This is a genomic window from Pararoseomonas baculiformis (assembly GCF_017813395.1).
In the GTDB taxonomy this organism is placed as follows: Bacteria; Pseudomonadota; Alphaproteobacteria; order Acetobacterales; family Acetobacteraceae; genus Roseomonas; species Roseomonas baculiformis.
This window is the reverse complement of record NZ_JAGIZB010000001.1, coordinates 1-112,836: the sequence shown is the minus strand read 5'-3', so window position 1 is coordinate 112,836 and position 112,836 is coordinate 1. Positions and strand designations below refer to the sequence as shown.

At 70.4% G+C, this 112,836-nt stretch carries 101 protein-coding genes, 1 tRNA gene and 2 pseudogenes (1 of these 104 only partly in view); 42 read left to right on the top strand and 62 right to left on the bottom strand.

The features are described from left to right. The 3 genes in view from J8J14_RS00515 to J8J14_RS00505 are tightly spaced (at most 11 nt apart) and all read right to left on the bottom strand, a layout consistent with a single transcriptional unit that may run on beyond the window. Nucleotides 1–13, bottom strand: the 5' end (the start) of a protein-coding gene (locus tag J8J14_RS00515; RefSeq protein ID WP_209377465.1) for a DNA polymerase III subunit chi. The gene continues 434 nt to the left of window position 1, outside the view; only the first 13 of its 447 coding nucleotides appear in the window; its start codon is at nucleotides 11–13; its stop codon lies off the left edge, out of view. After that, nucleotides 10–1,449: a leucyl aminopeptidase family protein gene (locus tag J8J14_RS00510; protein WP_209377464.1), complete on the bottom strand. Its 1,440-nt coding sequence runs from the start codon at nucleotides 1,447–1,449 to the stop codon at nucleotides 10–12. Before J8J14_RS00510 ends, J8J14_RS00515 begins: the two co-directional genes overlap by 4 nt. Nucleotides 1,450–1,460: 11 nt before the next feature. Next, the gene (locus tag J8J14_RS00505; RefSeq protein WP_209377463.1) at nucleotides 1,461–3,164 is read right to left on the bottom strand and encodes a leucyl aminopeptidase; all 1,704 of its coding nucleotides are present in this window, start codon (nucleotides 3,162–3,164) and stop codon (nucleotides 1,461–1,463) included. Nucleotides 3,165–3,410: 246 nt separating this feature from the next. Between J8J14_RS00505 and J8J14_RS00500 the strand changes: the two genes are divergently transcribed. The 17 genes from J8J14_RS00500 to J8J14_RS00420 all read left to right on the top strand — a co-directional run bounded on the left by J8J14_RS00500 (nucleotide 3,411) and on the right by J8J14_RS00420 (nucleotide 22,275). Further along, nucleotides 3,411–4,919, top strand: coding sequence for a GGDEF domain-containing protein (locus J8J14_RS00500; RefSeq protein ID WP_209377462.1), 1,509 nt, complete (start codon nucleotides 3,411–3,413; stop codon nucleotides 4,917–4,919). An 82-nt stretch (nucleotides 4,920–5,001) separates the two neighbouring features. Beyond that, complete coding sequence (gene cysQ / locus J8J14_RS00495; RefSeq protein ID WP_209377461.1) at nucleotides 5,002–5,775, top strand: 3'(2'),5'-bisphosphate nucleotidase CysQ; 774 nt, start codon at nucleotides 5,002–5,004, stop codon at nucleotides 5,773–5,775. Then, nucleotides 5,772–6,731, top strand: coding sequence for an L-threonylcarbamoyladenylate synthase (locus tag J8J14_RS00490; RefSeq protein WP_209377460.1), 960 nt, complete (start codon nucleotides 5,772–5,774; stop codon nucleotides 6,729–6,731). The genes cysQ and J8J14_RS00490 overlap by 4 nt, the downstream gene beginning before the upstream one ends. A 41-nt stretch (nucleotides 6,732–6,772) precedes the next feature. Further along, entirely contained in the window at nucleotides 6,773–7,372 is a 600-nt protein-coding gene (locus tag J8J14_RS00485) for a chromate transporter (RefSeq protein ID WP_209377459.1), read from the top strand. After that, nucleotides 7,369–7,908, top strand: coding sequence for a chromate transporter (locus tag J8J14_RS00480; RefSeq protein ID WP_209377458.1), 540 nt, complete (start codon nucleotides 7,369–7,371; stop codon nucleotides 7,906–7,908). Before J8J14_RS00485 ends, J8J14_RS00480 begins: the two co-directional genes overlap by 4 nt. A gap of 100 nt (nucleotides 7,909–8,008) precedes the next feature. Beyond that, nucleotides 8,009–9,028 carry an extracellular solute-binding protein gene (locus J8J14_RS00475; RefSeq protein ID WP_209377457.1) on the top strand — a complete coding sequence of 340 codons (1,020 nt, stop codon included), beginning with the start codon at nucleotides 8,009–8,011 and terminating at the stop codon, nucleotides 9,026–9,028. A gap of 31 nt (nucleotides 9,029–9,059) precedes the next feature. Continuing rightward, a complete protein-coding gene (locus J8J14_RS00470; RefSeq protein WP_245215215.1) occupies nucleotides 9,060–10,739 on the top strand; it encodes an ABC transporter permease in 1,680 nt (559 codons plus the stop codon). Nucleotides 10,740–10,774: 35 nt separating this feature from the next. Beyond that, the gene (locus J8J14_RS00465; protein ID WP_209377455.1) at nucleotides 10,775–12,226 is read left to right on the top strand and encodes an FAD-binding oxidoreductase; all 1,452 of its coding nucleotides are present in this window, start codon (nucleotides 10,775–10,777) and stop codon (nucleotides 12,224–12,226) included. Then, complete coding sequence (locus J8J14_RS00460; protein ID WP_209377454.1) at nucleotides 12,223–12,954, top strand: trypsin-like peptidase domain-containing protein; 732 nt, start codon at nucleotides 12,223–12,225, stop codon at nucleotides 12,952–12,954. Before J8J14_RS00465 ends, J8J14_RS00460 begins: the two co-directional genes overlap by 4 nt. Nucleotides 12,955–13,036: 82 nt before the next feature. Then, a complete protein-coding gene (gene lptF, locus J8J14_RS00455) occupies nucleotides 13,037–14,200 on the top strand; it encodes an LPS export ABC transporter permease LptF (RefSeq protein WP_209377453.1) in 1,164 nt (387 codons plus the stop codon). Continuing rightward, on the top strand, nucleotides 14,197–15,306 hold the full coding sequence (gene lptG / locus J8J14_RS00450; protein ID WP_209377452.1) for an LPS export ABC transporter permease LptG: 1,110 nt from the start codon (nucleotides 14,197–14,199) through the stop codon (nucleotides 15,304–15,306). Before lptF ends, lptG begins: the two co-directional genes overlap by 4 nt. Beyond that, nucleotides 15,303–17,687: an LPS-assembly protein LptD gene (locus J8J14_RS00445; RefSeq protein ID WP_245215214.1), complete on the top strand. Its 2,385-nt coding sequence runs from the start codon at nucleotides 15,303–15,305 to the stop codon at nucleotides 17,685–17,687. Before lptG ends, J8J14_RS00445 begins: the two co-directional genes overlap by 4 nt. Before the next feature lie 92 nt (nucleotides 17,688–17,779). Beyond that, nucleotides 17,780–19,117: a peptidylprolyl isomerase gene (locus tag J8J14_RS00440; RefSeq protein WP_245215213.1), complete on the top strand. Its 1,338-nt coding sequence runs from the start codon at nucleotides 17,780–17,782 to the stop codon at nucleotides 19,115–19,117. After that, complete coding sequence (gene rsmA / locus J8J14_RS00435; protein ID WP_408895394.1) at nucleotides 19,110–19,988, top strand: 16S rRNA (adenine(1518)-N(6)/adenine(1519)-N(6))-dimethyltransferase RsmA; 879 nt, start codon at nucleotides 19,110–19,112, stop codon at nucleotides 19,986–19,988. Before J8J14_RS00440 ends, rsmA begins: the two co-directional genes overlap by 8 nt. Before the next feature lie 116 nt (nucleotides 19,989–20,104). Then, nucleotides 20,105–21,076, top strand: coding sequence for a DUF2254 domain-containing protein (locus tag J8J14_RS00430; RefSeq protein WP_209377451.1), 972 nt, complete (start codon nucleotides 20,105–20,107; stop codon nucleotides 21,074–21,076). A gap of 56 nt (nucleotides 21,077–21,132) precedes the next feature. After that, nucleotides 21,133–21,459: a DUF2254 family protein gene (locus J8J14_RS25335; RefSeq protein WP_342452355.1), complete on the top strand. Its 327-nt coding sequence runs from the start codon at nucleotides 21,133–21,135 to the stop codon at nucleotides 21,457–21,459. 111 nt (nucleotides 21,460–21,570) lie between these two features. Next, nucleotides 21,571–22,275 (top strand): aspartate/glutamate racemase family protein, encoded by a 705-nt coding sequence (locus J8J14_RS00420; protein WP_342452354.1) that lies wholly within the window; start codon nucleotides 21,571–21,573, stop codon nucleotides 22,273–22,275. Between the two features lie 356 nt (nucleotides 22,276–22,631). Here J8J14_RS00420 and glpD read toward each other — a convergent pair whose 3' ends face one another. From glpD to J8J14_RS00385, 7 genes are read right to left on the bottom strand one after another with little or no spacing between them, the layout of a single operon-like run. Next, entirely contained in the window at nucleotides 22,632–24,134 is a 1,503-nt protein-coding gene (gene glpD, locus J8J14_RS00415) for a glycerol-3-phosphate dehydrogenase (protein ID WP_245215212.1), read from the bottom strand. Continuing rightward, nucleotides 24,134–24,967 carry a phosphonate ABC transporter, permease protein PhnE gene (phnE, locus tag J8J14_RS00410; protein WP_209377449.1) on the bottom strand — a complete coding sequence of 278 codons (834 nt, stop codon included), beginning with the start codon at nucleotides 24,965–24,967 and terminating at the stop codon, nucleotides 24,134–24,136. The genes glpD and phnE (J8J14_RS00410) overlap by 1 nt, the downstream gene beginning before the upstream one ends. Then, nucleotides 24,964–25,758, bottom strand: coding sequence for a phosphonate ABC transporter, permease protein PhnE (gene phnE / locus J8J14_RS00405; RefSeq protein ID WP_342452353.1), 795 nt, complete (start codon nucleotides 25,756–25,758; stop codon nucleotides 24,964–24,966). Before phnE (J8J14_RS00405) ends, phnE (J8J14_RS00410) begins: the two co-directional genes overlap by 4 nt. Then, a complete protein-coding gene (gene phnC, locus J8J14_RS00400) occupies nucleotides 25,755–26,522 on the bottom strand; it encodes a phosphonate ABC transporter ATP-binding protein (RefSeq protein WP_209377448.1) in 768 nt (255 codons plus the stop codon). Before phnC ends, phnE (J8J14_RS00405) begins: the two co-directional genes overlap by 4 nt. Beyond that, nucleotides 26,519–27,631 (bottom strand): phosphate/phosphite/phosphonate ABC transporter substrate-binding protein, encoded by a 1,113-nt coding sequence (gene phnD, locus J8J14_RS00395; RefSeq protein ID WP_209377447.1) that lies wholly within the window; start codon nucleotides 27,629–27,631, stop codon nucleotides 26,519–26,521. The genes phnC and phnD (J8J14_RS00395) overlap by 4 nt, the downstream gene beginning before the upstream one ends. Next, on the bottom strand, nucleotides 27,628–28,464 hold the full coding sequence (locus J8J14_RS00390) for an HAD-IIB family hydrolase (protein WP_209377446.1): 837 nt from the start codon (nucleotides 28,462–28,464) through the stop codon (nucleotides 27,628–27,630). The genes phnD (J8J14_RS00395) and J8J14_RS00390 overlap by 4 nt, the downstream gene beginning before the upstream one ends. A 48-nt stretch (nucleotides 28,465–28,512) precedes the next feature. Next, on the bottom strand, nucleotides 28,513–29,304 hold the full coding sequence (locus J8J14_RS00385) for a DeoR/GlpR family DNA-binding transcription regulator (protein WP_209377445.1): 792 nt from the start codon (nucleotides 29,302–29,304) through the stop codon (nucleotides 28,513–28,515). A gap of 108 nt (nucleotides 29,305–29,412) precedes the next feature. Here J8J14_RS00385 and phnD (J8J14_RS00380) point away from each other — a divergent pair, with 108 nt between their 5' ends. Continuing rightward, entirely contained in the window at nucleotides 29,413–30,396 is a 984-nt protein-coding gene (gene phnD / locus J8J14_RS00380; RefSeq protein ID WP_209377444.1) for a phosphate/phosphite/phosphonate ABC transporter substrate-binding protein, read from the top strand. A gap of 115 nt (nucleotides 30,397–30,511) precedes the next feature. Here phnD (J8J14_RS00380) and J8J14_RS24830 read toward each other — a convergent pair whose 3' ends face one another. Further along, entirely contained in the window at nucleotides 30,512–31,102 is a 591-nt protein-coding gene (locus tag J8J14_RS24830; RefSeq protein WP_342452352.1) for a PEP-CTERM sorting domain-containing protein, read from the bottom strand. Nucleotides 31,103–31,626: 524 nt separating this feature from the next. Here J8J14_RS24830 and J8J14_RS00370 point away from each other — a divergent pair. Continuing rightward, a complete protein-coding gene (locus J8J14_RS00370; protein ID WP_209377443.1) occupies nucleotides 31,627–33,102 on the top strand; it encodes an MDR family MFS transporter in 1,476 nt (491 codons plus the stop codon). Here J8J14_RS00370 and J8J14_RS00365 read toward each other — a convergent pair. After that, nucleotides 33,099–33,596: a nucleotidyltransferase family protein gene (locus J8J14_RS00365; RefSeq protein WP_245215211.1), complete on the bottom strand. Its 498-nt coding sequence runs from the start codon at nucleotides 33,594–33,596 to the stop codon at nucleotides 33,099–33,101. The two genes, J8J14_RS00370 and J8J14_RS00365, sit on opposite strands and share 4 nt — an antisense overlap. A gap of 152 nt (nucleotides 33,597–33,748) precedes the next feature. Between J8J14_RS00365 and J8J14_RS00360 the strand changes: the two genes are divergently transcribed. Then, complete coding sequence (locus J8J14_RS00360; RefSeq protein ID WP_209377442.1) at nucleotides 33,749–34,405, top strand: chalcone isomerase family protein; 657 nt, start codon at nucleotides 33,749–33,751, stop codon at nucleotides 34,403–34,405. Nucleotides 34,406–34,490: 85 nt separating this feature from the next. Here the strand turns inward: J8J14_RS00360 and J8J14_RS00355 are convergent, their stop codons facing one another. Then, nucleotides 34,491–34,721, bottom strand: a complete 231-nt coding sequence (locus tag J8J14_RS00355) for a hypothetical protein (RefSeq protein WP_209377441.1) — start codon at nucleotides 34,719–34,721, stop codon at nucleotides 34,491–34,493. Nucleotides 34,722–35,048: 327 nt separating this feature from the next. On the opposite strand from J8J14_RS00355, the gene J8J14_RS00350 reads away from it, so the two are divergent. After that, the gene (locus tag J8J14_RS00350) at nucleotides 35,049–36,368 is read left to right on the top strand and encodes a DUF1835 domain-containing protein (RefSeq protein WP_245215210.1); all 1,320 of its coding nucleotides are present in this window, start codon (nucleotides 35,049–35,051) and stop codon (nucleotides 36,366–36,368) included. Nucleotides 36,369–36,428: 60 nt separating this feature from the next. Here the strand turns inward: J8J14_RS00350 and J8J14_RS00345 are convergent, their stop codons facing one another. Then, nucleotides 36,429–37,451, bottom strand: a complete 1,023-nt coding sequence (locus J8J14_RS00345; RefSeq protein WP_209377440.1) for an enoyl-CoA hydratase/isomerase family protein — start codon at nucleotides 37,449–37,451, stop codon at nucleotides 36,429–36,431. A gap of 89 nt (nucleotides 37,452–37,540) precedes the next feature. Then, nucleotides 37,541–39,871: a right-handed parallel beta-helix repeat-containing protein gene (locus J8J14_RS00340; RefSeq protein ID WP_209377439.1), complete on the bottom strand. Its 2,331-nt coding sequence runs from the start codon at nucleotides 39,869–39,871 to the stop codon at nucleotides 37,541–37,543. 339 nt (nucleotides 39,872–40,210) lie between these two features. Here J8J14_RS00340 and J8J14_RS00335 point away from each other — a divergent pair, with 339 nt between their 5' ends. The 5 genes from J8J14_RS00335 to J8J14_RS00315 all read left to right on the top strand — a co-directional run bounded on the left by J8J14_RS00335 (nucleotide 40,211) and on the right by J8J14_RS00315 (nucleotide 45,118). Next, nucleotides 40,211–41,401: an ABC transporter ATP-binding protein gene (locus J8J14_RS00335; RefSeq protein WP_209377438.1), complete on the top strand. Its 1,191-nt coding sequence runs from the start codon at nucleotides 40,211–40,213 to the stop codon at nucleotides 41,399–41,401. A gap of 81 nt (nucleotides 41,402–41,482) precedes the next feature. Then, a complete protein-coding gene (locus J8J14_RS00330) occupies nucleotides 41,483–42,553 on the top strand; it encodes an ABC transporter substrate-binding protein (RefSeq protein WP_209377437.1) in 1,071 nt (356 codons plus the stop codon). Beyond that, nucleotides 42,550–43,656, top strand: a complete 1,107-nt coding sequence (locus J8J14_RS25585; RefSeq protein ID WP_209377436.1) for an ABC transporter permease — start codon at nucleotides 42,550–42,552, stop codon at nucleotides 43,654–43,656. The genes J8J14_RS00330 and J8J14_RS25585 overlap by 4 nt, the downstream gene beginning before the upstream one ends. Then, entirely contained in the window at nucleotides 43,653–44,315 is a 663-nt protein-coding gene (locus tag J8J14_RS00320; RefSeq protein ID WP_209377435.1) for an ABC transporter permease, read from the top strand. The genes J8J14_RS25585 and J8J14_RS00320 overlap by 4 nt, the downstream gene beginning before the upstream one ends. A gap of 83 nt (nucleotides 44,316–44,398) precedes the next feature. Further along, nucleotides 44,399–45,118: a superoxide dismutase gene (locus tag J8J14_RS00315; RefSeq protein WP_456307499.1), complete on the top strand. Its 720-nt coding sequence runs from the start codon at nucleotides 44,399–44,401 to the stop codon at nucleotides 45,116–45,118. 45 nt (nucleotides 45,119–45,163) lie between these two features. On the opposite strand, the gene pncA is transcribed toward J8J14_RS00315, so the two are convergent. The 8 genes from pncA to J8J14_RS00275 form a co-directional block, all read right to left on the bottom strand. Continuing rightward, entirely contained in the window at nucleotides 45,164–45,790 is a 627-nt protein-coding gene (gene pncA / locus J8J14_RS00310) for a bifunctional nicotinamidase/pyrazinamidase (protein ID WP_209377433.1), read from the bottom strand. A gap of 4 nt (nucleotides 45,791–45,794) precedes the next feature. Further along, nucleotides 45,795–47,057: a M16 family metallopeptidase gene (locus tag J8J14_RS00305; protein WP_209377432.1), complete on the bottom strand. Its 1,263-nt coding sequence runs from the start codon at nucleotides 47,055–47,057 to the stop codon at nucleotides 45,795–45,797. After that, on the bottom strand, nucleotides 47,054–48,472 hold the full coding sequence (locus J8J14_RS00300) for a M16 family metallopeptidase (RefSeq protein ID WP_209377431.1): 1,419 nt from the start codon (nucleotides 48,470–48,472) through the stop codon (nucleotides 47,054–47,056). Before J8J14_RS00300 ends, J8J14_RS00305 begins: the two co-directional genes overlap by 4 nt. Before the next feature lie 82 nt (nucleotides 48,473–48,554). Further along, the gene (locus J8J14_RS00295) at nucleotides 48,555–49,118 is read right to left on the bottom strand and encodes a DUF3035 domain-containing protein (protein WP_209377430.1); all 564 of its coding nucleotides are present in this window, start codon (nucleotides 49,116–49,118) and stop codon (nucleotides 48,555–48,557) included. A gap of 55 nt (nucleotides 49,119–49,173) precedes the next feature. After that, nucleotides 49,174–49,686, bottom strand: a complete 513-nt coding sequence (gene lspA, locus J8J14_RS00290; protein ID WP_209377429.1) for a signal peptidase II — start codon at nucleotides 49,684–49,686, stop codon at nucleotides 49,174–49,176. Beyond that, on the bottom strand, nucleotides 49,686–52,532 hold the full coding sequence (ileS, locus tag J8J14_RS00285) for an isoleucine--tRNA ligase (RefSeq protein WP_209377428.1): 2,847 nt from the start codon (nucleotides 52,530–52,532) through the stop codon (nucleotides 49,686–49,688). The genes lspA and ileS overlap by 1 nt, the downstream gene beginning before the upstream one ends. 202 nt (nucleotides 52,533–52,734) lie before the next feature. Further along, entirely contained in the window at nucleotides 52,735–52,998 is a 264-nt protein-coding gene (locus J8J14_RS00280) for a DUF3297 family protein (protein WP_209377427.1), read from the bottom strand. A gap of 36 nt (nucleotides 52,999–53,034) precedes the next feature. Further along, on the bottom strand, nucleotides 53,035–54,444 hold the full coding sequence (locus J8J14_RS00275) for a glycosyltransferase family 4 protein (protein WP_209377426.1): 1,410 nt from the start codon (nucleotides 54,442–54,444) through the stop codon (nucleotides 53,035–53,037). Between the two features lie 112 nt (nucleotides 54,445–54,556). Between J8J14_RS00275 and J8J14_RS25580 the strand changes: the two genes are divergently transcribed. Continuing rightward, nucleotides 54,557–56,764 carry a glycosyltransferase gene (locus J8J14_RS25580; protein ID WP_209377425.1) on the top strand — a complete coding sequence of 736 codons (2,208 nt, stop codon included), beginning with the start codon at nucleotides 54,557–54,559 and terminating at the stop codon, nucleotides 56,762–56,764. A gap of 94 nt (nucleotides 56,765–56,858) precedes the next feature. Here J8J14_RS25580 and J8J14_RS00265 read toward each other — a convergent pair whose 3' ends face one another. The 5 genes from J8J14_RS00265 to J8J14_RS00245 all read right to left on the bottom strand — a co-directional run bounded on the left by J8J14_RS00265 (nucleotide 56,859) and on the right by J8J14_RS00245 (nucleotide 61,795). Next, nucleotides 56,859–58,649 carry a polysaccharide biosynthesis/export family protein gene (locus J8J14_RS00265; protein WP_209377424.1) on the bottom strand — a complete coding sequence of 597 codons (1,791 nt, stop codon included), beginning with the start codon at nucleotides 58,647–58,649 and terminating at the stop codon, nucleotides 56,859–56,861. Further along, entirely contained in the window at nucleotides 58,639–59,826 is a 1,188-nt protein-coding gene (locus J8J14_RS00260; protein WP_209377423.1) for a capsule biosynthesis protein, read from the bottom strand. The genes J8J14_RS00265 and J8J14_RS00260 overlap by 11 nt, the downstream gene beginning before the upstream one ends. Next, on the bottom strand, nucleotides 59,795–60,406 hold the full coding sequence (locus J8J14_RS00255) for an ABC transporter ATP-binding protein (RefSeq protein WP_342452351.1): 612 nt from the start codon (nucleotides 60,404–60,406) through the stop codon (nucleotides 59,795–59,797). Before J8J14_RS00255 ends, J8J14_RS00260 begins: the two co-directional genes overlap by 32 nt. Nucleotides 60,407–60,467: 61 nt before the next feature. After that, nucleotides 60,468–61,295 (bottom strand): ABC transporter permease, encoded by an 828-nt coding sequence (locus J8J14_RS00250; protein WP_209377421.1) that lies wholly within the window; start codon nucleotides 61,293–61,295, stop codon nucleotides 60,468–60,470. After that, entirely contained in the window at nucleotides 61,292–61,795 is a 504-nt protein-coding gene (locus J8J14_RS00245; protein WP_209377420.1) for a DVU3141 family protein, read from the bottom strand. Before J8J14_RS00245 ends, J8J14_RS00250 begins: the two co-directional genes overlap by 4 nt. Before the next feature lie 41 nt (nucleotides 61,796–61,836). Between J8J14_RS00245 and J8J14_RS00240 the strand changes: the two genes are divergently transcribed. Continuing rightward, on the top strand, nucleotides 61,837–63,639 hold the full coding sequence (locus J8J14_RS00240; RefSeq protein ID WP_209377419.1) for a capsular polysaccharide export protein, LipB/KpsS family: 1,803 nt from the start codon (nucleotides 61,837–61,839) through the stop codon (nucleotides 63,637–63,639). Next, nucleotides 63,636–64,409 (top strand): SDR family NAD(P)-dependent oxidoreductase, encoded by a 774-nt coding sequence (locus J8J14_RS00235; RefSeq protein ID WP_209377418.1) that lies wholly within the window; start codon nucleotides 63,636–63,638, stop codon nucleotides 64,407–64,409. The genes J8J14_RS00240 and J8J14_RS00235 overlap by 4 nt, the downstream gene beginning before the upstream one ends. Nucleotides 64,410–64,432: 23 nt before the next feature. On the opposite strand, the gene J8J14_RS00230 is transcribed toward J8J14_RS00235, so the two are convergent. The 6 genes from J8J14_RS00230 to J8J14_RS00205 form a co-directional block, all read right to left on the bottom strand. Continuing rightward, the gene (locus J8J14_RS00230) at nucleotides 64,433–65,698 is read right to left on the bottom strand and encodes a capsule biosynthesis protein (RefSeq protein ID WP_209377417.1); all 1,266 of its coding nucleotides are present in this window, start codon (nucleotides 65,696–65,698) and stop codon (nucleotides 64,433–64,435) included. 93 nt (nucleotides 65,699–65,791) lie between these two features. Further along, the gene (locus tag J8J14_RS00225) at nucleotides 65,792–66,418 is read right to left on the bottom strand and encodes a formyltransferase family protein (protein ID WP_209377416.1); all 627 of its coding nucleotides are present in this window, start codon (nucleotides 66,416–66,418) and stop codon (nucleotides 65,792–65,794) included. Nucleotides 66,419–66,615: 197 nt separating this feature from the next. Continuing rightward, the gene (locus tag J8J14_RS00220; RefSeq protein ID WP_209377415.1) at nucleotides 66,616–67,935 is read right to left on the bottom strand and encodes an aminotransferase class I/II-fold pyridoxal phosphate-dependent enzyme; all 1,320 of its coding nucleotides are present in this window, start codon (nucleotides 67,933–67,935) and stop codon (nucleotides 66,616–66,618) included. Nucleotides 67,936–67,937: 2 nt separating this feature from the next. Then, a complete protein-coding gene (locus tag J8J14_RS00215) occupies nucleotides 67,938–75,443 on the bottom strand; it encodes a type I polyketide synthase (protein WP_209377414.1) in 7,506 nt (2,501 codons plus the stop codon). A gap of 24 nt (nucleotides 75,444–75,467) precedes the next feature. Then, entirely contained in the window at nucleotides 75,468–76,823 is a 1,356-nt protein-coding gene (locus tag J8J14_RS25325) for a glycosyltransferase family 4 protein (protein WP_209377413.1), read from the bottom strand. 168 nt (nucleotides 76,824–76,991) lie between these two features. Beyond that, on the bottom strand, nucleotides 76,992–77,999 hold the full coding sequence (locus J8J14_RS00205) for a C-terminal binding protein (protein ID WP_209377412.1): 1,008 nt from the start codon (nucleotides 77,997–77,999) through the stop codon (nucleotides 76,992–76,994). An 86-nt stretch (nucleotides 78,000–78,085) separates the two neighbouring features. Between J8J14_RS00205 and J8J14_RS00200 the strand changes: the two genes are divergently transcribed. Together J8J14_RS00200 and J8J14_RS00195 are read left to right on the top strand one after the other, a co-directional pair. Then, entirely contained in the window at nucleotides 78,086–78,847 is a 762-nt protein-coding gene (locus J8J14_RS00200; protein WP_245215209.1) for an SDR family NAD(P)-dependent oxidoreductase, read from the top strand. A 73-nt stretch (nucleotides 78,848–78,920) separates the two neighbouring features. Further along, nucleotides 78,921–79,730 carry an enoyl-CoA hydratase/isomerase family protein gene (locus tag J8J14_RS00195; RefSeq protein WP_209377411.1) on the top strand — a complete coding sequence of 270 codons (810 nt, stop codon included), beginning with the start codon at nucleotides 78,921–78,923 and terminating at the stop codon, nucleotides 79,728–79,730. On the opposite strand, the gene J8J14_RS00190 is transcribed toward J8J14_RS00195, so the two are convergent. The 4 genes from J8J14_RS00190 to dctP all read right to left on the bottom strand — a co-directional run bounded on the left by J8J14_RS00190 (nucleotide 79,718) and on the right by dctP (nucleotide 83,399). Then, nucleotides 79,718–80,425: an SDR family oxidoreductase gene (locus J8J14_RS00190; RefSeq protein WP_209377410.1), complete on the bottom strand. Its 708-nt coding sequence runs from the start codon at nucleotides 80,423–80,425 to the stop codon at nucleotides 79,718–79,720. The genes J8J14_RS00195 and J8J14_RS00190 overlap by 13 nt on opposite strands. Nucleotides 80,426–80,528: 103 nt before the next feature. Continuing rightward, nucleotides 80,529–81,821, bottom strand: coding sequence for a TRAP transporter large permease (locus tag J8J14_RS00185; protein WP_209377409.1), 1,293 nt, complete (start codon nucleotides 81,819–81,821; stop codon nucleotides 80,529–80,531). Continuing rightward, nucleotides 81,821–82,333, bottom strand: coding sequence for a TRAP transporter small permease (locus J8J14_RS00180; RefSeq protein ID WP_209377408.1), 513 nt, complete (start codon nucleotides 82,331–82,333; stop codon nucleotides 81,821–81,823). The genes J8J14_RS00185 and J8J14_RS00180 overlap by 1 nt, the downstream gene beginning before the upstream one ends. A gap of 22 nt (nucleotides 82,334–82,355) precedes the next feature. Then, nucleotides 82,356–83,399, bottom strand: a complete 1,044-nt coding sequence (gene dctP / locus J8J14_RS00175; RefSeq protein WP_209377407.1) for a TRAP transporter substrate-binding protein DctP — start codon at nucleotides 83,397–83,399, stop codon at nucleotides 82,356–82,358. Between the two features lie 91 nt (nucleotides 83,400–83,490). Here dctP and J8J14_RS00170 point away from each other — a divergent pair, with 91 nt between their 5' ends. Continuing rightward, a complete protein-coding gene (locus tag J8J14_RS00170) occupies nucleotides 83,491–84,066 on the top strand; it encodes a sugar O-acetyltransferase (RefSeq protein ID WP_209377406.1) in 576 nt (191 codons plus the stop codon). Here J8J14_RS00170 and J8J14_RS00165 read toward each other — a convergent pair. The 6 genes from J8J14_RS00165 to J8J14_RS00140 form a co-directional block, all read right to left on the bottom strand. Then, nucleotides 84,057–86,141 (bottom strand): matrixin family metalloprotease, encoded by a 2,085-nt coding sequence (locus tag J8J14_RS00165; RefSeq protein WP_209377405.1) that lies wholly within the window; start codon nucleotides 86,139–86,141, stop codon nucleotides 84,057–84,059. The genes J8J14_RS00170 and J8J14_RS00165 overlap by 10 nt on opposite strands. 138 nt (nucleotides 86,142–86,279) lie before the next feature. Next, entirely contained in the window at nucleotides 86,280–87,023 is a 744-nt protein-coding gene (locus J8J14_RS00160) for an ABC transporter ATP-binding protein (protein WP_209377404.1), read from the bottom strand. After that, nucleotides 87,020–87,886 (bottom strand): ABC transporter ATP-binding protein, encoded by an 867-nt coding sequence (locus J8J14_RS00155; RefSeq protein WP_209377403.1) that lies wholly within the window; start codon nucleotides 87,884–87,886, stop codon nucleotides 87,020–87,022. Before J8J14_RS00155 ends, J8J14_RS00160 begins: the two co-directional genes overlap by 4 nt. After that, nucleotides 87,883–88,917, bottom strand: coding sequence for an ABC transporter permease (locus tag J8J14_RS00150; protein WP_245215208.1), 1,035 nt, complete (start codon nucleotides 88,915–88,917; stop codon nucleotides 87,883–87,885). The genes J8J14_RS00155 and J8J14_RS00150 overlap by 4 nt, the downstream gene beginning before the upstream one ends. Continuing rightward, a complete protein-coding gene (locus J8J14_RS00145; protein ID WP_245215207.1) occupies nucleotides 88,914–89,930 on the bottom strand; it encodes an ABC transporter permease in 1,017 nt (338 codons plus the stop codon). The genes J8J14_RS00150 and J8J14_RS00145 overlap by 4 nt, the downstream gene beginning before the upstream one ends. A 2-nt stretch (nucleotides 89,931–89,932) precedes the next feature. Beyond that, entirely contained in the window at nucleotides 89,933–91,543 is a 1,611-nt protein-coding gene (locus tag J8J14_RS00140) for an ABC transporter substrate-binding protein (protein WP_209377402.1), read from the bottom strand. Between the two features lie 95 nt (nucleotides 91,544–91,638). Here J8J14_RS00140 and J8J14_RS00135 point away from each other — a divergent pair, with 95 nt between their 5' ends. After that, a complete protein-coding gene (locus J8J14_RS00135) occupies nucleotides 91,639–92,307 on the top strand; it encodes a phosphoribosyltransferase (protein WP_209377401.1) in 669 nt (222 codons plus the stop codon). Between the two features lie 85 nt (nucleotides 92,308–92,392). Beyond that, nucleotides 92,393–93,109, top strand: coding sequence for a DUF1194 domain-containing protein (locus tag J8J14_RS00130; RefSeq protein WP_209377400.1), 717 nt, complete (start codon nucleotides 92,393–92,395; stop codon nucleotides 93,107–93,109). Nucleotides 93,110–93,131: 22 nt separating this feature from the next. Here J8J14_RS00130 and J8J14_RS00125 read toward each other — a convergent pair whose 3' ends face one another. Then, nucleotides 93,132–93,560 (bottom strand): DUF3775 domain-containing protein, encoded by a 429-nt coding sequence (locus tag J8J14_RS00125; protein WP_209377399.1) that lies wholly within the window; start codon nucleotides 93,558–93,560, stop codon nucleotides 93,132–93,134. A gap of 167 nt (nucleotides 93,561–93,727) precedes the next feature. Between J8J14_RS00125 and J8J14_RS00120 the strand changes: the two genes are divergently transcribed. Continuing rightward, nucleotides 93,728–94,090, top strand: a complete 363-nt coding sequence (locus tag J8J14_RS00120) for a hypothetical protein (protein ID WP_209377398.1) — start codon at nucleotides 93,728–93,730, stop codon at nucleotides 94,088–94,090. A 38-nt stretch (nucleotides 94,091–94,128) separates the two neighbouring features. Here J8J14_RS00120 and J8J14_RS00115 read toward each other — a convergent pair whose 3' ends face one another. From J8J14_RS00115 to J8J14_RS00090, 6 genes are all read right to left on the bottom strand, one after another. After that, nucleotides 94,129–94,956, bottom strand: coding sequence for an aldo/keto reductase (locus J8J14_RS00115; RefSeq protein ID WP_209377397.1), 828 nt, complete (start codon nucleotides 94,954–94,956; stop codon nucleotides 94,129–94,131). Between the two features lie 21 nt (nucleotides 94,957–94,977). Further along, entirely contained in the window at nucleotides 94,978–96,018 is a 1,041-nt protein-coding gene (locus tag J8J14_RS00110; RefSeq protein ID WP_209377396.1) for a WD40 repeat domain-containing protein, read from the bottom strand. Between the two features lie 2 nt (nucleotides 96,019–96,020). Then, nucleotides 96,021–96,989: a CobW family GTP-binding protein gene (locus J8J14_RS00105; protein WP_209377395.1), complete on the bottom strand. Its 969-nt coding sequence runs from the start codon at nucleotides 96,987–96,989 to the stop codon at nucleotides 96,021–96,023. Nucleotides 96,990–97,117: 128 nt separating this feature from the next. Next, nucleotides 97,118–98,518 carry a M20/M25/M40 family metallo-hydrolase gene (locus J8J14_RS00100; RefSeq protein ID WP_209377394.1) on the bottom strand — a complete coding sequence of 467 codons (1,401 nt, stop codon included), beginning with the start codon at nucleotides 98,516–98,518 and terminating at the stop codon, nucleotides 97,118–97,120. A gap of 31 nt (nucleotides 98,519–98,549) precedes the next feature. Further along, a complete protein-coding gene (locus tag J8J14_RS00095; RefSeq protein ID WP_342452366.1) occupies nucleotides 98,550–100,079 on the bottom strand; it encodes an ABC transporter substrate-binding protein in 1,530 nt (509 codons plus the stop codon). A gap of 94 nt (nucleotides 100,080–100,173) precedes the next feature. Further along, nucleotides 100,174–101,499 (bottom strand): aminotransferase class III-fold pyridoxal phosphate-dependent enzyme, encoded by a 1,326-nt coding sequence (locus J8J14_RS00090; RefSeq protein WP_456307498.1) that lies wholly within the window; start codon nucleotides 101,497–101,499, stop codon nucleotides 100,174–100,176. 137 nt (nucleotides 101,500–101,636) lie between these two features. Between J8J14_RS00090 and J8J14_RS00085 the strand changes: the two genes are divergently transcribed. The 4 genes and pseudogenes from J8J14_RS00085 to J8J14_RS25715 form a co-directional block, all read left to right on the top strand. Beyond that, nucleotides 101,637–102,884, top strand: a complete 1,248-nt coding sequence (locus tag J8J14_RS00085) for a glycoside hydrolase family 108 protein (protein ID WP_209377392.1) — start codon at nucleotides 101,637–101,639, stop codon at nucleotides 102,882–102,884. A 59-nt stretch (nucleotides 102,885–102,943) separates the two neighbouring features. Then, nucleotides 102,944–103,020, top strand: a tRNA-Arg gene (locus tag J8J14_RS00080). Nucleotides 103,021–104,492: 1,472 nt separating this feature from the next. Next, nucleotides 104,493–104,814 (top strand): annotated as a pseudogene (locus J8J14_RS25720) (transposase). A gap of 54 nt (nucleotides 104,815–104,868) precedes the next feature. Beyond that, a pseudogene (locus tag J8J14_RS25715) lies at nucleotides 104,869–104,970 on the top strand (IS5/IS1182 family transposase); the annotation flags it as partial. Nucleotides 104,971–104,984: 14 nt separating this feature from the next. Here J8J14_RS25715 and J8J14_RS00065 read toward each other — a convergent pair. Beyond that, a complete protein-coding gene (locus J8J14_RS00065; RefSeq protein WP_280842790.1) occupies nucleotides 104,985–105,266 on the bottom strand; it encodes a recombinase family protein in 282 nt (93 codons plus the stop codon). A 208-nt stretch (nucleotides 105,267–105,474) separates the two neighbouring features. Further along, complete coding sequence (locus J8J14_RS00060; RefSeq protein ID WP_209377391.1) at nucleotides 105,475–105,870, bottom strand: hypothetical protein; 396 nt, start codon at nucleotides 105,868–105,870, stop codon at nucleotides 105,475–105,477. 113 nt (nucleotides 105,871–105,983) lie between these two features. Here J8J14_RS00060 and J8J14_RS00055 point away from each other — a divergent pair, with 113 nt between their 5' ends. Next, nucleotides 105,984–106,406: a hypothetical protein gene (locus tag J8J14_RS00055; protein WP_209377390.1), complete on the top strand. Its 423-nt coding sequence runs from the start codon at nucleotides 105,984–105,986 to the stop codon at nucleotides 106,404–106,406. A gap of 36 nt (nucleotides 106,407–106,442) precedes the next feature. Here J8J14_RS00055 and J8J14_RS25710 read toward each other — a convergent pair whose 3' ends face one another. From J8J14_RS25710 to J8J14_RS00030, 6 genes are all read right to left on the bottom strand, one after another. Further along, the gene (locus tag J8J14_RS25710; protein ID WP_408895392.1) at nucleotides 106,443–106,616 is read right to left on the bottom strand and encodes a FitA-like ribbon-helix-helix domain-containing protein; all 174 of its coding nucleotides are present in this window, start codon (nucleotides 106,614–106,616) and stop codon (nucleotides 106,443–106,445) included. 933 nt (nucleotides 106,617–107,549) lie between these two features. Further along, nucleotides 107,550–108,344: a hypothetical protein gene (locus J8J14_RS00050; protein WP_209377389.1), complete on the bottom strand. Its 795-nt coding sequence runs from the start codon at nucleotides 108,342–108,344 to the stop codon at nucleotides 107,550–107,552. Nucleotides 108,345–108,604: 260 nt separating this feature from the next. Continuing rightward, nucleotides 108,605–108,862 carry a hypothetical protein gene (locus J8J14_RS00045; RefSeq protein ID WP_209377388.1) on the bottom strand — a complete coding sequence of 86 codons (258 nt, stop codon included), beginning with the start codon at nucleotides 108,860–108,862 and terminating at the stop codon, nucleotides 108,605–108,607. A 493-nt stretch (nucleotides 108,863–109,355) separates the two neighbouring features. Next, a complete protein-coding gene (locus J8J14_RS00040; protein WP_209377387.1) occupies nucleotides 109,356–109,550 on the bottom strand; it encodes a hypothetical protein in 195 nt (64 codons plus the stop codon). Nucleotides 109,551–109,638: 88 nt separating this feature from the next. Next, a complete protein-coding gene (locus J8J14_RS00035) occupies nucleotides 109,639–109,878 on the bottom strand; it encodes an AbrB/MazE/SpoVT family DNA-binding domain-containing protein (protein WP_209377386.1) in 240 nt (79 codons plus the stop codon). A gap of 26 nt (nucleotides 109,879–109,904) precedes the next feature. Further along, complete coding sequence (locus tag J8J14_RS00030) at nucleotides 109,905–110,318, bottom strand: hypothetical protein (RefSeq protein ID WP_209377385.1); 414 nt, start codon at nucleotides 110,316–110,318, stop codon at nucleotides 109,905–109,907. 81 nt (nucleotides 110,319–110,399) lie between these two features. Here J8J14_RS00030 and J8J14_RS00025 point away from each other — a divergent pair, with 81 nt between their 5' ends. After that, nucleotides 110,400–110,675: a hypothetical protein gene (locus J8J14_RS00025; protein ID WP_209377384.1), complete on the top strand. Its 276-nt coding sequence runs from the start codon at nucleotides 110,400–110,402 to the stop codon at nucleotides 110,673–110,675. Between the two features lie 15 nt (nucleotides 110,676–110,690). Next, the gene (locus tag J8J14_RS00020; protein ID WP_209377383.1) at nucleotides 110,691–111,041 is read left to right on the top strand and encodes a hypothetical protein; all 351 of its coding nucleotides are present in this window, start codon (nucleotides 110,691–110,693) and stop codon (nucleotides 111,039–111,041) included. 38 nt (nucleotides 111,042–111,079) lie between these two features. On the opposite strand, the gene J8J14_RS00015 is transcribed toward J8J14_RS00020, so the two are convergent. The 3 genes from J8J14_RS00015 to J8J14_RS00005 form a co-directional block, all read right to left on the bottom strand. After that, the gene (locus tag J8J14_RS00015) at nucleotides 111,080–111,631 is read right to left on the bottom strand and encodes a dual specificity protein phosphatase family protein (RefSeq protein ID WP_209377382.1); all 552 of its coding nucleotides are present in this window, start codon (nucleotides 111,629–111,631) and stop codon (nucleotides 111,080–111,082) included. 44 nt (nucleotides 111,632–111,675) lie between these two features. Then, complete coding sequence (locus tag J8J14_RS25575) at nucleotides 111,676–112,068, bottom strand: antitoxin Xre/MbcA/ParS toxin-binding domain-containing protein (RefSeq protein WP_209377381.1); 393 nt, start codon at nucleotides 112,066–112,068, stop codon at nucleotides 111,676–111,678. Nucleotides 112,069–112,295: 227 nt separating this feature from the next. Continuing rightward, the gene (locus tag J8J14_RS00005) at nucleotides 112,296–112,646 is read right to left on the bottom strand and encodes a hypothetical protein (protein ID WP_209377380.1); all 351 of its coding nucleotides are present in this window, start codon (nucleotides 112,644–112,646) and stop codon (nucleotides 112,296–112,298) included. Nucleotides 112,647–112,836: the final 190 nt, after the last annotated feature.

The window sequence follows — 112,836 nt, the reverse complement described above, 5'->3', positions numbered from 1 at the left end:
CGATCTCGGTCATTCGAAGCGGTCCGCCACCAGCCGGTCCAGCAACCGCACCCCGAAGCCGCTGGGGCCGGGGGGCAGGGGATAGGGGCCGGATTCCACGCCCTCCTCCCGCAGGTCCATGCCGGCGATGTCGAGATGCGCCCAGGGAATCCCCTCGGCCACGAATTCCTGCAGGAAGGCGGCGGCGTGGCAGGCATCGGGCAGGAACCTTCCGCCCCAGCCGCCCCCGCCCGCGGGCAGGCAGTGGCGAAGATCGGCGATCCCGCTCTCCAGGTCGCGCCGGTGCCCTTCCCCGGTCGGCATGGGCCAGAGCGGCTCGCCCACCGCGTCCCCTGCCGCCATGGCGGCGTCGCGCAGCGTGGCGTCGTTGCAGAACAGCCCGGCGCGCTGGTGGCCCAGGGCGCGGATGATGCTGCCGGTGAGGGTGGCGAGGTCGAGAATGGCGCGGGGCTTCAGCCGACAGGCGTGATGCAGCGCATCAGCCAGGACCAGCCGCCCCTCCGCATCCGTGTCCACCACCTCCACCGTGGTGCCGGAGGCCATGCGGAGCACGTCACCGGGCCGGTAGCTCTCCGCTCCCGTGGCGTTCTCGGCGATCGCGAGAACCGCGACGGCGGGGGCGGGGCTGCCGCGCAGGGCCAGGGCCAGCATGGCGCCAACGCAGGCGGCGGCGCCGGCCATGTCGCCCTTCATCGCCTCCATCCCGGCGGCCGGCTTGATGCTGATGCCGCCCGTGTCGAAGGTGATCCCCTTGCCGACGAAAGCTACCGGCGCGGCGCCTCCCTTGCCGGCCCAGCGCAGCACGACCAGACGCGGCGGCTGCGCGGAGCCGCGCCCGACCGCCAGCAGCCCGCCATAGCCATGCCGTTCCAGCCAGGCGCGGCCATGCACCTCCACCGAGAGCCCGTGCCGTTCCAGCGCGCGGAGGCGATCGGCGAATACGGCCGGCATCAGCCGGTTGCCGGGCTCCGCCGCCAGGTCGCGCGCGAGGCCGATGGCGCGCAGAAGCGGACGGATGCGCGCGAGGGCGGGCTCGGCCGCCTCCGCGCTGTCCACCAGCAGGTCCAGTTCCTCCAGCGCATGGGGAGGCTCGGCGCCGTAATGGGGCAGGCGGTGGGCGCGGATCCCCGCGCCCATGGCCAGGGCGGCGACCTCCTCGGGGGCGAAGCCGCGCGCATCCAGCATGCCCCGGCGGGGGCCGTTCCTTTCCTCACCTGCCATGGAGGCGGCGGCGAGAGCGCCGGCGGCTTCAAGCCCATGCGGCGCGCCGATGAGCCAGACCGTGCGGCGCAGCACCCCATCCAGCCGCAGCGCCTCGCCCCGCGCCGCGTCGAAGCCCGCCGCGGCGCCCGCCTCCCGGCAGCCGGCCGGCAGCGGCCGGCCGGGCAGCACGGGCACGGCGATGGGCTGGCGCCCGCGCGGCAGCTCGGTGGGGCGGAGCTTCAGCACGGGCAGGCGGATCAGCGGCGCGGGCGGCGCGCGGGCGGGCGGCGCGTGCCGCGCGGGGCAGCGCCAGGGGCAGGGGAGGGCTCGCCTGCCGGGGGCGCGGGCATGTCCGGGGCGGGCTCGATGGGTTCGGAACCCGCCGTTCCCTCCGACAGCGTGGCCGCATTGGCGATCCCGGCGCCGCTCACCGCCGCGGTCTCGTTCCCGGCCGGCTCGGGCCGGGGCTCGGCCGCGCGGCCCTCATGGTGCTCGGCCACCAGCCGGTCGAGCAGGCGCACGCCCCAGGCCGTCGCACCCTTGGGGGCGGTGGGCTGGTCCTTCCCGCTCCAGGCCACGCCCGCAATGTCCAGATGCGCCCAGGGGCAGCCATCCACGAAGCGCTGCAGGAACTGGGCAGCGGTGATAGAGCCGCCCGCACGCCCGCCACCGACATTCTTCATGTCCGCGATCTCGGAGCGGATCTGCCGGTCATAGGCCTCGCCCAGCGGCATGCGCCAGGCCAGCTCGCCCACCGCCTTGCCGGCATCCTCGATGCGGCGAGCCAGCCCGTCATCGTTCGAGAAGAGGCCCGCATGCTCGTTGCCGAGCGCCACGATGATGGCGCCGGTCAGCGTGGCCAGGTTCACCATGAAGGCGGGGTCGAAGCGCTTCTTGCAGTAGGACAGCACGTCGGCGAGCACGAGGCGCCCTTCGGCATCCGTGTTGATCACCTCGATCGTCTGGCCGGAATAGGAGGTGACGACATCGCCCGGGCGGGTGGCGGTACCGGAAGGCATGTTTTCCACCAGCCCGACAAGGCCGACGACATCCACCTTCGCCTTGCGGCCCGCAAGCGCGGCCATGAGGCCGGCGACGACGCCCGCCCCGGCCATGTCCCACTTCATGTCCTCCATGCCGGCGGCGGGCTTGATGGAGATGCCGCCGGTGTCGAAGGTCACGCCCTTGCCGATGAAGGCGAGCGGCTTGCTGTCCTTCTTCCTCTGGTCCGTGCCGTTCCAGCGCATCACCACCATGCGCGGCGGCTGCGCGGAGCCCTGGGAGACGCAGAGCATCGAGCCGAAGCCGAGCTTCTCCAGGTCCTTCTGGCCGAAAACCTCCACCTCCACGCCCAGCTTCTCCAGCTTGCGCAGGCGGTCGGCGAATTCGGGCGGGTTGAGGATGTTGGCGGGCTCGCTGACCAGCTCGCGGGTCAGGAACACGCCCTCGGCGATGGCGCGGCGGCTGGCCCATTCGGTCTTCGCGCCGGCGGGGTCCTCGCACAGCATCTTCACCGCGCCCAGCCTCGGCTTGTCCTCGGGCTTCTCCTTCGTGCGGTAGCGGTCGAAGCGCCAGGCGCGCAGCACGGCGCCGAGCGCGACATCGGCCGGCGCCCCGGCCCAGCCGCCGATGGCGCGCGCGTCGATGGCTGCCACGCTTTCCCGGCCCAGCGCGGCCACCGCATGGCCGCCCGCCGCCTCGGCGCCCGCCGCATCCAGCGATTCACGCTTGCCGAGCCCGACGAGCACGACCCGCGAGAGACCGCCGCCCGGCGCATAGAGCGTGGTGGCCTGGCCCTTGCGGCCCTTGAACTCCGCCGCGGCCAGGCCGCGCGCCAGATGCCCGCCCAGCAGCTTGTCCCATTCCCCAACCAGCGTGCCGCCCAGATCCTCCTCCGCCAGTAGAAGGACGAGGGCGCCGCTCTCGGGCAGGGCGGGCTTGGCGAAGGCGATGTCGAGCATGGGGGGCGTCCGGGCTGTTCAGGCGAAAAATAGCACTGACGCGAGGATGCGCCATGGCAGGGCGGCAGCTTCGTTCCGCCCTGATCGCCGGCCCACCGAGCCGGCCCCAGTTTTGTTCACATCGCCGTGATATTCGGGCTAGATGGGTTCTGGCCGCACTGGCCGCACGGCTGCCGGTCGTCCATGCCCCGGAGAACGTCCCTTCCCATGTCGTCGATCCTTTCCCGGCTGCAAAGGCGACGCGCGATGAGCCCGGCCGTTGCGGCAAGATGGCTTATGCTCACGGGGATGGCGCTGGCGCTTGGCATGCTGGCGCTGGGGACGGTGGTGCTGCTCCAGGCGCGGGACGTCGCCTGGGAGCAGGCGAAGCAGGCCTCCTCCAACCTGGTGACGGCGCTGGAGCGGGATATCGCCCGGAACATTGCGACCATCGACCTGTCCCTGGACGGCGTGATCGCTGCGCTGCAGGAGCCCGGAATCGACCAGATCACCCCCGAGCTTCGCCACAAGGCGATGTTCGACCGCGCCACGACCGCCGAGCATCTCGGCGCCGTCCTCGTGCTGGATGCCGAAGGCAGGGTGGCTGCCAGTTCCAACGGTAGCGCGTCCGAGGGGGTGATCCTGGCGGACCGGGATTACTTCCGGACCCACCAGCACCAGCCGAATGCCGGCCTCTATGTCGGCCACCCCTTCCGCAGCCGCCTGCGCAACGGCGACCCCAGCGTGAGCGTGAGCCGGCGCCTGCCCAGCCCGGACGGGCAGTTCCAGGGCGTGGTCATGGCCGCGCTCCGCATCGCCTATTTCGCGGACCTGTTCGACCGGCTGGACCTTGGCGCCAAGGGGTCGGTCGCCCTGCTCCGGACCGATGGCCCGCTGATCGCGCGCGCTCCGTTCAACCCCGCCGATATCGGGCGTGACCTGAGCCGGGGCGAGGTGTTCCGCCAAATCCTGGGCGGCGGTCCCGCCGGCACCTTCGTCGCCACCTCCACGCTGGATGGCGTGGAGCGATTCTATACCTACCGCCGGATCGGCAGCCTGCCGCTGGTGCTCAGCCTGGGCGTCTCGGTGGAGGAGATCTACGATGCCTGGTGGCGCAAGGCCTATGCCATGGGGAGCATCCTGGTTGTCCTCTGCGCCGCCATCGCCGCCCTTTCTTTTCTGTTCCGGCGGGCGATCCTGGGCCGGATCGCGGCGGAGGACGCGCTGCGGCAGGCGGCCGAGGAGCTCTCTGTCATGGCCGCGACGGATGGTCTCACCGGGCTCGCGAACCGCCGCCACTTCGATGCGCGGCTGGATGAGGAATGGCGCCGCGCCATTCGGGGTTCGACCACGCTCTCGCTGCTGCTGCTGGATGCGGATTGCTTCAAGGCCTTCAACGACCGCTATGGCCATCTGGAGGGGGACGAGGTGCTGGTCGGGATCGCGCGGTCGATCCGCCGCTGCGTGCGGCGCCCGGCCGATGCGGGCGCACGCTATGGCGGGGAGGAGTTCGTGGTGCTCCTGCCCGAAACCGACGCCGCAGGCGCCCGCACCATCGGGGAGGCGATCCGGGCGGCGGTGGAAGCGCTGGACATTCCCCATGCGGACACCCCCTTCGGACATGTGACCGTCAGCATCGGCTGGTCCTGCTGCTACCCGCAGCCGGGCCAGGCGCCCGCCCTGCTGATCACTGAGGCGGATCGCGCCCTCTACGCCGCCAAGCGGGGCGGGCGGAACCGCGTGGCCGGCCAGATGGCCGGGCTTGCGGCAGCGTGAGCCACACGGCCTGAGGGAGCCCCGGGCATGGCGGCGTGACGGGGGGTGCCCCTGGCCCCATGCTCCGCGCTATCTCCCCGGGATGACCGACGAAGACCTGCTCGCCCTGGCCGCCTCCCTGGCCGAGCGCGCCGCCCATGCCATCAACGCCATCCGCGCCGCGGGCTTCGCCGTGGAGCGCAAGACCGACGAGTCCCCCGTGACCGAGGCGGACCGCGTGGCCGAGGCGCTGATCGTCGAGGGGCTGCGTGCCGCGACGCCGGACATTCCCGTGGTGGCGGAGGAGGAGGTGTCGGCCGGGCTGGTCACCGCCCTGGCCCGGCGCACCTGGCTGGTCGATCCGCTGGACGGCACGCGGGAGTTCGCCAGGGGCTATGACAGCTTCGCCGTGAATGTCGGCCTGGTGGTGGACGGGCGCGCCCATCTCGGCGCGGTCGCCCTGCCGGCCACCATGGAGATCTTCGCCGGCATCGTGCCGCTGGGCCTGGCTTGGAAGCGCGACGCGCAGGGCCAGCGCGCCATCCGCGCCCGCGCCATCCCGGAGGAGGGCGCGACGGTGCTCGCCTCCCGCCACTATTCCGACGACCCGCGCCTGGACCGCTTCCTGGAAGGGCGGAAGGTCGCGGCCATCCAGAAGGTGGGATCGGCCCTGAAGTTCTGCCGCCTCGCGGAAGGGGCGGGGGATCTCTATCCGCGCTTCGGCCGCACCATGGAGTGGGACACGGCCGCCCCCCAGGCCGTGCTGGAGGCCGCGGGCGGCCGGGTGATGGGTTTCGACGGCGCGCCCCTGCGTTACGGCAAGCCGGACTTCGAGAACCATCCCTTCCTGGCCGAGGGGCTGGCGGGGGCCGCGTGACAGAGCGGCTCTCTCCCCGCGACATCGCCCGTGCCGCCGCCCTGCTGCGGGAGGGCGGGCTGGTCGCCTTCCCGACCGAGACGGTCTATGGCCTGGGCGCCAATGCGCGGGATGGGCGGGCGGTGGCCGGCATCTATGCAGCCAAGGGCCGGCCCAGCTTCAACCCGCTGATCAGCCATTTCCCCGATGCCGCCGCCGCCTTTGCCGAGGTGGTGCCGGATGCGCGGGCCGAGGCGCTGGCCGCGCGGTTCTGGCCGGGGCCGCTGACCCTGGTCCTGCCGCGCCGGGCCGAAGGCCGGATCGACCAGCTGACCGGGGCCGGGCTGGACACGCTGGCCGTGCGCGTGCCCGGCCACAAGCTGGCGCTGGATCTGCTGCGGCAGGCCGGGGTGCCGGTGGCCGCGCCCTCCGCCAACCGCTCCGGCGGCGTCTCCCCCACCACGGCGGACCATGTCCTGGATGGGCTCTCCGGCCGCATCGCGGCCGTGCTGGATGGCGGCCCTTGCGCGGTGGGGGTGGAGAGCACGGTGCTGGACCTCGGCGGCCCGCGCCCCCTGCTGCTGCGCCCGGGCGGGGTGACGCCGGAGGCCATCGAAGCGCTGATCGGCCCGGTCTGCCGGCCCGCCGGCGGGGAGCCGGAAACGCTGCGCTCGCCCGGCATGATGCTCTCCCATTACGCGCCCTCCCTGCCCGTGCGGCTGGATGCGCGGTCGGTGGGGCCGGATGAGGCGCTGCTCGCCTTCGGCCCGCCGCTGCCCGGCGCCGGCGCCAGCTGGAATCTTTCCGAGGCGGGGCAGGTGGCCGAGGCCGCCGCGCGGCTCTTCGCCGGGCTGCGCTGGCTGGATGCGGAGGGCCGGCGCCTGGGCCTTCGCGGCATCGCCGCCATGCCCGTGCCCATGGATGGGCTGGGAGAGGCAATCAATGACCGCCTGGCCCGCGCGGCAGCGCCGCGCTGAGCCCTCTTGCCCGCATCTCCGGACCGGCGGATTTTGGCCCCGTGCCCACGAAGCCCGTGCCCAGGAATGCCGTGTCCCCGCCCGAGGAACCGCCGCTCAACCCGCCACCCGGCCCGGGACAGCTTTTCGTGGCCTTCGCCAAGGCGGGGCTGATGGGTTTCGGCGGCGCCCAGATCTGGGTCCGCCGCGCCATGGTGGAGGAGCGGCGCTGGCTGACCGAGCGCGACTATGCGGAGGTGCTCGGCCTCGGCCAGGTGCTGCCAGGGCCGAATGTGGGCAATGCCGCCGTGATGATCGGGCGCCGCTTCGCCGGCCTTCCCGGATCCTTCGCGGCCACGGGCGGGCTCTATCTCTTCCCGCTGATCGTGCTGATGGGCCTTGTGCTGCTCTGGCAGGGCTTCGCCGATGAGCCGCTGGTCTCCTCCTTCATGCATGGGCTGGCCTGCGCGGCGGCGGGGATGGTGATCGGCAACGCCTTCCGCATGTCCGGCCGGCTGCGCCCGCCGCCGGAGCAGATCGCGGTGGGGCTGGCGGCCGCGCTGGCCGCCGCCTGGTTCCGGGTGCCGCTGCCCGTGATCGTGCTGGTGCTGGGTCCGGTCTCGATCGGGCTGGTGGTCTGGCGGATGCGGAGGGCCACATGAACCCGCTCGCCGGCGATATCTTCTTCTTCTTCCTGAAGCTCTCGCTCCTTGCCGTGGGCGGCGCCAATGCCGCGGTGCCCGAGATGCACCGGGAAGTGGTGGAGCTGCGCGGTTGGATGACGGATGCCAGCTTCTCCCAGGGCTATGCGCTGGCCTCCGCCGCGCCGGGGCCGAACGTGCTCTTCGTGGCGGTGATCGGCTATCACGTCGCCGGGTGGCAGGGGTTGGTGGCCAGCCTGCTGGGCTTCCTCGGCCCCACCTTCATCCTGGCCTGGGGCGTTGCGACGCTGACCCAGCGCCTGGCCGGGGATTGGCGGCTGGCGGCGCTGCGGGCAGGGCTGGTGCCGGTCGCGATCGGGCTGATCCTGGCCACGGGCCTCGTCACAGGGGCCGCCGCGGCGCGGGGTTCGGGGATCGAAGTGGCGGTGGCGGTGCTCATAACCCTCGCCTCCGCGCTGTTCACCTGGCGGAGCAACCACACCCCGCTCTGGGCCCTCGGGGCGGGCGGAGTGCTGGGCCTGTTGCTGCTGCGCTGACGGGGCAATCTCCTCGCCGCACTGATACGCATTCTCACCTATTGCCGGGGCGCGGGGCTTCGATCAGATTGCGCCTCGTTCTCAGGACAAGGCCAGCACCATGACCCGCCCGAAGAAGGCCGTGCTCTTCGCGCTCTCCCTCCTTCTCGCGCCTGTCGCCGCCCATGCGGCCGAGGTGAATCTCTACACCACCCGCGAACCCGGCCTGATGCGCCCGCTGACCGAGCGCTTCACCCAGGAGACGGGCATCCAGGTGAACACCGTCTTCGTCCAGGGCGGCCTGGCCGAGCGCCTGACGGCGGAGGGCAGCCGGTCCCGCGCCGATGTCGCCATGGTGGTGGATGTGGGCAACCTGATGGAGCTGGTGGACCGCGAGCTGACCCAGCCCGTGCAGTCCAAGGCGCTGGAGGAGGCCATCCCGGCCAATCTGCGCGACCCGCAGGGCCGCTGGTTCGCCCTTTCCACCCGCGCCCGCGCCATCCTCGCCTCCCGCGAGCGGATCCCGGAGGCCGAGGCCGCGAAGCTGACCTATGAGGACCTGGCCGACCCGCGCTTCAAGGGCCGGGTCTGCATCCGCTCTGGCCAGCACCCCTACAACACCGCCCTCTTCTCGATCCTGATGATCGAGCACGGCGAGGCCTGGCTGCGCGACTACCTGACGAAGCTAAAGGCCAACCTGGCCCGCCGCGCCACGGGCGGCGACCGCGAGGTGGCGCGCGACATCCTGGCCGGCCTCTGCGACGTGGGCCTGGCCAACACCTATTATGCGGGGCTGATGCTCTCCGGCCGCGGCGGCGAGGAGCAGAAGCGCTGGGGCGAGGCCGTGCGCGTGGTGCTGCCGGCGAACGAGACGGCGGTGAACATCTCCGGCGGTGCCGTGACGCGCCACGCCCCGAACCGGGCCGAGGCGGTGCGCTTCCTCGAGTTCCTGGCCTCCCCGGAGGCGCAGAGCATCTACGCCAACGGCAATTTCGAGAACCCGGTGCGCCCGAACGCGCCGGTGAACGAGATCGTGGCGGGCTTCGGCCCGGTCACGCCGCGCAACGTCTCCCTGCCCGAGGTCGCCGCGCGCCGCGCGGCCGCCAGCCGCATCGTGGATGAAGTCGGCTTCGATCGCTGAGGGGATCCGGCCCCCGGGCCGGCCTTTCAGCTTGCCATTCCGTCGCCTTCGGGCGGCGGGCAATCTCCGGCTGGGGGCGGCGCTCAGCGTCGCCCTCGTCGCCTTGCCCGTCATCGCGCTCGCCTTCGCCGCCGCGCGCGGCTCGGGCGACCTGTGGCCGCACCTCATCCGCCATGTGCTGCCCCATGCGATGGTGGAGACGGCGCTGCTCCTGGCGGGGGTGGGCGCCTTCGTGATCGGGGTGGGAACGGGCACGGCCTGGCTCGTCTCCTGCCACCGCTTCCCCGGCCGCAGGAGCTTCGCCTGGGCGCTGGTCCTGCCACTCGCCCTGCCGACCTATGTCTCGGCCTATGCCTGGCTTGACGTGCTGCACCCCGCCGGGCCCGTGCAGGCGGGGCTGCGCGCCATCCTGGGCGTCACCGATCCCCGCGCCATCCCGCTGCCCGAGATCCGGTCGCTGCCCGGCTGCATCATGGTGATGGGCAGCGTCCTGTTCCCCTACGTCTATCTCGCGGCCCGCGCGGCCTTCCTGACCCAGGGCGCGGACCTGCTGCGAGCGGGGAGGGGACTCGGGGCAGGGGGTATGCGCCTCTTCCTCACCATCGGGCTGCCCATGGCCTGGCCGGCCATCGCGGCCGGTGCCTCGCTGGCGCTGCTGGAGACGCTGAACGACGTGGGCGCGGCGGAATTCCTGGGCGTCCGCACCCTGACCGTCTCGGTCTATGTCACCTGGATCACCCGCTCCTCCCTGGAAGGGGCGGCGCAGATCGCGCTGATGATCCTGGCCATCGTGGCGGCCCTGCTGGCGCTGGAGGGTTGGGCCCGCAGCCGCGCCCATGGCGCCCATGGCGTGAGGGAGAATGCGCGGCCCGACCGGCGCCAGCTGCCCCCCGCGGCCGGGCTGCTCGCGATGCTGTTCTGCCTTGTGCCCGTGCTGCTCGGTTTCGTCGTGCCGGTCTCCTATCTGGTCTGGGCGGCCTGGCGGCGCGTGGAGGAGTTCGGCCTGCCGCCGGACCTGCTCACCTGGATCGGGAACAGCGCCACCCTGTCGGCCGCGGCCACGCTGCTAATCCTCCCCGCCGCCCTGGTGCTGGCCTTCGGGGCGCGCGGGGACGCCATGCCGGACCGGAAGGCCATGGGCGGCTCTGTCCTGCTGCGGGCCAGCCTGATGGGGTATGCCCTGCCGGGCGGCATCGCGGCGGTGGGGCTGATTGTGGCGCTGGGCGGGCTGGACGACCTGACCGAAGGCTTCGGGCCCTGGATCCCGGCTCTTTCCGGCACCGCCGCCGCGCTGGTCCTGGCCTATTTCGTGCGCTTCCTGGCCATCCCGGCGGGCGGGCTGGACGCCGCCTATGCGCGCATCCGGCCGCAGATGGACTGGTCCGCCCGGTCCATGGGGGCCCCGCCCGGGCGGATCCTGTGGCGGGTGCACCTGCCCTTGCTGCTGCCCGCCCTTTCCGCCGCGGCGCTGCTGGTCTTCCTGGATGCCATGAAGGAGCTGCCAGCCACCCTTCTGCTCCGCCCCTTCAACCGCGAGACCCTGGCGACCGCCCTTTATGCGGAGGCCGCGCGCGGCACCTATGAGGAGGGGGCGGTGGCGGCGCTGGCGCTGGTGGTGGTCGGGCTGCCCGTGATCGCCCTGCTGGTGGCGGGGGGGCGGCCGAAGGCGCGATCCGGGAAGCGGATGCGGCCGAACGAAGCGCGCCCTTGACCCATGGGCTCGGGCTGGCGTTTGGTCCCATTCCCATGCCCGACGTCAATCCACCCCGCCCCGCGACCCCGCTCCCCGCCACGCTGATGGCGGCCCTCCAGTCCATCCTCGGCCCGCGCGGCATCGTGACGGACCCGTCCGACCTTGAGCCGCATCTCTCGGACTGGCGCGGCCTCTATCACGGCGCCTCCCCGGCCATGCTGCGCCCGGCTTCCACCGGGGAGCTCTCGGCGGCGCTGAAGCTGCTCTATGAGGCGGGCATCCCCGTGGTGCCCCAGGGCGGCAACACCTCGATGGTGGGTGGCGCCATGCCGGATGAGAGCGGGCGGCAGGTGATCCTCTCCCTGTCCCGCATGAACCGCATCCGCGACATCGACCCCGTGGACATGACCATGGTGGCCGAGGCCGGGGTGGTGCTGAAGACCGCCCAGGACGCCGCGGCGGGGGCCGGCTGCCTCTTTCCGCTTTCCCTGGGCGCCGAGGGCACCGCGACGATCGGCGGCGTGCTCTCCACCAATGCCGGCGGCAACACCACCGTGCGCTACGGCAATGCGCGGGAGCTGATGCTGGGGCTGGAGATCGTGCTGCCCGATGGCGGGGTGATCAACGGCCTGCGCCGGCTCCGCAAGGACAACACCGGCTATGCGCTGCGCCACCTGATGGTGGGCGCCGAGGGCACGCTGGGCATCGTCACCGCCGCCGTGCTGCGCCTCTTTCCCCGCCCGCGCTCCGAGGCCATCGCCCTCTGCGCGGTGGAGAGCGAGGAGGCGGCCCTGTCCCTTTTCCGCCGCTTCCGGGACCGGGACGAGGGCGCGGTGCGCGCCTTCGAGTACATGTCCGGCAACGGCATGGACATGGTGATGCGCCATATCGACGGCGCCGCCCTGCCGCTTTCCGAGCGGGCTGATCACTACGTGCTGGTGGACCTCGCCTCCTCCCGCCCCGATGCCGATCTGCGCGGGCTGATGGAGGTGGTGCTGGAGGAGGCGCTGGAGGCGGGGGAGGTGCTGGACGCCGCCCTGGCCGAGAGCGAGGCCCAGCGCCACGCCATCTGGCGCCTGCGCGAGGAGCACCCGGAAGCCCAGAAGAAGGAGGGGGCGTCGGTGAAGAACGATGTCTCCGTCCCCGTGTCGAAGGTGCCGGAGATGATCCGCCGCTGCAGCGCGGCGCTGATGGAGCTGATCCCGGGCAGCCGCCCCGTGCCCTTCGGCCATATGGGCGACGGCAACATCCACATGAACCTGGAGCAGCCGGAAGGGATGGATCCCGCCGCCTTCCTCGCGCGTTCCCACGACATCATGGACTGCGTGAACGCCATCGTGCGCGAGCTGGACGGCTCCTTCTCCGCCGAGCACGGGGTGGGGCGCCTCAAGCCCGACATGCTGGCCGAATGGCGTGGCGGCGCGGAGCTGGATGCGATGCGCCGCATCAAGGCGGCGCTGGACCCGAAGGGCCTGCTGAACCCGGGCAAGGTGCTGCCCGCTTGATCCTGGGCGGCCGGGGCTTCCGGGCTGTCCTCCTGGCGGGGCTGGCGCTTTCCGCCTGCGCCGCGCCCGAGCCGCGGGCCGTGAACGAGGAGGGCACGCGCCCCCGGCCGGATGCCTTCCCCCGCATGCCCGATACCCCGGATGCCTTCCGGGCGGAGCTGCGGGGCGGGCAGGCCCCGGGCTGCCCTCTCAGGGGGCAGGCGGTCCATCTGGGCGGCGGCCGCTTCCTCACCGCCGCGCATCTGGTGGATGGGGTGGTGCCCCGGCTGCGCCACTGCACCGGAACCCCCATCCCCACCACCATCCGCTTCAATGGCCGCGTCCTGCCTGTGCGGCCGGTGCGGATGGGGCAGGGCTATGTGGAGCCCGGGGTGGGGCCGCTCTACCGCCATGGCGAGGATCTGGCGCTGTTGCAGGCCAGCGCGGTCCCGGCCGGGCCGGCGGCCACGCCCTGCGGGGCGGGGCCGATGCCGGGCCAGCCCGTGCTGGTCCTGGCGTCCCGGGGGCGGGCCGCCGTGCGGGCCGGGGAGATGGTGCCGGAGAGCCGGGCCGATGACGGCACCTATGCCGACCTGCCCCTGTCCATGGTGGAGGGAGAGTCCGGCGGGGGTGTCTTCGACGCGGAGACAAAGTGCCTTCTCGGCATCATCAGCCACCGGCCGGATGCCAAGCCGCAGCATGTCCGCATCGTCCCGGCCAGCGTGATCCGCGCCTTCCTCGGAGGTTGATCGCACCGGCCGCCCCGCCGAGCTTCTTTTTCACACGCGGCCATTTGCCCCCACCGGGGCGGATGGATAGGTTGCGCCCCCCATGAGCCGCGTCACGCGCTACATCTCCAGGCAGATCGCCCTCAGCCTGCTGGCCGTGACCATCGGTCTGGCGGCGCTGATCTGGCTGACCCAGTCGCTCCGCTTCATCGAGCTGGTGCTCGACCGCGGCCTGCCCTTCTCCGTCTTCCTGGAGCTGACGGGGCTGCTGCTGCCCTCCTTCTTCGCGGTCATCCTGCCGATCACGACCTTTGTCGTGATCCTCTTCACCTATGTGCGCCTCTCCTCGGACCGGGAGCTGGTGGTGCTGCGGGCGGCGGGGCTTTCGGACTGGCGGCTGGCCCGCCCGGCCCTGCTGGTGGCGCTCCTGGCCACCGGAATCGGGCTGTTCCTGCAGGCCTGGCTGGTCCCGGTCTCCCATGCCGCCTTCCGCGAATGGCAGTTCGAGATCCGCAACCAGATGGCCGCCATCCTCCTGCAGGAAGGCGTGTTCAGCAGCGTGAGCAACGACCTGACCGTCTATGCCCGCGTGCGGGAGCGGGATGGCACGATGCGCGGCATCCTGATCCATGACCAGCGGGAGCCGGGCGCACCCGTGACCATCCTGGCCGAGCGCGGCGTGATCCTGCCGAGCCCGAATGGCCCCCGCGTGATCCTCCAGAATGGCCAGCGCCAGCAGATGGAGCGCGCCGTGCCACCCAATTCCCCGCCGGGCACGCCGCCCCAGCCCCGGCTGACCGTCCTGGCCTTCGGCGAGAACAGCGTGGACCTGGCCCGCACCAGCCGCACCGAGGATGCCCGCAACCGCGACAGCCGCGAGCGCTTCGTGGGCGAGCTGCTGAACCCGGACCCCGAGGAAGGGTTGCCGGAGCGCGACATCCGCAAGTTCAAGGCGGAGGGGCATGGCCGCCTGGCTTCCCCCCTCACCGCCCTGTCCTTCGCCATGGTGGGGCTGGCCGCCGCCCTGGCCAGCACCTTCCGCCGCCACGGGGGCGGGCTGACGGCCGTGATCGCGGTGGGGGCCGTGGTTTGCCTGCTCGCCCTCGGGCTGGCCGTGGGCAATCTCGCGGCGCGGGACAACCGCTTCATCCCGCTGATCTGGGTGCATGTGCTCGGGCCGGGGCTGCTGGCCGCCTGGGTGCTCTCGGGCGCGCCGGGCTGGCCCCGCCGCGTCCCCCCCGTTCCGGAAGGGCGGGCCAACGGGTGACCTTTCCTTTCACCTTCGGCGCCTATGTCGCGCGGCGCTTCGCCGTCATGTGCCTCATCATGCTGGCGGCGCTCACCGGCCTCGTCGCGCTGTTCGACTTCATCGAGCTGCTGCGCCGGGCGGCGACGCGCGAGGCCGGCTTCGGCATCGTGGCCACCATCGCGGCGCTGCGGGTGCCCTTCGTGGCTATGCAGGTGCTGCCCTTCGCCATCCTGCTGGGCGGCATCCTTGCCTTCTGGCGCCTGGCCCGCGCCTCGGAGCTGGTGGTGGCCCGCTCGGCGGGGATCTCGGCCTGGGGCTTCCTGCTGGGCCCTGTGCTGGTGGCCTGCCTCTTCGGCACGGCGGCCACGGCGGGGCTCTCCCCCCTTTCCGCCGTGCTCCTGTCCCGGGCGGAACGCCTGGATGCCGCGGTGCTGCGCAACACGGCCGGCATCACCACCCTGGCCGGCGGCCGGCTCTGGCTGCGCCAGGCAGACCGCGAGCTGGACCCGCAGGGCGTCGCCATCCTGTCGGGCCGCCCCGCCCCCCTGCAGGCCGGCGGCTTCCGGCTTGAGGAGGTTTCCGTCTGGCGCATCTCGGGGACGGACCGCTTCCTCGGGCGGGTGGAGGCGCCGCGGGCCACCCTCTCAAGCGGCGCCTGGGTCCTGGAAGGGGCGATCTCCTTCGGGCCGGACCGCCAGGCCGGGCCCGCGCAGACCCTGCGCCTGCCCACCGAGCTGACGCCGGACCGCATCCAGGACAGCTTCGCCAGCCCGGACACCCTTTCCTTCTGGGTGTTGCCGGACTTCATCGCCGTGCTCGAAGATTCCGGATTCTCGGCCGTGCGGCACCGGCTGCAGTTCCAATCCCTGCTCGCCTTGCCCATGCTGGCCGTTGCCATGGCTCTGCTCTCTGCCGGTTTCTCGATGCGCGAGGCCCGAAAGGGCGGCGTCGCCCAGATGCTGGGCGCGGGGGTGGCGGCTGGCTTTGCCCTGTTCCTGCTGGACCGCGTGACCGGCGAATTCGGCGAGACCGGCACCCTGCCCGTGGTGCTGGCCGCCTGGGCACCCGCCGCGGCCGGGCTGATGTGCGCGGTGGCCCTTCTGCTGCACCTGGAGGACGGATGACGGACGTGACCGGGCGGAAGCACCCCCGCTGGCTGCTTTCCTCCAATCGCAACCGGCTGCTGGCGGGCACGGCGGGCCTGGCGCTGCTGGCCTTTCCCGCCATGCTGCCCGCGCCCGCCCTGGGCCAGACCGCGCCGCTGAGCCTGCGGCCCGACCAGCTCGGGGCAGGGGTGGGCCCGGCCGGCGGGGCGGCCACCGCGCCCGCCCGCACCGGTGCTGGCGCGGGACCCGGCGGGGCCCTGCTGGGGGGCGGGCCGGCCATCGACAGCAACGCGCCCGTGACCTTCACGGCCGCCGAGGTGGAGTACGACCAGAACGAGAACCGCGTGACGGCGAGCGGCGCGGTGGAGGCCTGGCAAGGCGAGCGCATCCTGCGCGCCGACCGCTTCACCTATGACCGCGACACCGGGATCGCGGTGGCCGAGGGCAACATCCAGCTCCTGGAGCCGGACGGGCAGGTCCTCTTCGCGGATCGCGCCGAGCTGAAGGGCGGCATGCGGGACGCGGTGGTGGAGGGGCTGCGCGGGCTGCTGGCCCAGAACGGCCGCGTGGCCGCCAACGGCGCCCGCCGCCGCACCACCGAGAGCGGGGCGGTCATCATGGACCTCTCCCGCGTCGTCTATTCCTCCTGCGATCTCTGCGAGGACAACCCCGAGGCGCCGCCGCTCTGGCAGCTCCGCTCCCGCCTCGCCACGCAGGATGGCGAATCGCGCCGGATCCGCTTCCGCGACGCGACGGTGGACTTCGCCGGCGTGCCGGCCTTCTACACGCCCTATCTGTCGATGCCCGACCCCTCGACGCCGCGCTCCTCGGGCTTCCTCACCCCCTCCTTTGGGCAGACCCGCTATCTCGGGGCCTTCGCGGAGATCCCCTATTACTGGGCGATCGATGAATCGAGCGATGTCGTCGTCACGCCGCTGGTGGCCAGCCAGGCGCCGCCCAGCGGCTTCTTCAACTACCGCCAGCGCTTCAACTTCGGCCAGCTCACCGCCCAGGGCTCCCTGGGCTACCTGAACGGCAAGCAATCCAGCGGCGAGAAGGGCTGGGGCGGGCACATCTTCTCGCGCGGCAGCTTTACCATCGACGAGAACTGGCAGGCCGGCTTCAGCATCAACCGCGCCACCAGCGAGACCTATCTGCGCGCCTATCGCCAGCCCGCCACCTCGGTGCTGAGCAGCACGGTCTATGCCGAGGGGTTCTGGGGCTACACCTCCTATGCCCGCATCCGCGCCCTGGCCTTCCAGGGGCTGCGGGAGCAGGACGTCACCGGCCGCATCCCCCTCGTTCTGCCCGACATGTACTACGAGACGGTGCTGGGCCGGGATTCGCTGGGCGGCACGCTGACGGCGGATGCCACCGCCTTCCAGGTCTATCGCAGCGAGGGCACGCAGAGCCGCCGGATCGGAACACGCCTGCGCTACGAACTGCCGCGCTTCGACGAGATGGGGGGCGTCTGGACCTTCCGCGCGCAGGCTGATGGGCTGGGCTACAATGCCGTCAACCTCAACCTCGCGCCCAACTTCAGCAACGAGAGCACCGCCACCACCGCCACGGGGAACATCCGCCTGGCCGTGGACTGGCGCCTCCCGATGGTGCGCTCGGCGGGTGCCTATGGCACGCAGCTGATCGAGCCGCGGGTGCAGCTGGTCACCGGGCCCAACACCGGCCGCCAGACGAACATCCCGAACGAGGACAGCCTCGATTTCGAGTTCACCGACGCGAACCTCTTCGCGCTGAACCGCTTCCAGGGGCGGGACCGGCAGGAGGGCGGCACGCGGGTGGACGCGGCGCTGCGGGGGGCTTGGTACTTCCCGAATGGCGGCTCGGTGGAGGCACTGGCCGGGCGCTCCTTCCGATTCTCGGATGAGGCGCTGTTCCACGAACGCTCGGGGCTGGAGAGGCGCGCCTCGGACTGGGTGGGCCGCGTCACCGTCGCCCCCACCGGCTGGTTCGACGTGACCGCCCGCACCCGGCTGGACGGAGAAACCGGCGACCGGCGCATGATCGAGACCGCCGCGGGCTTCGGGCTTGATCCCGTGGGCCTGCCGGGCACCCGCTTCAACGCCGGCTATCTCTACCAGGTGCCGTCCCCGCTCCGCACGCCGTCGCGCTACACGCGGGAGGTCTTCGGCGGGGTCAACACCCGGCTGACCACCTACTGGCGCGCCGGCGTCTTCGGCCGCTACGACCTTGAGGAGCAGCGCGGCGTCGCCGCCGGCGTGAACGCGACCTATGAGGATGAGTGCTTCATCTTCGAGGGGCGCTTCTACCGCTCCTATGCCGAGAACCCGGTCACCTCGAGCGTCTATCCCGGCGGCACCACGGTGCTGTTCCGCGTCTCCCTCAAGACGGTCGGGGAATTCGCGCTGCGCGCCCTCTAGGCGCGCGCGCTCCGGCTCGCCGAACGAAACACCATAACGGCCAGCTACGGGATCGCTTCAATCCCGGGCGCTCATGGTCTAGGAACCCGGTCATGCGACGCTTCACCCGCCTCCGCCCGGCGCTGCCTGTCCTCCTCGGCCTCTTCATGGGCCTGCCTTTGGCGCTGCAGGCCCGTGACGCCCATGCCCAGCCCACGGGCCGGCAGGCCGCGCCGCGCCCGGCCGCCGAGCCATCCAATGTCAACCGCATCGTTGCCATCGTGAATGGCGACGTGGTGACGGAAGCCGAGGTACGCTCCCGCGCCCGCCTCTTCGCGCTGAATGTGGGGCTGCAGCCCGCGCCGGACCTGGTGGCCCGCATCCGCCCGCAGATCCTGCGCCAGCTGATTGAGGAGCGGCTGCGGCTGCAGGACATCCAGCGCCGCCGCATCCCCGTGGGGGATGACGAGGTGGCCCGCGCCGTGAACGACATCGAGAGCCGCAACGGCCTGCCCCCGGGCGGCCTGCGCGCCCAGCTCCGCGCGGCAGGCGTCGAGCCCCGCGTGCTCTATGACCAGATTCGCGCCCAGATCGGCTGGGCCCGGCTGATCCGCGGCATGCTCGGCCCGCAGGCCGAGCCCTCGGAGGAGACGGTGCGCGAGGCGCTGGCCGCCCATGCGGCCCGGATCGGCCAGCCCGAATACCTGCTTTCCGAGATCTTCGTGCCGGTGGAGGACCCCTCCTCCTCCGCCGAGACCAAGCGCTTCGTGGATGACGTTATCGCCCGCCTGCGCCAGGGCCTGCCCTTCCCGGTCGCGGCCACGCAGTTCAGCCAGAGCCAGACGGCGCTGCAGGGCGGCGACCTGGGCTGGGTGAACCTGGAGCAGCTGGACCCCGAGGTGGCCTCGGTGGTGCAGCGCATGCCGCCGGGCGCCATCTCCAATGCCGTGGAGGTGCCGGGCGGCTACCAGATCGTGTCGCTGCGCCAGAAGCGCGAGACCGGGCGCGAGAACGCGACCATGGTCACGATCCGCCAGGCCTTCCTGCCCTTCTCCTCCCCGCTGGATCCGCAGAACCCGACGGACCAGCAGCGGGCCCAGCTCACCCGTGCCCAGGCCATCCGCGGCGGCTGCGATGCAGTGGAGGCCGCGAACCGCGCCGCCGGTGCCGTGCGCCCGGCTGATCCCGGCGGGGAGGTGCGGCTGGAGACGCTGAACCCGCCGCCGCTGCGCCAGCTGGTGGCCGGCCTTTCTCCGGGGCGGGCCAGCCAGCCCATCGTGACGCCGGATGGCATCCTGGTGATCGCCGTCTGCTCGCGCGAGACGCGGAACCTGGCCAGCTTCACGCCGGAGCAGGCGAAGCAGCAGATCCTGCGCGACCGGCTGGAGAATCTCTCCCGCCAGCAGATCCGCGACCTGCGCCGCCGCGCCACGATCGAGATGCGTGGCTGAGCCGGGCCAGGCCGGGCCGGGGGAGGGCGGGGTGAGCCTGTCCCCCGCCTCGCTCCCCTCCCTTTCCGAGACGGTCCAGCGGCATGGGCTGGCGGCGCGCAAGGCGCTGGGCCAGCACTTCCTGCTGGACGAGGCGCTGTGCGGCCGGATCGCCCGGTCGGCCGGTGACCTGACCGGGCGACATGTGCTGGAGGTAGGGCCGGGCCCGGGTGGGCTGACCCGTGCCCTGCTCGCCAACGGGGCGGAGCATGTGCATGCGGTGGAGCTGGATTCCCGCGCCGTCGCCGCGCTGGCGGAGCTGGGCGCGGCCTATCCCGGCCGGCTGACCGTCACCGAGGCCGATGCGCTGAAGGTGGACCCGGAGGCGATGATGCCCGCGCCGCGCCGGATCGTGGCTAACCTGCCCTACAATGTCGGCTCGCCCCTGCTGATCGGATGGCTTGCCCGCGCGCAGGCCTATGAGAGCATGACGCTGATGTTCCAGCAGGAGGTGGCCGAGCGGATCGTGGCCGCCCCGGATACCGAGGGCTATGGCCGGCTGGCCGTCGCGGCCCAGTGGCGCTGCACGGCGCATATGGTGCTGCGCCTGCCGCCCGGCGCCTTCAGCCCGCCCCCCAAGATCTGGTCCGCCGTGGTGCATCTGGTGCCCCATGCCGAGCAGCCCGATCGGGAACTGGCCCGCGCGATGGAGCGGGTGACGGCCGCGGCCTTCGGGCAGCGACGCAAGATGCTCCGGGGCTCCCTCAAGAGCCTTGGCGGGGCGGAAGCCCTGCTGGAGGCGGCGGGAATCGAGCCGACGCGGCGCGCGGAAACGCTGAGCGTCCCTGAATTCGAGGCGCTGGCCCGCGCATCGCTGGCGCGGGACAAGTAAGGGGGCGGGCGGCCTTTCCGCCCCGCCTTGCGGGGCCGGGTTCCGCATTGCGGGGCGCAGACGATCCGGGCGCCCCGGCGTTGGCTTCCACACTGCGGACCCAGGAGGCGCCCCCGATGTTCTTAAAACGTCTTCTCGCGATCTGGGACCAGCTGCGGCACGGCATGTGGCTGATTCCCTCGGTCCTGATCCTGCTGGGAGCCGTGCTGGCCGTGGCGCTGCTGGCGGTCGATGCAGGGCATGGCGCCGAGGACGAGGTGCGGAGCTGGTGGATGAATGCCGGCGGGGCGCAGGACGCGCGTGAACTGCTCTCGGCCCTGCTGTCGGGCGTGATCGCCATGGCCGCCACGATCTTCTCGGCCACGGTGGTGGCGCTGACCCTGGCCGCCAACCAGTACGGCCCGCGTCTGGTCCGCGTTTTCCGGGCTGACCTCACCACCCAGATCACCCTCGGCACCTTCGCCATGACCATCGTCTATCTCGTGCTGGTCCTGCGCACGGTGCGGGGTGACGCGGCATTCAGCGATGTTCCGCATGTGGCGGTCAGCTTCGGCACTTTGCTTGCCCTTCTCTGCGTCCTGGCGCTCCTGGTCTTCATCACGGAACTGGCGCGGATGGCCGCTGCCAACCGGGTGGTGGAGCTCGTCGGCCGGGAACTCGACACCGAGCTGCAAACGCTTCCTCTCCTGCCCCCGAACGGGGAGGGCGAGCGGCTGCGCCGCGCGGACGGGCAGGACACGCCCGGCGCGGATTTCTGGGATGCGGCCGGCTCCCTCACCTTCCGGCAAGAGGGTTATGTCCAGGCCGTGGATGAGCAGGGGCTCCTTGCCTGGGCGGAGCGAAAGGATGCGGTGCTGCGCCTGGATTTCCGTGCGGGCGACTTCGTCGTCGAGGGCGACCCCCGGATCCTGGTCCATCCCGCCTCCGCGCTGCAGGCGGCGGAGGAGGACAACATCTGCAACCTCGCCGTCGTGGGGTCCGAACGCACGCCTACCGAGGATCTTGAGTTTGCGATCCGCCACCTGGTGGAGGTCGCGGTGCGGGCCCTTTCCCCCGGCATCAATGACCCTTTCACCGCCATCGCCTGATCGATCGCCTTCGCGGCTGCCTGACGCGTCTCACCGCCCGGCAGCTGCAGGAGCCCGTGCTGCGCGACCGGTCCGGGCGCGTGCGCATCATCCGCGAGACGACGACCTATGCCGGCCTGGTCGATGCCGCCTTTCACCAGATCAGGCAGGCCGGGGCGGGGCACCCGGCTGTGGTGATCCACCTCATCGAAGCCATTGCCCGCATTGCCGAGCACACCCGTGATGCGGAGCAGGCCGGTGCCCTGGCCCGCCATGCGCGAATGGTCGCGGCGGCCGGGCTGCGAAACGCGGAAGAGGCGGGTGACCACCGTGACATCCAGCGCAGCCTCGCCCGCGCGGAAAAGGTGATCGCGGGCCGCGCCGCCGAGAGCATGGCCGCCTGAAGGCGATGAAACGGGGAGGGCTGCTTTCGCCCCGGGATCGCCGCCGGTATGCCGGGTCTTGCCGCTCAGCGCCTTCCCGGCCTTCATGCGGCGTCCTCGCGGGAGAGCGAAGTGCAGCAGAAGGTCATCGGGTTGATCGGCGGAATGAGCTGGGAGAGCTCGGCCGAGTACTACCGCATCATCAACGAAAAGGTGCGGGACAGGCTGGGCGGCCTGCGTTCGGCGCGCTGCCTCATGTGGTCCTTCGACTTCGGCGAGATCGAGGCGCTGCAGCATGCCGGGCGCTGGGATGACGCCACGGCCGAGATGATCGGGGCTGCCCAGCGGCTGGAGCGCGGCGGGGCGGATCTCGTCCTGATCTGCACCAACACCATGCACCGCATGGCGGACCAGGTTCAGGCCGCCATCAGCCTGCCGCTGCTGCATATCGCCGACCCCACCGCCGAGCGCATCAAGGCCGCCGGGCTGCGGAAGGTGGGCCTGCTCGGCACGGCCTTCACCATGGAGCAGGACTTCTACAAGGGCCGCCTGACGGAGCGGCACGGGCTGGAGGTGCTGGTACCCGGCGAGGCGGACCGTGCCCTCGTGCACCGTGTAATCTATGACGAGCTGGTCCAGGGCCGCGCCGAGCCCGCATCCCGCCAGGCCTATCGCGAGGTGATCGCCCGGCTGGTGGAACGCGGCGCCGAGGCGGTGATCCTGGGCTGCACCGAAATCATGCTGCTGGTCCACCCGGAAGACAGCACCGTGCCGCTCTATGACACGACCGCCATCCATGCCGAAGCGGCGGTCGAGATCGCTGTCTCGGGGCTGTGACACCGTTCCGCGCGGCTTCCCCGGAGAGGGCTCTGCCCTCTCCGGACCTCGCCCGCCAAGGGCCTGAGGCCCTTGGAACCCCGTCTGGCTGCCGCCGATTCGATGCATGCAGGGGTTTCTGCCCCTAATCCTGCCCTTCCAGTCGCCTCCGGTCATGGACCGGAGGCGCACCGCCAGCCGAACCTCTCCAACTACTAGAAGAAGATGATGGTGAGGGGTCCGGGGAGAGGAAGAATTCCTTCTTCCTCTCCCCGGGGCCAAAAGCGCCACAACACAAGGCGCATCCTACGGAGCCCTGCTCGCCGGATCCGACCCCGATCGGGGTGTTCTTCACCGAGCGCCGCGGGTTGGCCTGGCTAGGCCGCGGTGGCCAGGGCGCCGAAGCGTTGGGCGAAGGCTTCGCGCTCGGCCGGGGTCATGTGCAGGCCGCGCTTGGTGCGGCGCCAGAGCACGTCATCCGGCGCCTCCACCCATTCATGGGCGCGCATCCATTCCAGTTCCCGCGCCGTGATGCCGCCGCCGAGATCGCCGCCCATTCCCTCGATGGAGGTGGCGCCGTCGATCACGCGCTCCAGCAGGCTGCCATGGGTGCGGATCAGCCGGTTCAGCAGCGGGCGATCCAGCCATGGATGCGCGCGGGCCATGCTCTCGGTGAAGGCGGCGCGGGAGAGGCCGCCGAAGTCACCGCCGGGCAGGGCGGCCCGGCCGGTCCAGGAGGTGCCGCTGCGGCCCAGCGCGCGGCCGATCTGGTTGGCGGCGTCCTCGGCAAGGCGGCGATAGGTGGTGATCTTTCCGCCCAGCACGGTGAGCAGCGGAGCCCCCTGGGTATCCATGGAGATGGTGTAGTCGCGCGTGACCGCCGAGGGATTGTCCGACCCGTCATCATGCAAGGGCCGCACGCCGGAATAGGTCCAGGCGATCTGGTCGGGCGTGACAGGGTTGCGGAACTGGCGGGAGACGGCTTCGCAGAGATAGGCCGCTTCCTCCGGCGTGCAGCGCGGCGGGCCCATGCCGGGGTCATGCGGCACGTCGGTGGTGCCGATGAGGGAGTAGCGTTCCTCATAGGGAATGACGAAGACCACGCGGCGATCGTCATTCTGCAGGATATAGGCTTGGTTGCCCTGGTAGAGCGCGGGCACGACGATGTGGCTGCCGCGCACGAGCCGCACGCGGCCCTTCAGCGCCGTGCCGGTGGCGCCCTGCGTGACGGTGACCCAGGGGCCGGCGGCATTGGCGATGGCGCGGGCGGTGACGCTGCGGGCGCTGCCGTCCTGGCCGCGCAAAGTGACGACCCAGGCATCGGTCCCGCGCTTCGCGCTCTCGAAGGCGGTGCGGGGCAGGATGGTCGCGCCGCGATCCGCCGCGTCCCGCGCATTCAGCAGGACGAGGCGGCTATCCTCCACCCAGCAATCGGAATAGGCGAAACCGCGGGAGAATTGCGGCTGCTTCAGCGGTTCGCCCTGGGGCAGCGCGTCCAGGTTCAGCGCCTCGCTCGCCGGAAGGGATTTCCGGCGGGCGAGGTTGTCATACAGGAACAGGCCGGCGCGGATCATCCAGCGCGGCCGCATCTCCGGCCGGTGGGGCAGCACGAAGCGCATGGGCCAGATGATGTGGGGCGCGATGCCCAGCAGCACCTCGCGCTCCGCCAGGGCTTCGCGCACCAGGCGGAACTCATAGGTTTCCAGGTAGCGGATGCCGCCATGGATGAGCTTGGAGGAGGAGGAGGAGGTCGCCTCGGCGATGTCTCCCCTTTCCACCAGCATCACCGAGAGGCCGCGGCCCACCGCATCGCGCGCGATGCCGCAGCCATTCACGCCGCCGCCGATGACGAGGAGATCGACGGAATCAGGAATGTTCATCAGAGAAGCCTTGCCCGCACGCGGGTCACGACGATTTCCGCCACCAGCACGACGGCCAGGATGGCGAGGAGGATGGTGGCGACCTGGTCCCACTGGAAGAAGTTGATGGCATCCTCCAGCACCACGCCGATACCGCCGGCGCCGACCAGGCCGAGCACGGCGCTTTCGCGCACATTGATGTCCCAGCGGAACAGCGCGACGCCCCAGAAGGCCGGGCGGATCTGCGGCCACACGGCCTTCAGCATCTCCGCGCCCCAGGGGGCGCCGGCGGCGCGCAGCGCCTCGCGAGGGCCGGGATTCATCTCCTCCAGCGCCTCTGCCAGAAGCTTGCCGACGAAACCGATGGAGCGGAAGGCGATGGCGAAGACGCCCGCGGCCGCGCCGGGGCCGAAGACCGCGACGAAGATCAGCGCCCAGACCAGGGAGTTGACCGAGCGCGACGCCACCAGCCCGACCTGGGCGAGGGCGTTGAGCGCGGGGATGCGGCAGATGTTGCGCGCGGCCATCAGTGCCAGCGGGAGCGCCATGAGGAAGCCGAAGGCGGTGCCGAGGCTGGCGATGTGCAGGGTTTCCACCAGTGCCGCATGGATGGTGGTGGGATAGGCGGCCAGGTCGGGCGGCCACATGCGCAGCACGAGGTCGGCCATCTGTTCCGGCGCGTCGGCCAGGAACTCCGGGATGATGTCGATGGTCCGCACCGCCCAGACGACGGCGGCGACGACGGCGAGGAACATCAGCCAGCGCGTCAGGCGCTCGGCCGGGCTGTGGCGGATCCATTGGCGCCGAAGCGGCGCCAGCGTATCGCCGCTCGGATTGCCCGTGGTGGCGCTCATCGCATGGCGGCCCGGATGCGGCCGGAGACGAGCTCGGCCAGGAGGATAAGGGCGATGATGGCGATGAGGATCGCCGAGACGAAGTCGTAGTCGAAGCGCTTGAAGGCCGCGAAGAGCGTGCCGCCGATCCCGCCCGCGCCGACGACGCCGACCAGGGTGGAATTCCGCAGGTTGCTGTCGAGTTGGTAGAGGCCGAAGCCGACGAAGCGCGACGCCACCTGGGGCAGCACGGCGTAGAGCAGCACCGCCATGCCGGAGGCGCCGGTGGAGCGCACGGCCTCCACCTGCTTCATCGAGATTTCCTCCACCGCCTCGGCGAAGAGCTTCGCGACAAAGCCGATGGAGGCGATGATGAGGGCCGCGATGCCGGCCAGCGCGCCGAATCCCAGTGCCTTCACGAAGATGATCGCGACGATCACGTAGTGCAGGCTGCGGCACACCGCGATGAAGGCGCGGGTGGGCCCCGAGACCCACCAGGGCGCGATGTTGCGCGCGGCCATCAGGCCCAGCGGAAGGGAAAGGATGATGCCGCCTACCGTCGCGAGCACCGCGATCTGGATGCTTTCCAGCAGGCCTTCCAGAAGCAGCTCCCAGCGTTCGAAATTCGGTGGGAAGAGGCGCGCGATGAAGCGCCCGCCCTCGCCGAGCCCGTTGATGAAGCGCCCGAGGCCGAGATCGAGCTGCGTGGAGGCGTAGGCGAGATAGGCGATGATGAGGATGCCGAAGATCCGCATCCCCCAATCGGTGGCGAAGGGGGCGCGGCGCCCGGCGGGAGGATTGCTGCCGCTCACAGCCAGTCCTCGCCGCCATAGATCTGGGTAAGGTGGCTGTCCTCCAGATCCTCGGGCTTGCCGTCGAACACGATGGCGCCGCCGGACATGCCGATGATGCGGCGCGCGTAGCGCCTGGCCAGCGCCACGTTGTGGATGTTGATGATCACCGGCACGCCCTCGGCGCCCGCCAGGGTCGTCAGCATCTCCAGCACCTCCACCGAAGTGCGGGGGTCGAGGGAGGAGGTCGGCTCGTCGGCCAGCAGCAGGTCTGGCTTCTGCATCAGCGCGCGGGCGATGCCCACGCGCTGGCGCTGGCCGCCCGAAAGCGCATCGGCGCGGCGCGTGGCGTGTTCCGGAAGGCCCACCGCATCCAGCAGCTGGAAGGCGCGGGCGATGTCCTGGTCCGGGTATTTCCGCAGCCAGGCGCGCCAGAGCGGCACATAGCCCAGCCGGCCGCAGAGCACGTTCTCCATCACGGAGAGGCGTTCCACGAGGTTGTATTCCTGGAACACCATCCCGATCCGCCGGCGGGCGAGGCGCAGGGCCCGCCCGCTCAACTTCGCCATGTCGATGCTACCCTCGGCACTCCGCAGGCGGATTTCGCCGCGCGTGGGCTCGACCAGCCGGTTGATGCAGCGGAGCAGCGTGGACTTGCCCGTGCCGGAGGGGCCGATGATGGCCGTGATCCCCTCCGCGCCGATGGACAGGTCCAGGTTCCGCAGCACCGGCTTGCCGGCCACGTATTCCTTGGTCAGCCCGCGGATGTCGAGGGCGGCGCTCACGGCTGGCGTGCCGGCGCCGGGGCGGCGCTGCCGCCGGCCTGCGGAACATTGTGCACGCCGCCGCTCTGGGTCTGTTGCGCGGCGCGGGCCGCGTTGCGGCGGGCCTCGGCCTCCAGCTCGCGCCGGCTCTCGGCATCGAAGGCGGCGCGGCTGTAGGGCGCGTTCACCGCATCGGCCACGGCGCGCACGGGGGCCCACTGCTCGGCATAGGTCGCGGGCCAGAAGCGGTCATTGCCGCCGAGGTCGCGCGCCATCTGCTCGGGGAAGCGGTACTCCATGAAGCACTGGCGGATCTTCTCCTGCAGTTCCGGGCGCAGGTCATGCGCGTAGGCGAAGGAGGAGGTGGGGAAGGGATCGCTCTGCCAGATGACGCGGAAATTCTCGCCTTTCACCTGCCCGCGCGCGACCATGCGGGAATACACGTCCGATGCCACAGGGGCGGCATCGTAGTCGCCGGCATTCACGCCCATCACGCTGCGGTCATGCCCGCCGGAATAGAGCACGCGGTAATCCTCGTCCGGCTTCAGGCCCATGCCGGGGAAGAAGGCACGCGGGGCGAGGTTGCCGGAATTGGACGTGGCGGAGGTATGGGCGACACGCTTGCCCTTCAGGTCCGCCAGGGAACGGATATCGCTGTCCGCGCGCACCAGCAGCACCACGCGGTAGCTCTCGAAGCCTTCCGGCCCGCCCTTCACGGCGAAGGGAACGGCGCCCGCCAGGTTCACCGCAAAGGCTGTAGGGCCGGTGGAGAAGCCGGCGATATGCAGCCGGCCCGAGCGCATGGCCTCCACCTGCGCGGCATTGCTCGTCACCTGGAAATAGACGGTGCGCTTGCCCGTGCAGCGCGTCAGGTGGTCGATGAAGGGCCGGAACTGGCTGGCATAGAGGGCCGGGTCCTCCACCGGGGTATAGGCGAAGACGAGGGTCGAGGGATCGCGCAGGCGCGACGCATCCTGGGGCGTGTCGGCCACGAGGTTGCGGTCACTGTCGCAATAGGCCTCGTCCAGCTGGCCACGGAAGCAGCCCCCCTGCGCCTGCTGCGCGGCGGCGGGCAGGGCGGCCAGGGCGATCAGCCCGGCCGGAATGGTGGCCAGAAGCAGGTTCCTCATGCGGCGTTCTCCTCCAATGCGTTGTTGCGCGCGGCCAGCAGCGCCCGCGCGAATTCCGCGAAGCCGCGCCCGCCCGGCGCGCTGGTGACGAAGGCGGGGGGCGTGGCGATCCGGGCCAGGAAGGGGAGCACATTCGCCACCCCCACCGAAAAGGGAATCGCCGCGAAGAGCGGCGCGTCATTCGGGCTGTCGCCCAGGAAGGCGACCTGCTGCAGAAGCTGTTCCAGCGGGGCGAAGCGGGTGGCGAAAAGGTTCTCGATCCCCGTGCGCTTGTTCCAGGCGCCGAACCAGGCATTCACATGGATGGAGGAGACCTTGGCGGTGGCGCCGCCGGCTTCGAACACCGCGGCGATGCGCGCGGCCGCCTCCAGGGGCAGGGGGCCCGCATCCTCGGCGAAGTCCACGGCGGCGTCGAAAAGGCGGAAGGGCTGGTCGGCGGCCAGGCGGGTGCCAGGCACGGCTTCCATGGCCTTCGCAGCCAGGGCCATCAGGCGGTCCCGGCTGGAGAGGCGTGCGGCCTCCTCCTGGGCCTGCCAGCGGATCATCCGGCGGGCGGCGCGGTCCTCGGCGTACCAGAGGGCGCCGTTCTCCCCCACCACCGCGGCCACGGGCCATTGGCGGGCGATGGCGTCGCACCATCCCGCGGGGCGCCCGGTGACGGGAATGACGGAAAGCCCGGCCCCGGCCAGCTCCTCCATGGCCGCAAAGGCCAGCGCCGGCAGGCGCCCCTCCTCGGTCAGCGTGTCGTCTATATCCGTCAGCACATAGCGCAGCGCAGCCAGACGGGCGCGCGGCGCGAGGCTCAGGGGCTGCGGGGCATGCGCCTGGGGCAAGAGGGTTCCTCCGACTTGTGTGGAGGATGCCACTTCAGATGTGGAGGGTCAAACATCTTCCGCGACATGCACCCGCACCCCCGCCCGCTCCAGCGCGGCAGCCAGAGGAGGAGGGGGCGGGGCATCGGTCACGAGGTCGGTCAGTGCGGACAGATCCGCCACGCGTTCCAGATAGCCGCGCCCGAACTTGCCGGAGTCCAGCAGCAGCACCCGGCGCGAGGCACGGCCCAGCATCGCGCGCTTCACCCAGGCGGCCCGGCTCTCGGCGTCGCTGGGGCCTTCCAGGGTCAGGCCAGAGGAGCCGATCAGGGCGATATCGGCGCTGAAGCGCCGCAGGAAGGCGTCGGTCTCGTTGCCGTAGAGGGCGCGCTCGGTCGCGTAGAACTCGCCGGGGGCCACCAGCACGCGCAGCCTCTCCGCCTCCCCGGTGGCGGAGACCACGGGCAGGCTGTTGGTGATGATGGTGGCGGCGGTGCCCCGCGTGGCCAGGGCGCGGGCGAAGCGGGCGGTGGTGCTGCCGGCATCCACCATCAGCACCGCCCCGGGCTCCACCAGCCCCGCGGCGATGGCGCCGATCCGCGCCCGCTCGGTTCCGGCCATGGCCTCGCGGGCCTGGAAATCGGGCTGTACCCCGGCATGGGTGACCGAGGCCCCGCCATAGGTCCGGCGCACGGCCCCCATGGCCGAAAGGGCCTCTATGTCGCGCCGGACGGTTTCGCCCGACACGCCGAATCGTGCCGCCAGGGTGCTGATCCGCACCGTGGGGTCTGTGTTCAGCGCCTGCAGGATGGCCGCGTGCCGGGCCTCCTTTCCTGGTGCGCCTTCCTGTCGTCTGGCCATGGTCGCAAGGTGATCGGGCCGGGCCGGGTGTGCAACATCCCAACCCCCTGGCCGGGCGTTTCCGGCCGTGACAGGCTCATGAAGAATGCCGCAGCCCGGAGCCGCCCCATGATCCGCCGCCGCCATCTGGTCGCCGCCAGCGCCCTTCTGCCCCTGGGCGCCCACGCCCAAGGGGATGCGCCGGCCGTGGCATCCCGCCCCGCGCCACCCATGCCGGCGCCGGGCAGGCGGGAGTGGGCGGCCCAGGTGCCGCAGATCCGCCTCGGCGTGCTGGGCGGGGAGTCCGAGAGCGACCGGCTCGGCCGCTACGATGCCTATCGCAAGCTGTTCGAGGACACCTTCGGCGTGCCCGCGCGGATGTTCTTCGCCTCGGACTATTCCGGCGTGCAGCAGGCCTTCGCCGCGAAGCAGCTGGAGATCGCGAACATGTCGCCGGCCGCCTATGCCGGCGTGTGGCTGGACACGAATGGCGGGGTGGAGCCGATCCTGGTGACGCGGGAGCCGGATGGCAGCACCAGCTACGTGGCATTGATGTATGCGCGCGCGGATTCCGGCATCACGAAGCTGGAGGACATGCGCGGCAAGGCCATGGCCTGGTCCGATCCCAACTCGGCCTCTGGCTACCTGATCCCCCGCGCGGAGCTGCGGGCGGCTGGGATCAACCCGGAAAGCTTCTTCGGGCGCACGGGCTTCGCGGGCGGGCATGACCAGGCGCTCGTGGCCGTGCTGCAGAAGCAGTATGACGCGGGGGTGTGCTGGTCATCGGGCCAGGGCGACGAGAGCAAGGGCTTCACCCGCGGCGTTCTGACGGCGGCCGTGGAGAAGGGCCTTCTGGACATGAAGGACATCCGGATCATCTGGCGGTCCCGCCCGATCCAGAATGGCCCGATCGTCGTGCGCTCGGACCTGCCGGCTTCCTTCAAGAAGGACATGGTGGATTTCCACCTCGCCCTCCCCGCTGCCCATCCGGAGATCCACAAGGCGGTGGAGCGCGGCAGCGCCGTGGGCTGGGTGCCCACCAAGCACGAGGATTATGCCGTGTTCGTGGATATGCGCCGCGCGGAGGCGGCGGAGCGGCGGCGGCGGAACTAGCCCGCCGCCGTGTCCAACAACCGCCCGGGGAGGCCTGGGCCGAGGCGTGGCTCAGGCCGTCCCGGAACCTGCAACCCCGGGCCGGTCAGGCCCGGGGCGCTGCAGGTAGGTTGCTTCAGGCAGCGCGCGAACGCGAACGACGCGCCAGGCCCAGGCCGACCAGGCCGGCGCCGAGAAGCAGGAGCGAAGCCGGCTCCGGCACCGGGGCGGCGAAGGTGGTGGCGGAGAAGCTAACCCGTGCGTTCTCGGCGCCAGGCTGGGTGGAGAAGGTGAAGACGCCCGGCGTCGGATCGAAGCCCGTCAGCGTCAGGGTGCCGGTGGCCTCGAGGTTCAGGAAGGCGCCCCGGCTGTTGGGGATCAGTTCCGACTGGGTGATCGCGTTGAGGGTGAAGGTCGTGGTCAGCAGACCCAGGGTGGCGGTGTAGAGCTCGAAGGGAGCGACCGCACCGACGCCGGTGTAGCTGAAATCGGTGAAGACGGCGCAGTTGAAGCAGCCAGCGTCGAAGCCGGGCGAGAAGGAGCCCGTCGCGGTGAACTGGGTGACGTTGGCGGTGGGGCCGAAGTCAATGGCCGTCGTCATGCCGCTCGTGGAGTAGCTGACCGGACCGCCGAAGCTGATCTGGCCGGTGATGGGGGCAGCCTGGGCCGCGATGGGAGCGGCGCTGATGGCCACCAAGGCGGTCGCGGCGAGGAGAAGATGGCGCACGGGGTGGACTCCCTGAAATGCCTGTCGGCAAACCGGACCGGGTTGGTCCCGGGGTACTGAAAGCACAGATTGTGCCACGAATTTTTCGCTTAATTTTCAGTGATGTATTTGGGGCGGTTCGATTGTATTCTGCGATCTGTAAGAATGATCGACATCTACTTTTACCGAGCAGCCGAAGGCCGTTTTCCGGGGACTGCTCGACACGTTGCGGCCCGTGATCGAGCCTGCCTGGATGGGCTGGACCACCGCGCCGATGGCTTCGGGCGATCTTTGCAACCATCCTCTGTCAAATCCGCCGACACGCCCCTGGGTCCTCACCAGGCCCCGCCAAGCCTGGGGCAGCCGCCGGTCATCGTGGCTGGTGACGATGCCAGGGCGTTCGAGGCGTTGGAGGGGAGCTTCGGCCCGGCGGCTCATCCCAGGCGCCCCGCGCCGCGCCGGCTCCGCGCCCTCTCCCGAAGGTGACGCACCGCACCATTCCACTGGGGGCGCGATCGGCCTAACCCGCGCCGATGCCTGCCCCCATGCAAGCCCCGCCCCCATGCCGCCCCCTGATCCTGGCCTGCGTGATCGCCTCGATGTTCATGATCGCGATCGAGGCCACCATCGTGGCGACGGCCATGCCGCAGATCGCGGCGCAGCTGGGCGACCTGCATCTCTATGCCTGGGTCTTCGCATCCTTCCTGCTGGCGCAGACGGCCATGACCATGGTCTTCGGCAAGCTGGCGGACAGCCATGGGCGGCGCCCCGTCATGCTCTGGGGCATCGGGATCTTCTTGGTGGGATCCCTGCTCTGCGGCTTCGCCTGGTCCATCCCCTCCCTTATCGCCTTCCGGCTGCTGCAGGGGGTGGGGGCGGGGGCGATCCAGCCCATCGCCCTGACCATCGTGGGCGATCTCTATTCGGTGCGGGAGCGGGCGAAGATCCAGGGCTGGCTGGCCAGCATCTGGGGCATCTCCTCCGTGCTCGGGCCGCTGGTGGGCGGCCTTATCATCCAGAACACCAGCTGGGCCTGGATCTTCTGGATGAACCTGCCCGTGGGCGTGCTGGCCGCGGCCGGCTTCGTTGCCTTCCTGCGGGAGGACGTGGCCCGGCAGCGCAAGCCGGTGGACGTGGCGGGCGCGCTGCTGCTGACCCTTTCCGTCGCGGCGCTGATGACGGCGGCGACGGAACCGGGCAGCCGCCTCTTCGCCATTGCCGGAGTCCTGGCGCTGGCGGGCAGCGCCGCCTTCCTGTGGTGGGAGAACCGGGCGCCGGACCCGATCCTGAATCCCGCCCTGTGGCGCCGCCGCCCCGTGGCCACCGCCAATGCCACGGTGCTGTTCAGCGGCATGGCCGTGATCGGCCTTACCGCCTTCCTGCCGATGTATGTGCAGGCCGTGCTCGGCCGCTCGGCGCTGGAAGCGGGCTTCGCGCTGACCATGATGGTGCTGGGCTGGCCCATCGGCGCCACTGTGGCGGCGCGGGCCTTCGGGCGCTTCGGGCTGCGCGCCTGCCTGATCTTCGGCGCCGCGCTGCTGCCCCTAGGGGCGCTGGCCTTCGTGCTGCTCAGCCCCGGTTCCTCGCCGGTGCTGGCGGGGGCGGGATCCTTCGTGATGGGGCTGGGCATGGGCTTCCTCAGCACCGCCGCCATCGTGATGCTGCAGGAAAGCGTGGACTGGCGGGAACGCGGGGCGGTCACCGCCTCCAACGTCTTCTCCCGCAACCTCGGCAGCGCGCTGGGGGCGGTGGTGCTGGGCGGGGTGCTGAATCTTGGCCTGGCGCGGCAGGGCGGCGCGGCCGCCACGATCGATTTCGAGGCGATCCGCCGCCTGCTGGAAACCGGCGGCGGCGCCGTGACGGATGCGGCCGTGCGCGGCGCCCTGGCGCAGGCGCTGCACCTGACCTTCTGGGCCATCCTTGCCCTCTCCGTCGTGACGCTTTTGCTGGCGCTGCTGGTGCCCGCCTTCCGGCACCAGCCCCGCCCGCATGAAGTGGAAAGCCGCGCGCCGGCCGATTAGGCGTCCCGGAGCAGCGGCCAGCGTTCCCGCCAGCGCTTGGAGGCGACACGCTGCTCGAAGACCGGGCGCTTCGCGCCGGTGAAGCGCGGCCCCGGCCGGATCACGCCGCCCAGGAGATCCGCCAAGCCAAGCGGCGCGAGGATCCGCACGCGCTCCCCATCCCAGCGCGCCGCGACGGCGGTGGCGGTTTCGGGCCAGTGGCGCATGGCATCGGCCGTGTCGCGATAGGGCGGATCCCCGTTCCGGCCGTGCATCCTGGTTTGGTTGGTGACCGACCACGCCACGCCCGGCACCGCCGCGCGCAGCCGAGCCTCGATCGCGCGGTCCGCATCGGCGGAGGGCCGTTCCGGGCTGAACCACACCACATCCACGTCAGCCGCCGGCGGGCCGGGCGGGCGGCCATGGAGATGGTCCCAGGCGGCATCGCGGACGAAACCGGCGCCGATCCAGCCATCCGGCAGGCCCAGCGCGGCCACGGCGCGCAGCAGAGGCAAGCGCCAGGGATCGGCGGTGAGCAGATTGGCCAGGGCGGTGTCGGCTTCGCTCAGGGCTGTTCTCCGGACAGGCGCGGCATGCGGGACCTTGCCGTTCGTCCATGATTTTGCGCGTGGCGGAAGCGCGGGGCCACGCCATCTATTGCCAGGTCATGAAACGGGCCGGACTGCTGCCTTCGGGGCAGGGCGGCGAGAGGAGGGTGGGCATGGCGCAGCGCGGCATCCCCGGAAGTGGCGAGAGCGAGGCGTGGCGTGTGGATGGCGCCGGCCCGGGCGGGGTGCCCCGACGGGCCGCGCTCGCCTTGCCGCTGCTCGCTATCCTGGCGCCCGCCGCGCGCGCGCAGGAGGTGGAGGGCATGCCCGCCACCGTGGAAGTGGCCGGGCGCCGCCTGGTGCTGAACGGCACGGGGGTGCGGCGCTTCCTGGGCTTCCCCGTCATGCGTGGCTGGCTCTATCTCGAGCGCCGCAGCCAGGACGCGGCCTCTATCCTGGGTTCGCCGGGGGTGAAGCTGCTGCGGGTCCGCTACATCGTCAGCGTGCCGCGCAGCCGGCTGGTGAGCGGCTGGGAGGATGGCTTCCGCGAGGGATGCGGATGCGAGATGCCGCCCGAGTTCCGGGCCCGGCTGCGCGACCTGCCCGCGGGGCAGATGGAGGACTGGCTCTTCCTGCCGGACCGGGCGGAGATCGCCTATGCCGGCGAGGCCCCGGTGCGCGTTACCGCGCAGCAGGGCACCTCCATGCTGGCGAGCTTCATCGGCCCGGATGCCGCGAGCGCGGGGCTGCGGCAGGGTCTGCTCGGGCAGTCCTAGCCGACGGAGGGCAGGGCGCTCCGCGGGACGTTCCCGGCCCGGTGGTAGTCCCTCAGTTTGAAATCAGCCCGGCTCGAATCCCGGGCTAGCCGATCACGCCCAGCAGCCTCATTCCTACAACCATGAGGATGAGCCCGACGCCGAGCAGGATGATGAACAGGTCAAGGCCGGACATGCGCCAGTTCCCCATTGGCGCCCATCGCGGGGCATAGGCGTATTCGGGATTTGCGGCTTGCTGCCGCTGGGCCATCTCGCGGAACTTGGCGTTCTCGGCCCGGCTCTGAGCGTCTCCCAAATCACCAGGGCCGTTAGTCATGCCTGGCCCTCCCTGGGGGCAGGCGTCACCGTAGCGCATCGTCATCGCGCGTCGCGCGTGATTATGCCGCCTTCGGCTGGCGCGGCTTGGGCAGCAGGGCAGGGCTACGAGCGCGGCAACCCGTCAGCGGCTAAATTCAAAGCGAGACACTACCGGCCCCATCGGGGGATTGACCGGGGTGGGGGGATTTGGTTCGATTCCCCCGGCTCGGACGGAGCCCCCGTGTCCGCGGAAAGGGCTGCGCCCACGCTCACGAAGAGTGGCACGACAGTTCATCCACCCTTTCCTGTCTGATCGGCGGACGCAGACGCGAGGAAGGGGCTTTCCTTGTCCGACCATCCGGCATCCGCGCGCCTGCCCGGCGCGGGGCGTTACGCATCGCCATTCCGGCTGAATCTCGAACAGCAGCGCACGCGCGCCAAGGAACTGCTGAACGCCCTGCGCGCGGGTGACCCGGCCGCCCTGCGCCGCTTCCTACTCCACCATCCCAGCGCGCCCGAAGCCGCCATGCAGCCCGCGAAGCTGGCCAGGCTGAGCGAGGCGCAGCTTGTCATCGCGCGGGAGCTGGGCCTGCCGAGCTGGCCGCGGCTGAAGGCCCATGTCGAGGCCATGGACCGGGTCTGGAACCGCATCGCACGCGGCGACGCCGCGCCCGACCGGGGCATGGCAACGCTGCATATCCGCTGCGGTTCCGATATCGGCCCCACCTTGCGGCAGGCCGGCTTCACCGGGGATTTCCTGGAATACTCCGATCCTCTCTGCCAGGGCCCCGTGCTCGACGGGCCGGGCTGGCTGGAACGCCGCGCGGATTTCCTGGCGGAACGCTTCGGCGCCGGGACCGGGCAGGGGCGGGAAGAGATCGCGGGCAGGCTGGCCAAGGCCGAGCAAGGGCTGCGATCGGCCGCGCGAAGCCATGAGCGCGTTGTCCTCTGGTTCGAGCACGACAGCTATGACCAGCTGATCCTGGCGCGCTGCCTTGCTCATTTCGCGGAAGCGCCGCCGCGGCGGCTGGAACTGGTCTCGCCCGGGCACTACCCCGGTGGAACCCGCTTCATCGGGCTGGGGCAGCTGCCGCCGGAGGCGCTGCGGCTGCTGTGGGAGGAACGGGTGCCGGTGCCGGAGGCGGCACTGCGGGCCGGGCAGGCCGTCTGGGACATGCTGCGTGCGCCCGACCCGCGGCCGCTGGCGGATTTCGCCCGCGACGGGCTGCCGGAACTTCCCCAGCTCGCCCGTGCCATCCGCCGCCACTGCCAGGAACTGCCCTGGACGCTGGACGGACTCGGCCTGAGCGAGCGCCTGATCCTGCAGATCCTGGCCGGGGCACCGCGGAGCGTCGGGCAGGTCTTCAGCGATCTGATGATGGAACATGAGCCGCTTCCCTGGATGAGCGACCTCATCCTCCTCTCCATCGTCGAGGACATGCGGAAGGCGGAGCCCTCCGTCCTCGAAGGCGCATTCGAGGGCGAGGACCGGTACTGGGCGAAGGAACGGCTGGCCCTCACGCCGCAAGGCCATGCCGTGCTGGCAGGGCAGGCGGACTGGCTCTCCCTCAGGCCGCCGCCGCGCTGGCTCGGCGGGGTGCTCGTGCCGGGCGCGGCACCTTGCTGGCGTTGGGACGAAGCCTCGGCGACGGTCGTGAAAGCCTGACCTTCTGGCGCTTCTGGCTTCCGGAGAGGGCGGAGCCCTCTCCGGGAACCACCAGGCCTGTCAGGCGCCGAACATCGCCTGGATCGCGGCGGGGTCCAGCGCGGCCATGCTGGCGGGCTGCCAGCGCGGGGCGTTGTCCTTGTCCACCAGCACGGCCCGCACCCCTTCGGCGAAGTCCGGGTGGCGCGTGACGGCGCGGGTGAGGGCCAGTTCCATGGCCAGGCAGGCGGGCAGGTCCAGCGTGGCGCCGCGCCGCAGCAGTTCCAGCGTCACCGCGAGGGAGGTGGGGGAGACGCGGTGCAGCACCTCGGCCTGCTGGCGCGCCCATTCCGTGTCCTCGGCCGTGAGCAGGGCCATGATGGAGGGCAGGTCGTCCGGGGCGAAGCAGCGCTCGATGGCGGCCCGCATCTCCTCCACCGGCCCGGGCGGCACGGCGGCGGCGAAGCGCTCCACCACGCCGGCATCCCCGGCCAGCAGGGCGTCGCGCAGCGCGGCCAGGCGTTCGCGCGGCACGTGATGGGTGGCGAGCCCGGCCTCCACCGCCTCCGCCCCGTGCAGCCGGGCGCCGGTCAGCGCCAGCCACTTGCCCATGGCGCCCCGCGCGCCGGGCAGGCGGGGCAGGGCATAGGAGGTGCCGACATCCGGGAACAGGGCGATGGCCGTTTCCGGCATGGCGAGCATCGCCTGCCCGGTGACGACGCGGTGGCTGCCATGCACCGATACGCCGATGCCGCCGCCCATGCAGACGCCATCGATCAGGCTGATCCAGGGCTTCGGGTATTCCGCGATCATGCGGTTCAGCGCGTATTCGGTGGAGAAGAAGCGCTCCACCGTGGCCGTGTCCCCCGCCAGCACCGCGGCGCGCATGGCGCGCACGTCGCCGCCGGCGCAGAAGGCGCGGCCGCCCGCGCCCTCGAGGATCACGAGGCTGATGGACGGGTCGTCGCGGAAGCGGGTGGCGGCCCCGGCCAGGGCATCGATCATGCCCTGGTCCAGCGCGTTCAGGGCACGGGGGCGGTTGAGCAGGATCGTGCCCGCCCGGCCTTCAACCCGCGCCACCACGCTCGGCTCGGCCACATCCATGCCTTCAGCTCCCCTCGCTTTCCTCCGGGCTAGCCTCCGGGGGCGCGCAGGGCAAGCGCCGGGGGCCCGTGGGCCCCCGGCCAGTTCGGTCAGTACCAGACGAAGTCGCTGGCCGACAGGTTGGCGAGGGTGACGCCGTCGAGCGTCACGGCCGAGTCCGCCGTGCCGTCGCCATTCGCATCCACCAGCAGCTGGTGCGTGTCCTCCACGAAGCGCGCCTCGGAAGCGCCCTGGCCGGTGAAGCCCCGCGCGCCCAGGAAGGTGAACTCTCCCTGGAGCTGGTTCTGGAAGACCAGCACGTCCTGACCCGGGGTGAAGTCGAGGATCCGGTCCGGGGCCGCGGTGGTGGAGGAGCCGGCGGTGAAGTTGAAGCGATCCGCGCCGGCGCCGCCGAGAAGGGTGTCGGCGCCCTCACCGCCGACCAGCCAGTCCGCTCCATCGCCGCCGACGAGCAGGTCATTGCCCGTGTTGCCGTAGAGGATGTCGGATCCGGCATCGCCGATCAGCGTATCCGCATCGGCACCGCCGGTGAGCACGTCGTCGCCCCAGCCGCCGAAGAGCAGGTCGCTCCCGGTGTCGCCCACCAGCGTATCCGCGCCGGCGCCGCCGGTGAGCACGTCATCGCCTGCGCCGCCATAGAGGGCGGTGGCGGTGCTGCCCGACACCGTCACGCGGTCCACGTCCGAGCCGCCGGTCACCAGCTCCACCCCTGCGACCACGAGGGTGTTCGGGCCCGCCGAGGACAGGGTGAGCTCGTCCGCACCGCCGCCGAGATCGACGGTGATGCCGTGCACGGCGTCGCCGAGCGTGACGTCATCCGCGCCGGAGCCGCCCCGGATGACCTCCGTGTTCAGCACCGTGACCTTGTTGGTGCCGTCGGCGAGCAGCAGCGTGTCCTGACCCGTGCCGAGATCGACGGTCAGCCCGATGATGGCCTTGCCGAGGGTGACCGTGTCGCCGGCATTGCCGCCGATGATCGTCTCGACATTGCTGACGGTCAGGCTGTTCGGGCCCCTGGAGGCGAGGACGAGCCTGTCCGTGCCGCCGCCGAGATCGACGGTGATGTCGGATGCGGCGGTGCCGAGGGTGACGGAATCCGCCGCCGTTCCGCCGAGGATCTTTTCCGCGTTCGAGACGATGACGTGGTTCGCGCCGGCCGAGGACAGGGTGAGGCTGTCCGTGCCGTTGCGCAGGTCGATGCTGCCGTTCAGGGGCGCGCCGAGGACCAGGTTGTCAGCGCCGCCCGTCCCCGAGTTGCCGTTGGGCGGTGCGGGGTTAGGGGATGGCACCGGGGCCGGAGTGGGCGCCGGGGCAGGTGCGGGTTCCGGCGTCGGCGCAGGCTCGGGCGTCGGCGCAGGCTCGGGCTTCGGCGCAGGCTCAGGCGTCGGCGCGGGCTCCGGCTTCGGCGTAGGAGCTGGCGCAGGCTCCGGCGTCGGCGCGGGTTCCGGCCTCGGCGCAGGAGCTGGTGCAGGGGCCGGCGTCGGCCGGGGCGCGGCGCCGCCCGACCAGGGCGAGGAACTGTCGACCGCCGGTTCCCGCGTCAGCACCGTGATGCCGGAAATCTTGGCCGCGCCCGAGGCGAACTGCGCGTTGGTGAGGCCGAACACGCTGTTGTTGGCGATGTTCGCCGCGGCGCCGGTCTGGTTGTAGAGCAGCCGCGCGCTTGAGCTCGCGAGCTCGTTGACGAAGCTGTTGCCGCTCATGGTCAGGCTGGAGCCGGCATAGGCCGTGCCCTCGCCGCCGAAATGCACCATGGACGGGTTCTGCGAATGCGCACCCTGCACGACCGTGTTGCCCGTGATCGTGGCCTTGCCGCCGTTCGGGATGTCGATGCTGTAGCTGCCGGTGCCCTTGTCGCCGTCCACGATGCGGCTGTCCGTGATCACCGTCTCATGGGCGCGGCTCTTGATCTGGTGCCCCACCACGGCGTCGTGGAAGTAGCTGTCCTGGATCGTCAGCTTGGCGATCTCGCCCACATAGATGTTGTGGGTCCTGCCATCGCCGGCGCCGTTATGCGCGAATTCCGTGTTGCGGATCGTGATGGTGCCGCCCGGCTTGGAATTCGAGAGCAGGCCGTTCTGGTTGTCGTGGAAGTAGCTGTTCTCGATGGTAAGGTTGCCGCCCTGGTAGCGGATGCCGGCACCGTTGCCGTCCGGCACCTTCGCGCCGGAGAAGGACAGGTTCTCGATGGTCACGTCGGTGTTGGTGACCAGGATGCCCTTGCGGTTCGCGGGCGAGGAGGTAGCGACGAGGTTCGCCATCCCGCCGACGCCCTGGATGGTGATCTTCGTGTTGATGGTCGCGAAGTCGTTCACATAGTTACCGGCCTTGACGGCCAGGATGTCACCGTCCTGCGAGGCGGCGACGGCGGCTGCGATGGTCGCGTATTGCTGGCCGGAGCCAACGGTCAGTGTTCTCAATACGGGTACTCCTATCCGGCCTGGTCAGGCCGTGGCCGTGGGGCTTCTTGGGCTGCCGTATCTGCCTGCCTGTGGCACCCTCCCTCACGGCTCCGTGAACGCAGCAGGCAGTCGGGTTAAACATGTTAAATCCAGCCATGGAACCGCGAAGGCCGTTCGTTGCCGGCCCGAACGTCGATACTGTGGCCCAAGTGGCACGATATTCCCGTATAAATTGTGATAGTTGTTCCATTACTTGGACTCCTCGCTCTCAAGGAGTTGCGTTCCGGATCTGGCCGCGGCGCGAGTCTTGTTGACAGCCCCGCCTTGCCCCGCGATCCAGCCGGGCTGGAGGGTCCCATGGCGCGACTGGTCAGTTTCAGCACCGAGGGCACGATTTTCGACGGCGCCGCCCCGCGCCCGGTCCGGCCCGCCGCGCTGGGCGAGCCCGCCCCGGCGGCCCTGCTGGCTTTCGAAGCCGTGCGGAAGGCCGGGTACGAAAAAGGAGTGCAGGCGCTTGCCCCGTTCGACCTGCAGGTCGCCAGGGGGGAATCCGTTGCCCTTCTCGGCCCGGCCGGAGCCGGGAAGAGCGTGGTGATCGACCTCGTGGCGGGTTTCCTCCAGCCGGATGACGGGCGGCTGCTGCTGGGCGGCGAGAAGCTGGCGCGGCAGGCGGCGTGGCGACGCGATATCGGCCTGGTTTCCGGCGCGCCGGACCTGTTCCCGGACATGACCGTGCTCGACAACGCCGCCTTTTCCCTGGAGGCGCGCGGCGTCGGCCGGGCGGAGCGGGAGGACCGGGCGGCGGCGATGCTGGAGCGCTGGGGCGTGCCGCCCGGCCTCGGTGCGCGCCGCCCTTCGGAACTGTCCCTGGCGCGGCAGATGCGCGTGGCCTTTGCCCGTGCCCTGGTGCATGGGCCGGCCGTGCTGCTGCTGGACGACCCGCTGCGCGCGCTGGACGGGGAGGAGCGGGATTCCCTTGCCGCGGATCTCGGCCGCCTGCGATCGGAGCTGGGGCTGACCGTGCTGCATGCCACGCGCGATGCCGGCCTCGCCTTCGGCCTTTCGGACCGGGTGGCGGTGCTCGATGGCGGGCGGGTGCGGCAACTCGGCACGCCGCAGGCGCTTTATGACAGCCCTGCCGATCCCGTGGTCGCCGCGCTGACCGGCCCTTGCAACCGCCTGCCTGGCAGCGTGGTCTCGCTGGATGGAGAAGCCTGCCATGTGCGCCTGGACTGCGGGCTGGAGGCGATGGGCATGGCGGTGGCGGGCCCCCAGGGCGGACCCGTTGCTGGCGGGCGCTGCACGCTGGTGATCCGGCCCGAGCAGGTGGCCGTCGCGCCGCTCTCGCCGGAGGAAATGGGAGAGGACGCCGTGCCCGCGCGGCTGGTGGAGGCGCGCTTTGCCGGAGACCATCTTCGCCTGCGCCTGGCGCTGGGGGAGGGCGGCGAGCTCGTCGCGCACCGGCCGCCCGGCCTGCTGCTGCCGCCGATCGGGACCGAGGCCTCCATCGCCTGGGACCTCCACGCGGCGCGCGTCTATCAGGGCTGAACGCCCCTTCACCTCATTCCGCCCCGCGCCATCATGGGTTAAGCTGCGGCGCACAAAACACCGGACCAGCGAGAGGCCGCGATGCCCCGGTATGGGTTCCCCCTGGCGCACCCGATCACGCGCAGGCTGCTGGCCTCAGCCCCGCTGGCCCTGGCCGCGGCGCCCACGCGTGCCCAGGCGCGGGACCTCACCGTGGTGTCTTGGGGCGGGGCCTATCAGGACGCCCAGCGCGAGGTGATGTTCCGCCCCTTCCAGCGCAGCACCGGCCAGCGCCTGCTGGAGGAGACCTGGGATGGTGGGATGGATTCGCTGCGCGATACCGTCCGTACCGCCAGCTGGGACATCGTGCAGGTGGAAGGCGACGAGCTGCTTCTGGGCTGCGCCGAGGGCCTGCTGGAGCGGATCCCGCCGGAGCGGGTTGGGGGCGAGGCACATTACCTTCCCGGCGCGCTGACCCCGTGCGGCGTGGGCAACATCATCTACGGCTTCGTCCTGGCCTATCGCCGGGGCGGGGTGGCGCCGGATGGGTGGGCGGATTTCTTCGATCTCGGCCGCTTCCCGGGCCGCCGCGCGATGCGGCGCGGGGCGAAGACCACGCTGGAGATCGCGCTGCTGGGCGACGGCGTGGCGCCCGGCGAGATCTATACGGCCCTGCGCAGCGCCGAGGGGGTGAACCGGGCCTTCCGCAAGCTGGAGACGATCCGCCCGGCGCTCCGCTGGTGGGACCAGGGCAGCGAGCCGCCGCGCATGCTCTCGGCCGGCGAGGCGACGCTGGTCGTGGCCTATAACGGCCGGATCGATGCCGCGAACCGCGAGGATTCGGCTGATCTGGGCATTGTCTGGGCCGGGCAGCTGCTGGCGCAGGACAGCTGGGCCATCCTGAGGAACAGCCCGAACCGGGAGAGGGCGCTGGCCTTCCTGCGCTTTGTCGGCGACCCCGCGCTGCAGGCCGGGCTACCGCTGCGCATTCCCTATGGCGTCACCGCCCGCGGGGCAGAGTCCGGGCTGCCGGACGAGGTGCTGGAGAACCTGCCCACCGCCCCCGGCAATGCCCGGGGCGCGCTGCGGATTGACGACGAGTTCTGGCACGCGAATCTCGACAGGCTGGAACGGCGCTTCGCCGAATGGCTGGCCGCCGGGCTCAGCCGGTGAGGCCGGAGCCCTTGCGGGCGGCCCTGCTGGCCATGCCGCTGGTGATGCTGGTGCTCGCCGGGGCGGTGGCTCCGCTGGGCCTGCTGCTCTGGCGCTCCGTGGCCGAGACCGAGGTGGCGCCCGCACTGCCGCGCACCACCCGCGTTCTGCGCCACTGGGATGGGCAGGGCCTGCCGGATGACATGGCCTTCGAGGCGCTGGCGGCGGACCTGGCCGCGCTGCGTGCCGCGGGAGAGCCGGGGCGCGAGGCCATGGCCCGGGCGGCGGAGCGGCTGGCCGCCGACCATCCGGCACTGCGCGAGGTTCTGCCCGGCACCGCCGAGCGCGCGGTGGAGACGCGGACCACGCGCGCCACGGCCATCCTGGTGGCCGATCCCGCCTGGGGCGAGGCCGAGAGCTGGGCCGCCCTGCGCCGCGCGGGGATGGAGATGTCCGGTTTCTATCTTCTCGATGCCATCGGGTTGCGCCAGACGGCCGCCGGTGGGCTGGAGGACAGCCGGCGCGGGCCGCATGCAAGGGCGCTGCTGGCGCGCGGGATCGGAGCGGCGCTGATGGCGGTGCTGGCCTGCCTTCTTCTCGCCTGGCCCCTGGCACGCTGGATCGCCGCGGCCAGTCCGCGACGCGCTGCGCTCCTCGCGGTGCTGGTCGCCTTTCCGCTCCTGGCGGGGGAGGCGGCGCGGAGCTTCGGTTGGTCCCTGCTCCTGCCCATGGGACCGGAGGCCGCGCTGGCCTCGCTGTTCCTGGGGCTCCTGCCCCTGATGGTGCTGCCCATCGCCCTTGCCTTGCGCCGCGCCGATCCGCGCCTGCCGCGCGCCGCCGCCGCGCTGGGGCTTTCGCCGCGCCGGGTGTTCCTGCGGGTGCGGTTGCCCTCGGCGCGGCCGGGAATCGCGGCGGGCTGCGCCCTGGTCTTCGCCCAGGCGCTCGGCGCTTTCATCGGGCCGGGATTGCTGGATCCGGCCATGCCATGGGCCGCCGGTGCCCTGGCGGGCGCGGCGAAGGCAGGGAATTGGGGCGAGGCCGGCGGGCTGGCCGTCTGGCTGCTGCTTCCCGCCCTGCTCGGCGCCATCCTGCTGCTCCGGTCCGGGGCCGGGAAGCGGGTATGAGGCGCCTCCCGGCCCTTGGGCTCCTCCTGCTCCTGCTGCTGCCCCTCGCGGCGCTGTTCCTGGCGGGCAGCACAGGGGAGTGGGCGGCGCCGCTGCGGAACAGTCTCGTCACGGCCGCTGCCGCCAGCATCCTCGCCACGATCTGCGGCACGGCGGCGGGAATGGGCCTGAGGGGAGGATTTCTCGGGCGTTCTGTCGCCATCGCCATCATGGTGCTGCCCCTTCTCCTGCCTCCTCCGGTCCCGGCAGCCGCGCTGCTGCTGCTGGCGGAGGAAACCGGGCATGGGGCCGGGCGCCCCGGCGCGGCGCTCTGGCACGCCATGCTGGCGGCGCCCCTGGTGGCCCTGATCGTCTGGACGGCGCTCGGGGCGGTGAGCCCGGCGCTATTCCGCGCGGCAGCCGCCTGCGGTGCCTCGCCGGACATGGCGGCGCGGCGCCTCTCCCGCCCGCGGCTCCTGCCGGCCATAGCGGGCGGCGCGCTTCTCGCCTTCGCGCTTTCCCTGGGCGAAAGCAGCGTCGCCTTCCTGCTCGGGGCGGAGACGCTGGGCGCGGCCTCCCTGCCCGGCGGGGTGGCGGCGGGTTCCGCTATCGCGCCGCTTCTCGTCGCGGGGGTGCTGGCCCTGGCCCTTCTGCGCGGGCCGGCGCGGCGGGGCGGCTGACCGCCCCACTGGCAACCCCGGCGGAGGAACCACCTTACAGGGACCGGGCGAGGCAATCCCGCCACGCCATGGAGAATCGCGCCGTGATCCCATCTTCCCGCCGCGCTGTCCTGGCCGGGATTCCCGCCCTGGCGGCCCTTGCCCTGTCACGCCCCGTGCTGGCCCAGGCCCCCTCGGGCCCGCACAGCCTGCCACCGCTGCCCTATGCGCCCAATGCGAACGAGCCCCATATCGATGCGCAGACCATGGAGATCCACCATGGCCGCCATCACCAGGCCTATGTCACCACGCTGAACAACGTGCTGAAGGACCATGGCCAGCTGGCTTCCATGCCGCTGCACGAGCTGCTGGCGAAGCTGGACCAGGTGCCGGAGAACATCCGCACCACCGTGCGCAACAATGCCGGCGGCCATGCCAATCACAGCATGTTCTGGCCCATCATGGGCGGGCGCGGCGGCACGCCCTCGGGCGAGCTGGGGGAGGCGATCACCCGCGACCTCGGCGGTTTCGACAAGATGAAGACTGACTTCAACGCCGCCGGCACCGGGCGCTTCGGCAGCGGCTGGGTCTTCGTGACCGTGGCGCGCGACGGCAAGCTGGCCATCACCAGCCGCCCCAACCAGGATACGCCCCTGATGGACGGCCAGCGCGTGCTGTTCGGCAATGACGTGTGGGAACACGCCTATTACCTGAAATACCAGAATCGCCGGGCCGATTACCTGAACGCCTGGTGGAACGTGGTGAACTGGGACCGCGTGGCAGAGCGCTATGCCTCCGCAAAGGCCGGGCGGCTGGAGGTCTGATCGCCCGGCGCGCCCTGGGGAGAGGCAAGGCCTTCCCCGGGGCCGTCAGCCGACCATGTCCGACCGGATCCGTTGCACGCCCAGGGCCTCCATGTCGCGCCAGGCCCGGGCTAGGCTGCCATTCAGGTCGATGCCGCGGCAGGCATCCTCGATCACCGTGGCTTCCAGGCCGAGCTGTCGGGCATCGATCGCTGTCCAGGCTACGCAGAAATCAGTGGCGAGGCCGGCAATGAAAAGGTGGCGGATGTTGCGGCTGGCCAGGTAGCCATCCAGACCGGTGCGGGTCCGGCGGTCCGCCTCCAGGAAGGCGGAGTAGGAATCCACGCCGCGGTGATGGCCCTTGCGGATCACCAGCTGGGCATGGGGGATGGAGAGATCCGCGTGCAGCGCCGCGCCCGGCCCGCCCATGACGCAGTGATCGGGCCAGAGCACCTGCTCGCCATAGGGCATCGCCGCCATGTCGAAGGGCGCCTTGCCCGGATGCTGGGACGCGAAGGACAGGTGGTCCGGCGTGTGCCAGTCCTGGGTGAGGATGACATTCGCGAAGCGCGGGGCGATGCGGTTGATCAAGGGGATCACCGCATCGCCTTCTGGCACGGCGAGGGCGCCGCCGGGGAGGAAGTCGTTCTGGACATCCACCACCAGCAGGGCGGCATCCGCGCCGGGCGCCATGGCCTCAGAGGCCCTCGGGCCGGCCTGCAACCGTCACGGCCAGCGCATCCGGCTGCAGCACGCGCTGCGCCACCGCGGCCAGCCTTTCGCGCGAAAGGGCGGCAAGGCGGGCAGGGCGGTTGGCCAGCCAGTCCAGCGGGCGGTTGTTCCGCTGAAGGGCGAGCAGGATGCTCGCGATCTGGCGCGTGGAGGTGAAGGAAAGCGGCTGGCTGCCGGTGAGATAGGCGATCGCCTCCTCCCGCTCGGCATCGGTGGGGCCGGAAGCGGCCATGCGCGCCCATTCGCCGCGCAGCACCGACAGGGTCTCGGCCATGCGGGCATTCTCGGTGGCAACAGAGCCGACGAGGATGCTGCGGCCCGCCACGGGCTCCGGACCGGCGCCGATGCCATAGGCCAGGCCGCGCTCCACCCGCACGGCCTGCATCAGGCGGGAGGAGAAGCCACCGCCCGCCAGGACGCGCATGACCACGCCCAGGGCTTCCCAGTCCGGATCATCCACCGCGATGCCGGGCTGGCCGAAGACGGCGGCCGATTGGGGGCTTTCCATCGGCACCACCTTCACGCCGGTGGCGGAGAAGGGGGGCAGGGCGGGAAGGCCGGCGGGCTGGTCCATGCGCCAGTCGCCGAACAGGGTGCCGAGCACATCGCGCAGCTGCGGGGCCGTGATGGCGCCGGATGCCGCCACCATCAGCCGGTGCCGGCGGAACTGCCGGCCGGGAACGGTCTTCAGCACCTCCCCCGACAGGGTGGCGAGGCTTTCCGCCGTGCCGCCCGGCGGGTGGCCGAAGGGGCCGGGCAGGGCGGCGTTCCAGAAGGCGCGGCCGGCCTGGCCACGGGGGTTCTCCAGCGCTTGGCGGGCCCCGGCGATGGCGCGGGCGCGCACGCGCTCGATGTCGGGCGCCTCCATCCGCGGGGCTGAGAGGGCGAGGCGGGCGAGGCGGAGGGCCTCTGGCAGCGCCTCCGAAAGGCAGCGGAAGCTGCCGGAGAACTCGTCCCGGTCGGCCGAGAAGTTGAAGGAAATGGCGGCGTCGCGCAGCGCTTCCTGGAAGGCGCTGGCATCCAGCTCCCCGGCGCCTTCCGTCAGCAGGGCGGCGGCAAGGGCGGTGGAGCCCTCCCGGCCCTCCGGGTCCAGCGCCGCACCGCCGGGGATGGAGAAGGCAATGGAGATGACGGGGACCGAGTGGTCCTCGGCCAGCCAGGCGGTCACGCCGGCCGACTCCACCACCTGCACGGGGAGGGTGAAGCCGCTGGGGATGATGTCGCTCATGGTGCGCGCATGCCCTCGGGCAGCAGCCAGCCGGTCATCGAGGGATGGGTAAAGACGGCGCGGGCGGCGGCCATCACGGCCTCGGGCGTCACCGCCCGGATATGGGCGGGCCAGTGCTCCACCGCATCCGCCGGCAGGCCGATCGCGAGCGCGCTGCCGAGCAGGCGCGGGGCGGCGCCGATCCCATCCAGCGAGAGCAGCGCGCCGGCCGTGAGCTGGCGCTGGCTGCGCGCCACTTCCTCGCCCGTCACGCCCTCGTCCAGCAGCTTCGCGATCTGGTCCTCGACGGCGGATTGCAGCTTGGCGGGCGTCGTGTCGCCGCGCGGGGTCGCATAGAGGGAGAAGCTGTCCGCCCCCAGGTTGTCGCTGTCATATCCGGCGCCGGCGCCGACCGCGAGGCCGGTCTGCACCAGGGTCTTGTGCATGCGGGAGCCCGGGCCGCCGCCCAGCAGATGCGCCAGCACCTCCAGCGGCAGGGCGTGCTCCATCCCCGCGCCGCCCCTGCCCCAGGTCAGGGTGGGGGCTATCCAGGAGCGGAGCATCTGTGCCTCGCGCACGCCGGGATCGTTGCGGACCAGCCGCGCCTCCAGCGGGGCGGGGGGCGGATCGGCGCGGCGGCGGGCGATCGGCTCGCCACCGGTCGCGCCGCCATACTCGTCCTCCACCACGCGGCGCAGCGCGGCCTCGTCCACGGCGCCGGAGACGACCAGCACGGCATTGGCGGGCGTGTACCAGCGCTGGTGAAAATCAAGCATGTCCTGGCGCGTGATGGCGCGGATATCCTCCGGCCAGCCAATGATGGGGCGGCCGCGCCAGTGCTGGCGGCCCCACATGGCGGCATCGAAGGCCTCGCGGAAGCGGGCGCGCGGGTTGCTCTCGGTGCGCTGGCGGCGCTCCTCCAGGATCACGGCGCGCTCGGGCTCCACCCCGCCCTCGGGGAAGAGGGGCGCGCGGAGGCGGTCGGCCTCCATCATCGCCACCAGCTTGAGCCGGGTGGCCTCCACCGTCTGGTGATAGGCGGTCACGTCGCGGGAGGTGAAGGCATTGTCCTGCCCGCCTTCCCGCGCCACGCGGCGGGAAAACTCGCCATCCGCCACCTGCTCGCTGCCCTTGAACATCATGTGCTCGAGGAAATGGGCGAGGCCGGAGCGGCCGGCGGGGTCATCCCCGGCGCCGACGCCGTAGAACAGGTAATGCGCCACCACCGGCGCGCCGCGCGTGCGCACATGCGCCACCCGCAGCCCGTTGGGCATGCGCCAGATCGTCGCGCCGAAGAGGGGCCGGTCCGCCGGGATGGGCGGCGGTGCCACGGCGATGGCGGGGGCGGGCGGGGTTTGCGCCGGGGCACGGCTGGCCAGGGCGGCAGGCATGACGGCAGCAGTGGCCAGGGCCGCACGGCGGGTCAGAGGGGTCATTCCGGGCATGTGGGGCTGGGAGGGGAAAGCGGAAATGGCCGGGTGGGTTTCGTTACATCAAAACCCATCCCGGCCATCCATCCTAGAACAGGCCTTCCAGCAGGCCCCGCTGGCGCCGCTGGATGATCGGGGTCTCGCCCTGGTCCGGGGCGCGGCCAAGGGCCGCGGCCTCGCGCAGGCGCTGGGCCTCCCGCTCCGGGTCCAGCACCGTGCCCGGGGGCGGCGCGTCCTGCCAGAACATCAGGCGGTCGGTCAGGCTGCGCTGCGGGCGCTCCAGCCGGCGCGCCTCCTCATCCACCTGGCGGCGGAGATTGGCGGAGGTGGCGCCCACCCCGGCGGACTGGCTGGCCTGGGCGATGAGCGCGGATTCGGCGCTGGAGGGGCGGTCGGTCCGGCCTTCGCCCATCAGGGTGCCGGGGGCGAGGGTGCTCTCGCCACGCTCACGGGCGGAAAGCTCCTGCGGGCGCTGCGCGCCCGGGCGGGGCGCGGGCAGGTGGCCCAGGCTGGAGGGGATGGAGAGGGGGGCACGGGTGACCACCTGGAATTCATCCGGGGCGTCACGCGTGAGGCCCAGGCTGCGTGCCGTGTCACCGCCACAGGCGGCCAGCAGCAGCAGGGGGGCCAGGAGAAGGGGGCGGGGGGTCATGGCGGCCGTTTCTAGCAGGGGTGCGAGGCGCACGGAAACCGGGGAGGAGGATAGGTCATGCCGCCCGGCCCGGCTCATCCGCCGCGGGCCGCGCCGTCACGGCCTCGACCAGCAGCACGAGCACGCCCAGGACGATGGCGGCATCGGCGATGTTGAACACGTACCAGTGCCATCCCCAGGCATAGGCATCCACGAAATCCACCACGGCGCCGAAGCGGACGCGGTCGATCACATTGCCCACGGCCCCGCCCACGATGGCGCCCAGCGCCAGGGCGGTGCGCCGGTTCTCCGCCTTGGCCATCCAGCGAATGAGGAAGACTGCGATGGCGGCCGCCATGGCCGCCAGCGCCCAGGCATGCCAGGGCTGGCTGCCCGAGAGCAGGCCGAAGGTGACGCCGCGGTTCCAGACCATGGTCAGGTCCAGCCCGAAATCGCCGCCGCCCAGCAGCGGGACATTCCGGCGCTCCGGAAGGTTCACCACCTCCAGGATCCACCACTTGCTCAGCTGGTCCGCGACCAGCACCAGCAAGGCGAGGATCAGCCCGCGCCGGAGATTGAGGGCGGCCATCAGGCGACCGCCGCTTCGCAGCGCAGGCAGAGGGTGGGATGGGCGGCGGAACGCCCGACCTCCGGCAGGACGCGCCAGCAACGGTCGCATTTGTGGCCCGGCGCCGGGGCGAAGCGCGCCGCGGCGTGCTCACCTTCCTCCACATCCTCGCCTTCCGGCTTCGTGCCGAGGAGGGTCAGGTCGGAGGTGATGCAGAGCTCTGCCCAGGGAAGGTCGGCCAGGTCGGCATAGGTCTCGCCCAGGTAGAGCTCCGGCGCGGCCTGGAGGGAGCTGCCGATCGTGCCGGCGGCGCGCGCCTTCTCCAGGGCCGCGGTGACCAGGGAGCGCACGGCGCGCGCCCGAGCCCAGCGGGCGGCCAGGGCTTCGTCCCGCCATTCCACCGGGATCTCCGGGAAGGTCTGCATGTGCACGCTGTCCGCATCCTGGCCGAAGCGGGCGAGCCAGGCTTCCTCGGCCGTGAAGACCAGAACCGGGGCCAGCCAAGTGCAGAGGCAGCGATGCAGCACGTCCAGCACCGTGCGGGCGGCGCGGCGGCGCGGGTCATCCGCGCGGTCGCAGTAGAGGCTGTCCTTGCGGATGTCGAAGAGGAAGGCGGAGAGGTCGGAGGCGCAGAAGTTGTGGATTTCCGGCACGACGCCGGACCAGTCGTAATCCGTGGCCGCGCGACGGATGCGGGCGTCGATCTCGGCCACGCGGTGCAGGATGAAACGCTCCAGCTCCGGCAGCTCGGCGTGGCCGACCTTCTCGGCATCCGTGAAGCCATCAAGGCTGCCGAGCAGCCAGCGCAGTGTGTTGCGGATGCGGCGATACAGCTCCGCCTGCTGGCCAAGGATGGTCTTGCCGATGCGGAGATCCTCGGCGAAGTCGGAATTCATCACCCAGAGGCGCAGGATGTCGGCGCCATAGTCCTTCATCACCTCCTGCGGGGCGGTGACGTTGCCGAGGGACTTCGACATTTTCCGGCCGGACTCATCCAGCACGAAGCCATGCGTCAGGATCGCCTTGAAGGGCGCGATCCCGCGCGTGCCGACGGATTCCAGCAGCGAGGAATGGAACCAGCCGCGATGCTGGTCCGAGCCTTCCAGGTAGAGGTCCGCCGGGAAGGGCAGGTTGTGGTCGGGCAGGCAGAAGGCATGGGTCGAGCCGGACTCGAACCACACATCCACGATGTCCATCACCTGCTCGTACTCGTCCGGGTTCCTCTCATTCCCGAGGAAACGGGCGGCGGCGCCGGGCCTGTACCAGGCATCGGCCCCTTCCTCGCGGAAGGCGCAGATGATGCGGTCCATCACCGCGGGGTCGCGCAGCACCTCGCCCGTCTTCTTTTCGACGAAGACGGCGATGGGCACGCCCCAGGCGCGCTGGCGGCTGATGCACCAGTCCGGGCGCGCGGCGACCATGGAGCCGATGCGGTTGCGGCCCTGGTCCGGCACGAAATGCGTGTTGGCGATGGCTTCCAGCGACTTGGCGCGGATCTGGTTGTGATCGTCCATCGCGATGAACCACTGGGGCGTCGCGCGGAAGATGACAGGCTTCTTGCTGCGCCAGCTATGGGGATAGCTGTGCTTCAGGCTGCCCTTGGCGGCCAGCGTCCCCATCGTCTCCAGCGCGGCCCAGACGGCGTCATGCGCCTTGAAGACATGGATGCCGGCGAAGCCGGCGGCCTGGACGGTGTAGATGCCGTCATCACCCACCATTTCCGGCACGGGAAGGCCATGGGCGCGGCCGAGGGCGAAGTCGTCCTCGCCATGGCTGGGGGCGATGTGGACGAAGCCCGTGCCGGCCTCCGCCGTCACGAACTCGCCGGGCAGCATGGGCACGTCATGGTCATAAGCGCCCCCGCCCGGGCCCCAGCCGCGCAGCGGATGCGCGAGGATGGTGCCGGCGAACTCGCTGCCCTTGATGATGCGGCGGATGGAATGCGCGGCCAGCCCTGTTTCCTTGGCGAAGGCGGGCAGCAGGGGCAGGGCGATGACGAGCTTGTCGCCCGTGGCGAGCAGCGAGCCCTCCTCGATGCCATCCACATGCACCAGCGCATAGTCGATCTCCTCGCCATAGGCCACGGCGCGATTGGCCGGGATGGTCCAGGGCGTGGTGGTCCAGATGACGACGCGCGCCTCCTCCAGGTCCGCCGCGGCCGTCTTCACGATGGGGAAGGCGGCGTGCAGCGTGGCGCTGGTCACGTCGTGATACTCGATCTCGGCATCGGCCAGCGCGGTCTTCTCGACCGGGCTCCACATCACCGGGCGCAGGCCGCGATAGAGGGAGCCGTTCATCAGGAAGCGGCCGATCTCCTCGACGATCACCGCCTCGGAGGTGAAGTCCATCGTGGCGTAGCGGTTTTCCCAATCGCCCAGGACGCCAAGGCGCTGGAATTCCTCGGACTGGATGCCGAGCCAGTGCCGGGCATATTGCCGGCACTCCTCGCGGAACTCGAGAACGGGGACGGAGTCCTTGTCCTGCTTCTTGGCGCGGTACTGTTCCTCGACCTTCCACTCGATCGGCAGGCCATGGCAGTCCCAGCCCGGGACGTAGTCGGCGTCCTTGCCCATCATCTGGGCGGCGCGGTTGATCACGTCCTTCAGGATCTTGTTCAGCGCGTGGCCGATGTGCAGCGGGCCATTCGCGTAGGGCGGGCCGTCATGCAGGACGAATTTCTGCAGCCCCCGGGAATGCTCGCGCAGCTGGCCGCGCAGATCCTGCGCCTTCCAGCGGGCCAGGGTGGCGGGCTCGCGCTTCGGCAGGTCGCCGCGCATGGGAAAGGGGGTCTTGGGGAGGAAGACGGTGCCGCGGTAGTCGCGGCCCCCCTCGGTCTGCTGGCTCTCGGTGGCGGGGGCGTCGGTCATGGTCGGTCCGGATCTCGGGGCCGCACGGCCCATGGCGACGATGGGGGGCGGCAAAGGGCAGGCGCTGAAATTTAACCCCGGCCCTCAGAAGAGGACCGGGCCGGGAATTCGCGCCCGCGCGAGGGCTGGCTGCAGCCGGATGAGCATGGACGCCATATGCGGAGGCGGCACGGGTGGGGTCAAGCGACCCCGCCGCTCCCTGTCAGCCTTCTTCCGCGGGGGACGCGGCCTGGTCCCGCAGATAGGGCTCAACCTTGCCCTGGAGCTTCATGGTGAGGGGCTTGCCGGTGCGGTCCAGCGTCTTGCCGACGGAAAGCCGCACCCAGCCCTCGCTGACGCAGTATTCCTCGACATTGGTCTTCTCCACGCCCTTGAAGCGGATGCCCACGCCGCGCTCCAGCAGCTCGGCGTTGAAGAAGGGGCTCTTCGGATCGGTGGAGAGGCGGTCGGGCAGGGTGTCGGTCATGGAGGCAGGCCTTGCGTGGGCGTCGGGGCGGGGGTGTTAGCGAAGGGCGGCGGCGCTGTCCAAGGCCTCCTCCCCATCGGGGAGGACCGGCTCGGGCGTGCCAGGCTCCAGCGGCACGCCCAGGCGGGCATAGACCTCGGCCAGGCGCCGTTCATAGGCGGCGGCGCTGAACAGCGCGGCCCGGCGGCGGCCGACATGGGAGAGATGGTCGCGCAGCTCCTCATCGGCATCCAGCACGCGGATGCCCTCCACCATGGCGCGCACATCATAGGGGTTCACCTTCACCGCCGCGTCGCCCACCACCTCCGGCAGGGAGGATGTGTTGGAGGTGAGGACGGGGGTGCCAAGGCTCATCGCCTCCAGCGCCGGCAGGCCGAAGCCCTCATAGAGGGAGGGGAAGAGCACGGAGCGCGCGCCCCGGATAAGCGAGACGAGAAGGCGGAAGGGGGCGTAGTCCAGCTGCACGACGCGGCCCAGCCCCTCCGGCACCGGCCCCGTGCTCGGTGCCAGCGGCGATCCCTTGAGGACGTGCTTTGCCTCCAGCAGCCGCAGCTCGGTGTCGGCTTTCCAGGCCTGCTTGCCCAGGATGACCAGGGGCGTGGTGACGCCGGAGGCGAGATAGGCCTCGATCAGCCGGGCCAGGTTCTTCTTCGGCTCGATGGCGCCGAAGAACAGGTGGTAGTCCTTCCAGTTCATGCCGAAGGCGCCGCGCACCTCGTCCCGCGCCACGTCCTCCGGCTTGTTCGCCAGATGGGGCGGCAGCTCCACGGACTGATAGGTGTTCGTCACCTTCTCCGGCGGGGCGCCGAGCAGGGAGATGATGTCCTGGCGGGAGGCCTCGCTCACCGTCACGATGTGGTCGGCCTGGTCCAGCAACAGGCGGCAAAGGCGGTAGTAGCGGCGCTTCTGGTCCAGGGTGGTGAAGGGCAGGCGCAGCGGCACCAGGTCGTGGAAGGTGTAGATATTGCGCGCCCCGGGCACCCTCAGGGGCAGCGGGTAGGTCCAGTGCGCGACGGTGGGCGGGCCGTCCGGCAACTGCACCGGCACGATCTTCGGGCCCCATTTGAAGCGGTTATGCGCCCGGTTGAACACGTCCTCCACGTTCCAGAGTCGGTCGAAATACGGCAGCCGTCCGGCATAGGTGTCCGCCACCACCTGGCCGGTGACGGGGATATCCACCGCCCTCTCGCCCAGGCCCGCCATCATGGTGCGGCGGAAGCGGCGGATGCGGCGCGCCAGGGTCATGCGCTCGATCGCCGGGTCGTCGAAGAAGGCCACCTCGCGCATCAGCGGGGCCCATTTCGGGTTCACATGGCGCCCATAGAGCACCTCCACCGCCGCGCCGGCGGTGCCGAGCCGGTAGGAGAGGTTCCGGGCATAGGTCGAAACCCCCGTCCCGTGCTCCAGGGCGAGGTTGAAGCCGTCGATCAGAATTCTGGGGCGCATCGGCGCCACCCTAGACGATCCTCGGGCGGAGCCGAAGCCGGGCAGGGGTCACACGCTGGTCAGGGCGGTGCGGGCGCGGCATGGTCCGCCCGCAACAGGATGGGGGCTGGCGGTGGCCGAGGACTGGGCTGGCGATACCGAGGATCCGGGCACGCTGCTGGCGCGGGCGGATGCCGCGCGGGACGGTCGCCGCTGGGCCGAGGCGGCCGAGGCCTATGGCGCCTATCTCCGCCTCCGCCCGGATGACCGCGGCATCCTGGTCCAGCGCGGCCATTGCCTGAAGGAGAGCGGCAGGGCCGCCGCCGCGCTGGAACTGTACCGCCGCGCCGAGGCGATGCAGCCGGATGACGCGGACATCCATATCCAGATCGGCCATGCGCTGAAGCTGACGGGGCAGCGTGAGGCGGCGGCCGAGGCCTATGGCCAGGCGCTGCAGATCCATCCGACCGATCCAGATGCCCTGCGTGAGTGGCGCGATGCGCTTTCGCAGCTGCCGCCGCGCGCCGCCACCGGGCCGGTGCTGGACCTTTCGGACCTGGTGAGCTGGTTCTTCCACCGGCGCGCGCCCAGCGGCATCCAGCGCGTGCAGGCCGAGATCGCGGCGGCGGCGGGGGATGTCACCCTCTGCGCCATGCATCCGGATCAGGGTGTCTGGCGGGCGCTGCCCATGGGGCTGTTCCGGCGCCTCCACCAGCTCTCGCGCAGCGGCGCCGATGCGGAGGAGCCGGCCTGGAAGGCCAGCCTGGCCGTGCTGGACGCCTGGCGGCGGGAGGGTGCGGTGCTGCATCCCGGGCCGGGCGCGGTGATCATCACCCTTGGCAGTGCCTGGTGGCTGCCCCGCTACGCCACCGCGCTGCGCGCAGCGCGCGAGGCCGGGGCACGCCACGTGCCCGTGCTGCATGATTGCGGGCCGCTGGTCCTGCCGGGCATCGCAGGCCCGGCCCTGCGTGCCGAATTCGCCCGCTGGTTCTCCACCCTGCCGGTGCTGGCCGATGGCGTGATCGCCGTGTCCCAGGCCACCGCCGTGGAATATCGCCGGCTGATGGGGCGTCACCTGCCGGACTGGCCCGCGCCGCAGGTACTGGTGGTGCCGCCCGACGGCCGGGGCGAGGAGAGTGTGGAGGAAACGGCGGAAGCCCCGCTTCCCGCCGCCCCGGCCTCCGGCGCCTTCCGTCTCGGCGGCCTGTCCCGCCGCCGGGCCCCGGCCGGGGGGCGCGGGGGCGCGGCCCATCCGGACCTGCCGGACGGACCCTTCGTGCTGCTCGTCTCCAGCCTGGAGCCGCGGAAGAACCATCTCCTCGCCCTGACCGCATGGCGGATCCTGCTGGACCGCCGGGGAGCCGCGGGCACGCCGCGCCTCGTCTTTGCCGGAAGGCGCGCGCCGGGCGACGCGCCGGTGATGGAGGCCCTGGCGGCGGACCCTGTGCTGGCCGAGCGCGTGACGCTGCTGCACGATCTGGACGACGCCACCCTGGCCCGGCTCTACCGGGGCTGCCTCTTCACCCTCTACCCCAGCCGGCATGAGGGCTGGGGACTGCCGGTCTCCGAATCCCTTCTCCATGGGAAGGTGCCGGTGGTCTCGGAGATCCCGGCGCTGCTGGAGAGCGGCCGGAACGGCGCGGTGTTCTTCGAGCCGAACAATGCCGAGGACCTGGCCGCCGTGGTGCTGGGGTTCATCGCCAATCCCGCCCGCCTGGCCGCCGCCGCGGCGCGCATTCCTCGCCATGGCGGGCTGCGGCCCTGGGCGGAGGTAGCGGATGACCTGCTTGCCGCCGCGCGCCGCCTTGCCTTCCAGGAGCGGGAGCCGCCGCCGCTGCTACCGCTCTGCGAGCCGCTCTCCCTCGGCCATGGCGGCTCTTCCGGCCCGCATCCGGCCCTGGCCCGCGCCGCCTTCATCCAGGCGGGGGAGGGCTGGCATCCGCCGGAGGCCTGGGGAGTCTGGACCCGCCCCGGCATCGCGGAGCTGCGCCTGCCCGTGCACTGGGACGGCCCGGCGCGCGTCGCGCTGGCGCTCCGCCCCCCGCCGGGCGCGCGGGGCATCCTCCGCGTGAGCCTGGGCCGGCGCGGCGCGGCGGCGGTGGAGCGGGAGAGCAGGGCCGAGGAGGCAGGCGAGATCTCGCTGGAGATCGAGGCCGGGGAGCCCGTGCTTCACCTCACGCTCGAGGCCGATCCCGGAACGCCGCTGCCGCCGGATGAGCAGGGCGTGGCCCTGGAGGTCGGGGTGGGGGTGGTCTCGGTCGCGGTGCTGCGCGGCGGATCGCCCGCCGACCGCCTCGCCTATCTCGAGAAGCGGATCCTCGTTCCGGCCCAGCCGGCCTGAACGCGATCGGGCCGCACCCGAAGGTGCCGCCCGACCGGACGCAAACCGGAAAGTCCGGGCCGGGAGGGGCGGTGCCCCCACCGGCCTTGCGGCGCTACTGGAACACCCGGGCCGAGAGGGCGCTCTGGTAGATGAGCTGCAGGATGTCGCGGCCCACCTGGAAGAGCTTCGGATCCAGGCGCGGCAGGGCGATCAGCTCGTCGCCCGGGCGCGGGCCCTCGGGCGGGTCCAGGATCAGCTCGCCACTGGGGCGGCGGATCATGATGTTCGAGAGATTGCCGCGCTGCGTGAAGCCGCCCGCGAGATTCGCGTAATCCTCGACCCGAAGGTTCGGGCGCCAGACAACGGCCTGGGGCGTCACCACCTCGCCGGCCACCATCACCACCTCGCTCCGCTCGGGGATGACGATGGTGTCGCCATCCATCAGCCGCGTGTCGGTGCAGCGGCCGGAGCTGTCGGAGACGACCAGCCTTCCCTCGGGCTGCACGCGGCGGCCGCGGGAGATGTACTGGGAGACGAGCTGCGCCTCGCTGGCCCGGATCTCGGCCACGCCGGTCGTGAGGGAGGTGGCGTTGAAGAGCTGCCGCTCCAGCCGGTCCAGCGTCTCGTTGATGGTGCGCCGCTGCTGGGCCGCGATGCTCGGGCGCAGCAGATAGACCGACTTGGTATCGGCCAGCACCGGGTCCACAGCCACATGGTCGAGCAGCTGGCAGAGGCCGATATCGCGGTCCGCGATCAGCACGGAGGGGCCGATGCGGCTGCCCTCGATGGTCACGCGGATGGTCTGGGGCGGCGCATCCGTAATGAAGGTCGCCACGTCCTGGTCGAGCAGGGAGAGGCGCCGCAGCTCGGTCACGGTGGTGTAGCGCGACCAGGGCGCGCCGTTGCGCGTGCCGCGCACCACCACATTGGTCGCGGCCGGCAGCGGGGCGGAGAGCTGGACCAGCTCGTCGCCCGGCATGGCGCGGCCCGGCACCTCGAACAGGTAGTTGTTGCGCACGGCGCCATCGGCGCTGACCAGCGCGCCCTGCTTGGCCACAACGATCGTGTCGCCTTCCTGGAACAGGAAGCGGGGCAGGCGGCCGGTGAGGAGGAAGGGGTAGAGGTCCACGGTCTGCACCGTGCGGCCGCCACGCTGGATCTGGATGTCGCGGTAGGAGCCGCGGGCGGGGTCCACGCCGCCGGCGCGGGTCAGGTAATCCAGGATGCTGTCCATGCCCGTGCCGGTGTGGCGGCCGGGGCTGCGGACGAAGCCGGTGACGAAGACGCCGACCTTGTTGACGTTCAGCAGCACGGAATAGACCTGCACCTGCTGCGTGTAGATCCGGCGCACCTCGGCCTCGACCACCTGCTGCAGGTCGCCCGCGCGGGTGCCGGCCACGCGGATCGGGCCGATGGAGGGAAGGAACAGGTTCCCGTCCGGATCAACCTGGCCGATCGCCTCGGATTCCACGGCGCCCCAGACGCGGACGGAAACGCGGTCACCCACGCCGATCACGTAGTTCGGGTTCGGCGTATCCGTGGAAACGGAGGCGCCACGCGTGAAGAGATTGGCGCCGAACACCGTGGTGGCGGGCCCGGGGGCGCGGAGCGGCTCGCCCAGCGGGCCGGTGGCGGTCGGGCCGCCCTCCGCTTCCGTGGCCGTGCCCTGGCGCGTCGTCAGGCTGCCATCTGGCAACAGGGAGTCGATGGTCTGGACCGGCGAGATGGCCGAGGTGCTGGGCCCCAGCCGCCCCGGCACGGGCTGCTGCACATTGCCCCCGCCCGGCAGGGATCCCTGGTTCAGGTTCTGCGCCAGGGCGCCGGGCGGCACCGTCAGCGACAGGGCGGTGATCAGGGCCCGGAGCAGGGCGGGGCCGCGCGTGGCGCGGCGTTCAGGCTGCATGTTCACGGAATCCGGCGAAGATCAGGGAGCCAATGCCATAGATGACTAGGAGCACGGCGAAAACGCTACCCACCGCGAAGCCGGCTTTCGGGAACTGCGCGCTTTCGGCCACATGGGGCTCGGTGATCGGGGCGAGGTAGAGCTGCTGGCGCGCGACGTTCACCCGCGCCGCTTCCAGGCTGGCGACGGCGGAGGCGAACTGGCGGTCGGCGAATTCGCGTTCCAGCAGCAGGCGCTCATAGCCGGCGAGGGTCTGCGGCACCGACTGCTCGCCATTGGTCAGGCGCTGGCGCTCATTGGCGATCTGGTTTTCCAGCGCCGAGATCCGGTTCCGCACCAGCCCGATCTGGGGGTTGTCGGACCGCATGAAGGCGAGCTTCTCGCGCAGTTCGGCGCGGGCCTGGGCCAGGGCTCCTTCCATCGCGGTCACGGCGCCCACATTCGCGGCCGTTTCGCTCGTCGGGTCGATGGCGCGCTGCTCCTGCCGGAAGGAAATCACGGCCTCCCGCGCCGCGATCACGCGGCGTTCCGCGATTGCCACCTCCTCGCGCGCGGTGCCGAGCGTATCCGCCCGCTGGCGCTCGCTCAGGCGGTTCACCAGGTTCTCGGCGATGCGGAGCAGGCCGTCGGCGATCGTCTTCGAATCCTCGGCGCGGAAGCTGCGGACCTGCACGGTCACCGCGCTCGATTCGCTGTCGTACTCGGCCGTCACCATGCGCCGGTAGTAGCGGGTAAGCTGCTCGATGGTCGGCTCGCTCTCCCACAGCATGGCGGGCAGGTCGGCTTCTTCGCGCCGCCAGACATCGACGAGGTTGATGGAACGGCGCAGTTCGCGCACCGCATCCTGCGAGGTGAGGAAGTCCCGCACGGCCATCGCCTCTTCCTGCACGGGCTTGAAGCCCGCGCCGCTGAGAGCGCTGCCCAGGGCGCTGTTCGCCGCGCTGGCGGAGCCGGAGGCGCCGCGCACGAGGAAGCGGGTCTCGCTCGAATACTGGCCGGCGGCGATGCCGTAATAGTAGGCGGCGGCGAGCGCCGTGGGCAGCACGACGACCAGTAGGAAGCCGCGCCACTTGCGCAGGCTGCGCGCCAGCTTCGAAGGACGCCGCTGCGCGGGAACGGAGACACCCGAGCCCGGCGCCGCCGGATCAAAGGCTTTGATAGACGGCGATACCTTCATCGATGTCCTCATACAGCTCGAGCAGGCCGTTCCGGAGCACGACGGCGGTGCGGCAATACTGCCTGATGTGGTCGGCAAAGTGCGAGACCATGAGGAGCGAGGCGTTTCCGAGCCGCTCTTCCAGCATGGTCTGGCAGCGCTGGACGAAGCGCTGATCTCCGGCCGAGATAATCTCGTCCACCAGGTAGCAGTCGAATTTCACGGCAAAGGACAGGCCCATGAGCAGGCGGCCCATCATGCCTGCCGAATAAGTCCGGACGGGTTCGAAGAAATACTGACCGATCTCAGAAAAGGACTGCACGAAGTCGAGCGTCTCGCGCACGTCCTGGCCGTAGATGCGGGCGATGAAGCGCGCATTGTCGGCGCCGCTGAGGCTGGCCTGGAGGCCGAATCCGGAGCCGAGAGGCCAGGAGACGGACATCTCCCGCCGGACGCGGCCCGCAGTTGGTGCCTCCACCCCTGACATGACACGCATGAGGGTGGACTTGCCGGCGCCATTGCGGCCGAGGATGCCGACGGCATCCCCGCGCTCGATCACCGCATTGATGCCCTTCAGGATTTCCCGGCGCCCGCCACGCACGGGATAGGACTTCCAGACGTTCTCAAGGATTAGTGCCATTACAGGAAACTCATCGCCGGGATCAGAAGATCTCGAGCTTACGCCGGGCGGTCCGGAGCGCGAGCATGCCCAGCAGGTTCGTAATCAGGATGCACCAACCAACATATTTGAGGTCGTAATAGGACGGGAAGGCGTTGCCGAAAATGCCCTCGCGAATCGCCTCATGAATGCTGACCAGCGGGTTCCAGAGCAGCGCCTCGCGGGCCCAGTTGGGAAGCCAGTGCAGCGCGAAGAAGGCCCCGGAGAGCGGCATCATCAGATAGGTGATCGGATGGATCAGCCGGTCCGCGCCCTCCCATCGTGAGACGAGGGCCGCAACGCCCATGGAGATGCCATGGCAGAGCACCGCCATCAGCATCAGCGCGAAGAAGACCAGCAGCGGGTTCGCCGGCCAGATGCCCACCAGCCAGATCGCGACGGAGAGGATGAGGATGATCACCCCGACCACCGATGCCGCTTCCAGCAGGTTGCGGGCGATCATCACGTCCACCGGCGTGACCTGGCGGTGGAAGAGCAGGGTGAGGTTCGCGTGCAGCGCGCTGCCGGCTCGGTTCACCATGGTGCGAAACATGAAGAAGGGCACATAGCCCGCGATGCTGAACAGGAAGGGGTTCACCCCGCCCGGCAGGTGCCGGCCATGGGCATAGTGCATCAGCCCGACCATGCAGCCGAGGAAGAGGGGCTCGAAGAAGAGCCAGAGGAAGCCGAGATTGTGGCGTCCGAAACGCGTCTGCATCTCGCGCATGACAAGCGCGCCGATGACACGGCCCTGGGTGGCCATGCCATCGATGATCCAGTGGCGCCGCTCCGGCCGCGAGGGCGGGATCGGCACCATGCCGGCGGCGCTCACGGCCGGTAGACCGCCCCGCCGCGCAGCAGGGACCGCGCCGCGACCCAGCCCTGGGCGGGGTCGTTGCAATAGGTCGCGCCCGGCGCGCCGCCCGGGACGGCGGCGCCGAACTGTACCTCACGGCACTCGCGGCCGGAGGCGGCGTTATAGGCGCGGACCATGCGGGCGGTGACGGTGCGGCCGCCACCGGGCAGCGAGACCGTCTCGACCTGGCCGGCCTGGGCGCGCGCGGCGAAGGCGGCCACCGGATCCGCGGCGCGGACGGGCAGGACCACATTCGTCGCGGGTGGCGGCGAGGTGGGGGCGGGGCCGAGGCCGATCGGGTTCCACCAGCTCTGCTCGGCCGCGCCCTTCGCGCATCCGGCCAGCGCCGGAAGAGCGAGAAGGGCGGCCAGCAACGCGGCATGGCGGGGCGCGGCGCGGCGACAGGCATGGGCCGGTTCCGCCGTCCGGGCCCCCATCCGGGCCCTGGTCGGCCCCAGGGGCATGGCTTGCTTCATGGCGCCAGTTTATCCTACCGCGCCGCACCAAGCAAAACCTCATGACGGCCCAGGGAAACCACGCCGACCTGTCACGCGATACGCACGCCGCCCGCCTGCTCGCCCGCTGGCCGCATCTTCCGGCTTTCTGGCCGGAGGATCCGGGCCTGTTCGCGGCCGGTGGTGCGGAAAGGATTCCGGCCTTTTCACTGGATCCCTTCGCGCCGCCGCGCTTCGCCGGCCGTGATGCCCCCCCCTTGATCCTAACCGGGCAGCCGGTTGCGCTGGAGCCGGGCGAGGCGGCCGGGCTGGCCTCCCTGATTGCCCATGCGCGGCTGGGTGGCGCGCCGGGGCTGCCCGATCCCGGGGCAGGGGCCCTGGCCCTGCCGGAGGGCCGGGCGGTCGTGTTCGACCCCTGCGATCCCGCGCGGCGCATGGAGGGCGAGGCCGCCCTCGCTTCGGCCCGTGCCTCCGGGCGCCCGGTGGTCCTGGCGCGCGATCCTTTCGCGGAGCGGGCAGCGCCGCCTGTGCTTGCCGCCCCGCCTGGTATCCGCGCCCTTCCCCAGCCGCTCTCGCCCTGGACCCTGCTGGAGGGTGCCGGGATGCTGCATGGCGCCCGGCCCTTCATGGCGGCCCTGGCCGAGGCGGCGGGGGTGGCGCATGACCGGCCAGGGGAGCATCTGGCACCCCTCCTCTCCCGCATCCGTGCCGCCGATCCCTTCCGGCGCCGACCATGGAGCCGCGCGGAGGGCTTCGCCCTGCTGGCGGATTGGGTGGCGGCGGAGCGCGCGAACCGGGGGATATCGGCCTGCATAGGGATCGCCCGCTGGAAGCGCCGCCAGGTGGCCGCGCTGCTGGCGCATGAGGGCGGCGCCCCGGCCTTCGCCGCAAACATCCCCCGGGCGATCGAGAGGGCGCGGGCCGAGGGCGGGGCGGTCCTGGCCTGGGCAGCCTCCTGCCCCGATGATCTGGCTGGGGCGATTCGGCGCCAGGGGGTGGAGCTGCGCCTGCTGGAGGATGGCTTCGTTCGCTCGCGCGGGCTCGGGGCGCGGTTCCTGCCCGGCGCCTCCTACAGCCTGGATGGCCGTGGCGCCTATTACGACCCGCGTCAGCCCTCCGACCTGGAGGTCATCCTGGCGGAGGAGCGCTTCGATGCGGGGCTGCTGGCCCGTGCGGCGGCGCTTCGGGAACACATCGTCCGCCGCGGCGTCTCCAAGTACAACCTCGCCGCCCGGGGCAGCCTGCCCGAGATCCCGGCGGGGCGGCGCGTGGTGCTGGTGCCGGGGCAGGTGGAGGACGATGCCTCCGTGCGGCTGGGCGGGGGCGGCCTTCGCTCCAACCTCGATCTGCTGAAGGCGGCCCGGGCGGCGGAGCCGGATGCCTTCATCCTCTACAAGCCGCATCCGGACCTGGAGGCGGGGTACCGGAAGGGCCGGCTGCGCGCCGCGGAGCTGGAGGGGCTGGCGGATGCGGTGGTGGGCGGCGTTCCGCTGCCGGCGCTGCTTCCGAAGATCGACGCGATGCATACCCTCACCTCGCTCTCGGGCTTCGAGGCGCTGCTGCGGGACAAGCCCGTCACCTGCTGGGGCCAGCCCTTCTATGCCGGCTGGGGGCTGACCGATGACCGCGCGCCGCTGCCGCCGGGCCGGCGGAGCGTGGCCCGCAGCCTGGACGAGCTCGTGGCCGCCGCGCTCATCCTCTATCCCCGCTACATCGATCCCGTGACCCTTCTGCCCTGCCCGCCGGAGGTGATGATGGAACGGCTGGACGACCCGGCGGCCTGGCGCATCTCCCCCCTGACCATCCACCGGGGGATCGAGGGCTTCATCCGCAGCACGCTGGCGCGGATCGGGGGGCGTCGGTGAAGGGCGGGGTGATCATCTCCGGCGCCTCGCGCGGGCTGGGGGCGGCGCTGGCGCAGCGTTTCGCCGCGCCGGGCGTGACCCTGGGCCTGACCGCGCGCAGCGAGGCCGGGCTGCGCGAGACGGCCGCGGCCTGCGAGGCGCGGGGCGCCACCGTTAGGATCGCCGCCCTGGACATCCGCGATGCTGCGGCGGTGGAGCGCACCGTGCTGGCCTGGGATGCGGGGGCGCCGACCGTGCTGGTGATCGCCAATGCCGGCATCGCCGCCGGGCGCCGTTCGGACGGGCGGCGGGAGGGCGTGGCGGAGGTGACCGCGCAGGTTTCGGTGAACCTGCTCGGCGCCGTGAACCTGGTGGGGCCGCTGCTGCCGGCGATCCGGGAGCGGCGCGCCGGGCGGATCGGGCTGGTGGCCTCGGTGGCCGCCTTCCGGGGGCTGCCGGACAGCCCGGGCTACTGCGCCTCCAAATCCGGGCTCTGGGCCTGGGGGCAGGCGATCCGGGCCGATCTGGTGGGAACGGGGGCCGGTGTCACGCTCATCGCGCCAGGGTTCTTCGAGAGCGCCATGGGGCAGGCCTGGCGGGGATCGCGCCCCTTCTCCCTTTCCACGGACCAGGCCGCGGCGCGGATCGAGCGCGCCCTGCGGGCCGGGCGGCCGGGCTGCAGCTTTCCCCTTCCACTGGTCCTGGGCTTGCGGGCGCTGTCCTTCCTGCCGGCACCGCTGGCGGATCGCGCCGTGCGGCTGCTGCGCTTCCGGATAGACGCGGAGCACTGACCCCGGGCCGCCCGGAAGAGGGACTAGAGCAGGGGCGGCGGTGGCTCGATCACGGGCTGGTTGACCAGCCCATGGTGCAGGCGGTGCGCCGCCGCCTCCACCGCCACGTCCAGGCCGGGGCGGGCATAGTAGACGCCGCGGATATGCAGGCAGTGGACGATGCCGCGCAGGAAGGCCTCGCGCAGCTCCGGGTTGGGAGGGCGGCCCTCGCTCCAGAAGCTGTCGAGCGGGCCCTCATGGGCCAGGCCGGGGATTTTGTAGAGGGCCTCGCCCATGGCGAAAGTGGGCAGCCGGTCCACGATGGCGCGCAGCCCGACCGTGCTGTTGATGGTGATCACGCCCTGCACGCTCTCGGTGATGTCGCCGAGATTGCCGCCGCCGAGATAGTGGACGCGGTTCGCTACCCCGGCCCGCTGCGCGATGCGGGTAACGCGCCGGTGCCAGTTCTTCACCGCCGGGTCCAGCGGATGGACCTTGAAGAGCAGCTGTGCATCCGCCGGCGCATGAGCCGCGAAGGAGCGGGTGACCTCCTCGATCGCGGTGTCGAGGTCCGCGTAGTTCGAATAGGCGCGGACGGAGAAGTCAGTCTCCATCTGCATGGCCATGAGGAAGAGCGGGCCGCCCTGCTTCTTCAGCTGCGCGATGATGCCATCCGCCCGCCTGTTCGCGCGGCGCCGCGTGACGATGCGGTAGAGCGTGCCGGCATAGACCTGGAACGGATGGTAGATCTGGTGGCTGTCATAGTGCCGGAAGAAGCCCGGTAGCAGCGAGAGCAGATGGTAGGAGACGTCCAGCACGGCCTGGTTGAAGAAGCTGTCGCGGTGGCGGACGGCCAGGTCGGGCGGGGGCAGGGTTTCCGCCAGGGCGAGGATGGCCTGCGGATCACGGGGAAAGAGGCTGTCGCGGCCGAGCCCGTTGAACTCGAAGGTGATCCAGTCCGGGCGCAGATAGCCGAAATCGGTGGCCACCACGGCGATGCCACGCTCCCTGGCGGCGGCGATGGCCACGCGGTGGTAATAGCGCTGCTCGCCCAGCAGGATGATGTCGGTGATCCCGTGAGTGTCGAGGAAGCGCTCGATGAAGGCGGGCCAGTCCTCCTTCCGGGCGGTGAAGTCCACGGCGCCCGGGCCGCGCCAGAAGAGCTTGTCGCCCAGGCACAGGTTGATCCGGTGCACGGCATGGCCAAGGGCCCGAAGGCGGGCCCCCACCTCATGGAAGAACGGGGTGATGGGTCCCTGCAGGAACAGGAATCGCCTCGGGCGCGGGGCGTTTTCGGGTTCCGCTGGCACGTCCCGATCCATATGCGCGGCGCCGGGGGAGGACAATCCCATCCCGGCACTGGCACGGCGTTGCCTGGCGCGGCTCCGAAACGCCTTCCGGCCTCAGGGACGGGCCCTCAGCGCGGCCGGGATATCACCCGCGGCGACCAGGCGCACCCCGCGCCGGCGGCCTTCCCGCAGGGCCGCACGGTCCGGAAAGGGGCAATAGGGCAGGGGCTCCACCTGGCGTTCCTCCGCCTCCCCCTGCGACAGGCCCTCGATCACCCGGGCGGCCAGGGGAAGCGCGGCCTGGTGGAGCAGGCGTGCGGCGGTGGAAGCGCTGGTGCCGGGCGGCAAATCCACGGCCTGCTGGGCCAGGATCGCACCCGCATCAATGCGCGGGACGAGGCGGTGGATGGTCACGCCATGGGCGGGTTCCGCCTCCATCGCCGCCCAGAAGCCGGGGATCGGGCCCCGGTGCCGGGGCAGCATTGAGGGGTGGATGTTGATGCCGCCACGGGCCGGGATGGCCAGGGTGGCGGCGGTGAGGATCTGGTCGAAATGGAACGTGACGACCAGTTCCGCCCCAGCCTCGCGCAGGCTCCTGTGGAAGGCAGGGCCGTTCACATCCTCCACCACCATCGCGGGAATTTGATGATCCCGGCACAACCGCAGCAGCGGGCCCGGGCGTGGCGAAAGCCTGGAGAGAAGCTGCGGCAGCGCCATGTTGACCGCGAGATAGCCGAGCATGCGGGGGCCGGAGCGGCGGAGGTGTCGCCAGCTCTGGCCCAGTGAGCCGCCGGCGCTGCGGCGATAGGGGTTGGAAAGCCCGACCAGGGCCAGCCTGTCCCGGTGCGCGGCGGCGAAGGCGGCGACAGCCTCCGAACTCGCCGCGCTGGGCAGGGTCAGGAGGGCGAGGCGTGGTGCGCGCCGCGCCGATGCCTCCGTCAGCTCGCCAGCTCCGACGGGGCCACCCCGGCCGCCGTCTCGGCCACGATGTCCAGGGCCCGGTCGATCTGCTCCGGCGTGTGCTCGGCCGAGAGAAAGAAGCGCAGCCGCGCCGCGCGCTCGGGCACCGCGGGGAAGGTGATGGGCTGCACGTTCACACCACGCTTGAACAGCTCCGCCGAAAGCCGTCCGGCCCGGACGGAGGAGCCGGTCATCAGCGGCACGATGGCATGGCCGCCCGAGGCGCCGGCATCCAGGCCGCGTGCGCGCAGCCCGTCGCGGAAGCGGGTGGCGTTGGCGTTCAGCCGCTCCACCCGCCAGGGCTCCTCCCCCAGGATCCGCAGGGACTCGATGGCGGAAGCCGCCAGGACCGGGGCGAGGCCCACGGAATAGACGAAGCCCGGCGCGGTGTGGCGGAGCCAGTCGATCAGCTGGCGCCTGGCCGCGACATAGCCGCCGCAGGAGGAGAGGCTCTTGGAAAGGGTGCCCATCCAGATATCCACCCCGGACGGGTCCACCCCCTGCAGCTCCGCGATGCCGTGGCCGGTCTGGCCGAGCACTCCCATGGAATGCGCCTCGTCCACCATCAGCCAGGCATCGTGCCGGCGGGCGATCTCAATGAAGCGGGCGAGGTCGGGGACATCGCCATCCATGGAGTAGTGCCCCTCGATCACCAGCAGGGCGCGGCCCGCGCCGCGGCGGGCGGCGGCCAGCTCGCGCTCGGCGGCCTGGGGGTCGTTATGCGCGAAGGGCAGGCGCCGCGCGCCGGAGAGGCGGGCGCCCTCCACGCAGGAATTGTGGATCATCGCGTCGTGCACGATCACGTCGCGCGGGCCCATGATGTGGCCGATGACGGTCACGTTCGTGGCGTGGCCGGAGACGAAGCAGAGGGCGCCTTCGGTGCCGTAATGCGCCGCGATGCCCGCCTCCAGCTCCGCATGCAGCGGCCGCTCGCCCGAGACGATGCGGGAGGCGGAGGCGGAGATGCCGTGGCGTTCGATGGCGGCATGGGCCGCCGCCTTCACGCGCGGGTCTCCGTTCAGCCCGAGATAGTTGTAGGAGGAGAAGTTCAGGAACTCTTCGTTCCCGATCACCGTGGTGGCGGCGGCCACGCCCTGATGCGGCCGGAAGAAGGGGTTCGGAAGGTCGAGCGCCTCCATGGCCGTCTTCATCAGCTCGAAGTCGCGCACCGCCGGGAGATCGGCGAAGGAACGGCCGCCCTCGCTCCCGCCGCTCTCCTCCTGCCGCGCGCGGCGCTTGGAGAGGCGTTGCAGGAGGGCGAGGCGTGCCGTCGCAGACAGGCCGAGGCCTTGGTTCACGCTCAGGTCTCCATCGCGCCGGGGCGCGTCATCGGTACGGGCTCCGGGCCGGCCATGGCGGGCTTCCCGGCGGGCGGGGCCGCGCCCATCGTCTCGGGCAGGGTGGCCGCATCCGCCGGGGTCGGCTCCGGCGGCGGCAGGAGGCCGGCCGCCGTGGTCGAGCCGGGCTCGAAGTGCTCGATCAGCGTATCCAGTTGGGCTTCCCGTGCCCCGCCTGAAAGACCCTCCACCATCCGCGCGGCCAATCCGGCGATGGTGAGGTCCTCCGTCACGGCGGAAAGGGGCACGGACATGCCGAGCCTTGCCTCCAGCGCGCCCCGCAGCTCCAGCCCGCCCAGGCTGTCCAGCCCGAGGCGTGCGACCGGCGCATCGGGGGCGATGCTCTCGGGCGGCAGCCGCAGGATGCGGCCCAGTTCCTCCGCCCCGATCCGGGCCAGCAGGGCCTGGGCCTCGGCGGGCGGCAAGGAGAGGAGATGCGCGCGCATATCGGCGATGTCGGACGCCGTTTCCTCGGCCCGGCCGCGCAGGGCGGCGAAGGCGGGTTCCCGCAGCACGGCCAGGGCGGCCCCGGCGCGCTTCCAGGCGACCCGCGCCAGGGAGACGACCGGCAGGCCGGAGCCGATCAGTTCCGGCAGGCCTTCCAGGGATTCCCGCGCCGTCATTGGCTCCACGCCCAGGCGGCGGGCGAGGGTGCGCGCCGTGTCGGCCTCCCGCGCCAGGATGCCGGCATCGGCGATGGGGCCCCAGCCCACGGCCAGGGCCGGGCGGCCCCGCGCGCGGCGGCGGCGTGCCAGCGCCTCGATCGCCGCATTGGCCGCGACATAGTTGGCCTGGCCGGGATTGCCGAGCGGCGTGGTGGCCGAGGAGAACATCAGGAACAGCTCCAGCGGGTCCCCGGCCGTCAGGTGATCCAGGTTCTGCGCCGCTTCTAGCTTGGGCGCGAGGAGGCGGGCGAAGCGCGCCGCATCCATGGCGCTGGCGGCGCCGTCATCGAAGACCGTGGCCGCATGGACCAGGCCTGTGATCGGCCCCTCCTCCCGCAGCGCGGCGAGCACGGTGCCCAGCGCGGCGGCGTTGGAGGCATCCACCGCATGGGCGCTGGCGCGCGCGCCCAGGGCGGCGAGGGCGGTGAGCGCCTCTCCCACGCCCGGCGTGGCCGGGCCGCGGCGGGAGAGCAGGGCGAGGCGGGTGGCGCCGTTCGCCGCCAGCCACTTGGCGCATTCCAGGCCGAAGCCGGAAGTCCCGCCGGTGACGAGGATGGTGCCCTTGGCCGAGGCCTCCAGGGACCAGGCGGGCGCCGGTGCGGCATCCCCGCGCGGCGGCAGGACCACGATCTTCCCGATATGGCCGCTGGCCTGGAGCAGGCGGAAGGCACCTTCCGCATCCTCCGCCGCGCGGCGGGCGTAGGGAAGGGGGCGCAGGTCGCCGGAAGCGAGGCGGCCGCGGATGGATTCAAGCAGCCGCGCGGCCTCGGCCGGGCGGGCCTTGGGCAGCTGGTCCACATCGACGCCGAAATAGGTGATGTTCCGGCGGAAGGGGCGCACGGCGATGCGCCGGTCCTCCGCATAGTCGCGCTTTCCCAGCTCCACGAAGCGGCCGAAGGGCCTGAGCAGGGCGATGGAGCGCTCCATCGCGTCCCCGGCGAGGGAGTTCAGCACGACATCCACCCCGTCCGGCCAGTGCTGGCGCAGCGCGTCGTCGAAGCCGGAGGCGCGGCTGTCCAGCACGATGTCGGCCCCGGCGGCGCGCAGGAAGGCCCGCTTGGCGGCGGTGCCGGCGGTCATCGCCACCTCGGCCCCGGCGGCCTGGGCCACCTGCAGGGCGGCCAGGCCGACGGCGCCCGCGCCGCCATGCACCAGCACCCGCTCGCCCGGGGCGATGCGCGCGCAGGTTTCCAGCGCATAGACGGCGGTGAGGAAGGCCACGGGGATGGTGGCGGCCGCCGTGAAGGTCAGGCCCTCGGGGATCGTGGCCAGGGCCTGGGCACGGGTCAGCGCCCGGCTGGCCAGGGCGCGCGGCGCGAAGCCGAAGACCCGCGTGCCCGGGTGGAAGGGCGTGCCGGGGCCGGCGGCCTCCACGATGCCCGCGCATTCCATGCCCAGCCCCGCGCCCGCGAAGCCGTCCTTCAGCGTTTCCTCGGGAAGCAGGCCCTGGGCCCACATCAGGTCGCGGAAGTTCAGCCCGGCGGCCTCCACGCGAATCCGCACCTCGCCCGGGCCGGGCTGGGGCAGGGGGCCCATCGGCTCCCAGCCGAGGCTGGCGAGGGCGCCGGGCTGGCGCACCACCAGCCGGGACGCCGTGGCGGCGCGGGGCGGGTAGCCCTGGGCCAGGCGCGGCACGCGGCGGGCCGAGAGGCCGAGCACGATCTCCGGTTCATCGCCGGGCGCCAGAAGCTCCGCCAGCAGGCGGCGCGCGGCGGCGGCAGGGGCCAGGGCGGCATCGATCAGGATGCGGCGCGGGGACAGGTCCGGCATCTCATTGGCCAGCACCCTGCCCAGGGCACGCACCGCCTCGGCGGTGGGGGTTTCCGGCCCACCCTGGGCGATGAGGGCAAGGCCCGCGCAGCTGCCGGACGCCGTGCTGGCCAGCTGCGTGATGCCGGCCAGGGTGGTGGAGAGGGCCTGGCCCGCCGGATTGGCCAGGGCCAGCACCGCCGCATCCCGCAGGGCGCGGGGCGGAAGAGCAGAGGCATCCTCCAGCCGGTGGGATTCGACGGCGGCGCCCGCGCGCTCCAGCGCGGTGGCAAGGGCCTCCCCCAGCGGCGCCGCGCCGGTATCGGCCAGGAGGATGAAGCGGCTGCCGGGCCTGGCCTTGGGCATGGCCGGAACCGGTGCGGGACGCTGGGCCGCGACCAGCAGGGCGGGCCAGGGCGAGGCGCGCAGCGCCTCGGTCCGGGCCGCGGACCAGCCGCCCTCCTGCAGCGCATCGCGCCAGGCGGTGGTGCCGGGCAGGGCCGGCATCGCCCAGCTCTCGGGATCCTGTCCGCGCAGGAAATCCACCAGCCGGCCGGGAAGCGGTTCCGCCAGGAGGAGCGTGCCGCCCTCGGCCAGGGCCTCGGCGAGGCTGGGCAGGATGGCGGTGCCGATGCGCGCGCGCACGGCCGTGTTCACCCCGACCACCAGATCGGCCGTCACGGGCGGCGGGGCGCTGCCCGCCGGATCCCAGTCAAGCGTGGTCACCTCCACTCCCGGCTGCGGGCTGGGTGCGGGCCGGGCGGCCCCGGCCAGCATGTGCATCACCCGGTGGCCGGAACGGGCCAGCCCGGCGGAGAGATGGCGCGTGACCGCCGAGCCGCCGAGATCGAGGACGCGCAGGGGCCGGTCCGAGGGCCAGGCCGCCGCGATGGTGCTGGCGGCATCGGCGACGACCTGGGCCAGCCGGTCATAGGCCGCCGCTTCCTCGGAGACGCGGAGCCTCGCGCTTTCCGGGGGAAGATGGCCCGAAAGTGCGTCCGGCAGGCGCTCGGCCGCGAGGGCGAGAAGGGAGAGGTCCTGGGCGAGGGCCGGGCGCTCGATGAGGACGGAGCGCCAGATATCCTCCGGAGCCGGCAGGTCCGCCTCCGGCAGGAGGCGCCAGCCCGCTCCTTCCCGCGTCGCGAGCCCGTCCTCCTCCAGGGTCCGCAACAGGGCGGCGGCATAGGGGGTGGTGGGCAGGATAGGCTGGCCCGGATGGGACGCGGCCGATGTGGCGAAGGCGCGGATGGTGGCGGAGGCGGCAAAGCCCTCCAGCAGCAGGGCCGGTTCCGACAGATCCAGCGATTCGTCGCGGGCCCCGGCGGCGAGGAGCGCGAGGTCGAGGGCGCGGGTCCGGTCGGGGCAGGGAAGGGCGGGGTCGATCGCCGGCAGGTCCTCCAGCCGGAAGGCGACAGCTTCGACGGCCTCTGAGCGTCCGAGGCGGGCGCGCTGGAACCACACGCCCTCGGCCACGGCAATGGTCTGGCCGGCGGCATCGGCCAGGACCATCCGTGCCTCGGCGGCGCGCTCGCCGGCATGGGTGAGGGCGAGGGCGGCGCGCTCGGCCGGGCTGGCGTCGCGGCGGACCACCAGGCGCTCGAAGCGCACCGGCACCAGCGCCTCGCCCGGGGTTTCGCCCAGGCGCGGCTCGCCCGGCGCGGCCGGACGGTCGGCCAGGAGACCGATCAGGCCCTGCATGGCCCCGTCCAGCCGCACGGGGTGCAGGAGGAAGGCATCGTCGGCCGGCGCCTCCGCCGGAAGGCCGAGCGCGACCTCGCCCGTGCGGCCCGACGGGGCGATGTCCACATGGCGCACGGGGCGGAAGGCCGGGCCGTATTCCAGCCCGCAGCGGGCCGCCACGGCGTGCAGGCCGGGCTCCTCCACGCGGCGCGCCTCCTCCGGGGCGGGAGGGAGCGATGGCAGGGCATCCTCCGTGGCCGGGCGGAGCAGGCCGCGGGCATGGAGGGACCAGCCCTCCCCGCCCATGCGCCGGCGGGATTCCAGGCGGAAGGTGCCGTCATCGGCCAGTCGGAAGCGGATCTGCTGGCTGCCGCCTTCGGCGCCCGGGCCGCCCTGCGGGATGGGCAGGGGGCGGAGGATCTGGAAAGCGGAGAGCTCCAGCGTCTCGGCCTCGGGATAGCGGCGGGCGGCGGCGGCCAGCGCCATCTCGGCCATGCCTGCGGCGGGAAGCACGGCCTCCTCGCCCAGGCGGTGATCGGCCAGCCAGGGCATCAGCGCGGAATCGAGGTTCCGCGTCCATTCGGCGAAGCCATCCTCCGCCGCGCCAGCGCCGCGGCGGAAGCCCAGCAGCGGGTGGTCCAGCGCCGGGTCATGCAGGTGCATGGCCTCATGCGTGCCCGCGAACCAGTGGCGGGTGCGGTGATAGGGGGTGGCGGGAAGGCCTCGCCGCGCAGCGGGGCCGGAGAAGGCGGGCGCGCGGCGCGGATCGGCACCCATGGCCGTGGCGCGGTCCGCGATCAGCGGGATCGGGTTGCCCGGGGCATCGCGCTTGGAGAGGCTGGCCAGGATCGGCGCCTCGGCCTTCGCCGCGCGAAGGATCTCGCGCAGATAGGATTGCAGGATCGGGTTGGGCCCGATCTCGATCACCGGGCGCGCGCCGAGCCGCCCGGCTTCGGCGGCCGCATCGGCGAAGCGCACGGGGGCGCGGAGGTTCCGCCACCAGTATTCCGCATCCGCCGGCGCATCGAGCAGGGCGCCGGTGACCGTGGAGAGGAACGGGATGCGGGGCGCGGCGGGGGCCAGGCCGCGCAGGGATTCGCGCAGCACGCCCTCCACCTCGTCCATGGCGGCGGAGTGGAAGGCGTAGTCGAGGTCGAGCGGGATGATGGTCAGCCGCTCGCGCTTCGCCGCGGAGACCAGGCGGAAGATGGATTCCGCCGGACCCGCGATGGTGAGGGCCCGGGGCGCGTTGCGCGCGGCAATCTCGAGCCCTGGGCCGCATTCCGCGAGAAGCGGCGCCGCCTCGTCCTCGGTGGCGCTGAGGGCGGCCATGCGGCCCTTGCCGCGCGTGCGGGCCTGGGCGGTGGAGCGGGCGACGATGAGCTGGGCGGCGCCGGGCAGGTCCAGGATGCCGGCCGCGAGGGCGGCGGCAACCTCGCCGACGGAATGGCCGAGGACCAGGCCGGGCGCGATCCCCTCATCCGCCAGGGCGGCGACAAGGCCGTGCTGCACGGCGAAGAGGGTGGGCTGCGCCACCTCGGTGGCGGCCAGGGCCTCGGCGGTCAGCCCATCGGCGATGGCGGCGGCCACCGACCAGCCCAGGCGCGGGGCCAGCGCGGCATCCGCGGCTTCCACCGCCTCGCGGAAGCTGCGGGAATGGGCCATGGCCTCGCGGGCCATGCCGGGAAACTGCGCGCCATTGCCCGAGAAGGCGAAGACCGGGCCGGCCACGCCGCGCGCGGCCGCGATGGCGGTGCCCTGCACCCCGGCGGCTTCGCCGGCCGCGAAGGCGTCCAGCGCCTCGGCCAGGCTTTCCGCATCGTCGCCGCGCAGGACGAGGCGGTGCGGGGCGAGGTCCCGGTGGCGGGCCAGGCCGCGCAGCAGGGCGGGGGCACGGGCCGGTTCCGCTCGCAGCCTGGCCGCCCAGGAGGCGGCGGCTCGGGGCAGCGCTTCGGCGGTGCGGGTGGAAAGGATGAGCGGCGGCATCGGGGCCGGCGCTTCCGGCGCCACCCTGGAGCGACGGAGGGCAGGGGCGGCTTCCAGCAGGACGGAGGCGTTGGTGCCGCCGAAGCCGAAGGAGTTCACCCCGACCACCGGGACCTTGCCCGGCAGGGGCTCCGGCGCGGTGGGGACGCGGATGTTCAGCCCTTCGAAGTCGATCCGGGGATTGGGGTCGTCGAAGTGCAGGTTTGGCGGGATCACCCGCTTCTCCAGCATCAGCAGGGCCTTGATGAAGCCGGCGATGCCCGAGGCGGTCTCGAGATGGCCGATATTGGACTTCACCGAGCCGACGGGCAGCGGGGCGGTGCGGCCGGTGGCGTCCGGCACGGCCAGGGACTGGCCGATGGCCTGGGCTTCCACCGGATCGCCCGCCTGGGTGCCGGTGCCATGGGCCTCGAAATAGCTCACCCGGTCCGCGGCCAGGCCGGATTCGGCCAGCACGCGGCGGATCAGCGCCGCCTGGGCCTGGGGATCGGGCAGGGAGAGGCCGATGGAGCGGCCCACGGCATTGACGCCCGCCGCGAGGATGACACCGCGGATCGCATCGCCATCCGCCAACGCCGCCGAGAGCGGCTTGAGGATGACCACGCCCGCTCCTTCGCCGCGCACATAGCCATCCGCCCGGGCGGAGAAGACATGGCAGCGCCCGGTGGGGGAGAGCATGGATGCCCGGGAGAAGCCCGCGAAGGCATAGGGCGAGAGCAGGAGCTGCACGCCGCCCACCAGCGCCGCCTCCACGCGCCCGGCCCGGAGGGAATCCACCGCGAGGGAGAGGGCGACGAGGGAGGAGGAGCAGGCGGTGTCGATCGTCTGCGCGCCACCGCGCAGGTCGAAGACATTGGTGATCCGGTTCCCCAGGATGGAAAGGGTGTTGCCGGTCATGAAGTAGCGGTCGGCGCCGGCCGGGTCGGAGAGGCGCAGTTCGGCATAGTCGGTGGAGGAGCCGCCGACGAAGACGCCGATTTCCCGCCCGGCGACGGAGGAAGCGGGCCAGCCCGCATCCTCCAGCGCTTCCCAGGTGATTTCCAGCAGCAGGCGCTGCTGCGGGTCCGCCTCCGCCGCCTCGCGCGGGGAGAGGCCGAAATGGGGGGCATCGAAGCCCGTCACGTCACCCAGATGGCCCGCTGCGAAGCTGTAGGCGCGGCCAGGCTCCCCACGGCGGGGATGGTAGAACCAGTCCTGGTTGAAGCGGTCAGCCGGAAGGGTGGAGACCGCGTCCCGCCCCTCGGCCATCAGCGACCAGAAGGCGTCCAGATCCGGGGCACCGGGGAAGCGGCAGGCGGCGCCGACAATGGCGATGGGCTCGCCTGGCGCATGGCCCGCGCGGGCATACGGACGGGCGCCCTGGCGACGGGCAGGGGCGGAGCGTGTCACGGCGGATCCCACTTTTGGTGGAAGTCAGGTAGGGGCACCGCCCGGCCCGACCGGCCGGGAGCGCAGCCAGCCCGGGAGGGCGGCCTGCAGGGTGGCGGGGCTGCGGCGCCGGGCCAGCGTGGCCAGCAGGTTGTCCACCCGGGCGAAATGGCTGTCCCAGCGCGGGGCGCGCCAGCCGGACAGGCGCGCGAGCTGCGCGTTGCGCGCCGGGCTGGCGGGATCGGCATAGTCGAGGATGGCGGCGCGCCAGGCGATGCCATCCAGCGGGTCGAGATAATCCGGCACGTGGCCGCCCACCTCGCGCAGGGCGGGCAGGTCGGAGCAGATGGCCGGGACGCCGAGCGCCAGGGCCTCGGCCAGTGGAAGGCCGTATCCCTCGGCGAAGGAGGGGAAGAGCAGGGCGCGGGCGCCGCGCAGGATCTGCCAGACCTCCCGGTCCGGCACCTGGCCCATCTCCCGCACCGTGCCCCGCAGCGCCTCGCAGCGCTCGAGGATGTCCACCACGTTCTCGTTCTCCCAGCCGCGGCGGCCGACGACAAGGAGATGCGGGGTGCGGCGGCCCATCCGGCCCGCCAGGTCGCGCCAGAGATGAAGCAGGAGGAGGTGGTTCTTCCGCGGCTCGATCGTGCCGAGGATGACGAAATAGGGTTCCGCCGGCAGGGTGGGGCTGGCCGCCGGGGGTGGCTCGATCCCGAGCGGCGCCACGGTCACGTGCGGCGGGATCTCGCGCGTGCCGAGATGCGGGCGCAGTGCCGCGGCGGTGTGGGCCGAGTTGACGATGATGGCATCCGCCAGCGCCGCGGTGGTGCTGATGCGCTTCATGTGCCGGTCCGCCTGGCCGGGGCGGGCATATTCCGGATGGGTCGCGGGGATCAGGTCGTGGATGAGGGGCACGAAGGCGCAGCCCGCGTCCCGCATGGCCTGGATCGGCCGCTCGCGCTCCAGGGCGCGGTGGGAGACGAGGAGGAAGACCTTGGGATCGGTGGTCTTCAGGCGGCGTGCGAGGGTGCCCTTGCCGATCCCGGCCATGACGCGCCAGCGCAGCGCGACCGAGATGCGGCGCGCGCGCCGGGCGGCGTGGAAGTCGGGGTCATTGTGGGACCAGGCCTTGGTGAGATTGGCGATCAGCCCGACCACGGCGCGCCAGGGCAGGGCCACATAGTCCCCGGCCAGGGCCTGGGCCACGAAAGTGCAGCCGGCTTCCGGCATGGTGGCCCAGCGCCGGGCATAGGCGATCTCGACCCGGTCGATCCCCGAGGGGGCCGCCTTCGTCCCGCAGGCCAGGAGGCGGGAGACGTCCAACACCACATGCGGCGCCGGGGCGGGAGCCGAGGCGCGGGTATCATAGAGTGTGATCTCCTCGCCACGCGGCACCCGCATCTCCTTTACAAATGATAAGACCGTGTTTACCGCAACTGCGAAGGGAGATGCCACCGTCTTTGCCGGTCTTCATTTCAACCGGCAGGGCGGTCTGAGGCTAAAGAGCCCTGGAACGAGGGGGCGAGTACTCCATCTGCTCCTGATTCGCAGGAGGTGGTGGCAGATAAATTAGTCGTGATGAGGGAGGATGACGTTCGTCATTCTTCTTTCCAACAGAACGTCTCTCATGGTTTCTGAGCTCTTTTGCCGAATATCCGCAACAGAGTCCGGCGAATGATACGCGCTGTGGGGCGTGATGATCAGGCGGCCTGCCAGCCACGATTCCCGCGCCCGGTAAGCGGCCAGCAGGGAGGGGATGGTGGGGCCCGGCGGCTCCTCCGGAAGAACATCCAGCCCGGCGCCTGCGATGGTGCCGTCTCGCAGGCAGCGCTCCAGCGCGTCCAGGTCCAGGATGGGGCCGCGGGCCGTGTTCACCAGCACGGCGCCGGCCGGCATCAGGCGGAGCAGGCGCTCATTCACCAGCCCGCGCGTGACCCGCGTCAGGGGCGTGTGGATGGAGAGGGTGTCGGCCTGGGTGAAGAGATCCTCGATCTCCCGCGCACGCTGGATGCCCAGGGCCAGCTCGGTGCCATTGGGCAGGTAGGGGTCGTGGAACAGCACGCGCCAGCCGAAGGCCTTCGCCCGGAGCGCCACCGCCGTGCCGATGCGGCCCAGGCCGAGGATGCCGAAGGTGCGGTTGGAGGGGCGCTGGACCAGGGGCGAGTCGATGGGCGCCCAGGGTGCCGGCGGATCGGCCCGTTGCGCCTCATGCTGCAGGAGCAAGCCGCGGCGGAGGGTGAGGGCCAGGGCGATGGCGTGGTCCGCCACCTCCGTGGTGCCGTAATCCGGCAGGTTGCATACCGTGACGCCACGGCTGGCGAGGGTCGGCCGGTCCAGCCGGTCATAGCCAACGCCCATCCGCACGACGCAGCGGAGCTTCGGGAAGCGGGCGATGTCGTCCGCGGTCAGCCAGTGGCGGAAGACGAAGAGCCCTTCGACCTCGGCCAGGAGGGAATCGGGCAGGTCGGCGAAGCGCGCGGAGTTGACCTGGATGATGCACACATCGGGGCCGAGCACAGCCCGCTCCACCGCATCATCGGGATAAAGACCCTCCGCCTGCATCACCGTGACCGCCATGTGCCTCTCCCCCCCTGGATGAATGCGCGGCATCCTGCGGCCAGGTGGCGCGCCCGTCCATGCGGGGCGCCGCAGGGGGAATGACGATGGCCGGGCGGCGGATTCTGATCACAGGGGCTTCCAGCGGCATCGGCGCCGCCACGGCGCGGGCCATGGCGGTGCCGGGCGCCTCGATCGCCGTGCATTGCCGGGGCAACCGGACCGGGGCGGAGGCTGTCGCGGCGGAGCTGCGCGCGGCGGGTGCGCGGGCCGAGGTGCTGGTGGCCGACCTGACCGAGCCGGAGGCGCCGGCGCGGCTGGTGGCGGAAGCCGCGGAGGCCTTCGGCGGGCTGGAGGTGGTGGTGGCCAATGCCGGATTCGCCGACCGGACGCTGGTGGGTGCCATGACGGATGAGGGCTTCGCCCGAACCGCGGACACGGTGCTCTGGGGTTTCATGCGCCTGGCACGGGCGGCGGGGCCGCATCTGCGGCAGGCCGGGCAGGAGGGCGGATTCGCGCGGATGGTCGCGGTCTCCTCCTTCGTGGCGCATCTGTTCCGGACGGATACGGCGCTGTTCCCTGCCAGCGCGGCGGCCAAGGCGGGGGTGGAGGCGCTGGTGCGGTCGCTCTCCATCGAATGGGCGCCGCATGTCACCGTGAACGCCGTGGTGCCCGGCTTCACCCAGAAGGATGCCGGCACGCATGTGGCGTTGGAGGCGCCGGCCTGGGAGGCCATCCTCTCGCGCATCCCGCTGGCGCGGCTCGGCAAGCCCGCGGACGTGGCGGCGGCGGTCGCCTTCCTGGCCTCTCCGGGGGCGGCCTACATCACCGGGCAGTCCCTGCATGTCAGCGGCGGGGTGGTCATCTGAAGGGGTGGCCTTTCCGGCCCTCGCCGCAGCCCTCCATACTCCACGCCTGAACAAAGGGATGGAGACAGGCCGGATGAGCGACGAGGCCCCGCTTCTGGTCACGCGGCAGGGTGGCGTGGTGCGCGCCGTGATGAACCGGCCGGCGCGGCGGAACGCGCTGAACGGCGCGCTGTCCGAGGCGCTGGACCGGCTGCTGGCGGAACTGCGCGAGGACCGGGCGGCGCGGGTGCTCGTGCTCTCCGGGGCCGGCGGGCATTTCTGCGCGGGGCTGGACCTGGGCGAGGTGGGCGGCGAGACCGGGACCGAGGAGCAGCGCATGGCCGCGCAGCTGGAGCGGAACCGGCGGATCGGCGCGCGTTTCGCCGCGCTGGCGGCGCTGCCCCAGGTGGTGATCGCCTCGGTACAGGGCTCGGCCTTCGCGGGCGGGCTGGGATTCGTCTGCGCGGCCGATATCGCTTTCGCGAGCGCCGAGGCGCGCTTCGCCGCGCCGGAGACGCGGCGCGGGCTGGTGGCGGCGCAGATCCTGCCCTGGATCGTCCGCCGCACCGGGCGCAGCCATGCGGCGCGCATGGTGCTGCAGGGCCATGTTCTGGGTGCTGCGGAGGCCGGGCGCATCGGGCTGGTGCACGAGGTGGCCGGGGATGCGGCGGCGCTCGAAACGCTGGTGGCCGCCACGGTGGCCGATGTGATGCAGGGCGCGCCCGGGGCGCTGGCCGAGACCAAGGCCATGCTGGCTGCGCTGGGCGCGGCGGTGCCGGAGGGCTATGCGGAGGCGGGCGCCGCGGCCTTCGCGCGCTGCGCCGCGAGCGGCGAGGCGGATGAGGGCATCGCGGCCTTCCGCGACCGCCGGCCGCCTGCCTGGTTCGCCACTCAGTCCTCGTAGATCATCTTCCGCGTCATCCCGCCGTCGGAGATGAATTCGGCGCCGGTCACGAAGCCGCTTTCGGGGGAGAGGAGCCAAGCGGCCAGCGCCGCGATATCGGCGGGCTCACCGACCCGGCCGGCAGGGTGCTGGGCGTGGTCGCGCTCACGCAGCTTCTCCCCGCTGACATCGATCCAGCCGGGGGAGATGACATTGGCCCGCACATCCGGGCCGAGGCTGATCGCCAGCGCATGGGTGAGCGCGACGAGGCCGCCCTTGGAGGCGGCGTAGCTTTCCGTATCCGGTTCGGACTGGTGCGCGCGGGTGGAGGCGATGGTGACGATGGCGCCCCTGGCCTGGCGCAGCAGGGATTCGGTGGCGCGGGCCAGCAGGTAGGTGCTGGTGAGGTTCGTGCCGATGACCCTGGACCACTCCTCCAGCGTCAGGTCGCGCAGCGGCTTGCGGATCATGATGCCGGCATTGGCGACAAGGCCGTCCAGCCGCGCCTCGGTGCCCGCGATGCCGTCGACCAGGGCGCGCACCGCGGCTTCGTCTGAAATGTCGGCCTGGACATGGCGGGCGGCCTCCTCCGGCCCCTTCGCCTCGGTATCGGCCGTGACGACGTGCCAGCCATCGGCTGCGAGGCGCTTCGTGATGCCCCGGCCGATGCCGTTCGAGCCGCCGGTGACCAGCGCGACGCGCTTCCCTTCCGCCATGATCCCGCCCTTTGTGATGCGGGGTGGCAACGCCGTTCGGGAGCGCGGGTTGGGGGCCTGGCCGCCACGCCACAGTCCCGTGGCGTGGCGGGATCCGCGGAACCTAGAGGGCGCCTGTCAGGCGCGGGAGGAAGAGGACGAGCTCCGGCACGAAGGTGACCAGCAGCAGGGCCCCGAGCATGGCGCCCACGAACCAGATCACCCAGGGCAGGGTGGATTCCATGGAGCAGCCGGCGACGCGGCAGGTGATCATCAGGTTGACCGCCATGGGCGGGGTGAAGGCGCCGATCGCGACATTCATCGTCAGGATCACCCCGAACCAGGTGAGGTCCCAGCCGAAGGCGGTGGCGATGGGCAGCAGGATCGGCAGGAACACCAGGAAGACCGAGATGGCGTCGATCAGCGTGCCCGCAAGCAGGATCATCACCGTGATCAGCAGCAGCATGATCGTCGCATTGTCAGTGAGGCCGATCAGGGAACCGGCCAGGGCATCGAAGGCGCCGATGGTGCTGCCAGCATGCGCGAAGATGGTGGCAAGGGCGATGATGATGAGGACCACGGCCGAAACCTCGGCGGAATCCCGCAGCACGGCATAGACATCGCGCCAGGTCAGGGTGCGATAGATCACCAGCCCGACGAAGAGGCCGTAGAACACCGCCACGACGGCGGCCTCGGTGGGGGTGAAGGCGCCGGAGCGGAGGCCGCCCAGGATCACCACCGGCGCGGCCAGCCCCCAGATGGCGCCCTTGAAGGCCTGCCAGAGAGGAATGCGGGCCTCGTCCGGGGCGGGAAGGCCGAAATTACCGCGCCGGGCGAGCCAGATGGCCGGCAGGATCAGGGAGAGGCCGGCCAGGATGCCCGGCACCACCCCGCCCATGAAAAGCGCGGGCACGGAGACGCCCGGGATGAGCACGGCATAGACGATGAAGGGGATGGAGGGCGGGATGAGCACCGCCGTGGAGCCCGCGGCCGCGACGAGGGAGGCGGTGAAGGGGCGCGGATAGCCCTGCCGCAGCATGGGCGGCAGCATCACCGCCGCAACCGCCGCCGCATCCGCCGCGCCGGAACCCGAGATGCCGCCGAGGACGAGGCAGACGAGCACGGCGACGATGGCCAGCCCCCCGCGCCGCGGACCCACCAGGGCGGAGGCGAAGTCCACCAGCCTTTGCGCCACGCCGGATCGTTCGAACACCATGCCGGCGAGGACGAACATGGGCAGCGCCAGCAGCGGATATTTCGCGATGCCCGTCCAGACATTCGTGGGCAGGGCCATGACGCCCAGCCCCTCGATCGCGATGACGAGGATGCCGGAGGCGCCGAGCGCGACGCCGATGGGTGCGCCGAGGAAGAGCAGGGCGAAAAAGGCCACCAGCAGGATGGCCGAGCCTTCGAGCATCACGGCGCGCGGACCACCCGGATGATGCGGCCGGCGATGCGGAGCAGGATGACCACCGAGAGCACGGGCATCCACACGGTGTAGAGCCATTGCGGCACGCCGAGGCCGGGCGAGAGGGATTCGAAGCGGTATTCGTCCCAGGTGTAGAGCGCGCCGAGCCAGCCGATCGCCCCGAACAGGGCGAGGGAGATGAGCAGCAGCAGCACCTCGATCTTCCGCGCCACCGCGCGGGGCAGGCGTTCGGTGAAGAAGGTCATGCGGATATGGCGGTCCGTCGCGAAGGCGGCGGCGGTGCCGAGGAAGGCGAGCACCACCATGATCGCCACCGAGTATTCCTCGGTGAAGGCGAAGGAGATGCTGGTGAAATAGCGCACCAGCACATTGGCGAAGGTGATGACGGCCAGCACCGCCATGGCGAGGGCGGCGAGCGCGCCCTCCACCGTGACGGGGATGCGTGGCGGGGCTTCCCCCAGGCGCAGGCCGGGGGCCTGGATATCGGCGTGCTCGGTCATTCTGTTCCCCGGCCTGTCCCGCTCAGCTCACGCGGGCGATGGCGGCCTCGGCCTTGCGTACGAGGTCGATGCCCACGGTCTGCGCCCATTTGTCGAAGACGGGGCGGGTGGCCTGGGCGAAGGCGCGCTTCTCGGCAGGGGAGAGGTCGATCACCTCCACGCCGCGGCGGGCGCATTCCTCCAGCGAGGAACGGTCGCCATTCATTCCCAGGCCCTTGCGCGCGGCGTTGTTGCCGGCCTGCCCGGCCTCGCGCGCGGCTTCCACCACGATTTCGCGGTCGCGCGGCTCGAAGCTGGCAAGGGCCTGCTTGCTGATCGCCACGATCCCGGCATCGGCGCAGTAGTTCCAGAGGGTGAGGTGCTTCTGGGCCAGGGAGTCCATCCGGAAACCGAGGAAGAGGTTCACCGGGTTCTCCTGCCCGTCCACCGCGCCGGTGGAAAGGGCGGGCTGGAGATCGGCGAAGGACATCTGCACGGGGTTGGCGCCAAGGGCGGTGTAGATCTCGCTGAAGATGGCGCCTGCGGCGAAGCGGATCTTCAGCCCGCGCAAGTCGGCGGGGGTGCGGATGGCGCGCTTGGAATTGCTGATCTCGCGGAAGCCGTTCTCGCCCCAGGCCAGCGGCTCGATATCGCGCTGGGCGAGGGTGCGGAACAGGGTCTGCCCCACCTCGCTGGCCACCAGCGCGTCGAAGGCCGCCGTGTTGGGCATGAGGAAGGGGAGGGAGAAGAGGTTCATCTCCCGGATCTGCGGGGAGATGTTGATGGTGGAGAACACGGCGCCGTCGATCACGCCCTGGCGGATCGCCACCAGTTCGCGGGTCTGGTCGCCACCGACGAGGGAGGAGCCGGGATAGACCTTGAAGTTCAGCCGCCCCTCGGAGCGCTGGTTCACCAGATCGGCCCAGACGAAGGCGGATTCAGACAGGGCGATGGGGCGGTTGCCCACCACGGTGATCTTGTATTCCGGCTTGTAGCGGCCCGTGCCCTGGGCCCGGCCGATGGCCGGCATGGCCAGCACGGCGCCCGCGGACAGGAGGGCGCGGCGGCCCAGGCGTTCGATCGTCATTTCCATCCCCCGAAATCACTTCTGGTTGCGCGCACTCTGCGAGAAGCGGGGCGGGGGCGGCAAGGGGTGGCGGGCATGGGATAAGCCCGGCATGACCGAACGCGAGAAGATGCTGGCGGGTCTTCCCTATGACGGGATGGACCCGGCCCTGCTGGCCGAGCGCTACCGGGCGCGGGCCCTGGTCCAGCGGATGGACGCCCTTCCGCCCGAGGATGAGGCGGCCCGGCGCGCGGTGCTGGAACAGCTCCTGGGAGCGATCGGCGAGAAGACGATGGTGATGCCGGGCTTCCGCTGCGACTACGGCAGCAACATCCGGCTGGGCGCGGGCAGCTACGTCAACTTCAACTGCGTCTTCCTGGATTGCGCGCCCATCACCCTGGGCGACCACTGCCAGGTGGCGCCCGCGGTGCAGATCTACACGGCCACGCATCCGCTGGAGGCCGAGCCGCGCGCGGCCGGGATCGAGAGCGCGCATCCCGTGACGATCGGGCGCAATGTATGGCTGGGCGGCGGCTGCATCGTGCTGCCAGGGGTGACGATCGGGGACGATACCGTGGTGGGCGCGGGGGCCGTGGTGAACCGGGACCTTCCCCCGGGCGTGCTGGCAGTGGGGAACCCAGCGCGGGTGGTGCGGCGCCTGGGTGGCGCCGACGCGGGTCAGGCGTAGTTGGAGAGGGCGTCGTAGACCCCGGCGAGGCCGAAGCCGACGATGTCGTCGTTCCCGTCGCCGTCCACATCCGCCAGCTCGCGCGGGAAGAGGGTGTCGTTGGCCCAGCCGCCGCTCCTGGCGCCGAAATCGGCGAGCAGCTGCGTCACCGGCCCGAAATGGCCGCCGCCGGTGGCGAGGGCAGCGAAGGCACCGCCAAAGCCGAAGCCGACGATGTCTGCCATGCCGTCCCCGTTCACATCCGCCATCCGGCGCGGGAGGAGGTTGTCGCTCACCCAGCCGCCGTTGTTGGCACCGAAGGCGCCCAGTTCGAAGGTCGCGCCCGCAAAGTGCCCGCCGCCGGTGGCGAGGGAGACGGAGACCCCGCTGAAGCCGAAGCCGACGATGTCGGCCATGCCGTCCCCGTTCACGTCCGCCAGCTGGCGCGGGAGGAGGTCGTTGCTGACCCAGCCGCCGTTGCTGGCACCGAAGGCGCCCAGTTCGAAGGTCGCGCCCGCGAAGTGGCCGCCGCCGGTGGCGAGGGAGACGGAGACACCGCTGAAGCCGAAGCCGACGATGTCGGCCATGCCGTCGCCGTTCACGTCCGCCAGCTGGCGTGGCAGGAGGTCGTTGTCGACCCAGCCGCCGCTGTTGGCGCCGAAGGCACCCAGATTGAGATTGGGGGCCGCGAAGTGCCCGCCGCCTATGGCGAGGGAGACGAGCACGCCGCCGAAGCCGAAGCCGACGATGTCGGCCATGCCGTCGCCGTTCACGTCCGCCAGCTGGCGCGGGAGGAGCTTATCGCTGGCCCAGCCGCCGTTGTTGGCGCCGAAGGCACCCAGATCGAGGTTGGGGGCCGCGAAGTAGCCGCCGCCGATGGCGAGGGAAACGGAGACCCCGTTGAAGCCGAAGCCGACGATATCGGCCATGCCGTCCCCGTTCACGTCCGCCAGCTGGCGCGGGAGGAGGTCGTTGTTGCTCCAGCCCCCGGCATCGGGGGCGAAGGCGGCCAGGGCAAAGCCGGACGAACGGAAGGGCACGTCGTTGTCCAGGATGGTGCCGGTGCCCACGGCATCGGCGAGGAAGGCATTGTTCGTGGGGCCTGACAGGACGACGGAGAAGGATTCCCGCGGGTCGTGAAGGGTGTCGTCGAGGATGGCGACGGAAATCGTCCTTGAGGTGGCGCCGCTCGCGAAGAAGAGGGTGCCGGAGGTGGCGACGTAGTCCGCGCCGGCCCGGGCGGTGCTGTCCGCCGTGGCGTAGTTCACCTGGAAGGAGGAGGTGCCGCCGGTACGGGTGACCGTGAAGTTCGCATAGGTGACGCCCGCCGCGCTTTCCGAGACGACTGCGTCGCTGATGGCCAGAGAACCCGGCCAACTGCTGGCCGATCCATAGATGGAGCGGATGCCCGCGATATCGTCCGGCTGAGGGGTGGCAATGGCGGGGTTGTAGTAGGGGTACATGAGGGCGCTGGTGAGCCCGGAGTGACTCAGTCCCAGCGAGTGCCCGATCTCGTGCGTGGCGACGGCGAGGAAGCTTTCAGGGGTCCAGAAGCTTCCCTCGGCGCTGTCGAAGATGATGTCGCCGGCAAAGGCCACGCTGGCGGGGTTCGAGTAGGTGGGCAGGTAGGCGGATGCCAGCACGTTGCCGCTGGTGGGGCGACCGTCCACGAAGCCGGCGCCGATGCGGATGTTCGCGGAGAGGCCGGCACCGAGGCTGGCGCCCCCATCCGCCACCTGGGCGAAGGTGATGTCCGCCACAGCCGACCAGGCGGCGAAGGCCTGGGCGAGGACGGCGGTGTAGTCGAAGGAGAAGACATGCCAGAGCGGCACGGTGGTGCCGACGAAGAAGCTGGAGTTGCCCGTGGCGTTGAAGAGACCACCCCCGGCGATGCTCCAGGTCACCACGCCCCCCGGCGTGCCGAAGCTGCGGGAGGCGCCCCATTTGCCGAAAGAGGCCGAGTAGGCCTCCGGTTCATGCGGCTGCGCCGTGCCGCCGTCCAGGTCGTAGAAGACGTGCAGTTCGGGGGCGTCGGACGGCGTCAGGCCCGGTGCTGGGGTAGGGTGGGCGCCGAGGGCTGCATCGTTCTCGCTCAACCCCGCACCACTCAATTCGTAAGCCGCCACTTGCACGCATCCTCTGGCCCGGAACCCCGCCCGGGGAGGAGCATGATATTCCGGAACGTTCCGCGCGTCAGCCCATGATGGCTCCCAGGCAGGCTGCGGGCCGGAGATTCAGGCCACCCGTTCCTCCATGGCGTGGGAAAGGCGGATCAGGTCCTGGGTGTGGGTGTGGAGGGCCTTGCCGGCGCGAAGGGAAGCCTCATCCAGCACCTCCACGATGCGGCCGCCCTGCATCACCGCCAGACGCCCGCAGAGATGCGCGACCACGGGGAGGTTGTGGGAGACGAGGATGCAGGTGAGGCCGCGCGCGGCGCGGAGATCGGCCAGCAGGTTCAGCACCTCCGCCTGGACCGATACGTCAAGGGCGCTGGTTGGCTCGTCGAGCAGCAGAACGCGGGGATCGGCGATCAGGGCGCGGGCGATGGCCACGCGTTGCCGCTGGCCGCCGGAAAGCTGGTGCGGGTAGCGGAAGCGCGCCGTGCGGGGCAGGGCAACCTCCTCCAGCGCCCGGGCGATGCGGGCGTCGGCATCCGGCACGCCATGCACGGCCAGCGGCTCGGACAGGATGCGGTCCACTGTCTGGCGTGGATGCAGCGAGCCGTAGGGATCCTGGAACACCATCTGCACCGTCCGGAAAAAGGCGCGGTCCCGGCGGCGGCCGAGCTCCTTCCCGTCCAGCGCCATCCGGCCGGTCCATTCGGTGATCAGCCCGGCGATGGCGCGCAGCACGGTGGACTTTCCGCTGCCGCTTTCGCCCACCAGGCCGAAGGTCTCGCCCGGGGCGACGCGGAAGGAGATGCCGCGCACCGCATGGTTCGTACCGAAGCGGATATCGAGATCGGCGATGTCGATCATGCGTGCGGCGCCATCCAGGAGGGATCGCGCCGCAGCGTGGGCAGCCGGTCCCGCTTTTCCACCAGGCTGGGGAGGCATTCCAGCAGGCCGCGCGTGTAGCCATGCGTGGCCTTGTGGAGATCGGCGGCGGGCAGCTCCTCCATCACCTGGCCGGCATACATCACCGCCACGCGGTCGCAGAAGCGGGAGACCAGGGGCAGGTCGTGGCTGATGAGCATCAGCGCCATGCCGCGCTGGTCCACCTGTTCCTCGATCAGGCTCAGGATCTCGGCCTGCACGCTGGCGTCCAGCGCGGAGGTGGGCTCGTCCGCGATCAGCAGCTCGGGGTTGGGGGCCAGCATCATCGCGATCATCACGCGCTGGCCCATGCCGCCGGAGAGTTCGTGCGGATAGGCGTCGTGCACGCGGCGCGGGTCCCGGATCTTCACGCTTTCCAGCAGGTTCATGGCGGCATCCCGGGCTTCCCGCTTGCCGATCCTCGAATGGGCGCGCAGGGCCTCGGCGATCTGGCTGCCCGCGGTCATCACGGGGTTCAGGCTGTATTTCGGGTCCTGCAGGATCAGCCCGATCCGGCCGCCGCGCAGGGCGCGCATCTCGGGTTCCGTGGCGTGGAGGATGTCGGTGGTGCCGAAGCGCAGGACATCCGCCCGCACCTGCGCGGAAGGCGGCAGGAGGCGCATGAGCGCGCGGCCCGTGACGGACTTGCCCGAGCCGCTTTCGCCGACGATGCCCAGCTTCTCCCGCCCGATGGTGAAGGAGACGCCGCGCACGGCCTGGGTGACGCCGGTGGGAGCGGGAAAGGCGACATGGAGGTTGCGGACCGCGACCAGCGGCTCGCCCTCGGTCAGGGGATGGGTGCTCATCGCTGCTTCGGGTCCAGAACGTCGCGCAGGCCGTCGCCCAGCAGGTTGAAGGCAAGAGAGGCGGAGAAGATCGCGATGCCCGGCATCACGGCCACCCACCACTGCTCCAGGATGAAGCGCCGGGCCGTCGCGATCATCGTGCCCCATTCCGGCAGGGGCGGCTGGGCGCCGAGGCCGAGGAAGCCGAGGCCAGCGGCGGTGAGGATGATGGAGGACATGTCCAGCGTGACGCGCACGACGAGGGAAGGCATGCACATCGGCATGACATGGCGCAGCACGATGCGGCCATGGGAGGCGCCGGTCATGCGCGCCGCCGCCACATAGTCGGTGCGGCGGATGGTCAGGGTTTCCGCGCGGGCGAGGCGGGCATAGGGCGGCCAGGCCGTGAGGGCGATGGCGATCACCGCGCTCTCCACGCCGGGCCGCATGGCGGCGACGAAGGCCAGGGCCAGGATCAGCCGCGGGAAGGCGAGGAACACATCTGTCACCCGCATCAGCAGCCGGTCCCAGATGCCGCCCGCATAGCCGGCGATGCAGCCCACCAGCAGGCCGAGCGGCGCCACCAGCAGCACCACGGCGACCACCATGCCCAGGGTGATGCGTCCGCCATAGAGCAGGCGGGACCAGACATCCCGGCCCAGCTCATCCGTGCCGAGCCAATGCTGGGAGGAAGGGGCGGCGAGGCGGTTGTCCAGCTGCTGGATGCCAGGGTCATGCGTGGCCAGCACGGGCGCCAGCAGGATCAGCAGCAGCATCACCACCAGCACCACCAGCCCCGCCATGGCCAGAGGGTTGCGGCGGAAGGCCAGCCAGGCCTGGTAGCGCTGGCCCCAGGCCGCCTGGGAGCGGGAGGCGGGGGCGTCGCTCAGCAGCCATTCGCGGCGGCTGGAAGCGGCGCCGGGCTGGGGCGAGCGGCGGTCGCCCAGTCCCTCGGGTATCGCGTCGGGCGGGATGGGCTCCACCGAGGCGGTGGCCGTGGCGGCATCGGCCATGGGGCTGCCAGGGGAATGGCCAGGGGCAGGGACGCTCATCGCGTGCGCGGGTCCATGAGGCGGTAGAGGAGATCGGCCAGCAGGTTCAGCACCACATAGATCAGGCCGACGACGAGGGTGGCGCCCAGCACTGCGTTCATGTCGGCGTTCAGCAGGGAGACGGTGAGATACTGGCCGAGGCCGGGCCAGGCGAAGATCGTCTCGGTCAGCACCGCGCCTTCCAGCAGCCCGGCATAGGTGAGGAAGATCACGGTCACCAGCGGGACGAGGGTGTTGCGGAAGGCGTGGCGCCAGATGATGCGGGCGTTGGAGAGGCCCTTTGCGCGGGCGGTGGTCACGTATTCGCTCCGCAGCTCCGCCAGCATGAAAGCGCGGGTCATGCGGGCGATATAGGCCAGGGAGAAGAAGGCCAGGATGCCGGCGGGCTGGATGAGGTGCAGCACCGCATCCCAGAAGGCGGGCCAGTCATTCGCCAGCGCGGCGTCCAGCGTCAGTATGCCGGTGATCGGCTCCACCATGTCCTGATAGACGATGCCCTGCCGCCCCGGGCCGGGCAGCCAGCCCAGCCAGGCATAGAAGACGAGCAGCGAGATCAGGCCGAGCACGAAGATCGGCAGCGAATGGCCGGCAAGGCAGAAGATGCGCACGGCCTGATCCACCCAGCTTCCCTGCCGCGTGGCGGCCAGCACGCCAAGGCCGATGCCAAGGATGGCGGAGACGATGATGGCCAGCGTCGCCAGTTCGAAGGTCGCGGGAAAGAAGCGGGCGATGTCCTCCCAGACAGAGTTGGAGGTCATCACGGAGCGGCCGAGATTGCCGGAGAGGATGTCGGTCAGGTAGCGCCAGAACTGCACGTAGAGCGGCTGGTCCAGCCCCATCTCGATCCGCGCGCGCTCCACCACGTCGGCGGGGGCACGGTCCCCCACCACGGCCAGAACGGGGTCGATCGGCACGACGCGGCCGATGAAGAAAGTGACGACCGCGAGGCCGAGAAGGGTGATGGGGATGCTGGCGGCGGTGGCCGCCAGCGCCCCGAGGCGGGCTTTCAGCAAGATCAGGCCTTGGCGATGGTGGCGTAGCTGGTGCGGTCGCTGAGCACGCCAATGCGCAGGCCGCGGACGGCGTTGCGGGTCACCGCCACCTCCACCTCCTGCAACATGATCGCGAAGGGGCTGTTCTGCTGGTGGTCGCGTTGCAGCGCCTCGTACATCGCCACGCGCTTCGCCGGATCTGTTTCCTTCACCGCGGCCTGGGTGCGGGCCGTCAGCTCGGGGATGCTCCAGCCCGAGCGCCAGGCGAGCGTCTTGTTCCGCGCATCATCCCCGTTGTCCGGGTTCATGCTGAAGGCCTCGGCATTGGTGTGCGGGTCGAAGTAATCCGAGCCCCAGCGCAGCAGGGCGAGGTCGTGCTGGCGCGCGCGGGTCTTGGTGATGACCGAGCGCATTTCTCCCGGCAGCATGCGGGCGCGAATGCCGATGGCGGCGAGGTTGGCCTGCACGGCCTGGGCGATGTCGCCGATCGGGGCGCCGGAGAAGAAGTCCAGGCTGCACTCGAATCCATCCGCATGCCCGGCCTCGGCCAGCAGGCGCTTGGCGACCGCCACGTCCATCCTGAAGGGCTTCTCGGTCAGGGCGCCGGGCAGGCCCTCGGGCAGGAAGGCCTGGTGGACGGCGTAGTTGTTGGGGACGATGTTGCGCTGGATGCCCTCGTAGTCGATCGCCATCTTGATGGCCTGGCGCACCTGCGGCTTCGCCAGGATCGGGTTCTTCTGGTTCATGGCGATGTAGAGCAGGCTGGCCTTGCGCTGGGACACCACCGTGTAGCGGTTGTCACCCGAAACGCCCCGGATCTGGTCGGAGGCAAGGTTGCGCGCGATGTCGTAGTCGCCGCGCTGCAGGCCGAGAAGCTGGGCCGAGGGATCGGCCACATGCCGCATGATGATGCGGCGCGTGGCGGGGGCGTTGGTGGCGTGCGGGTTGGCCTGCAGCGTCACCGCCTCGCTCGCGCGCCAGTTGACGATGCTGTAGGCGCCGGAGCCCGCGGAATTCGTCTTCAGCCAGGCATTGCCCCAGTCATCGCCCTGGGCGCGGCCGGAAACAACGGCCTTCTCCACCACGCTGCCCACCGCGGCGGAGAGGCAGTAGAGCAGGAAGGAGGTGGCGGTGGGCTCGGCCGTGGTCAGCACCACCGTGCGCGGGTCGGTCGCGCGGATGGTCTGCACCATGTTGTCCTTGGTGAAGCCGAACTGGTTGACGATGAAGGCCGGGCTTTTGTTCAGCGCGATCACGCGCTGGAGGGAGTAAGCCACGTCCTCCGCCGTCACCTCCTTGCCGCTGGCGAATGCCTGGCCGGGCTTCAGGCGGAAGGTGAAGGTCTTCGCGTCGTCGCTGGCGGACCAGCTCTCCGCCAGGTCCCCCTGGATGCGGGCCGGCTCGTCATTCGGGGTGGTGACGAGGCGCTGGTAGACATTCCCGCAGATCTCGGCCGCCGTGTATTCGAAGGCCTCGGCCGGATCGAGGGTGATGATGTCGTCGATCTGCTTGGCCATCACGACCACGCCCGGGGGGGTCTGCGCATGGGCTGCCCGGATCAGGGAGTCCCAGGGCAGGAAGGCGGTGCCGGAGGCGGCCCCGAGGCCGGTGAGGAGGTTGCGGCGGGTCGTCATGCTTCGTCTCCGGAGGGAGGGCGCGGCGGATTCCCCCGGGTATGGGGCCCTGCTGAGGCTGGACCACTATCCCAGCTCATGCCAATCGCGAAGAGATGGAGTTCTGGCAGAGATTTGAGCCGGTCCCGGATGCGGGGCCGCACCGGGAGAGCATGGCGGCCCCGATGCCCGACGGTACGGCCCTGCGGCTGCCCCTTCGGGACTATGGCAGGCTGGCCGTGGCCGGGCTGATCCTGAACCAGGCCTCCTTCGCCGTTCTGCGCCGGCTGGCGGAGTGGGTGGCGGAAGCGGCCCGGCCGCTGGGGGCGGAAATGGTCTGCGGCCTGCCCGTGCTCGGCCATGCGGTGGCGCCGCTGGTGGCCGAGGCGCTGGGGCATCCGAACTGGGTGGCCGCGGGCTACTCGCGCAAGCGCTGGTACGAGGAGCGGCTTTCCACGCCGGTTTCCTCCTCCACCACGCCGGGGGAGCGGCGGATCTGGCTGGACCCGCGCATCCTGCCGCGGCTTTCCGCGCGGCGGGTGCTGCTGGTGGATGACGTGATCAGCACCGGCAGTTCCGCCCTGGCGGGACTGGCCCTGCTGGAGCGCGCGGGGGTGCGGCCCGTGGGGCTGGCTGTGGCGATGGCGCAGGGAAACCGCTGGCTGGCCTCCTGGCCCGTGGATGTGCCGGTCTGCGCCGCCTTCGCCACGCCGCTGCTGCGCCCCGCCGAGGGTGGATGGGTGCAGGACCCCGCCACGCTGCCGGGGGTGATGCTGCCCGGCTGACAAAAGCGTGCAGCATGACAAAACCGTTGCGGCCTGCCGGGTTCGCCTCATGTAATGCCCCAGCACGGGCGCGAGGGCATGCTTCATGCGGCGACGGTCCCTTCTGGCGGCGAGCGGTGCCGCCATGCTGCCCGCGCTGCCTTCACGCGCCGAGGGCGCGGTTGACCTGCTGTTGGTCCTGGCCGTCGATGTGTCCCGCTCCATCGATGACGACGAGGCCCGCCTGCAGCGCGAGGGCTATCGCAGCGCAATGACCGATCCGCGCATCATCGAGGCGATCCGGGCCGGGATGCTCGGGGCCATCGCGGTGGCCTATGTCGAATGGGCCGGGTCGGACTACCAGCGTCTTGTCATCCCATGGACCCGCATCGGCAGCCCGGTGGAAGCGGAGGGCTGGGCGGCGACGTTGGCGCGGGCGCCGCGCGTTGCGCTGTCCTGGACATCGATCTCCGGCGGGCTGGATTTTTCGATGCGAACCCTTTCGGAATCCCCTTTCGAGGGGACCCGGCGGGTGATCGATGTCTCGGGCGACGGCGTGAACAACAGCGGCCTGCCGGTCGAAGCCGTGCGGGACCGGGTGGTGGCAGAGGGCGTGACCATCAACGGCCTGCCCATCATCAATGATCGCCCGACCTTCGGCCGGCCCTCGCCCGTGCCGCTGGACCAGTATTACCGGGACTCCGTCATCGGGGGCGAGGGCGCCTTCCTGATCGCGGCCGAGGATTTCGCGTCCTTCGGCAATGCGGTGCGCCGCAAGATGGTGCGCGAGATCGCGGGGCTGCCGGGGCCGGTCTTCGGCTGAAGCGCCGGCCCCGTGCGGGGCCTCAGCGCTCGATCTCCTCCACCACGATGCCGAAGGCGGCCAGCCCCTCGGCCAGGAGATCCCCCAGCATTTCCATGCCCATGAGATAGCCGGCGGGATCGGTCTCGTTCCGCTCCCGGGCGAGGTTCAGCGCTTCCTCCCACTCATCGGGCTCGTAATCCCCATGCCCGACCCAGGCGAGGGCGATGAGCGCGGCCTGCTCGTCCTCGTTCAGCTCGTCGATCAGGGTCTCCAGGGTCTCGTCGCTGGAATCCGCATCTGCGGCATCCTCGGCGGTGAGGTCCCCTTCCTCGTCATCCTCGTCGCTCTCATCGGCTGCACGGGCCGTGTCGATGATATTTGCGACAGCGCGCAGGCTGATTCCGAGATCCACCTCGTCATCCTCGTCCCGGGGCGAAGTGCCAGGGATTCCAGAGGGTTTGTCGCTCATGGCGTGGGGGCCCAATCGCATTTTATCGGTTGGTGTTGCCCGCCCAACGCTTGACCTGCCCTTCGGCTTCGCGAAACCGCTTTCCCGACTCCTGCGTTCATTCCGCAGAGGGCGGCGCAAGATGTGTCGTTAAGTCTCTGATTGGAATGGAAAGAGGGGGTCGTTACATGGTGAAAGTCGGTGCGATCGCTCTCTTCGGGCTCCTGGCTTTTGCGCCCATGGCGCAGGCCTCGGGGACCCCTGCCTTCGTGAATGCGACGATGTGCGACGCGGCCGCGCCGATTGCCTCGAACGCCACCATTTTCTCCCGCAAGATCCGCGCGGAGCGCCGGGCAGGCCAGCGGAGCGGGGCCCGTGCCCAGGCCGGTACCCAGGCCAGTGCCCGGCAGCGCGCGCCGGTGGCGCGCCCCGCCCCGGTGGAGCCCGCCGTGGAAGAGGCGCCTTCGCTGGAGGCTGAGGCCGTGCTGCGCCCGGCCGTGCATTTCTGTGTCACCCCGCGCGGCGAAGGGCGGCCGGTCCGCTACACCTGACGCGGGCCGGCTGGTTCGGCCGGCCCGGCTCGACCAGGCTAGTTCGACCAGTCGGGCGCGAAATCGGGGTTCACGAAGCGCTGGTCCTTCGGAAGCCCGTCGAGGAGCGCCATGTCGGCCTTCGTCAGCTTTCCGGCGAGATCGAGCGCCACGAGATTGGCCCGCTGGCTCTCCGGGCGCGCGGCCTTGGGAATGGCCGTCACGCCGTCCTGGCGGAGCAGCCAGGCCAGGGCGAGCTGGGCCGCGCTGACGCCCATGCTGCCCGCAATGGCGGCGACATTGGGGTCCTGGGCGAGCTGCCCCTTGGCCAGGGGCGAATAGGCCGTCAGCACCATCCCTTGCGCTCGCGTGATCTCGAGCAGCCGGTCCTGCGAGAGAAGGGCGTGGTATTCCACCTGGTTGGCGGCCAGGGGCACGCCGGTCTCGATCGCGCGCTTCAGCAGGCCGGGCGGGAAGTTGGCGACGCCGATGGCGCGGGCGAGCCCGTCCTCGCGCAGCCGGGCCATGTCATGCATCACCTGGTGCATGTCCATGCCCTGCGCCGGCCAGTGCACAAGATAGAGATCGACATAGTCCGTGCCGAGCCGCTGGAGCGATGCCTCGCAGGCCGCACGGATCTCGCCGGGGCCGAGATGTGTCCACCAGACCTTGCTGGTGACGAAAACCTCGGAACGGGGAGGGCCGGAAGCCCGGAGACCGGCGCCGACCTCGGCCTCGTTGCCATACATTTCCGCCGTGTCGAGCGCACGGTAGCCGAGGGAGAGAGCGGACTCGATCGCCGCCTGGCCCTCGGCACCGGAAAGCCTCCACGTGCCAAGGCCCAGGCGGGGGATCGAGAGAAGCCGGGTGGTGATGCGGTCCGTCATGCGCCCCAGACTGGGGGCGCCTCAGCGCTTCGCCAAGTCAAGAAGCCCGGCGAAGCCGGTTTCCGTGCCGAAGGCGAGATGGGTGCCCGCCGGGTTCCAGGCCAGGGCCGAGACCGCGCCGCGCCCCGGGGCCGCCACGGGCACCACCTTGCCGGAGGCGATCTCCGCCATCAGCACCAGCCCATCCTGGAAGCCCGCCACCACCACCTCATGCTGCGGATGGCAGGCCACGCGGGTGCAGATCACCTGGTCCCCGCCCGCGACCTCCGTGGGCGCCTTGCCCATGGGACCGCCGCCGAAGAAAGGCCAGAGAACCACGGAATCCGCACCCGAGGAGGCGAGCCATCGCCCCTTGGCGGTGAAGGAGAGGGAGCCGGTCTTCGCGGGATAGCCGGACATGCGCATGTGCTGACTGTCGGTCAGGCGCCAGCCATGCAAGGCGTTCTCCTGCATGCCCGTCACCACGTTCTGCCCATCGGGTGAGACAGCGATGGCGTGGTGGCTGCCCTTCCACTCCAGCACGCGCGGCTTGTCCTCCTTCGCCGCGACGAACCAGGCGGAGACGCCGTTGTAGTGGGAGGCGAAGATGCGCTTGCCCTTGGCGTCGATGGCCACACCGCCGACGGTGGAGGGATGCGGGCCCAGCACCTTCAGCTTCGCACCCTTGCCGTCGAAAAGATGGACATGCTTGCCCACCGCCACGGCGCGCAGGCCGGAGGAATGGGTGGCGATATGGCTCACCCACTTCATCATGCCGAAATCCGCGACGGTCTCCGCCTCGCCATCCGGCGTGAGGCGGATGAGCTTGCCGTCGTCGCCGCCGGAAAGAAGCCCGTCCGTCGCATCCGGCACCATGGCGAGCCCGGCGCCGTCATGCAGCTCCAGGCGGCGCCATTCCGCCGCATGGTCGGATGGGGTGGCGAGATGGACGCTGCCATCGGAAAGCGCGAAGCCGAAGGAACGGCCTTCTCGCCCGAAGGCCACATCCACCACCCAGGCGCCGAGCTCGCGCCCGGTGCCGCGCTGGTCCAGCAGGAAATCCGCTTCCGCGACGCCCGACATGCTCAGGCCGCCGTGGATTCGAAGCCGCGGCGCAGCTTGGGGCGGTTCAGGTCGCGGCCGATGAAGACGATGCGCGACTTGCGCGGATCGCCCTCCTTCCAGTTCCCGATGTAGTCGCCGTCGGCGATCATGTGCACGGCCTGGAAGGCGAAGCGGCGATCATCGCCCTTGTAGTGCAGGATGCCCTTGGTGCGCAGCAGGTCCTGGCCCTTGGTCTGGAGCAGCTCGCCGATCCAGGCGTTGAACTTCTCCGGGTCCACGGGGCGGTCCAGCTCGAAGGAGACGGACTGCACGGCGCTGTCATGGCTGTGGTCGTCATCGCCCGAGAGGAATTCGGGCTCCCGCGCCAGGATGCGCTCAAGGTTGAAGGAATCGCGCCCGATCACGGCGTCCAGCGGCACCTCGGACCGGGTGGTGCGGCGGATCTCGACGGTCGGGTTGATGGCGCGTATGCGGCGCTCGACCTCATCGGCCTCCTCGGTGCTCACCAGGTCCATCTTGTTCAGCACGATGATGTCGGCGAAGGCCACCTGCTCCTCAGCTTCCGGGCTGTCGCCCAGGCGGGTGAGGAGGTGCTTGGCGTCGACCACCGTCACGATGGCGTCCAGCCGGGTCGCGCGCTTCACATCCTCATCGACGAAGAAGGTCTGCGCGACCGGGGCGGGGTTCGCCAGGCCGGTGGTCTCGACGATGATGCCGTCGAACTTGTCCTTGCGGCGCATCAGCCCGCCGATGATGCGGATCAGGTCTCCGCGCACGGTGCAGCAGATGCAGCCGTTGTTCATCTCGAACACTTCCTCGTCCGCATCGATGACGAGGTCCTGGTCCACGCCCATCTCGCCGAACTCGTTGATCACCACCGCGAATTTGCGGCCGTGGTTCTCGGTCAGGATGCGGTTGAGCAGGGTGGTCTTGCCGGCGCCGAGATAGCCGGTGAGGACGGTGACGGGAGTGGGGGCGGTTTCGGACATAGGGGTCGCCTCGGGGGAGGGAGGGGCAGGTTCGGGGCGTTATATGGTATCCTCCCCAGGCCGGACCATGGGGGGAGGGACGGGCGAGCCCGGGGGGCTGACCCGCCCCTGGCGCCGGTTGCGCCGGGCTAGGTCGGCCTGCCCTTCTCCCCCAGATCCCACCAGAGCCCGGCCATCAGCCCCAGCCCGTCCCGGAACAGCGTGCCCAGCCCGTGCTCATCCGGCCCGTGCTGGCCGCAGCCTCCATAGGAATGGGGGATCCAGATCACCGGCGTGCCCAGTTCCCGCCGGAAGAACTCGGAGGGGCCGGAGGCGCCGATATTCGGGATGATGTTCGGGGCCTGCCCGGCCGTTCGGCCGAAGGATTCCGCGATGGCGCGGACCCAGGGATCGTTCGGATCCGTGCGGGAGGCCTGGAACATGTCCCGCTCCGTCACCGGCACCACCTCCACCTCATGGAAGCCCTGGGCGGCGAGATGGGCGCGCAGGGCGGGCACCACGCTGTCCCCCTCCACATCCACCGTGTGGCGGAGCTGGATGCGGGCGCGGGCGGCGCCGCCCACGGCGTTCACCGGCGATTCCGGCTGGCCGGAGATGCTGGCGAGCACGATGGCGCTGCTCCAGGCATAGATCCGCTCGGAGGCGCTGAGGCCCGGCTCGCCCCAATCCGGCTCCGGCACGGGGGCGCCGGGCAGCACCTCGGCCCGAACGGCCTTCGCGGCGGCCTGCACCGCCTCCGGCACCGAGGCGGGGGTCCAGCCCGGCACGAGGATGCGGCCATCGCGCGAGATGATGCTGGCGATGGCATGGGCGAGGATGACGCCCGCATCCTTGAGCAGCCCGCCCCAATGGCCGGAATGGTGCCCGCCTTCCCGCAGGTTCACCACCAGGTCCATGGCGATGCCGCCGCGGGTGCCGAGCGTGACGTCCGGCACCTCCCGCGAGACGCGCGGTCCGTCCAGCGCGATGAAGACATCGGCGGCGAGCAGGTCCTTGTGCTGGCGGATGAAGGGCAGCAGGCCGGGCGAGCCGGCTTCCTCGCCCGTTTCGACCATGATCTTCACGTTGAAGCCAAGGCGGCCGCCGCGCTCGGCCATCACCGCGGCCATGGCGTCGATGCCCAGCAGGTGCTGGCCCTTGTTGTCCACCGTGCCGCGCCCGTAGATCCGGTCGCCCTCCACCTTCAGGGTCCAGGGATCCAGCCCCTGGCGCCAGCGCTCCGGCATGGCGCGCACCACGTCGCCGTGGCCGTAGAAGAGCACGGTGGGGAAGGCGGGGTCCTCGATCCGCGTCGCGACCAGCACGGGGCCATGGATGGGGTCGGGATTGTCCAGCACCTGCGTCCCGAAGCCGAGCTCGGCGACCATGGGGCCGAGCACCTCGTGGCAGTAGCGCTCCAGTTCCGGCTTGCGCTGGGGCGGGTGGCTCTCGGTCGGCACGGCCACCAGCCTCGCCAGCCGCTCCACGAAGCGGCCGGTGTCGAAATCCCCTTGCGCGCGCGCGATCGCGCCGTCCCTCGTGCCGGTCATGCTGTGCTGTCGTCTCCCCTGGGCTTCTGGCCTATGGCGCCGGCCTGACGGCGGCGACATCCAGCACCTCGTCCACGCGCGGCTCGAATTGCAGCCCGCGGCGCGCGGCGAAGATGGCCTTCTGGATATAGAGCGGCGCGATGGCGACATCCTCCATCGCCATCCGCACGGCGCGTTGCAGCAAGGGCTCGCGCGCAGCGGGATCGGCGGTGCGGCCGGCCTCGTCCAGCACCGCCTCGAATTCGGGATTGGCGTAGCGGCGGTTGGTGCGTGCCGCGTCGCGCAGGTTCAGGATGGAGCGGAGGGGGTAGGAGGCCTCGCTGGTCGCGGCAGTGCCGCCGAGGAGATAGGCGGAGAATTCCCGCCTGCCCTGGCGCCCGGAATAGCTGGCCCAGGGCAGGGCCTCCACCGTGGTCTGCACCCCCACGCGCTGCCACATCTGGCCAATGGCCTGCAGCACCCGCGCATCATTCGGGTAACGGTCATTGGGCCCGTGCAGGGTGATTCGGAAGCCCTGCGGGTAGCCTGCTTCGGCCAGCAGGCGGCGCGCGGCATTCGGATCATGCACCGGCACCAGCCCCGGCACATGGCCGCTCAGCCCCTCGCGCACGACCTGGGCCGAGGGAACGGCGGAGCCCTCCATCACGCGCTCGGCCAGCGCCGCGCGGTCGATCGCCAGGGAGAGGGCGCGGCGCACGCGCGCATCGCGCAAGGGAGAGGTGGCGGGCTTCTCACCATCCGGGCCGGTGATGAAGGGCGTTTCGTCGCGCAGCGTATCCAGGCCGAGATAGACGATGCGCAGCCCTACCGTCTCTGCCACGGTGATGCGGGGATCGGCGCGCAGCCGCGCGAGATCGGCGGTGGGCACGCCGTTGATCACGTCCACATCGCCCGAGAGCAGCGCGGCGGAGCGGGCGCCGGCATTGCGGATGGTGCGGTTCACCGCGCGCTCGTAATGCGGGCGCGGGCCCCACCAGGTGTCGTTGCGCGCCAGCTCCACGCGCTCCCCAGGGGCGTAGGAGACGTAGCGATAGGCGCCCGTGCCGATGGCGAGCGTGCCGTCGTTGAAGCCCTGTGTCGTGGCGTTGCCGTGGATGCTGCGGCTGAGCATTCCCACCCAGGAGAGATTGGCGGGCACCAGCGGGTCCGGCCCCTTGGTGTGCAGGCGGACCGTATGGGGGTCCACCACCTCCACCCGCGCGATGCTGGAGGTGAAGATGACGAAAGAGCCGGGCGAGTTCGGCACGTTCGGCACGCGGTCGATGGTGAAGGCCACGTCCTCGGCGGTGAAGGGCGTGCCGTCATGGAACCGAGCCTCGGGCCGCAGGTGGAACTCCCACACTTCCGGGCCAACGGAGCGCCAGGATGTGGCAAGGCCCGGGCCGATGCTGCCATCCGCCCGGAGCGTGGTGAGGCCATCGAAGATCTGGCGCGTCACCTCGACATTCGGCGTGGCCGTGTAGAAATGCGGGTCCAGGCTGGTGACCGTGGCGTTGTTGCCGAAGGTCAGGGTCTGCGCCTCCGCCGTGGTGGTGGCGAGGGTTGCGGCCAGGGCAACCACCAATGCGGATATCCGGTGCAACGCTTCGACCCCCCGTGCTGGCGGACCCCAGAAACAAAAACGGCCGGGGCGGTGGCCCCGGCCGGTTCGTCCATCAGGCGATGGCGTGGATCGCGTCGCTGAGCGTCCCGATGATCCGGTCCACATGCGGCTTCTCCACGATCAGCGGCGGGGAGAGGGCCACGATGTCGCCGGTGACGCGGATGAGCACCCCGTCATCGAAGCACTTGCGGAACACGTCCATGGCGCGGGCGCCGGGCTTGCCCTCGCGCGGGGTCAGCTCGATGCCGGCGATCAGGCCGAAATTGCGGATGTCCATCACGCCCGGCGCGCTGCGGAGGGAGTGCGTCGCCTCCTCCCAATAGGGCTCCATGGCGCGGGCGCGGCCGGGCAGGTCCTCTTCCCGGTGCAGGCCGAGGGTGGCGATGGCCGCGGCGGCCGCGAGCGGATGGCCGGAATAGGTGTAGCCATGGAACAGCTCGATCCCCGCCGGCGAGCTGTTCACCACCGTGTCGAAGATCTCGTTCGAGGTGGCGACCGCCCCCATGGGCACGGCGGCGTTGGTCAGGCCCTTCGCCATCGTCATGATATCCGGCGTCACGCCCAGGCGCTCTGCGCCGAAATCGGCGCCGATGCGGCCGAAGCCGGTGATCACCTCGTCGAAGATCAGCAGGATGCCGTGCCTGTCGCAGATCTCGCGCAGGCGCTGCAGATAGCCCGTGGGCGGCACCAGCACGCCGGTGGAGCCGGCCACGGGCTCCACCATCACGGCGGCGATGGTGTCGCCATGGAGGGTGACGAGGTCCTCCAGACGGTCCGCCAGCTCAGTGCCGTGCTCCGGCTGGCCCTTGGTGAAGGCATTGCGCTTCAGGTCATGCGTGTGCGGCAGATGGTCCACATAGGGGAGCATGGCGCCGAACTGCTTGCGGTTGCCGCCGATGCCGCCGACGGACATGCCGCCGAAGCCCACGCCGTGGTAGCCGCGCTCCCGCCCGATGAGGCGCACGCGCTGGGACTGGCCGCGGGCCCTCTGGTAGGCGAGGGCGATTTTCAGCGCGGTGTCCGCGCTTTCGCTGCCCGAATTGGTGAAGAAGACCTTGTCGAGGCCCGCCGGCGTCATCTCCGCCACGCGCGCCGCCGCCTCGAAGGCGATGGGATGGCCGAGCTGGAAGGTGGGGGCGAAATCCATCAGCGCGGCCTGCTTCTGGATGGCCTCGGTGATCTCGCGGCGGCCGTGGCCGGCATTGCAGCACCAGAGGCCCGCCGTGCCGTCCAGCACCTCACGCCCTTCCGGCGTGTAGTAGGACATGCCCTCCGCACGGGCGAGCATGCGGGGGTTCTGCTTGAAGTACCGGTTGTCAGAATACGGCATCCAGAATGAGTCGAGGTTGTTCGGACGTGGGAGGGACATCTCGTTCATCGGAAGGGCACCTTCGGGCGGGGCGACAGAATGAGCCTTTCCTGGGCCGGTGAACAAGGCGGTCGCGACGAAAAGGCTTGTATTCCTATAATCGTTGCGTATACATTCCTGCTTCGTTCTTTGGCAGGAATCCATCCATGGGCTTACCCATCCTCGCCCTCGCGGCCTCCCTGGCGCCGGAGATCATGCGCCTGATCGCGGGGGACCGTGCGGGTGCCGTTGCCGGGACCGTGGCCGAGGCCGTGCGCCAGGCCACGGGCACCGAGGACCCGGCCACCGCCCGCGCCGCCCTGGCCGCTGATCCGGCAAAGGCAGAGGCGTTGCGCATCCGTCTGGCCGAGATCGCGCTGGAGGGGGAGCGGCTTCTGGCGGATCGCGAGGCCGGGCAGCGTCAGGCGGAGCTGGAGAGGCTCCGCGCCGTGCTTTCGGACACCCAGGCAGCCCGCGCGAGCATGGTGGAGATGCTGCGTGGCGGCAGCCGCCTGGCCTGGGGGCCAGCCACCGTTTCCACTCTGGTGGTGCTGGGCTTCTTCGCCGTGCTGGTCCTGCTGGTGACGCTGGATCCGGGGCCGGGCGGCGGGGCCCGGTTTGATCCGCAGGTGGCCTCCATCATCAACATCACGGTCGGCTCGCTGGGCGCGGCTTTCGCGGCAGTGGTGAATTTCTGGATCGGGTCCTCCCAATCCTCCCGCGACAAGGATGCGATCGTGGGGCGGCTGCAGGAGGCCCAGGCCCGGACGCAGCTGCAACAGGCGCAGGTTGCGATGGCGAGTTCCCGCGCCGTGCCGGTGCGGGCGGAGGCGGCAATCCGGCCTGTCTCACTGGGCGCCGGCGCCGCTTCCGCCGGCGAAGCGCGGCTCGAGGCCTGCCTGGAATGGGTGCTGCGGGCCGAGGGCGGCTTCGTGAACCACCCCGCGGATCCGGGCGGCGCGACGAATATGGGTATCACCCGGCGCACCCTGGCCGAGTTCCGCGAGGCCGATGTGACCGTGGACGATGTGCGAGCCCTGACCCGGGCGGAGGCGCGGGAGATCTATCGAGCCCTGTACTGGAACCCGATGCGCTGCGCCGAGCTGCCGGCCGGGATCGACCTGATGGTGTTCGATTTCGGGGTGAATGCCGGGCCGCGGCGCAGCCTGCGCATGCTGCAGCGCTGCCTGGGCGTCGCGGCGGATGGCGCCGTGGGGCCAATCACCCTCGCCGCGGCCGGCGCATGCCGGGCTCCGGAGCTGATCGCCCGCCTGGCGGAGGAAAGGCTCGCCTACTATCGCGGCCTTTCCTCTTTCGGGCAGTTCGGGCGCGGGTGGACCAGGCGGGTAGACGATGCAAGGCAGGCTGCCCTGGCCATGGCGGCCGGGCCCTCGACCCTCCCAGTGGTGGCGTGATGCGGTGCCTGTCGCCGGGGGGTTTCCCCCGGCGACAGTGTGCTGTAAGGAGAGGGCACGGACCCGTAGCTCAGCTGGATAGAGCGTTGCCCTCCGAAGGCAAAGGTCGTACGTTCGAATCGTATCGGGTCCGCCATTCTTTTCAAGAAGTTAGCTTCGTCCGTTCGATGACGGCGCTAACCGCCGGAAGCGTAGCGGAAGCAGATGCGGCAACCAGATCTGCGGATTCCCTCGTCGACCGACCTTGATGGCGGTCCGGCGCTGTGCCCGTTCCAGATTGACCTCGCCCCGGACGGGAAGCGGTACGAGATCCTGTTGACGGCAGAGGTGGACGCCTTCCGAAGAAACCCGTCCGACGAGAATTGGGCAAAGCTCCGCCGGTTCAGGCCTGTCTTGCTACGTGGAGATCAGGAGGTCGAGGGTGATCGTCCCTTGATCCTAGACTACGGAGCTCTGGACCCCAGGAGCCCCAGCGACGTTCTGCTCCAGCTAACGGGCAGGAGCCTTACACGCCTCCAGTTTTTGCGGTTCACGCATAAAGACCAACAGAGCGTCCCCGGTCGGACCCTCAGCGCCGCTGTCCTAGACATGTTTGGCAGACAGTCTTTCGAGGTGCTTTTTAGCTTGGCGGGACGGCTACTCACCCGCGATGTGGAGCACTCGCTGCTCACTCCAGTCTTGGACGCAGCCTACCACGGCAAGCTGGTGATCGCCGGCATCACGCCTCCAGCCTCTCCTTCGGGGCACTACGAGGAGGTCAGCGGAGCCCTACTCGAGCAATGGCGTTTCAGGCTCGGAGATGATAGCGCGGCGCCAGTCGACCCCGGCGGCAAGTCACTAGTTCAGGTCCGTGTCTTCACGCCCGAGGAGTTGGCTCTGGTGCGCGGGGCTGCGGTGAAGCTCCACCAGCCTGACGGACCACCGAGCGCGCCGGCGAAGAGGCCACCTCGCCCATCCAGTGCAACGAAGATTCTCTTTGAATGGTTCCGTGATCACGCAGGGCACTGGAAGGCAGCTGAAAAGCCGTACCCAAACCAAGATGAAGTTCTTCGGGAGGCCCGAGCAGCTATCGGTGACTGGGTGTCTCGCGACGACATTCGGGAGCATCAACCAAAATTCGTGCCCGCGTCCATGCGCAAGCAGGGCCCCCGGCGAGTTAGTGCCCGCGCGCTGGATGAATCGAGATTAGACCGTGGCAAGTAACCTGGTTTGGTTTTCGGGTCTTGATTATCTCAAGACCCGAAAGGCCGTAAGATATCAATGAATTTGCGCGCTGATGCAGGATGCCGACCGAGTCCTGTTTCTGCCGCCTCCAGCTGTTAACGGCGACATGCTATCATACTGGGTTTCTTAAAGATTAACGGCAGGAGTCTCTTTCTGGTGGCATGCTCAACGTCGGCCTAGCTACGCTGGAAGGTAGCGCGCGGACACCTCTATTTGGCGTTGTTGCGATAATCAGCGCTGGAGGGAGCCAAGGTAGAGGTTGGTTCGGGTGGTAGCCGGCCGCGGCGGCGGTACCGGACGCGGAACTGGCGGGAGTACGATCGGGCGCTGGTAGCGCGCGGTGACCTGACAGTCTGGATCTCGCCCGATCTGGTCTGGCACGGGGTGAAGGGCACGGGCCGGCGGGGCCGGCCGCGGGTCTTCACGGATGCGGCGATCCAGGCGGTGCTGATGCTGACGGTTCTCTTCCAGCTCCCATTGCGGGCGGCCCAGGGGATGGCGGGAAGCGTGATCGGCATCGCTGGCCTGGACTGGAGAGTGCCGCACTAGCACGCTCTCGCGGCGTCAGAGGGATCTGACGGTCACGATCCCCTACCGTGCCCGAGGTGGCCCACTGCACCTCGTGATCGACAGTACAGGGTCGAAGGTGCTCGGCGAGGGCGAGTGGAAGGTCAGAAAGCACGGGGCCGACAAGCACCGGGTCTAGCACAAGGTCCATCTGGTGATCGATGCGGACAGCCACGAGGTCAGGGCGGTCGAGATGACGGACCACCGGCACGGGGATGGTGAGATCGTGCCGGGCCTGCTGGCCCAGGTGCCGAGGGCTGAGCGGATCGGGATGATCAGCGGCGATGGGGCCTCCGATACACGCGGCGTCTACGAGGCCTCAGCCTCGCGGGATGCAGACAGGCTGTCGATCGCGGTGCGGCCCAGGCGGTCCAGCTTCCAGACGGTCAGCATGTCCCCGGGCCGGAGGTCCTGCAGAGCGGTCAGGAGGCCGGGCCGGTCGGGGGCGGCTCCTGAGATCCCTTCGTCGGCATGAATGACTGCGGCGCCGGCGGCGATAAGGGCGTTCCGCTGCAGGTCGATGGACTGGTCAGCGGTCGAGACCCGGACGTAACCGATGATCCGAGGGCCAGGAGGTGCATCGGGCAGCAAGTCGAGGGTCTGGGCCCGCTCCGGCCCATCCGGGACGGGGATTTCAGGCAGGCAATTTCGGGCAGGGGTTTTTGAGCGGGATTTCACGTTTGAAATCAAGCACGCCGTTACCCTGCCCGAAAAGAAATGTTTTCGGGCAGGGTGCGGCGCCGCATGATGTCGGCGCCAGAGCCTGAGTCCTGCCGGTCAGCTCCGAAGGGACGGGTCGTTATCTCACTGACGCAGAGCGGTGAGTATAGCCGACCACCCGGGTGCGTCCCTCGCGAATCTCAGTCGGGAAACGGCCGATAGACTGGAGCATGCCGGTGAGGTCGCCAGCAAACTCGATCCATTCAATCGAGCGGAGGGCGATAGGTCCGAACTCGATCGTGTCCACATACGGACGCGGCACTTCGAGGCTTGGCGGAAACCGCATTGGTCGCGGTTCGTCCATGTTGATGAACTTGACCGTCATCCGTTTCAGGTCGCCGCGCCCGCTCTGGACGGCTTCGAACAGCCTCCGCCACTTCGTGTCAGACATGAGCGCGGCAGAGAACAACCTCCTGGCGCGACGCCCGTCCGCAGCTAGATCCAGAGCCTGGAAACGCCTCATGTTGGCCAGCATGGATCCACTCCGTGCATTCGCAAACAGCACAGTTCATGTGAGAATGCTTCGGCGAGGAGTGAAGCGCGGGTATCGAGCATCACATCGCAGCCGGAGAGCAGCCGCAGGTCCGAATGCGTGACTTTCGCCCCAATCCCCATGCTGTCGATCCCGTCGAGTATTCGACCGGGACCTGGATCCGCTGCTTTGTCATCGCGGGGCTGGGTCTCGCGCTCTACTGGATTTGCAGAGCCGCGGCGGAACTGATCGCGGTGCCTGGCTGGGGAACAGCATTCGGTCTCCCCTATGCGCGGGTGCTGGGGCACCTTCTGTCCTTCGGACCGGCGTTCGCCGTTGGGCGCCTGCTGTCAGTCGATCGGGGTAGCGCAGCGCTTCCGCCGGTCGTTCCCACCCTCGCCGCGGGCGTCACGATCCTGATTGCGGGGAAGATGCATCAGGATCCTCTGGGAGCCGCAAGTCTGCTCGATAACGTCCTCCGTGGAGCGCAGTTCTACTTCATATATGCAGGCCTGAAGGGCCGCTTTCCGCGGCCTTGAAGTGTGCGGCTGTCCAGTACGGCCGCCGACGGCTCCTCAGCGAGACCTTGGGCCAGGCGCAGCCTGCAACTCGTTGACCTGAGCATCACCGTCTTTTCGATCCACCAACTCGGTCCTCGTAGGGCTGACCGCATCCTCAAGGATGAGCCGGGCTTCTGCCTCTGGCGAGCGCCCGTTCTGAGCGGCCCAGATCTTGATGTTTTCGGGCAAGGCGGACCGTCGCAAGATGTAGCCGGACGCCGCGTGTTTCCCGACGCCCCCAAGAGATTTCCCAGAGAAGAGGTCCTTGGACGCTGCTTCATGAGGGAGAAGGCCAGCACCGTCGCCATAATCTGTACTGGCCCTGTTAGAGCTTATCCTGGTCCTACTTCCCGCGCCTGATGAGGCAACTCGTCCGTGAACTGGATGAGAAGAGGCACTCGTGGCACGGTCGGTGAGGCAGATTGTAGTGTATCAGCAATGAAGGACGATTCCTCTCGGCCGCCCACCTCATCTTCCTCTTGGACCGGCATCCCAGATGAAAGGCGCGGTGACCTACTCGGACGTCAGCACCACGGATCTATGGATCGCTGGCAACGTGAGGAAGCCTTAACGGCATTCCTGCTCCTTCTCTTGGGTGTCATGCTCTACTGTGGATGGTGGTTCATTCTGAGCTTCCACTCGCCTGTTACCCCTGACTCCGCGACTGGGCACACGGAGCCCCTCTCTCTGTCCCGAGCAGCAGGGCCAGGAATTTACGTCAGAAGGTCCGAAGCCTTGATCGCGCTTTCCCTCGGCATGTCGTCCTTCATCATGCCCGGAGTATATGTGGCCTGGAGGAGCTTCCGTAGGCATCGGCCCAAGTAAGCCACCCAGGAGCCGGGACCGCAAAAGTTCTACGAAGCGATTGCTCATCTATCGCGATTGCTGGATGGGTAACGGCAATGCTGTCGGACGACAAATGGCGCTCGCTGGAACCGCCGTGGAGCGCGCTGTAGCCTTCGCACCAGCATCTGGCCAAGCCCACAAACTGCAGTAGGCACAAGGCCTGCACGCTTGTCGCCCAGGCACGCCGACATAGGGCACTTCAGTCTTGCACAGACTCGATTACACATCAGCAAGTTGTGCCCATTCAAAGGGTGTAAGCTGCCGCTTAGACGGCTCCTAATCAGAGTTGTTATAGATTAACTTCGGCTCCGGTATAGCGGCGTTCGATCTCGCCGTTGGCGGAAGCGCCCAATCTCTGGCATTCACAACGAAGGAAGATAAAAGCTCTTCTATCTCGTGGCGAATCTCTCTCCAGCGATGCAGATGGTGGCGATCAATAGTCAACCGAATGAATAGGCCACGAAAGACCCGGTACCATTCACAAGGAACTGGCTTGTTCTCATTCTTCTCCTCATATTGGACGGCACATTCTATAAACTCTGGCAAACCTTCGCCCGATTGTGAATCAAATCCGGCCGGCTCATGAAGCAAGAATAAGTCGCGGGTTCGAACTCGACGGAGCCTGACGTCGCTCGCGCTCGGAAGAAGCCGCCCAGGATAATAGATGAGCCCCTGTGGGACTTGGCGGTTGGTAGTGTCATCCAACTGCTCAGCAGCGTGAAGAGTTTGCACTCTTCCAATGTCCCGGCTGAAGCGGAGAGCATTCTGTACGCTCGCCGCTCCGGAAAAAGGTTCGGATAGATTGACCCGGACTCTGCCACCACGCTCCCAGAACACCTGTTGCGAGATGCCAAGTAGCGCAAGCGGCCGAAACGATTTGATGTCGATGCCTAGCTCAATGGTCCCGTCGCTGCCCCGAAGATGAATAAAATCGCGAGGTATTTGTAAGATGATTCCTCTTGCTTCTGTTTGCATGGCAATCCACTCCTGTTGAGCGAGTGCTTCAAACTTAGATGGCGTCGCCATAATCAGAATGAGCGCGGCGGCTATCCTGGCCAGATGCGTCCTCAAACCTAAAGGTCCTTAAAAGATTGGTATGGAACATCCCTTACTAGTCAACTGACACTTCCAAATTTCCAGGGCAGAAGTTCATCGAGGCGGGATGCTGGGTGATCGGGGAAGTGGGCGAGCACATCAGCGAGCTCCGAAGTAATGATCCACGTCACCATGGGCACCCTCCTGCTTCGCAGGGTCGCTTATCTTTGAATTTTCAAGCTTTCACTTAGAGCGTGTTACGGACCAAACCTCAAGTCATACCGATGCGAGCGTCTTCACTGCTCCGGCATTTCAAAAGATCCAGCAATCACCTTGATCGTATCACCAGACTGCATCTCTACACTCAAACAACACAGTCCGTCTGTTCTTACATCAGGCCCTGTGACGATGTTGATTGAGACACTGGATCCCCAGTCGTGATTACGAGGGATATGAAGTTCACGAAGTTTGATTGCTCGAAGAGTGCGCAGCCCCGAGGGAGATTGAAGGTCTAGACGGGCCTGTCCGCTCGTCCAATCGACGGTCACGGACAACAGTGACCAATCATGCATCTTTTTGACTATGCCCCTCCCAGTGGAAGCCCGCCCGCGTGGTCCGTAACACCCTCTAGGGCATGTACATTGGGTTCGAGCGCATCTGCCGCATGTTTCTCTCGCGCATGCACGCGGCCACAGCCTGTCTCCTGGGGTCTGGGCTGCGAAGCACAACATAACTCAAGTCGACATCGTCAGCGCGATCGGGGTCAAACGCGGTCACACACTCCTTGAGGCTCGACCGCGCGATCTGCGTGGGAACCATGATCTGCCGGTCTGAGTCTGACAGGCGTATCCACATCCATTCGTAAGACGGAGAACAAGCCGAGAGCACGAGGGCCAGCCCGCACATCGTGACCAAGCGGCCACTGCTCCGAGGCTGCCCGACCATACCACCTCCGCCTGGCAAACCACAGGAACGCGCACGCTCAGGGCGTGCCCTATATCGGGGCGCAGTTCGGGGAGGGGTCCATTCTCGGGACATCCGTTCCTCTTAGTCAGCATGGAGGTGCCAGCGGGCGCTCTGGGGCACCTTGCCGTGCCGCCTAGCGGTTGCCATCGCCACCTCGAAGAGGCCCATGGCCCTGATCTGGTCCTTGTCGGAGACGATCAGCCCGGCCCCACGCGCCTCCGGAACCTCCTTGGGGACGAAGAACACGTGGTACTCACCCACGACCCGATGCGTCACCTCGAAGTCAAGCGTGATGCCTGACCTTTTCATCGCTCCTGGCCTCTCGTCTCGCTTACGGACAAGGCCGTGAAGGCGAGGAAGTTGATCACGTCCGACTGTTCTGGTCTTGCAACTCCTGCAGGGCGTCCGCTTGCTCCCGGAGCACCTCGCGGGCGAGTTGTAGCTGGCGTTCCAGTGCGACACTGCGCCTGACCAGCTTCACGCCGTCGGACAGCTCAATCAGGGTAAGCTCCTGGCCGGCCTCTAGGCCCATGCGGATGCGTGTTTCGGCGGGAAAGATGATCCCGACCGAGTTACCGTGTCGCCGCAATCTGACCGTCGCCATGGGCGCTCTCCTGCAGGTAGGGCGGATCACAACAGCGATTTGGTGGGGCTACGGCCAATAGCCCACCAGAAGATGGCTCCGGCGATCAGCCCGCTGAACGTCCCGGAGACATAGAGAAATGCCCCGAGTGGCATGGTCACGATGAATCCGCTGAACGCACCGACGATAGGAAGTAAGGGGCCGGGCGCTCCACGGCGGAGCGCAAATGGAAGGAGCCAAGCCGTAACAACAAGCGCGAACGGTGTCCCGACGAGGAGACTGAGTTTGATGAACCAACCTACCGCGATAGGCGTGAGGCTGTGAAACGCGAGAAGCAAGAAAGGCACTGATCCTATCACAGCGGCGATAGGTGCTATAAGGAAGCCAAAAAAGTATGGGTGCTCGCGCCACACCCAATCGGTCCCTTCATCTGGCGAGAAAACGAAGCGGGTGCGTGGCATGCACTCTATAGTTCCATTGAGTTCAGGCTGGATCTAGTCACTGTCAGTGTTGTTCTACACCGAAAGTGGAGGTCAGACACCATGGACGATACCAAGCCGACCTCCGGAGAGACCATAACCAGCGTGTCGCAGGACCGTATCCGCCGCGCTCTGGCGGGAGAGATCACGATCGACGACTTCAGCGAGGCTGAGACTGGCAGTTACTTCTCTCAACTCGGTGCAGCGATGCAGCAGCCGGCTGCGGCACAGGTGGAGTTCTACGCGCAGCTTGGCGCTGACGAGGATGCCCCCGGCATCTCAGAGTCCGATTTGTACGGCTGGCATCCGGCCCCTGGCCTATGTTCTGACCGGCTGTAATTCTGAAAGTCTCTGATGCCTGACCTGATCCCTGATGCGCCGTCCCCGGCGCCCCGCCCCGAGCCGAAGCTGCTTGCCCAGCAGGGCAAGCATGGAGGCCCGTCCTGGACCTATCGGGGCGCGACCATCCACTCGAACGAGAAGGGCACCCTCTTCTCGCTCGAGAACGGGCCGGCCGATCTGCCCGGGCAGTGGAACGGGGTCGGCACCAAGCAACTGCTGATCCGGGTTCTGGATAGCTGGCTCGATGAGGGCAAGCTGCCGCCGCCGTACTCGCGACCGAGCCAGGTGGGTGAGGATGAGTTTGGCGAGCGCCTGCTGGCCAGAAAGGGATTGGTCCCGAAGGGTGTTTTCCCCACGGACTGAGGTCCCCCCCTCTTTCAGCTCTGGCACCCGTCCCGACCTCAATCATCTGCACTGAGCGGTACGCCATAGTAGGCGAGGTGAGCGGCGCGGTTGTCCCGGCGCCTCGCCGTGTTCTCTGGCCTGTCCCGCTCCCATTCCAGGACGGTCCGAACTAGCGCGACGTCACGGCCGAGAATGGCGTCCGCGAGGGCCAGGACGTGCAGGTTCGGGACGGATTGCGGCCGGATCCGGATGAGCTCGTCGAGCGCCTCCCTCTCACGCCCGGGCCCGAGCCGATCCGCGATGATGGCCAGGGCGACAGCGGGCGAGCGGCCAACTCCGACATTGCAGTGGACCAGCAGGCGGCCGCCACTGGCGCTCGCCCGCCCGAACTCCAGCGCCCGCTCGATGTCGGCCCGCTCGGCCATCCGGAAGACCGGCATCGCCGCGTAGGGCGGAGGGGCAGGCCGGTCCATGTCGACGAAGCAGAGCACCAGGTGATCGGGGTGCGGGTCCTGATGGAAGCGCAGCCGCCTGGATTGCCGCTGATCCGGGTCTTGCAAGGTGAGCACCGCCGCGAAGGCGCGCTTCCAGCGCTGCGCCCAGGTCACGCCTGACACCGCCAAGGGCCCACGAGGGGGCAAATGGCGGGGCCTCACTGGGCCTCGGCCGTCAGGTAACCAAGGACGGCGATAAGGTCCTCGATCGATCCCTGGGCCATGCGCTCGAGGGCGCTCTGGCCGTCAAAGAGGGCGCTCGGGGTCCGCATCCAGGCATGACCCCTGACAGGGTCCGAGAAGAGGGCGCGCGTGCCCCGGTGGATGCCGAGGAGGATGCCCAGCCGCAGAACGGTCTCGGGCGGAAGGCCTGCGCCAAGGTCGTCCTGCCGCCAGGCCTCGACGGTCTCAGCGTCTGGGGCGCCCAGGAGGGCCTGAACCTGGGCCGGCGTGGCCTGCCAATGCTCCAGGAGGCGCAGGGCCGCTCTCAGGCCTGCCGCTCCCTCCTCTGGCGTGATTTCGGCGGTATCGTCGTCCTCGAGAGGGCCCACGGTTCAGTCCCTCATTCCCGAGGACCAACCAGCGGGGAGGCCAAAGGGCCAGTTCCAGTCGCCCGTCGAGGCAACGCCGGTCAGCACCCCACAGGCATCGCAGGTGTCCTCCGACCACGTCGCCATGTGCCCCGCTGGCCAGACGCCGCCATTCGCCCTGGCACAGGGCGCGCAGACATAGCTGACGCGCCGCGGCGGCTTCGGTGCCGCCTCCTCATCTGATTTGCTCATGGCTCGGACAGTGAGGAACTGGCGGAGGCGGGATCCTCGTCACACACCTCAGACAGGAGGCCTTCGCGCCTTCTCGTCTCGTGTGTTCGAGGATCGATCGAGACCCTGACGTCGATCCGGCGGTTGCCGCACGCGGCACAGCGCAGCCGTGCCGCGAACTCCTCGGTGGTCCGGTTTCCATCCTCTCCCATGAGGGAAATGGCGCGGCCGGTAGAGGAGCTCGCGACGCGGCCGCAGCCTCTGGGTTCTGAGCAGAACAGGCTGAAGAAGGTGGTGTCCCGCAGCGGCACGTAGCACCGTAGCCGGACGTAGCCGTCAGCACCGATCGCGTCATCATCGGCGCTCATGGATCAGGCGATCCGCCGCCAGGTCGTGCCGTCGGGCAGCCTCCAGGCGTGGTGGGCCCGTTGCTGCTGTTGCCGCCGGAGTGAATCTGACCCGGTCGCCGGTTGGAATCTGACCCAGGTCTAGGGTGCCCCGTCGTGGTGATGGGGGGCCGGATGGTCGGAGAGGAACTGGCGTTGGAGATCCGGGTGT

What these genes read in the sequence shown, in the direction of transcription:
- J8J14_RS00475 (WP_209377457.1), top strand. Translation starts at nt 8,009, where the DNA reads ATGACCCGCCCGAAGAAGGCCGTGCTCTTCGCGCTCTCCCTCCTTCTC.
- J8J14_RS00430 (WP_209377451.1), top strand. Translation starts at nt 20,105, where the DNA reads ATGTTCTTAAAACGTCTTCTCGCGATCTGGGACCAGCTGCGGCACGGC.
- J8J14_RS00030 (WP_209377385.1), bottom strand. Translation starts at nt 110,318, where the DNA reads ATGCCACGCACCCGCTTCGTTTTCTCGCCAGATGAAGGGACCGATTGG.
- J8J14_RS00295 (WP_209377430.1), bottom strand. Translation starts at nt 49,118, where the DNA reads ATGACCCCCCGCCCCCTTCTCCTGGCCCCCCTGCTGCTGCTGGCCGCC.
- J8J14_RS00335 (WP_209377438.1), top strand. Translation starts at nt 40,211, where the DNA reads ATGGCGCGACTGGTCAGTTTCAGCACCGAGGGCACGATTTTCGACGGC.
- J8J14_RS00105 (WP_209377395.1), bottom strand. Translation starts at nt 96,989, where the DNA reads ATGTCCGAAACCGCCCCCACTCCCGTCACCGTCCTCACCGGCTATCTC.
- pncA (WP_209377433.1), bottom strand. Translation starts at nt 45,790, where the DNA reads ATGGCGCCCGGCGCGGATGCCGCCCTGCTGGTGGTGGATGTCCAGAAC.
- J8J14_RS00240 (WP_209377419.1), top strand. Translation starts at nt 61,837, where the DNA reads ATGACGGCCCAGGGAAACCACGCCGACCTGTCACGCGATACGCACGCC.
- J8J14_RS00185 (WP_209377409.1), bottom strand. Translation starts at nt 81,821, where the DNA reads ATGCTCGAAGGCTCGGCCATCCTGCTGGTGGCCTTTTTCGCCCTGCTC.
- J8J14_RS00150 (WP_245215208.1), bottom strand. Translation starts at nt 88,917, where the DNA reads ATGAGCGTCCCTGCCCCTGGCCATTCCCCTGGCAGCCCCATGGCCGAT.
- J8J14_RS00025 (WP_209377384.1), top strand. Translation starts at nt 110,400, where the DNA reads ATGGACGATACCAAGCCGACCTCCGGAGAGACCATAACCAGCGTGTCG.
- phnD (WP_209377447.1), bottom strand. Translation starts at nt 27,631, where the DNA reads ATGAGGAACCTGCTTCTGGCCACCATTCCGGCCGGGCTGATCGCCCTG.
- J8J14_RS00130 (WP_209377400.1), top strand. Translation starts at nt 92,393, where the DNA reads ATGCGGCGACGGTCCCTTCTGGCGGCGAGCGGTGCCGCCATGCTGCCC.
- J8J14_RS00090 (WP_456307498.1), bottom strand. Translation starts at nt 101,499, where the DNA reads ATGAACGAGATGTCCCTCCCACGTCCGAACAACCTCGACTCATTCTGG.
- J8J14_RS00505 (WP_209377463.1), bottom strand. Translation starts at nt 3,164, where the DNA reads ATGCTCGACATCGCCTTCGCCAAGCCCGCCCTGCCCGAGAGCGGCGCC.
- J8J14_RS00055 (WP_209377390.1), top strand. Translation starts at nt 105,984, where the DNA reads ATGCGTGACTTTCGCCCCAATCCCCATGCTGTCGATCCCGTCGAGTAT.
- J8J14_RS00135 (WP_209377401.1), top strand. Translation starts at nt 91,639, where the DNA reads ATGGAGTTCTGGCAGAGATTTGAGCCGGTCCCGGATGCGGGGCCGCAC.
- J8J14_RS00035 (WP_209377386.1), bottom strand. Translation starts at nt 109,878, where the DNA reads ATGGCGACGGTCAGATTGCGGCGACACGGTAACTCGGTCGGGATCATC.
- J8J14_RS00500 (WP_209377462.1), top strand. Translation starts at nt 3,411, where the DNA reads ATGAGCCCGGCCGTTGCGGCAAGATGGCTTATGCTCACGGGGATGGCG.
- phnD (WP_209377444.1), top strand. Translation starts at nt 29,413, where the DNA reads ATGATCCGCCGCCGCCATCTGGTCGCCGCCAGCGCCCTTCTGCCCCTG.
- dctP (WP_209377407.1), bottom strand. Translation starts at nt 83,399, where the DNA reads ATGACGATCGAACGCCTGGGCCGCCGCGCCCTCCTGTCCGCGGGCGCC.
- ileS (WP_209377428.1), bottom strand. Translation starts at nt 52,532, where the DNA reads ATGACCGACGCCCCCGCCACCGAGAGCCAGCAGACCGAGGGGGGCCGC.
- J8J14_RS00005 (WP_209377380.1), bottom strand. Translation starts at nt 112,646, where the DNA reads ATGAGCGCCGATGATGACGCGATCGGTGCTGACGGCTACGTCCGGCTA.
- J8J14_RS25325 (WP_209377413.1), bottom strand. Translation starts at nt 76,823, where the DNA reads ATGCGGGTGCCGCGTGGCGAGGAGATCACACTCTATGATACCCGCGCC.
- J8J14_RS00275 (WP_209377426.1), bottom strand. Translation starts at nt 54,444, where the DNA reads ATGCGCCCCAGAATTCTGATCGACGGCTTCAACCTCGCCCTGGAGCAC.
- J8J14_RS00345 (WP_209377440.1), bottom strand. Translation starts at nt 37,451, where the DNA reads ATGGATGTGGCCGAGCCGAGCGTGGTGGCGCGGGTTGAAGGCCGGGCG.
- J8J14_RS00480 (WP_209377458.1), top strand. Translation starts at nt 7,369, where the DNA reads ATGAACCCGCTCGCCGGCGATATCTTCTTCTTCTTCCTGAAGCTCTCG.
- J8J14_RS00120 (WP_209377398.1), top strand. Translation starts at nt 93,728, where the DNA reads ATGGTGAAAGTCGGTGCGATCGCTCTCTTCGGGCTCCTGGCTTTTGCG.
- J8J14_RS00305 (WP_209377432.1), bottom strand. Translation starts at nt 47,057, where the DNA reads ATGAGCGACATCATCCCCAGCGGCTTCACCCTCCCCGTGCAGGTGGTG.
- J8J14_RS00465 (WP_209377455.1), top strand. Translation starts at nt 10,775, where the DNA reads ATGCCCGACGTCAATCCACCCCGCCCCGCGACCCCGCTCCCCGCCACG.
- J8J14_RS00125 (WP_209377399.1), bottom strand. Translation starts at nt 93,560, where the DNA reads ATGAGCGACAAACCCTCTGGAATCCCTGGCACTTCGCCCCGGGACGAG.
- J8J14_RS00085 (WP_209377392.1), top strand. Translation starts at nt 101,637, where the DNA reads ATGGGCTTACCCATCCTCGCCCTCGCGGCCTCCCTGGCGCCGGAGATC.
- phnE (WP_209377449.1), bottom strand. Translation starts at nt 24,967, where the DNA reads ATGAGCGCCACCACGGGCAATCCGAGCGGCGATACGCTGGCGCCGCTT.
- J8J14_RS00245 (WP_209377420.1), bottom strand. Translation starts at nt 61,795, where the DNA reads ATGAAGCAAGCCATGCCCCTGGGGCCGACCAGGGCCCGGATGGGGGCC.
- glpD (WP_245215212.1), bottom strand. Translation starts at nt 24,134, where the DNA reads ATGAACATTCCTGATTCCGTCGATCTCCTCGTCATCGGCGGCGGCGTG.
- lspA (WP_209377429.1), bottom strand. Translation starts at nt 49,686, where the DNA reads ATGGCCGCCCTCAATCTCCGGCGCGGGCTGATCCTCGCCTTGCTGGTG.
- J8J14_RS00140 (WP_209377402.1), bottom strand. Translation starts at nt 91,543, where the DNA reads ATGACGACCCGCCGCAACCTCCTCACCGGCCTCGGGGCCGCCTCCGGC.
- J8J14_RS00370 (WP_209377443.1), top strand. Translation starts at nt 31,627, where the DNA reads ATGCAAGCCCCGCCCCCATGCCGCCCCCTGATCCTGGCCTGCGTGATC.
- J8J14_RS00260 (WP_209377423.1), bottom strand. Translation starts at nt 59,826, where the DNA reads ATGAAGGTATCGCCGTCTATCAAAGCCTTTGATCCGGCGGCGCCGGGC.
- J8J14_RS00195 (WP_209377411.1), top strand. Translation starts at nt 78,921, where the DNA reads ATGAGCGACGAGGCCCCGCTTCTGGTCACGCGGCAGGGTGGCGTGGTG.
- J8J14_RS00360 (WP_209377442.1), top strand. Translation starts at nt 33,749, where the DNA reads ATGAAACGGGCCGGACTGCTGCCTTCGGGGCAGGGCGGCGAGAGGAGG.
- J8J14_RS00160 (WP_209377404.1), bottom strand. Translation starts at nt 87,023, where the DNA reads ATGATCGACATCGCCGATCTCGATATCCGCTTCGGTACGAACCATGCG.
- J8J14_RS00060 (WP_209377391.1), bottom strand. Translation starts at nt 105,870, where the DNA reads ATGCTGGCCAACATGAGGCGTTTCCAGGCTCTGGATCTAGCTGCGGAC.
- J8J14_RS00115 (WP_209377397.1), bottom strand. Translation starts at nt 94,956, where the DNA reads ATGACGGACCGCATCACCACCCGGCTTCTCTCGATCCCCCGCCTGGGC.
- J8J14_RS00190 (WP_209377410.1), bottom strand. Translation starts at nt 80,425, where the DNA reads ATGGCGGAAGGGAAGCGCGTCGCGCTGGTCACCGGCGGCTCGAACGGC.
- J8J14_RS00225 (WP_209377416.1), bottom strand. Translation starts at nt 66,418, where the DNA reads ATGCTCGGCTATCTCGCGGTCAACATGGCGCTGCCGCAGCTTCTCTCC.
- J8J14_RS00155 (WP_209377403.1), bottom strand. Translation starts at nt 87,886, where the DNA reads ATGAGCACCCATCCCCTGACCGAGGGCGAGCCGCTGGTCGCGGTCCGC.
- J8J14_RS00445 (WP_245215214.1), top strand. Translation starts at nt 15,303, where the DNA reads ATGACGGACGTGACCGGGCGGAAGCACCCCCGCTGGCTGCTTTCCTCC.
- J8J14_RS00330 (WP_209377437.1), top strand. Translation starts at nt 41,483, where the DNA reads ATGCCCCGGTATGGGTTCCCCCTGGCGCACCCGATCACGCGCAGGCTG.
- J8J14_RS00385 (WP_209377445.1), bottom strand. Translation starts at nt 29,304, where the DNA reads ATGGCCAGACGACAGGAAGGCGCACCAGGAAAGGAGGCCCGGCACGCG.
- J8J14_RS00265 (WP_209377424.1), bottom strand. Translation starts at nt 58,649, where the DNA reads ATGCAGCCTGAACGCCGCGCCACGCGCGGCCCCGCCCTGCTCCGGGCC.
- J8J14_RS00020 (WP_209377383.1), top strand. Translation starts at nt 110,691, where the DNA reads ATGCCTGACCTGATCCCTGATGCGCCGTCCCCGGCGCCCCGCCCCGAG.
- J8J14_RS00280 (WP_209377427.1), bottom strand. Translation starts at nt 52,998, where the DNA reads ATGACCGACACCCTGCCCGACCGCCTCTCCACCGATCCGAAGAGCCCC.
- J8J14_RS00205 (WP_209377412.1), bottom strand. Translation starts at nt 77,999, where the DNA reads ATGGCGGTCACGGTGATGCAGGCGGAGGGTCTTTATCCCGATGATGCG.
- J8J14_RS00180 (WP_209377408.1), bottom strand. Translation starts at nt 82,333, where the DNA reads ATGACCGAGCACGCCGATATCCAGGCCCCCGGCCTGCGCCTGGGGGAA.
- J8J14_RS00355 (WP_209377441.1), bottom strand. Translation starts at nt 34,721, where the DNA reads ATGACTAACGGCCCTGGTGATTTGGGAGACGCTCAGAGCCGGGCCGAG.
- J8J14_RS00110 (WP_209377396.1), bottom strand. Translation starts at nt 96,018, where the DNA reads ATGTCGGGCGTCGCGGAAGCGGATTTCCTGCTGGACCAGCGCGGCACC.
- J8J14_RS00100 (WP_209377394.1), bottom strand. Translation starts at nt 98,518, where the DNA reads ATGACCGGCACGAGGGACGGCGCGATCGCGCGCGCGCAAGGGGATTTC.
- J8J14_RS00440 (WP_245215213.1), top strand. Translation starts at nt 17,780, where the DNA reads ATGCGACGCTTCACCCGCCTCCGCCCGGCGCTGCCTGTCCTCCTCGGC.
- J8J14_RS00300 (WP_209377431.1), bottom strand. Translation starts at nt 48,472, where the DNA reads ATGACCCCTCTGACCCGCCGTGCGGCCCTGGCCACTGCTGCCGTCATG.
- J8J14_RS00320 (WP_209377435.1), top strand. Translation starts at nt 43,653, where the DNA reads ATGAGGCGCCTCCCGGCCCTTGGGCTCCTCCTGCTCCTGCTGCTGCCC.
- lptF (WP_209377453.1), top strand. Translation starts at nt 13,037, where the DNA reads ATGAGCCGCGTCACGCGCTACATCTCCAGGCAGATCGCCCTCAGCCTG.
- J8J14_RS00200 (WP_245215209.1), top strand. Translation starts at nt 78,086, where the DNA reads ATGGCCGGGCGGCGGATTCTGATCACAGGGGCTTCCAGCGGCATCGGC.
- cysQ (WP_209377461.1), top strand. Translation starts at nt 5,002, where the DNA reads ATGACCGACGAAGACCTGCTCGCCCTGGCCGCCTCCCTGGCCGAGCGC.
- J8J14_RS00170 (WP_209377406.1), top strand. Translation starts at nt 83,491, where the DNA reads ATGACCGAACGCGAGAAGATGCTGGCGGGTCTTCCCTATGACGGGATG.